Here is a 115,343-nt window from a genome sequence, read left to right on the forward strand (position 1 = left end):
CCTAACCAAACTCCGAATACCCGGGAGTACTACTCGGCAGACACACGGCGGGTGCTAACGTCCGTCGTGAAAAGGGCAACAACCCTAACCTCCAGCTAAGGTCCCCAAGTCATGGCTAAGTGGGAAAGGATGTGAGGATCCCAAAACAACCAGGATGTTGGCTTAGAAGCAGCCATCATTTAAAGAAAGCGTAACAGCTCACTGGTCTAAATAAGGGTCTTTGCGCCGAAAATGTAACGGGGCTGAAGCCATGCACCGAAGCTGAGGATTTGCAGCAATGCAAGTGGTAGCGGAGCGTTCCGTAAGCCTGTGAAGGGACAGTCGTGAGACATCCTGGAGGTATCGGAAGTGCGAATGTTGACATGAGTAACGATAAAGAGGGTGAGAGACCCTCTCGCCGAAAGACCAAGGGTTCCTGCTTAAAGTTAATCTGAGCAGGGTTAGCCGGCCCCTAAGACGAGGCGGACACGCGTAGTCGATGGGAACCACGTTAATATTCGTGGGCCTGGTGGTAGTGACGGATTGCGTAACTTGTTCATTCTTATTGGATTGAGTGGGCAGGGAAGCGGTTCCAGGAAATAGCTCCACCGTATAGACCGTACCCGAAACCGACACAGGTGGTCAGGTAGAGTATACCAAGGCGCTTGAGAGAACTATGTTGAAGGAACTCGGCAAATTGCACGCGTAACTTCGGAAGAAGCGTGACCCCATTTTACGCAAGTGAGATGGGGTGGCACAGACCAGGGGGTAGCGACTGTTTATCAAAAACACAGGGCTCTGCGAAGTCGCAAGACGACGTATAGGGTCTGACGCCTGCCCGGTGCTGGAAGGTTAAGAGGAGAGGTGCAAGCTTTGAATCGAAGCCCCAGTAAACGGCGGCCGTAACTATAACGGTCCTAAGGTAGCGAAATTCCTTGTCGGGTAAGTTCCGACCTGCACGAATGGCGTAACGACTTCCCCGCTGTCTCCAACATAGACTCAGTGAAATTGAATTCCCCGTGAAGATGCGGGGTTCCTGCGGTCAGACGGAAAGACCCCGTGCACCTTTACTATAGCTTTACACTGGCATTCGTGTCGGCATGTGTAGGATAGGTGGTAGGCTTTGAAGCGGGGACGCCAGTTTCCGTGGAGCCATCCTTGAAATACCACCCTTATCGTCATGGATGTCTAACCGCGGTCCGTTATCCGGATCCGGGACAGTGTATGGTGGGTAGTTTGACTGGGGCGGTCGCCTCCGAAAGAGTAACGGAGGCGCGCGATGGTGGGCTCAGACCGGTCGGAAATCGGTCGTCGAGTGCAATGGCATAAGCCCGCCTGACTGCGAGACTGACAAGTCGAGCAGAGACGAAAGTCGGTCATAGTGATCCGGTGGTCCCGCGTGGAAGGGCCATCGCTCAACGGATAAAAGGTACGCCGGGGATAACAGGCTGATGACCCCCAAGAGTCCATATCGACGGGGTTGTTTGGCACCTCGATGTCGGCTCATCGCATCCTGGGGCTGGAGCAGGTCCCAAGGGTTTGGCTGTTCGCCAATTAAAGCGGTACGTGAGCTGGGTTCAGAACGTCGTGAGACAGTTCGGTCCCTATCTGCCGTGGGTGTAGGAATATTGACAGGATCTGTCCCTAGTACGAGAGGACCGGGATGGACATATCTCTGGTGGACCTGTTGTCCTGCCAAGGGCATAGCAGGGTAGCTATATATGGACGGGATAACCGCTGAAGGCATCTAAGCGGGAAACCCACCTGAAAACGAGTGTTCCCTATCAGAGCCGTGGAAGACGACCACGTTGATAGGCCGGGTGTGGAAGTGCGGCAACGCATGAAGCTTACCGGTACTAATAGCTCGATTGGCTTGATCGTTCTCATTGATCAATGCTCATCAGGCGCCAAAGGCGCCTCATGATGCAAGACGTGTTCAAAACCAGCGAATAAAATGGCGAAGCGAAACTATTCGCTACTCACTAATCCCTATTCGCTCAAAATCCAGCTTCTCAATTGTTGCGCTTCGCTGACCTGGTGGTCATGGCGGGGTGGCTGCACCCGTTCCCATTCCGAACACGGCCGTGAAACGCCCCAGCGCCTATGGTACTTCGTCTTAAGACGCGGGAGAGTCGGTCGCTGCCAGGTCTGCTAAACGCAACATAAATCTTCTCATCACATTCTACGGCCCAAAGCCGATCAAAGGGCCGCTCGCAAAGCGGCCTTTTTGCTTTCGAGCCCTATATGTAGACTGAAATAGCGATGCACCGGATCTATAATGGTGCGTCCCTTACAGGAGACAACTCCTTCGGAGTTGCTCCGGCAGTAAGCGTAAATCGCCAAAGGCGTTTTACGCTATCGCGACAAAACCCAAAGGGTTTTGCGCTGGACGCGGGGTGGAGCAGCCCGGTAGCTCGTCAGGCTCATAACCTGAAGGCCGCAGGTTCAAATCCTGCCCCCGCAACCAAACTTCCCGGAATCCTATCGACCTATCGATGGCGCAAAAGCTTCGCTTTCCCCGGCGATCGTAGATCATCGTCCTACGGACCATAACCTCAACGCAGAAGGTTCAAAGCCTGACAGCCCGCCATCCGGCGGGTTTTACGCTTCTGGGGATGGCGGAGACAACTCCGTGCGTGCCGGCATGGGCTTATTCAAACACTATTCAGTCCCAAGCGTCTCCAGCGCCACCTTCACTGCCGCCGCATCCGCCGTCAGCGGTCGGTACTCCATGCCAACTGCGCCCCGGTAGCCGTGATCAAACAGCCAATCCAGCCGATAGCGCAGGTCTATGCTGCCGGTGCCCGGATCGTTGCGGCCGGGATGGTCGGCCACGTGGACGTGGATGATGCGGGAGATGCGGTTGGCGATGACGTCTTCGGTTTTCTCGTCCATCACGGCGGAATGGTAGATGTCGTAGGTGATGCCGATTTCTGGGCGGCTGACTTCGTCGATGATATCGAGGGCTTCGCGGGTTGAATCGAGGTAGTAGCCGATGTGGTCGATGCGGGTGTTGAGCGGCTCGACGCCGAGGCGGACGCCGGTGCCCTGAAGGATGTCGGCGGCGGCGCGCAGCGTGCCGATCAGGGCCTCGCGTTGTTCCGGGCGGGAGAGGCCGGGGAGATCGTCTCCGGCCTGGGCGATCAGGACGGGGGCGCCGAGGCGTTTGGCGACGGCGACGGATTGGGTGAGGCCCTCCAGCCAGGTCTCGCGATTGTTGACGTCGGTCAGCGGGATCATCGGTTCGGCGACAAGGCTAGAGACCTTGAGGCCGGTGCGGTTCAGCGCGGCCTCGATCGCGTCGAGATCCTTGTCGGTCCAGCGCCAGAATTCGATGAAGCCGAGGTCGGCCGCGGCGGCGCGGGCGATGCGGTCTTCGAAGCGGTCGTCCGGCGTGGCAAAGAGCCATTCGATGCAGGCTGAGTAGTTTCGCATATCGTGGTCCTCCCGATTTTCTCAAGGGATGGGCGAAATTTGCTGCCGGGGCAAGGCCGCTATTGCCGCAAGGCCTTGGACATCAGGAATTTTTTGCATCACGCGCCGGAACTTCGGCGAAGCCTCGCACGTTAAGGGACGCATCGAAAAAGCGTGGGGCAGCGGGCAAGGGATGACGGATTTTCAGGCGATCGGCGCAAGCCGCAAGACGGCGAATACCATGGAACTGATCGCCAGCGCCGCCCGGCGCACGGTGAAGGCTGCCATTCCCGCCGTGCCCGGCGGCATCATTCGCACCGGCCGCAACGCCTGGCGGTCCGGCAAAGCCTCGAAAGTTGCGTTTCTTGTCGATGGTGCTGCTTATTTCTCGGCGCTCGATCAGGCGCTGCGGCAGGCGCGCCAGACGATCTGGATCGTCGGCTGGGATTTCAATCCCGATATCCGGCTGCGGCCGAAGCAGAGCTCGGAAACGCTAGGCGAATTGCTGCTGTCGCTCGCCGATGAGAACCCGGCGCTGCAGATCCGCATTCTCGTCTGGGGAATGGGGCCGGTTTACTCGGGCAAGTCGCTGCGGCTCTTCCGCGAGAGCGGCTTTTCTTCTCATCCGCAGATCACCATGCGTTTTGACCTCCGCCATCCGCTGCGCGGCTGCCATCACCAGAAGCTGGTGTCGATCGACGACAGTCTCGGTCTTCTTGGCGGCATCGACCTGACAGCGCGGCGCTGGGACGAACCGGATCACCGGGTCAGCAACCCTGTGCGCCGCTCGCCTGACGGGACGCCTTACGAGCCGGTGCATGACATGCAGTCGATGGTTTCCGGGCAGGCGGCAAGCCTGATCGGCGATGTCGCCCGTCGCCGCTGGAAGAAGGCGACAGGTCAGAAGATCGAGCCGTCGCCGGTGCGGGATGCCGCGTGGCCGCTTGCTGTTGCCGCGGAGATGACCGATGCGACGGCGGCCATTGCGCTCACCGAGCCCGGCCTGATCGGCAAGCGCGGTCACTATGAAGCGTTTCGCCTGACGCGCGATGCGATCCGCGCGGCACGCAAGCACATCTATATCGAGACGCAGTATCTCGCTTCCTTCGGCGTCGCCCGCGAGCTTGCCAAGCGGCTGAAGGAGATCGAGGGGCCGGAGATCGCGGTGCTGGTCACCAAGAGTTCGCATGGTCTCATCGAGAAGCTGACGATGGGCAATAATCGCGACCGGCTGATCCGGCGGCTGAAGCGGATCGATCGCTATGACCGCCTTCGGGTGATGTATGCTGTGGTGCCCGATGAACGGGGTGGCGAGAAGGAAATCGTCATTCATTCCAAGCTGATGATCGTCGACGATGCCTTCATCCGTATCGGTTCCTCCAATCTCAACAATCGCTCCGAGGGGCTGGATACGGAATGCGATCTGGCGATCGAGGCGGAGACGGAGGGGCATCGTCAGGCGATCACCGCGCTGCGCCACCGGCTGATTGCCGAGCATCTCGATGCGGCGCCGGAGGATGTTCGGCAGATGGAAAGCGAAAAGCGGTCGCTGCTCGAGACGATCGAGGTGCTGAACTGCCGCGAGCGCGGTCTGCGCCATTTTGCCGTCGATATCGCCCATGGTGGCACGACGCCGTTGCCCGGTACCGCGATCGTCGATCCCCGCCGTCCTTATTGGCCGCTACATCGGCTGCGCCTGCGCGTTGGCCGTCTGGTCAGCGTGTTCTTCTGACGATGGTTTCCGGTTGCGGAGCACCAGCTCGCTGATCCCGAGGATCGGCAGGCCGATGAAGAGCGGCAGCAGGAAGTAGATCACCCGGAAAGCGACGAGAGCACCGATCGAGGCCGCACCCGGCAGCACGTGGCTGACGGTCGCCTCGAGCACGCCGAGGCCACCGGGAACGTGGGTCATGAGAATGGCGATGTTGGCGAGGACGAAGGCGGTTGCCGTCTGTACAAAGCTCGCCTCGCCCTGCGCCGCCAGCATCTGATGCAGGCAGGCAGATACGAAGATGAAATTCAGCGTTCCGATGACCACCTGCCCGATTGCGAGCTTCAGCGACGGCATCTCGAAGCTCCATTTCCAGAGCCGGAGTGGAGCGCGGACGGTCGCCGATAGCAGGATATAGACGGCGGGTATCGCCAGGCAGGCGACGCCGAGACCGAACAGGCCGGATGGGCTAAGCTTCAGCAGATTGGCGGCATCCTCGGGATTGACGAGCAGCGCGATGCCGGCGAGGGCAGCAAGGCCGATACCGACGGTGACGCCGCAGAACAGGATGACCTTGGCGACCTCCTCCGTGCTGAGGCCCCAGCGCGAGTAATAGCGGTAGCGGACGGCGCCGCTGCTCAGCGCCGCGACACCGAGATTGTGGCCGATGGAGAGGCCGGTGAAGGAAGCGATTGCTGCCTTGGGGTAGCTGAGCGGCTTGCCGGCATAGCGCAGGCCCATCCAGTCGAAACCAGTGAGACAGAGGTAGGAGAGGGCGGCAAAGCCGATCCCTGCGGCTAGCCGCGATATCGGGATGGCGGCGATCGACTGCATCACCTCGTCCAGCGAATAGCGGCTGAACACCTTGTAGAGCAGGTAGGCGGCCAGCAGTAGCCCGAGGACGAGGGTGGCGTTGATAATGAGGCGCTTGCCCGGCATGAGCTTTCCGTCTTGCTATGCAGTTTCCGTTGATGGAACGAAACAACGTGAAAACGGGTTCCCACGGCATGAGCACATTCTCCGACCCCGTGGCCGTTCAAGACGCCAAACTCATCAAGGTTCTCACATACAATGTTCATAGCTGCATCGGCACCGACCGGCGGCTGGATCCGCAGCGGGTTGCCGATGTCATTGCCGCATCGGGTGCGGATATCATTGCCTTGCAGGAGCTCGATGTCGGCCGTAGACGGACGGGCGGGATCGATCAGGCGCATCTGATCGCCACGCTCCTGAAGATGGAGGCGCATTTCCATCCGGCCCTGCATGTGGAGGAGGAGAGATATGGCGATGCGATCCTGACGGCGCTTCCGACCAAGCTAATGAGCGCGGGTCCATTGCCGTCAGTTGGTGAAGCCCGTGGTGCGATATGGCTGCAGGTCATTGCAAATGGGCTGCAGTTCAATGTGCTCAACACGCATCTCGGCCTGCGGGGCATCGACCGGTCGAGGCAGGTGGCGACGCTGCTTGGGCGCGACTGGATCAGTTCGCCGGAGTTTCAGGCGGCACCGGCAATCATCTGCGGCGATCTCAACGCCATCCCCCTGTCGCCTGCCTACCGGATGCTGGCGCGGCAGTTTCGCGATGTTCAGCTGCTTGCGGGCGGTAAGCCGCGGCCGACCTATCCGTCACGGCTGCCTGTGCTGCGGATCGATCATGTCTTCGTCTCCGAAGGCCTTGGCGTCAGGCGAGTGGCGGCGCTTGCCGATCCGCTCGCACGGCGGGCGTCGGACCACCTGCCGCTGCTGGCGGAGATCGAACCGTCGGCGGCGCTTACAAGGGCGGGAATGCGATCTGCGGCGTCTGCATGAGCTGCATGCCGGTGGTCGCCTCGGGATCGTTGATGCGCTGGATCAGCATGCGGCCGAGCTCTTCGCCGGCGGCGACCAGATCCTCGTAGATCGTCTCGACCTTGGGTTGCAGTTGCGTCAGCAGGCGTGAATGTTCCTTGGCGACGATGTCGTAGTCTTCTGCCAGCTGCTTTCCGGCGTCGCTCATGCCGGTGATGGTGGCGAGAGCAGAGACCTCGCCGGGACAGATGAAGCCGTCGGGCGCGTCAGGTCCGGCGGCGCGGCTGCGCACATAGTCTCGGATATCGCTGGCGGAGGAATCGAGCGTGATCGCCTCGGAGATTTCGTAGCTCGCGCCGGCTTCCCGCACGGCAGTCATGAAGCCATGCAGCAGGTGCTGGTAGAAGGTCAGCCGGCGCGGCGGCAGAAGGATGGTCACCTTCGTGCGGCCCTTGGCGATCAGCCGGGCGGTTGCCTCATAGGCGAAGGCGTAGTTGTCGTAATCGACATAGGGATGCTGCGTCGAGAATTCGGTGCGGCCGTGGCTGACGAAGGGAAAGCCCGTTTCGATCAGCATGCGCACGCGCGCATCGAAGGGTTCGGTGCGGGTGAAGATCACGCCATCGGCGAAATTGTTGCGGACGATGTATTCGGCGGCTTCGAGCTCGGTCGTCGACAGGAAGTTCGGCGCGACCACCAGATGGTAAGAGGTTTCTTTCAGAGCCTTGGCAATGCCGTACATGATCGAGGTGCCGAAGCCGACGACCTCCTGGTGGGAGTCGAGCAGGATGCTGATGACATTGGTGCGGCCGGTCTTCAGGCGCTGCGCTGCGCGATCCGGGAGATAACCGATTTCGCGGGCGATCTTGTGCACCCGCTCGCGGGTCTCCAGCGAGATTTGCGGTGCGTCGCTGAGCGCGCGCGACACAGTTGTCACTGCCAGACCGGTCAGGTTGGCGATCGTGCGCAATGTCGGCTTGCCACGTCTCAGCAGGCTGTCTTGGTTTTCGCCGCGGGGCGGCTTTATCGGATCGGTCAACTTGGCCTTCCTGGGGCTGCGGCAATCAACATAACGGGCAGATGCATTGCAAGCAATAAAGTTATGAAAACGTTTTAAATTTTTGGGATTTCTGACGAAATATAGGCATTACATAATAATTTCAGTATCTTGCGTCATTAATAATCTTTTTTCTCGGAAGTCGAGAAAGACTTGACGGCGGGTAATTTATATCGTTTTAAATTGTCAACCGCGGCCGGATCGGCTTCGGCATGTTTTCCCGCCCGGGGTGGCGGGAGGCATTCAGGGTGGCGGAGGGAGGCTTTCGCTGCCGACTTGCAAACGGGAGGAAGACTATGCGCAAGTTTTTGGGCTCGGTGGCTGCTGCTGCCGTGATGATGGCTGCGTTCGGCGCTCATGCTGCCGACGTCAAGGAAGTGCAGATGCTGCACTGGTGGACTTCGGGCGGTGAAGCCGCGGCTCTCAACGTGCTGAAGGGCGACCTTTCCAAGGAAGGTTACGCCTGGAAGGACGTGCCGGTTGCCGGCGGCGGCGGCGACGCTGCAATGACCGCACTCAAGGCAATGGTTGCTGCCGGTACGTATCCGACCGCTTCCCAGATGCTCGGCTACACTGTTCTCGACTACGCTCAGGCCGGCGTCATGGGCGACCTGACCGAGACCGCGAAGAAGGAAGGCTGGGACAAGTCCGTTCCGGCGGCTCTGCAGAAATTCTCCGTCTATGACGGCAAGTGGGTCGCAGCACCCGTCAACGTTCACTCCGTCAACTGGCTCTGGATCAACAAGGCCGTGATGGACAAGATCGGCGGCACCGAGCCGAAGACCTTCGACGACCTGATCGCCCTGCTCGACAAGGCAAAGGCAGCCGGCGTCATCCCGCTCGCTCTCGGCGGTCAGAACTGGCAGGAAGCCACGATGTTCGACTCGATCGTTCTGTCGACCGGCGGTCCTGAGTTCTACAAGAAGGCCTTCAACGATCTCGACGAAGACTCTCTGAAGTCGGACACGATGAAGAAGTCCTTCGATAACCTCGCCAAGATCATCAAGTATGTCGATCCGAACTTCTCGGGCCGCGACTGGAACCTGGCAACGGCGATGGTCATCAAGGGTGATGCGCTGGTTCAGGTCATGGGCGACTGGGCGAAGGGCGAATTCGTCGCCGCCAAGAAGACCCCGGACAAGGACTTCCTGTGCTACCGCTTCCCGGGTACCGATGGCAGCGTGATCTACAACTCCGACATGTTCGGCATGTTCAACGTTCCTGAAGACCGCAAGGCAGCCCAGGTCGCTCTCGCAACGGCAACGCTGTCGAAGAGCTTCCAGTCGGCCTTCAACGTCGTCAAGGGTTCGGTTCCGGCCCGTACGGACGTTCCGGATACGGCCTTCGACGCCTGCGGCAAGAAGGGTATCGCCGACCTGAAGAAGGCAAACGACGGCGGCACGCTGTTCGGTTCGCTCGCTCAGGGTTACGGCGCGCCTCCGGCAATCGCCAATGCCTATAAGGACGTCGTTTCGAAGTTCGTTCACGGCCAGATCAAGACCTCCGACGAAGCTGTGACCCAGCTCGTTCAGGCGATCGACGACGCTCGCTAATACCTGTTCGACATCTGGCCTCCCCGCACAGTGCGGGGAGGCCTTTGCGCCCTGCAGGAATGATGCGGGGAGGAGATTGATTTATGAGCACTGTTGCGACCACCGATCCGGTCCTGACGTCCAATCCTTCGACCCGCGCGTCCATTCGCGGCCGGTTGCAGGATGCCCTGCCGAAGATCGTGCTGGCGCCGAGCTTCCTGATCACCATCATTTTCGTCTACGGCTTCATCGTCTGGACGGCCTATCTGTCCTTCACCAATTCCAAGACCTTTCCGTCTTACGACCTGACAGGGCCGCGCGCCTATCAGCGCCTGTGGCGCTGGACGTTCGAGAGCGATCCGCCGTCGTCCTGGTACACGTCGATCACCAATATGGGTATTTTCGGATTCCTCTATATCGGCATCTGCCTGGGGCTCGGCCTGCTGCTGGCGATCCTGCTCGACCAGAAGATCCGCGGCGAGGGCGTGCTTCGGCCGATCTTTCTTTATCCGATGGCGCTGTCCTTCATCGTCACCGGCGTCGCCTGGAAGTGGTTCCTCGATCCGGGTCTCGGCCTTGAACAGACGCTGCATCAGTTCGGCTGGACGAGCTTCCACTTCGACTGGATCAAGAACAAGGATTTCGTCATCTACACCGTCGTCATCGCCGGTGTGTGGCAGGCGTCCGGCTTCGTCATGGCGATGTTCCTGGCTGGCCTGCGCGGCATCGACGGCGAGATCATGAAGGCGGCGCAGATCGACGGCGCCTCGACGCTGCAGCTCTATCGCCGGATCATCATTCCGCTGCTGCGGCCGGTGTTTCTGTCGGCCTTCATCGTTCTCGCGCATATGGCGATCAAGTCCTACGACCTTGTCGTGGCGCTGACCTCGGGCGGCCCGGGCGGTTCGGCCTGGCTGCCGTCCAACTTCATGTACGAATACACGTTCAAGCGAAACGAAATGGCCGTCGGCTCGGCCAGCGCGATCATCATGCTGATGACGATCTCGGCGATCATCGTTCCCTATCTCTATTCCGAACTGAAGGAGAAGGCGCGATGAGCAGCGTGACCTCCTCGACAATCGCCGTGTCGCAGGGTAACGGCAGCCGGTGGATCAGCCGCACGGCCATCTACGGCCTGCTGATCATCTTTGCGGTTCTCTACCTGATGCCGCTGTTCGTCATGCTGGTCACCTCGTTCAAGACCATGGACGAGATCCAGAACGGCAACATGCTGTCGCTGCCACAATCGCCGACACTCGATCCCTGGTTCAAGGCCTGGGGCGAGACCTGCGTCGGCCTGACCTGCGCTGGCATCAAGGGCTATTTCTGGAACTCGATCAAGATGGTCGTGCCGGCGGTGGCGATCTCCACGGTGCTCGGCGCTCTGAACGGCTACGTGCTGACCAAGTGGCGTTTCCCCGGCCATACGCTGGTCTTCGGGCTGATGCTGTTTGCCTGCTTCATTCCCTTCCAGTCGGTGCTGCTGCCGATGGCAACGATCCTCGGCGCTTTCGGCCGGTTCGGGATGACGCTGCAGAATGCGACGGGCATGAGTTTCGGTTTCGGCAATCCGACCGTGAACCTGGTCTTCGTGCACGTGGTCTACGGTCTCGGCTTCACAACGCTGTTCTTCCGGAACTTCTATGAGGCCTTCCCGACGGAACTGGTGCGCGCAGCGCAGGTCGATGGCGCAAGCTTCTTCCAGATCTTCCGCCGCATCATGCTGCCGAATTCGCTGCCAATCATCGTCGTCACCGTGATCTACCAGTTCACCAATATCTGGAACGACTTCCTGTTCGCCTCGGCTTACGCAGGCACCGGTGAATCCATGCCGATGACCGTGGCGCTGAACAACGTCGTCAACACCTCGACCGGGGTGGTCGAATACAATGTCAACATGGCTGCTGCGATGATCGCCGCCGTGCCGACGCTTATCGTTTACATTCTCGCCGGCCGCTATTTCGTGCGCGGTCTCATGGCGGGCGCCGTCAAAGGGTGATCCATGGCTTTCCTTGAAATTTCCGGCCTCAAGAAGCGCTTCGGCGCCGTCGACATCCTCAAGGGGATCGATCTCGAGCTCGAAGAGGGCGGCTTCCTTGTGCTCGTCGGCCCGTCCGGCTGCGGCAAGTCCACGCTGCTCAACACCATTGCCGGCCTGGAGTCGATCACCGAAGGTGAGATCCGCGTCAACGGCCGGGCGATCAACGACCTGCATCCGTCGAAGCGCGATATCGCCATGGTGTTCCAGAGCTACGCGCTCTATCCGAACATGACCGTTGCCGGAAACATCGCCTTCGGCATGGAAATCCGCGGCGTGCCGAAGGCCGAGCGCGACAAGGCGATCAAGCAGGTTTCGGAAATGCTGCAGATCGGTCATCTGCTCGATCGCAAGCCGAGCCAGCTCTCCGGCGGCCAGCGTCAGCGCGTTGCCATGGGCCGCGCGCTGGTGCGCAATCCGCAGGTCTTCCTGTTCGACGAGCCTCTCTCCAACCTCGACGCCAAGCTGCGCGTCGACATGCGCACGGAGATCAAGCGCCTGCACCAGCGCATGGGCACGACGATCGTCTACGTCACCCATGACCAGATCGAAGCGATGACGCTGGCGACCAAGATTGCCGTGCTGCGCGATGGCGTGCTGCAGCAGTTCGGCACGCCTGCCGAGATCTATAACAGCCCGGCCAATGTGTTCGTGGCCGATTTCATGGGTTCGCCGGCGATGAACCTGCTGAACGCCACCGTCGAGAACGGCTCGGGTGGACTGCAGGTCTCGCTCGACCGTCCGAATGGCGAGCCGCTGAAGCTGCCGGTTCCGGCGGGCAATAACAGCCTGACCAGCTACAATGGCAAGCCGGTGATCTTCGGCATCCGCCCGGAAGCGCTGACCGATCTCGACGGCGTAGATCGCAAGGCGAAATCGGTGTCGCATGGTGATTGCATGATCGAAGTTGTCGAGCCCGCGGGCGCGGATACGTTTGCCGTTACCAAGCTTGGCGGAAAGTCCGTCGTCGCGCGCCTCGGCGCCGATGCCGGGATCGAAGCCGGGCAGAACACCCGCCTTGCCTTTAATCTCGACAAGGCGGTGTTCTTCGATCCGCAGAGCCAGCTGCGGATCGCCTGATCTCTCAGCCGGCGGTAACGCTGAAGCTGATGGCGGGGAAGCGGCTTGAGGTCGCTTCCACCGTGATCGTGCCTGTAAGTCCGGTCGCCTCCAGCCAGAAGCCGGCCGTGCCGCCCTGCAGCGGCACACTCGTCGGGCCAACGATCTTTGCCGGTCCCTCGACGCGCAGGCCAATGCTGTCTTCCATGAAGGGCAGGCGCTGGCCGCGCTGATCGAGCGCGCGGATGATGACGCGCGTGCTGTCGCGTTCGCGGGCCTTCAGGACGGTGCTGTCAGGCGCAAGCTCCAGTCTTGCCGGAAGCGGATCGGCTGCAAGCGTCAGATGCGCGACCGGCTCGCCATCGATAAAGCCGGTGAATTCGCCATCGATCCATTCCAGACCCCAGGTGCCGAGCTCGTCCGCCGTGAAATGCCGGTGATCGAGAACGACGGGCGGATGCGGCAGGTGCGGGTAGTTCTCGCGGTCCGGGCCGATGCGCTTGGTCAGCGTTCCGTACTTCAGCTCGACCTCGTCGCAGTTGGTGAGGATGATCAGCGGCAGCACGCCGCCGATGCTGCGCTCGCCACGTGCCCAGAAGGTCACCGGCTTCATGATGATCTCGTCGGACGGATCGCACTGGCTGGCATAGACATAAGCCGCGAATTTCGGCTCGCGGAACATGTCCATGACGCCGTGGTAGCAGATGCGGTCGCCCGAGCCGAAATCCTTGTGGGTGTTGTAGTCGAACATGCACCAGCCGATGGCGCCTGAAATATCGGGATCGCCATAGGCGGCATTCAATACTTCGAGATGGCGGCGGACATGCTCGGCCTGGCGCTGTTCCGGATCGTGCATCTTCGTCGGATGCATGTGGCCGTTATATTCGGTGATCAGGTAGGGCACCTTGTGGCCGAGGCCGGTATTTTCCTGCTGTGGGCGAAGTGCCGTGCGCGGGCGGTTGGCGCCGGGAAGTTCCTCGTTGCCGAGGATGAAGTCGTTCATCGTATAGACGTCTTCCAGCAGCTCGCTTTCCGTCAGATAGCGGACGCCGCCGGTCTGGCGGGTGGTATCGAGCTCGCGGGCGAGGCGGTTTGTCTCGGCGTAGAAATCGTGGCTATCGAGCGACTCGTTGATGCGCACGCCCCAGATGATGATCGAGGGATGGTTCCAGTCGCGCTCGATCATGCGGCGGACGTTTTCGATCGATTCCTTCTGCCACTCGAGATCGCCGATATGCTGCCAGCCGGGGATCTCCTCGAAGACGAGCAGGCCGAGCCGGTCGCACTGATCGAGGAACCACTTGGATTGCGGATAATGCGAGGTGCGGACGATATTGCACTTCAGCACGGTCTTCATGATCGTCGCGTCGAGCTCCTGCGCGGAGCGGCCGGCGGCATAGCCGACATAGGGATAGGCCTGGTGACGGTTGAGGCCGCGCAGCTTCAGCGGCTGGCCGTTCAGCAGGAAGCCCTCGGGCGTGAACTCGGCGGTGCGGAAGCCGAAATTCGAGGCGAGGCGGTCCGAGCCGTGGCTGGTCTTCAGATCCACGGTGAGCTCGTAGAGCGCCGGATTGGCGATATCCCAGAGGGCGATGCCGGTCAGGCCACCGAAGGCGAGCGTCACGTCTTCGCCCGTGGTCTCGGCCGTCGCGGTGGCGATCACCACGCCCGAGGCGTCGCGGATCGTACCGTTGACCGTACCGAGGAAGGTCGCATGCTGCGGGTTCGACAGCTGGCAGCGCGCGGTTGCCGATTTTACATCGCCGAGCACGTCCTGCGTCTCTATCTTGATATTGCGCAGCGACACGGCGCCGGTGACCTTCAGCCAGACGTCACGGTAGATGCCGGCATAGGTGAGGTAATCGATGCGGCCGCCGAAGGGCGGGATGGCGGGGTTCTCGCTGCCGTCGATCTTGACGGTGATGAGGTTGTCGCCTTTGACGAGCTTGCCTGTCAGGCGCGCCTCGAAAGGCGTGTAGCCATCCTTGTGGGCAATGATCTCTTCGCCGTTCAGATAGACGACGCTGTCGGCCATGGCGCCATCGAAGACGATGGAGACTTCGCGGCCATCGAATTCCGGCATCCAGCGCAGGACCTTCTGATAGGTGAAGGCGCGCTGATAGGTCTTCTCGTCGAAATAGTTGAACGGCAGCTCGACGGCGGTATGCGGCAGGCTGATCGTGCTGTTGCCGTCGAAGGCGTCGAGCAGGCGCTGGCCGAAGCCCTCGTGAAAGCTCCAGGATTCGTTGAAGGAAACGACGGAACGCATATCAGACTTCCTTGCTGCAGCCGTGGGCAATGGTTCGGCGCGAGGCGCGCGCGCATGAAATGATGGTCACGGAAATTCCTCCTCGATGCAATGAAAAGCGCTGCCTTAGGCGGTGGAGCCCCAGCGGGGCGTGCAGGCAAGCGTGATGTTGTGCGGGCCTTCGATATCCTGCTCGTGGCGCTCGATCACCTCGACCACGGCGTCGATGAAGGCGACATGGTCCAGGCCGAGTGTCGTCAGGTCGTTGCAATCCCAGGCGGCCATGGCGATGCCGTCCTGGCCGACGATGGCGATATCGCCGGGCGTGTTCTTGCCGAGCACGCGGCGGGCGGCGTCGCGCGCACCGATCGCCATCACGTCGTTGCCGCAGATGATCGCATCGACCTTCGAGCGATGCAGCAGCATGACGGCTTCCTTGAAGCCTGAATCGTAGGAATAGTCGCCGAAGGCTTCGGCCTCGAAATCGAGACCGTGCTTGGCGAGCGCATCGGCAAACCACTTGCGGCGCAGCTTGTCGATCCAGCTCGACTTGGTGCCGGACAGATAGGCGAAGCGCTTCTTCCCGTCCTTGACGATCTTGTCGATGATCTCGGCAGCGCCGACGGCGCCATCGATGCGGATGCTTGAGACGTTCTCGTTTTCCAGCGGCTCGAAGGAGACGATGATCGGCTTGGTCGTGTGGAAGATGTCGACGGCATCCTGCATCGAGACCATGTCGGAGAAGACGACGACGTGATCGACTTGGTAGGTCGAGGCGAGCCGCATCAGCTGCAGACGGTCGGAGTGATCGGCGCAGCAGAGAATGATCGGCAGGAGCTGGCGGGCCTGCAGGCGGTGGACGAGCAGCTGCTGTTCTTCCGCCTCGCAAGGGTTGCCGATCGCGTTGACGACGAGGGCAACGAGCCGCGAGCGCTGGTTGTTCAGCGAGCGGGCAATGGCGTTAGGCTGGTATCCGTGTTCACGGGCGACCGCCAGGATGCGGTCGCGGGTGGCGCTGCCGATGCGGGAATCCGGCGAGAAGGCGCGCGAGATCGTTGCCGAGGATACGCCGGCGAGCTTTGCCAGCTCCTTGGAGGTGATGCGTTTCCTGCTCATGCCTGCTCCCGTCCAGACCCATTCCGCTCTTCTTCGAGTGGCGGAACGGTGTATCCCTTGTCACGCAATTCCAGAAGCAAAACCGCTGCGCAGTCTTGCTGGAATTTCCTTAGTCGGCGATCCGGACGGGCACTCCCTCCGCCGCTGCCGATTCCTTGATTGCGTCCCAGAGCTTAGCGAATCGCAAACCCATTTCAACGGAGCCGGAGTTTTCCATGCTTCCGGCGCGGATTGCGAGGAAGTTCTTCATGGGATTGCCGAGGATTTCGGCCTCTTCGCGGGCTTCGCTGGTGCGGCCGAAGCTTATTTCACGCCAGCCGCCCCAGGCGTCGATGCGAACGATCGCCTTGGAATAGAAGAAGGTGATGTAGGAGGCGCAGCCGGGAGGGCCTTCGCCGGCGGCCGTCAGCGTCGCCAGCGCGCCGTTCTTCAGCCGGGCGGAGACGGCGGTTGCGATATCCACCTTCCGGCCGTGATTGTGCATGTAGGCCGAGACGCTCTCGAAATCCGAGTTCGCCAACAGGCAGACGGTGTTCATCATGTGCGCACCGGTATCGAACATGAAGCCGCCGCCGGAGACTTCCGGCTGCTGCTTCCAGTGGCCGCCATAGTTCGATGCCCAGCTTTCCCAGATCATGCCGGAGATGGCGATGAGATCGCCGAATTCGCCGGCCACCGCGCGCTTGCGGGTGTCGAGGACCAGTGGCGAAAGGCCGCCCTGGAAGGCGGTAACGATGGTGACGCCGGATGTCTTCTGCGCCGCGATCAGCCGCTCGGCTTCGGCAACCGTCGTCACCATCGGCTTCTCGAGGAAAAGATCAAGGCCGGCTTCGGCCACAGCGACAGCCTGTTCGCCGTGGAATGCGTGCGGCGTGGAAATGTAGATGATATCGAGCGCATCACGGCGCGTCGCCAGCATCTGGCGATAGTCCTCGAACGTCTCCGGCGCCGGTGCGCCGGCTGCCGTGCAGACGTCGATCAGCCGCTGACGCGAGGCCGGGATCGTATCGGCGAGAGCGATGAATTCGATCTCGGGCATGCGTGCCCAGCTGGCGGCATATTCGGCTGCTTTCAGCCCGGCGCCGATGACGCCGAGGCGCAGTTTCTGAACCATGAAAAATCCTCCCGAAACTCATTGTGCAAACGATTACACAAAGCAATCATGACTGGCAAGCTATAAATAATCATTGAAAATCAATGTATTAAAATTTGGATAGAGATCGCTGTGAAAATCGACTTGTCAGAGATAGGAATGCGTGTACATTTTCCGCAGGTGCTGGAGGGCGCCATGTTTTAAAGAGGGAGGACTTCCGTTGAAGAAGACGGTTATCGGTGGCCTTTGCGCCATTTTGCTCAGCGCGGTCTCGACGCTGGCCCATGCTGAAACGATCCGCATCGCCAACCATGGTCAGTCGGGCATCGACGCCATGAAGTCGACGGTCGAGCGCATCGAAAAGAAATATGGCGTGACGGTCGAAGTCGTCGAATATCCGGCGCCGGATAAGGATTATCTCACCAAGCTCCTGACCGAACTCGGCGCCGGCAATGCCCCCGACCTGTTCTCGATCCCGACGGCATCGGCCGTTGCCGATATGGTCGAGGCGGGCTACCTCGCGCCAGTCACCAAGGAATTCAAGGCCTGGGAAGGCTATAACGGTCTTTATGACGTCGCCAAGCAGCTGGCCGTCAGCCCCGATGGCGAGACCTACGTGATGCCCTTCATGCTGGGCATTCAGGAAATCTACTATCGCAAGGACGTTCTTGAGAAGGCCGGTATCTCGACCGACCAGCCGAAGGACTGGAAGGACCTGCTCGACCGCGCTGCCGAGATCAAGAAGAAGACCGGCGCTTACGGTCTGCTCTTCCCGGCCGGTGTCGCCTGGGGCGGCGGTGCGTTCGACGAAGGCTTCCAGCATCTGATTGTTGGCTCCAAGACGCCGCAGATCGTCGATGCAGACGGCAAGCTCGATCTGAACGGCGAGGGCGTCAAGGATGTCTTCGACGTCTACAAGCAGCTGATCGATAACGACCTGATGCCGGTTCAGCCGCTGCTCGGACCGGAGCCGTGGGTCGTGCCGAAATATGAGATGTTCCCGCAGGGCAAGCTTGCTGCCACCACCTGCGGCTCCTGGTGCTACATCTTCGACTGGGGCCGCGAGAGCAAGAACCCGATCCCTGACGTGACCAAGGTCGTCGGCACCTGGACGGTTCCGGGCCAGAGCGGCGGTCAGTACGTTCTCGCCAACCTTGCCGCCCCGTGGGCCGTCAATGCCAAGTCGGCCAATGCCGAACTGGCGATCAAGGCGCTGATGGAAATCGGCTCGGTCGAAACGCAGGTCTCCTACGCTGCCCGCATCGGCAACATTCCGGCCAGCAAGGATGCGGCCAAGAATGCCGACTTCCAGAAGCTGACGGAACTCGTTCCGATCCATGCGGCTGCCGGAAACGGTGTATTCCTGAAGCAGGCTTCCGGCTTCGGTACCGTCTCGGAAGGTGTTGCCCGCGCAACCGAAGCGCTGCTGCGCAAGGAAACCGATGCGGCTGGCGCCCAGAAGATCCTGGTCGACTACGTCAAGGAAACGCTCGGCGACGACGCCGTGAAGTAAGCTTGGGTCATTTTCTCCCGCCCAAGATTGGGGAACGCGGCGCTCTTGCCGCGTTTCCCGGTTCATTCGATAAGGTTGTGAGCTTCGATGATCAGAAACTCTCATGAACGCCGCGCCGAGCGCCAGCTTCTCATCATCCTGCTGCCCTCGCTCGTGCTGCTGCTGGCGTTCGTCATCTATCCCGCGCTCTATTCGCTCTATTTGAGCTTCACCAACGAGGCCCTGACGGGTGCTGCGGCGCTCCGCCCGCGCTTCGTCGGCCTTCGCAATTACGCGCGGCTTTTCAACGACGCGAAGTTTTGGAACTCGCTGCTTGTCACCTTCTTCTTCGTCATGGGTTCGGCGATCATCGGGCAGTTCGTGCTCGGCCTCGTCTCCGCCATGGCGCTTCGCCGCGAAATCCGTTTCCGGCGCATCTTCTCGTCGATCATCCTTCTGCCGAATGCGGCGCCTGAAGTCGTTGCCGGCTTCATGTGGATTTCGATGCTGGCCGGCGGCGAACACGCGACGCTGTCGCGCATCGTCAGCTTCTTCGGCATCACGCCCGCCGACTGGCTGAACACGTTTCCGCTGGCGATGATCATCATCGTCAATACCTGGCGCGGTATCGCGACGGCGATGATCCTGCTCACCGCCGGTTTGAGCACCATTCCCAACGAAATCTACGAGGCTGCCCGCATGGATGGCGCGACCCCGTCGCAGATGTTCCGCCGCATCACGCTGCCACTGATGATGCCGACGATCCTGCTCTACATGCTGATCTCCGCCGTCTCGACGATTGCCGTCTTCGGTCTCGTCTATGCGCTGACCAGAGGTGGCCCGGGCGGAGCGACCGAGCTTGTCAGCATCTATATCTACAACCAGTCCTTCACGGCTTTCCAGCTCGGCTATGGCGCTGCGGTCGCAGTGGTTGCCTTGGTCATCTCGCTGATCCTCGGCATTGCCTATGTGCGGGCCATGAAGGTGGAGATCTGATATGGCCGTCATCTCTCCAAGCGAAAGCGCCAACAAGACGCGTTCCGACCTTCTCGCCTATGCGACGCTGTCGCTGATCTCGATCTTCTGTGCCGTGCCCTTCTTCTGGGTGCTGCTCGCCTCCTTCGATGGCAATGCGCAGCTTTTCCTGCGCTGGCCGGAGCAATGGACGCTTGCCAATTATGCCCGTGTCTTCGTCAAGGAGGACGGCGCGAAGTGGCTGTTCAACTCGCTCTTCGTCGTTGGCGGGGCAACGTTCATCGTCATGGTACTCGCCGGTCTCGGCGGCTATGCGCTGTCGCGCACCCGGGCATGGTGGAAGCTGCCTTTCCTCTACGCCATCCTGCTGATCCGCGTGCTGCCGCCGACGGCGCTTGTCGTGCCGCTCTATAAATTCCTGCTGACGCTCAATAATGCCGAGGGTGCGGTGCTGCGGCCGATCTTCGGCAGCTATGCCCGTGACATCATGCGCTGGACCGGCTTCATCGACGGCTATCTCGGCATCATGCTGGTGCTTGCCACCATGCAGCTGCCGCTGGCGCTGTGGATCATGAAGACTTTCTTCGATGGGCTGCCGCGTGACTACGAGGAGGCGGCCGTCATGGACGGCGCCACCATGATCCAGCGCATCCGCCGGGTGTTGATCCCGCTGGCGCTGCCGGGTCTGGCCGCTGCCGGTCTCTTCACCTTCATGTCGGCCTGGGGCGATTTCCTGCTGCCGCTGATCTTCCTGTCGTCGCCGGAGCTGCAGACGCTGCCGCTCGGTCTCTTCCGCGCCTTCCTGCGCATCAACGAGATCGATTACGGCCTGCTGGCGGCCCTTGCCTTCATCTACCTCCTGCCTGCCGTCATCGCCTTCGGCTTCGCGCGGCGCTTCCTCGTCCAGACATTCTCTGGCGGCGTGAAGGGCTGAGACAAGAAAGAGAAACCGAATGATCAATCTCAAGAACGTCCGCAAATTCTACGGTGCGCTGGAAGTTATCAAGGGCGTCGACATTACAGTCGAGGATGGCGAGTTCGCCGTCTTCGTCGGCCCGTCAGGCTGCGGCAAGTCCACGCTGCTGCGCATGATCGCCGGTCTGGAAGGCATCGACGAGGGCGACCTGATCCTCAATGGCCAGCGCATCAACGATGTGCCACCTGACAAGCGCGGGATCGCCATGGTGTTCCAGTCCTACGCGCTCTATCCGCATATGACGGTCGCTGAGAACATCGGCTTTTCGCTCAGTCTGAAGAAGGTGCCGGAGGCGGAGATCCGCAAGCAGGTCGAGGGCGTCGCCGAGATCCTGCAGCTCACCGATTACCTCGATCGCCGCCCGGCGGCTCTCTCGGGTGGTCAGCGCCAGCGCGTGGCGATCGGCCGGGCGATCATCAAGAAGCCGTCGCTGATCCTGTTCGACGAGCCGCTTTCCAACCTCGATTCCGCGCTCCGCGTGCAGATGCGCGCCGAGCTGCAGCGGCTGCACCGCGAGCTCAAGGCGACCGTCGTCTACGTCACCCACGACCAGGTCGAGGCGATGACGATGGCTGACCGTATCGTTGTCCTGAACAAGGGCACGGTTGCCCAGCAGGGCGCGCCTATGGGCCTCTATCATCAGCCGGAGAACGAATTCGTCGCCACCTTCATCGGCTCGCCGAAGATGAACGTGATCCCGGCGACGGCGACGCGGCAGGCGGGCCGGATCGCGCTCGATAGTCCGATCGGGCTCAGGATGGACATGCCCGATGCCGCATCGGTGCCGCAGGGCGAAGTGCGTCTCGGCGTGCGGCCCGAACATCTGAAGATCGTCGGCGAGGGACAGGGCAATTTCAATGCGGAGGTGGCGATCGTCGAGCGGCTCGGTGTCGAAACCTACATCACCGTCGGCACCACACAGGATCCGATCATCGTTCGAGCCGATGGCGATATTGCCGTCAGGCCCGGGGACCGGGTTTCGCTCGCGGCCGATCCGGCCGCCTGCCACCTCTTCGACGCATCGGGCCGGGTCATCCGCTCGGCCAATCTTTCATAACATCGAGGACTATCATGACGATCAAGGTAACGATCTGGAACGAGGGCCGGCACGAGCAGGTGCACAAGGAAGTGCAGGATATCTATCCCGATCGGATCGATGGCGCGATCGCGGCCGGCATCAAGCATCCCGACTTCGAGATCCGACGCGGCACGCTGGATGATCCGGATGAAGGTTTGCCGGATTCATTGCTCAACGATACCGATGTGCTGCTCTGGTGGGGCCACATGGCGCATGAGGAGGTCAGCGATGGGCTGATCGACCGCATCCAGCAGCGGGTGCTGAAGGGCATGGGCTTGGTCATCCTGCATTCCGGCCATCACTCCAAGCTGTTCCGCCGGCTGATGGGCACCAATGCCAATCTCTCGTGGCGCGAGTCGCCGGCGGGCGATCTGGAGCGCGTCTGGGTCATCAATCCCTCGCATCCGATCGCCGAGGGTCTGCCGCCGTTCTTCGAGGTCAATGCTTCGGAAATGTACGGCGAGCCCTTCGATATCCCGCAGCCGGACGAGCTGGTCTTCATCTCCTGGTACTCAGGCGGCGAAGTGTTCCGCAGCGGCTGCACCTGGCAGCGCGGCCGCGGGCGCATCTTCTTCTTCAGCCCGGGCCACGAGACCTATCCGATCTATCACGACAAGACGATCCACAAGGTCATCTCCAACGGCATCCGCTGGGCGGAGCAGAAGCACAGGGATGGCCGGATCCTGGAGAACTGGCACCGCGCCGAAGCGCTGCATCCGCGCCCTGACGGCAAGGTCTGAGCTTCCTCCCGTGGGGGCTGGGGCGATCTCGCTCCGGCCTCCGCGGGCGGCATTCATCGAGGAGGAATGCGATGCAGCTGATTTCGCTGAAGGCTGAAAGCGACGTCCACGAATTCCTGATCAGCAAGAATTTCTGGGCGGCGGTGCATCGCAACGTGCCGGAGCGGCTGGCAGCACTCGCCCGTCTCGCGGCCGAGCGGCCTGACGTTTTCGCCTTCGAAAGCAGCCAGAAGATCGCCGAGCGCTGCAAGGTCTCGCAGACCAGCGTCGTGCGGTTTGCCCAGCATCTCGGCTTCGATGGTTTCGCCGAGATGAAGCAGGGCTTTCAGCACGGGCTGCGCCAATCTTCCCGTCGCGCCTCCTGAGCCTTATGGATACTGCGCGCCGTTGGTGGTCGTGTAGATCGAATAGACCGACTGCGTTGCCGTGATGAACAGTCGGTTCTTCTTGAAACCGCCGAAGCAGATGTTCGAAACGGTCTGCGGGATGAGGATCTTGCCGAGCAGGGTACCATCGGGGGCAAAGCAGTGAACGCCATCCGCGGCGCTGCTCCAGAGATTGCCTGAGACATCGAAGCGGAAGCCATCGGGAACGCCCTTGTCGATCGTGCAGAAGAAGCGGCTGTTTGCCAGCGTCTTGCCGTCGATGACGTCGAACACGCGGATATGGCGCGGAACCTCGTGGTGGGACGAGCCTGAATCGGCGATATAGAGCTGCTTTTCATCCGGCGAGAAGGCAAGGCCGTTCGGCTGGATGAAATCGGTCGCCACGGCTTCGACTTTGCCGCTCTGCGGATCGATGCGGTAGACGTTGCGCGTCTCCTGCTCCTCGTCCGCCTTGTGCCCTTCATAATCGGACATGATGCCGTAGCTTGGATCGGTGAACCAGACCGAACCGTCCGACTTGACGACGACGTCGTTCGGCGAATTCAGCCGCTTGCCGTTATGGCTGTCTGCGAGAACGGTGATGCGGCCGTCGGCCTCGGTGCGGGTGACCCGCCGCCCGCCATGTTCGCAGGAAACCAGCCGGCCTTGGCGATCCCTGGTGTTGCCGTTCACATAGTTGGACGCCGAGCGGAAGACGGAGACGCCGCCGTCCGGAACCCAGCGCATCATCCGTTCGTTCGGGATGTCGCTCCAGATCAGGCAGTTCATGTCGGAGAACCAGACGGGACCCTCGGCCCAGCGGCAGCCGCTATAGAGTTCCTCGAGCCGGGCGCTGCCGGCGATCAGGCCGCGGAAACGTTCGTCACGGATGTCGTAGAGCGGGGTTTCGGACACTGAATTGCTCCTCCCAAAGCGATTGGCCGAGTCTTTCGTAAACGCAAACGGTGAGCGGTGCCAGAGCCCGGCGCTGAAAATTACCGGGCTCCGGCAGTCACTTAGAGGGCGGCAACTGGATGCGGCGAGCCGTCATAGGCGCCCCAGATCGACTGGTCGAAGCAGATGACGGAGCCGGTCATCAGGCCGGATTCGGCAGAGGAAAGATAGGCGCAGGCGCGGGCCACTTCTTCCGGGTCGACAAGGCGGCCGAAGGGCTGGCTTGCGGCGGCCTTTGCCAGCCAGTCTTCCGCCGCGCCGTGATATTCCCGCTGGATGCGGTCTTCGCCCTCTGACGACATCCAGCCGATGTTGAGACCATTGACGCGGATGCGGTTACGCAGCAGGGCATAGGCGGTGTTCTTCGTCAGCGTTTCCAGCGCGCCCTTGGATGCGCAGTAAGCGGCGATGAAGGGCTGGCCGGCCTTTGCCGACATCGAGCCGATATTGACGATCGTGCCCTCGATCTTCTCGCGCCGCATCACCTTGACGGCCTCCTGTATCAGGAAGAACGGGGCCTTCACGTTGACGGCGAACATCTGGTCGAAGAGTTCGGGGCTGGTGTCGAGGATCGTGCCGCGGTCGGTGATCGCTGCGGCATTCACCAGCGCATCGACGCGGCCGAAGGTCTCGTCGCAGGCGCGCACGACATTCTGCGCATCCTCGACCTTGCCGAGATCGGCCTTGACATAGACGACCCTGGCGCCGGTCTTCGATGAAAGCTCCTCGGCCTTCGCCTTGCCCTTCTGTTCATTGCGGCCGCAGATGACGATGCCCTTGGCGCCGCGCTCGGCAAACAGCCGGGCGATGGTGGCGCCGAGGCCCTGGGTGCCGCCGGTGACGATGGCGATCTTGCCGTCGAGGCGGCTGGTATCTGTGCTCATATGGTTCCTCCGATGTGTTGTGGTGATCTCACGGCAAAAGCCCCTCGTCGAAACGAGAGGCTTCAATGGTGTCGTTCTTATGAGCTGATCAGGTCAGCTTCTTCTCCGCCTGATCGGCGAGTGCCTTGGTGAAGGCATCGTCGCTCCAGCCTTCCTTCAGCGCCTCATGCATCAACTGCGCCTGCGTCTTCGGCGCCAGGCCGCCGACCGGCGGGTCGCGGTCGAGGTTGGTGGGGAAGGAATAGCCTTCGGCGCAGGAAGCGACGGCGTTGGCGACGCCCGTTTCCGGGAGTTTGCCTTTCAGCGTCTTCAGCGCCGGGAAGAGTTTGGCGCTCATCCGCTCGCGGTTGACCGTCTCCATGGCGCGGCCAAAGGCTGAGGATACCTGCAGCAGGTTGGCGACGCGCTTGATGTCCGCCGAACGGTTGGTGCCTGCGGCATGGAAGAGCGCCGGATTGAAGAACACGACGTCGCCCTTCTTCAGCGGCAGCTGGACGTGATGCTTGTCGAAGTAGTCGCGGAACTCCTGGCGCTTGAGCGCGAGGTAACCAGGCACATAGGTCTGGCTATGCGGCAGGAAAAGCGTCGGGCCGCTTTCGATCGGCATGTCGCAATGGGCGACGGCGCCCTGCAGCGTCAGCACCGGCGAGAGCTTGTGAACATGCGCGGGAAACTGCTCGATCACCTTGGAGGACTGGAAGCCCAGGTGATAATCGCGATGCGCCGATTGCGCGGCACCGCCTGGATTGACGCGGTTCACCTGCGCCGTCATCTGATAGCTCGGGCCGAGCCAGGCTTCGCTGGCGATCGCGACGATCGGGTTGGCGTAATAGAGCGCGAAATTCTCGGGATCGGCGAGGCAGTGCTTCTCGAGCGAGTTCCAGATGCGGTCGTTGGCGCCGGGCTTGGCGAAATGGTCGCCGCCGCCGGTCGAGGTGCGGTGCTGCTCGTCAATGATCTCGTCGAAGATCTGGCTGGCGCGGTCGATGATCGAGGTATCCTCGTAGGCGCGCTTGAAGACGACGACGCCGGGACCCTCGCCGAAAGCTTCGCAGATCTCGGCCAGCACGGCGCGGCGGCCTTCGGGATCGGCGATCGCCTCGGTGACCTTGCGGCTGTCGTAGATCAGAACGTTTTTCTCAACACTATCGGCCGTCGGGTAATCGGCCAGCGCCGTGGTCTTTTCGGCCAGGGCGCGGAAGTCGCCGAGATCGCAGGCATCTTCCGTCAGCCAGACGCGGTCGGCGCGCATTTTCTGCGGGTTGTCGGTTTTCATCAGGTGCTCCTCCAAATCTGATGAAGGAACTATACGCCGCAGGATTTGCTGATATAGATCAGAAATCCATCAAAAAACCATCAGAACGGTAGCCATGGCCCATCCCTTTCTCGTCAAGGACATCGCCTTTCAGGCCGGTCTCAGCACAGCAACCGTCGACCGGGTACTGAATGGACGGGTCGGCGTGCGCCGCCAGACGGAGCAGCGGGTGAAGGCGGCGATTGCCGAGCTCGAGAAGCAGCAGGCCGGTGCCGAGGTGGCAGGACGAAAGCTGGCAATCGATATCGTCATGGAAACGCCGGTGCGGTTCAGCGATGCCGTCCGCGCCGCCTTCGAGGCCGAGGTCGCAACGCTGCTGCCGACCGTTTTCCGCTGCCGTTTCCATTTCGCTGAGGTGATGAAGCCCGCTGAGCTTGTGCAGCTGCTCGATCGCATCCGGCTGCGCGGCACGCATGGCATCGTCCTAAAGGCGCCGGATGTGCCGGAAGTGGTTGCCGCCGTCCGCCGTGCCGATGACGCCGGTATCCCCGTGGTAACGCTGGTGACCGATCTGCCGAACTCGCCGCGGGTCGCCTATACGGGTGCGGATAACAGGGCTGCGGGCGAGACCGCGGCCTATCTGATCGGTTCGGTCTTCGGCGGGACGCCGGGCAATGTGCTGGTTACCTTGTCGAGTGGGCGGTTCCGCGGCGAGGAGGAGCGGGAGATCGGTTTTCGCCGCGTGATCCGCGAACGTTACCCGGCTATCGGTATCACCGAGATCAGCGAAGGGCATGGCACGGATGCGGCAACGGGTTCGCTGGCCACCAGGGCGCTGGCATCGGATGCGACCATCGATGCCGTCTATTCGATCGGTGGCGGGAACCGCGCGGTGCTGGCGGCCTTCGAGGTGGCCGGACGGAAGCTGCGCGTCTTCGTGGCGCATGATCTCGATGCCGATAACCGGTCGCTGCTTGCATCCGGCAAGATCAATTTTGTGCTGCACCACGATCTGCGTAGCGATGCTCGCTCGGCGTTTCGCGCCATTCTCGATCGGTCGTCGAAGCCGGTGCGCAGCGGACATGGGCCGCTCTCCGCGGTCGAGATCGTCACGCCGTTCAACATGCCGTCCGCCGGCTGATCCGCGGCAGGCTTGTTTTTCTTCCGCAAAAGACGAAATCCGGATACTGGTTGGCTGAGACGGAGGTGGGCGGCATGGAATACAGCGACATCGGAACCATTGCGACCTGGTTGACGGAGCAGGGGCTCAAGGGCGCGACCGAGTCCGAGCTGCTCGACGGCTTCTGCATCGCCTGCCGCGAGAAGGGCCTGCAGATCGACCGCGGCATGGCGCTGATGGATACGCTGCATCCCGTTCACGAGGGGCGCGCCTTCCGCTTCGACAGCGAGCAGGAGGTCGAGTCCGAATTCGAATATGGCCCGACCGGCGAAGGCGAGGCGCTGGAGAGCTGGAAGCGCTCGGCCTTCTATTATCTCTGGGCCGGTACGGAAAATGAGGTCCGCCGCCGTCTCGGTTTTGGTGATCCCGCCGATTTCCAGATGCTCGAGAAGATGGCCGAGCTGGGCCATACCGACTATGTCGCGATGATCCACCGCTTCGAGAAGCAGGGCACGATCGGCGAGATGGATTGCTTCTTCTCGCATTTTTCGACACGCCATCCCGAAGGCTTTTCGGACCACGATCTCGTCATTCTGCGCAAGTTGGTGCCGGTGCTCGGTCTTGCCATCAAATGCATCGGGCTCGGCCGCATCGCCCGGACGATTGCCGAGGTCTATCTCGGTGAAGACGCAGCGCGGCAGGTGATGGAAGGCAAGATCAGCCGCGGCAAATCAGAACGGATTTCGGCGGCGCTGTGGTTCTCAGACCTCTTGAATTACACGAAGATTTCGGACAACGCCTCGCCCGAGGAAATCCTGCCCTTCCTCAACGAATATAGCGAAGTCGTCATTTCGGCGATCCATGAGGCGGGTGGCAACGTCTTGAAGCTGATCGGCGACGGCGTGCTGGCGATCTTCAAGGCGGATGATCCATCGGACGCCTGCTGTGCGGCGCTGGAGGCGGAGCGGCTATTGCGCGGCAAGCTCGCGACGCTGAACGCGGCGCGCCAGATCGATGGCCGCCCGACGACCGATGTCTATCTCGGCCTGCATATCGGCGATGTCTTCTACGGCAATATAGGCAGCCAGGAGCGGCTGGATTTCACCGTCATCGGTCCGGCGGTCAACGAAGTCAGCCGCATCGCATCAATGTGCCGGTCGGTGGATTTCAACGTGCTGATCTCCTCGGAATTCGCCGAGACCATTCCGCAGGCGGATCGCGACGTGCTTGCCTGCATCGGCCGCTACGCGCTGCGCGGCGTCAAGCGGGCGCAGGCGCTCTATACGCTGGAGACGGCGCGGCTTGGCGCCGATCTCTGAGCGGTCGCCATTCTGCCTATGCCTGCCCGCTTTTCCTTGGCATCGAGAGGGAACAATACGGTGCGGCGAATGGTTCGGTGTTCGTGATCATCGCATAGCAAGGCCATGGAAAATTCATCTGCATTGGCACTGACGCTTCTGTCGCTGTTCGGGACCTCCGTCTTTCTCATTCTCGCGATTACGGGGCTCGGAGGTTTCGGAGCGTTCTTCAGTCACCCGCCGCTGGTGGCGCTGACGGTGGTGACCATCGCGCTGGCGGTTGCGGCCGGTTTCAGCAAGGGCAATCTCAGTGGTGGCGAGCGGGAGGACAGATCGAACCGCTGGGTGCTTGTGGCATTTGCTATCCTCGGTTTTCTACTCGGCTACCTGCCTGCCTACACGGACAGGCTGGATTTCTGGACATTCGGCGGAGACGGCATGCGTTGGGCCGGCGTCATCATTTATGCCGCCGGCGGCTCGTTGCGGCTCTGGCCGGTCTTTGTGCTTGGCCGCAGGTTCAGCGGCCTTGTGGCAATCCAGCCAGGGCATGAACTGGTGACGGCAGGGCCTTACCGGTTTATCCGGCATCCGAGCTATGTCGGGCTGCTGGTCACATCGCTCGGCTGGGCGCTGGCCTTCCGTTCGATGGTTGGGGTGATCCTGGTGCTTGTGACACTATGGCCGGTGATCGCGCGGATCCGTGCGGAAGAAGCCTTTCTGAAATCGCAGTTCGGTGCAGAGTATGAAGCCTATCGCAGCCACACTTGGCGGCTCATCCCCGGCATCTACTGAAAAGGGCCGCTTTCGCGGCCCTTCCTGTCTTACCATTCGGCGAAGCTGCCATCTTCGTGGCGCCAGATCGGGTTGCGCCAGCGGTGGCCTTCCTTGGCGCGCTCGATGACATAGGCTTCGTCCACCTCGACGCCGAGGCCGGGGCCCTGGGGGATCGAGACGAAACCGTCGGCATACTGGAACACCTCCTTGTTGGAGATGTAGTCGAGGATATCGTTGCCCTTGTTGTAGTGAATGCCGAGGCTCTGTTCCTGGATGAAGGCGTTGTAGCTGATCGCGTCGACCTGCAGGCAGGCGGCAAGCGCGATCGGGCCAAGCGGGCAATGCGGAGCCAACGCCACGTCATAGGCTTCCGCCATCGACGCGATCTTGCGGCATTCGGTGATGCCACCGGCATGGCTAAGATCCGGCTGGATGATGTCGACATAGCCGTCAGCCAGGACCGACTTGAAGTCCCAGCGCGAATAGAGCCGCTCGCCAAGCGCGATCGGCGTCGAGCAATGATTGGCGATTTCCTTCAGCGTCTCGCGGTTCTCGGAGAGGACAGGCTCCTCGATGAACATCAGCTTGTAGGGCTCGAGTTCCTTGGCGAGCACCTTGGCCATCGGCTTGTGGACGCGGCCATGGAAATCGACGCCGATGCCGATATGCGGGCCGATTGCCTCGCGGATCGTGGCGATGGTCTCGACCGCCTTGTCGATCTTCTCGTTGGTATCGACGATCTGCATTTCCTCGCAGCCGTTGAGCTTGATCGCCTTGAAGCCGCGGGCGACGACTTCCTTGGCGTTGCGGGCGACATCGGAAGGGCGGTCGCCGCCGATCCAGCTGTAAACCTTGATACGGTCACGCACCTGGCCGCCGAGCAGCGAGTGGATCGGCTGGCCGAGCGCCTTGCCCTTGATGTCCCAGAGCGCCTGGTCGATGCCCGACAGAGCCGACATGTGGATGGCGCCGCCGCGATAGAAGCCGCCGCGATACATCACCGTCCAGTGGTCCTCGATCAGGAAGGGATCCTTGCCGATCAGGTAGTCGGCGAGCTCATGGACGGCGGCCTCGACGGTCAGCGCACGGCCCTCGACGACAGGCTCGCCCCAGCCGACCACGCCCTCATCCGTTTCGATCTTCAGAAACAGCCAGCGCGGCGGAACGATGTAGGTCGTGAGCTTGGTGATCTTCATGGAATGGGGCTTTCGCTATTGTCGTGTTGCGTCTGCGGCGGTGCCGCCTGTCTGTCTATTTGGTCCGGCCGATCGCCTTTTCGGCAGCTGCGAGGTCGCGCACGGCAAGGTCCAGCATGCGGTTGGCGCATTCGCGGGCCTTGGCGCGGTTGCGCAGCCGCAGCGCCTCGACGAGCTCGCCGTGGACGGCGACGGCATCCTCGCGGCTCTCGACGGCGATGTTCGAGGCGTGGAGCGCATATTTGAGCGCAGCATGGATGGCGCTCAGCAGCCGGCGGAAGACCTGATTGTGGCTCGCCTTCAGCAGCACCGCATGGAACATCACGTCGGCATCGGTGAAGGCTTCGGGATCGCCGGCGGAATCGCGCATCTGGCGCCAGGCGCTGTCGAGATCGGCGATCTCCTGGGTGGAGGCGCGCTCGGCGGCATATTCGGCAGCAGCAGGTTCGATCGTGCGGCGCGCCTCGAGGATGCAGCCGAGCAGATCGAAGTCTTTGATATAGGGGCCCATCCATTCGAGCACTTCGGCATCGAGGATGTTCCAGTCGTCGCGGTCGCAGACCGAGGTACCGATCCGCGGCTTGCCGCGCACCAGGCCCTTCGATTCCAGGACCTTCAGGGACTCGCGGATAACGGTGCGGCTGACACCGTAAATCTCGCAGAGATCGTTCTCGCGCGGCAACGGTGAGCCGGCCGGATAGCGCTCCGAGAAGATGTCTTCGGCAATGGCCGCCGTTACGCTTTTGCGCACGCGCGGACGGCTTCCCGTGCGTGGATTTGCATCCCCACTCTGCCGCTCGATGGAATCCAAAATGAACCTCTCCGCTTTCTCTGCCCGCGAAGCAAACCGAACCCTCTTAGCTGAATTCGATTGCCTTTGCGACGCCTCCTCCTGGCAGGCTTGATATTATCTTATTATTCCAATCATCATACAAAGGCAATTGACTGGTATGATGATTTAACTTAATTCTAGCGCACTGCCTGGGAGGCAGATGCTCATTTTTGAGAGTTAGGGAGAGAGACATGCGCTTGTTCAAAGCAGCCATCCTGGCTGGCACGTTTGCCATTCTGGCCGCCGGCTCCGCCTTCGCCGAGGACGTCAAGATCGGCTTCATCGTCAAGCAGCCGGAAGAGCCGTGGTTCCAGGACGAATGGAAGTTCGCCGACCAGGCCGCCAAGGAAAAGGGTTTCACCCTTGTGAAGATCGGTGCTGAGGACGGCGAAAAGGTTCAGTCGGCGATCGACAATCTCGGCGCCCAGGGCGCGCAGGGCTTCATCGTCTGCACGCCGGACGTCAAGCTCGGCCCCGGCATTGTCGCCAAGGCTGCTGCCAACCAGCTGAAGCTGATGACCGTCGACGACCGTCTCGTCGATGCCGAAGGCAAGCCGCTGGAAGAGGTTCCGCATATGGGCATCTCCGCCACCAAGATCGGCGAAACGGTCGGCCAGGCGCTTGTCGACGAAATCAAGAAGCGTGGGTGGGACATGAAGAATGTCGGCGCCATCCGCATTTCCTATGATCAGCTTCCGACCGCCGTCGACCGCGTCGAAGGCGCGATCTCCGTGCTGAAGGCTGCCGGTTTCCCTGCCGAGAACATCTATGACGCGCCGCAGGCGAAGACCGATACGGAAGCGGCCCTCAACGCTGCGACCACAGTTCTCAACAAGCATGCCGACGTAAAATATTGGGTTGCCTTCGGTCTCAACGACGAAGCCGTTCTCGGCGCCGTCCGCGCCTCGGAATCGGTCGGCATCGCCGCCGACAACATGATTGGCGTTGGCATCGGTGGCGCAGACTCGGCGATCAACGAGTTCAAGAAGCCTTCGGCTACCGGCTTCTTCGGCACCGTCATCATCTCGCCGAAGCGTCACGGCTACGAAACCGCGCTCAACATGTACGACTGGATCGCCAACGACAAGGAGCCGGCAAAGCTGACGCTGACCTCCGGCTCGCTGGCGCTGCGCGGCGACTATGAAAAGGTTCGCAAGGACCTCGGCATCCAGTAATCATCCTCCCAAGGTGATTTCACCCCGGCGGCCTTGAAAGCCGCCGGGCTCTTTCTCCATGGAGCTGGCATGGCTTTCCTCGAATTCAACAACATCTCCAAAGGCTATCCCGGGGTCCGGGCGCTTTCCAATGTCTCCTTCGACGTTGAGAAGGGTGCCGTCCACGGGCTGATGGGCGAGAACGGCGCGGGCAAGTCGACGCTGATCCGCGTGCTCTCCGGCGACCAGTCCGCCGACGAGGGTAGCATCGTCATCGATGGCGAGGAGCAGAAATATGGTTCGGTGCGCGATGCCTTCCATGCCGGCGTCATCGTCATCCACCAGGAACTGCAGCTGGTTCCGGAACTGACCGTTGCCGAAAATCTCTGGCTCGGCCGCTTCCCCGCCAAGGGCGGCGTCATCAACAGCAAGACGCTGATCGAAACCGTTCGCGCCAAGCTCGAGGAAATCGGCATCGATGTCGATCCGTCGGCCAAGGTCGCGACGCTGTCGATCGGCGCGCGGCAGATGGTCGAGATCGCCAAGGCCGTCATGCTCGATGCGCGGGTCATCGCGCTCGATGAGCCGACGTCGTCGCTGTCGTCGCGGGAGAGCGAAATCCTCTTCTCGCTGATCGAGAAGCTGAAGGCGAACGGCACCGTCATCCTCTATGTCTCGCATCGCCTGGACGAAATCTTCCGGCTTTGCGACAGCCTCACCGTTCTTCGCGACGGCAAGCTTGCGGCGCATCATCCCAAGGTCGCCGATACCACGCGCGACCAGATCATCGCCGAAATGGTCGGGCGCGAGATCAGCAATATCTGGGGCTGGCGCGAGCGGCCGGTCGGCGGTGTCAGGCTGGAGGTGAAGACCCTCTCCGGCTCGAAGCTGCGCAATCCGATCAGCTTCTCTGTCCGTCAGGGCGAAATTCTGGGTTTCTTCGGCCTGATCGGTGCCGGGCGCAGCGAGATGGCCCGATTGCTCTATGGAGCGGATCATCGCCATCAGGGTACGGTCGAGATCGACGGCGTCGCCGTCTCTCCCGACAATCCGAAGGCGGCGATCAATGCCGGCATGGTGCTCTGCCCCGAAGACCGCAAGTTCGACGGCATCATTCAGGGGCGGTCGATCGAGGAGAATATCGCGATCTCGTCGCGCCGCCATTTCTCGCCCTTCGGCATTCTGAACCCGAAGAAGGAAGCCTCGGTCGCCGACCAGTTCATCGCCAAGCTTCGGGTTCGCACGCCCTCGCGCAAACAGGACATCATCAATCTCTCCGGCGGCAACCAGCAGAAGGTCATTCTCGGCCGCTGGCTTTCGGAGCAGGGCGTCAAGGTGCTCGTCATCGACGAGCCGACGCGTGGCATCGATGTCGGCGCCAAGTCGGAGATCTACGAGATCCTCTATGAGCTCGCGGCAGGGGGGATGGCGATCGTCGTCATTTCCAGCGAACTGCCCGAGGTGATGGGCATTTCCGATCGCATCATGGTCATGTGCCAGGGCCGCGTCGCCGCCAATGTGGCGCGCGCCGATTTCGACGAACGCAGCATTCTGACCGCGGCTCTGCCCGACAAGAATGCCGCCGGCACACTCTAATTCAGGAACGGTAGTGATGAACTCGTTGAAAAAAATCCTTCTCGGCGAACAGGGCCTCGTGGTGATCTTCGCGATCGCCTTCGTCATCGTCTCGCTGACCGTTCCGAGCTTCCTGACGGAACGCAACATGCTGGGCCTGCTGCAGTCGGTGGTGACGATCGGCATCGTCGCCTGCACGATGATGTTCTGCCTGGCATCGCGCGACTTCGACCTCTCGGTCGGCTCGACCGTCGCCTTCTCCGGCATGATCGCCGTCATGGTGTCGAACTCGACGGGTTCGATCCCGCTCGGCCTGCTGGCAGCGCTGATCTGCGGCAGCATCGTCGGCGTCGTCAATGGCGTGGTCATCGCCAAGTTCCGTATCAACGCGCTGATCACGACGCTGGCGACCATGCAGATCGTTCGCGGCCTGGCGCTGATCGCGTCCGACGGCCGCGCCGTCGGCATCAACGATCCGGCTTTCTATCAGCTGGCCCTGTCGCGCATCCTGACGGTGCCGACGCCGATCTGGATCATGATCGCACTGTTCATCGTCTTCGGCTTCGTGCTGAACCGCACGGTCTTCGGCAAGAACACGCTGGCGATCGGCGGCAATCCGGAGGCGTCGCGTCTGGCCGGCGTCAATGTCGTCAACATGCGGATCTGGATCTTTGCGCTGCAGGGGCTTGTCTGCGCCATCGCCGGTATCCTGCTTGCCTCGCGCATCACGTCGGGCCAGCCAAATGCGGCGACCGGCCTCGAACTCTCGGTCATTTCGGCCTGCGTTCTCGGCGGTGTGTCGCTGGCCGGCGGGCGCGCGGCGATGACCGGCGTCATCGTCGGCGTTCTGATCATGGGCATTGCCGAGAACGTCATGAACCTGCTGAACATCCAGGCCTTCTACCAATATGTCGTGCGCGGCCTGATCCTGCTGATCGCGGTGCTGCTCGACAATCTCCGCTCTTCGGCGGCGGGCCGGCGCGGGTGAGCGGGGTCGCGGCCATGGACGAGATCAGGATCGCCGATGGCGGTCTCGAAATCTCCGTGTCCCGGCAGGGCGGCGCGATACGCAGCGCCACATTCCACGGCCGCGCCGTCCTGCAACCGAGGGGCGGACCGGATGGCGGCATGGCGAGCTTTCCGCTGGTGCCTTTCGGCAATCGCGTCGAATACAACGTGATGACCGTTCAGGGACGCGACTATTCGTTCCAGCCGAATACGGATGATCCGCTTCACCTGCATGGCGATGGGTGGCTTGGGCTCTGGAATGTCCAAGCGCAGGACGAGCGATCGCTAACGCTGAGCTACGAGCACGAGGCGGGGCGCGTCTCGCCCTATCGCTACTCGGCATCGCAGGGCTTTTCGGTTTCTGACTGCCGTTTTGAGAATGTCCTGTCCGTCACCAATCGCGGTGACACGTCGATGCCCTTCGGGCTCGGCTTTCATCCGTTCTTTCCGCTGACGCCGAACGTGACGCTGCTTGCTCCGGCATCACGGCTCTGGACGGAGCGGCAGGGCTATCTGCCGGATGCGCCGGTTGCCATTCCCGAAGAGCTCGACTTCTCGACCCCGCGACCGGTTCCCGATCGATGGATCAACAATGCCTTCGAAGGTTGGAGTGGTGCGGCTTCCATCCGGTGGCCGGAGCTTGATCTCGTCGCTAAAATCGAGATGGACGGGATCTTTGGAAACTACATGATCTATACGCCCGGGAATGCGGACTTCTTCTGCTTCGAGCCGATGAGCCACTTGCCGAACGGCCATCATATGCGGGATTTTGGCGGGCTGGTCTTGCTGGCGCCGGGCGAGAGCCTTGCGGGGCGAATGACGATCAGCCTTTCGGCTGCAGGAATTTGAGGAGAGAGCTTTGGTAGGACGTCTGGCAGGCAAGCGCGTGTTCATCACCGGCGCGGCACAGGGCATCGGGCTGGCAATCGCCGAGGCTTTCGTTCGCGAAGCGGCTGCCGTCTTCCTTATCGATATGGATGGCGCCCTTCTTGCGGCTGAGGCTGAAAGGCTTCGGACACAAGGCGCGATTGTCGCCCATATGACAGCCGATATTACCAACGCGAAGGCGATTGGCGAAGCCGTGGCTCAAGCCGAACGCGAGATCGGGCGGATCAATGCGCTGGTCAACAATGCCGGTGTCAACGTCTTTGCCGAGCCGCTGGAAACCAGCGACGAAGAATGGAACCGCTGCTTCGATATCAATCTGAAGGGCGCCTGGAACTGCTCGAAGGCCGTTCTGCCGGGGCTGATCGGGGAGGGGGGCGGCGTCATCCTGAATATCGCTTCGACCCATGCCTTCACGATCATTCCACATACCTTTCCCTATCCGCTCGCCAAGCATGCGCTTCTCGGGATGACCAAGTCGCTCGGCCTCGAATATGCGCCGAAGAATGTTCGCGTGAATGCGCTGGCACCCGGCTATGTCGCGACACAGAAGGTCATCGACTACTGGAACGGTTTTGCCGATCCGGAAGCGGCGAGGGCCGAGACGATGAAGCTGCATCCCGGCGGGCGGATCGCAACACCGCAGGAAATCGCCATGGCGGCTGTGTTCATGATCTCCGACGAGTGCCCGTTCATGAACGCGACCTGCCTGACTGTCGACGGCGGCCTCAGCGTCCAGCAGCATCCCGCCTGAATGATTTTCGTATAGCTGTGTTCAACACGCGATAGAGCCTTATATTGCCGGGCAGGAAGGTTTCGCCTTCCCAGGGTGGCGGCGTTGACCGCCTTAAGCTTCAATCGCAACGGAGGACGGCATGCAGATCAATCGTACAGCTTCAGCCCAATGGTCCGGCGGGCTCAAGGACGGCAAGGGCAAGATTTCGACGCAGAGCGGCGCGCTCAAGGAGCAGCCCTATGGCTTCGCGACCCGCTTCGAAGGCGTTCCCGGCACCAACCCGGAAGAGCTGATCGGCGCGGCCCATGCGGGATGCTTCACCATGGCGCTGTCGCTGATCCTCGGCGAAGCCGGGCTGACGGCGGAAAGCATGGAAACCACGGCAAAGGTGACACTCGAAAGCGTCGAGGGTGGCTTTGCGATCACCGCGATCCATCTGGCTCTCACCGGCAAGGTGCCCGGTGCCGACCAGGCGAAATTCACCGAGCTTGCCAACAAGGCAAAGGCCGGTTGCCCGGTCTCCAAGGCGCTGTCGGCGGTTCCGATCACGCTCGACGTCACGCTCTCCTGACCGCTTCAAAACCGCCTGTTGAATGCCGCGCGCCTTTGGCCGCGGCATTTTTGTATTCGCCAATTCGGTTGACATCTGACGGATGATATCTTACGACTGACGAAATTCGAAAATCGTCAGTCGTAAGTGAGGCCGCCGAAAGCATGGTTGAAACCGCCGAAAACGTATTGGACAGCACCCGCCAGGAGAATGTCACCCGCATTCTCGACTCGGCCGAAAAGCTGTTCCGGCACTACGGATATGCCAAGACGACGGTTGCCGATGTGGCGCGCGATCTCGGTATGTCGCCGGCCAATATCTATCGCTTCTTTGCCTCCAAGGTGGAGATCCACCAGGCGATCTGCGGCCGCATGCTGGCTGCCAGTTACAAGCAGGCCTACGACGTCTGCCACATGCCGGTCAGCGCTTCCGAGCGGCTGCGGCTCTTCGTACATGGCCAGTATCAGATGACCGTGGACACCATGCTCGACCGTGAAAAGGTTCACGAGATGGTCATCGTTGCGATCGAGCGCGATTGGCATGTCATCGACAAGCATATCGACAGCATTCAAGCGTTGACCGCCGACGTGATCCGCGAGGGGATTGCCGCCGGTGAGTTTGCCGAACAGGACGCGGATGCGGCTTCGCGTTGTTTCGGTGCGGCGACGGTGACCCTGTGTCACCCGCAGATCGTGGCCCAGTGTCTTGCAAAGACCAATCGGGCGACGATCGACGAACTCGTCGAATTCTCTCTGAAAGCACTGAAATAACAGGCGGCTCGGCCGTCTGAGAACATCAAAAAAGATTGGGAGTGCGAACATGATTTCGCAAGAAAGCCGCCGCGTGCCGTCCATCCTCAGCATTGCGCTCGTTGGCGCGGTCGGCTTCGGGCTTGCCGCCTGCAGTGACGAGAAGAAAGCCGAGGCTCCGGAGATCATCCGTCCGGTCAAGGTCGTCGAGATCGCTAAGGCCGGTGACACGCGGGTCCTCGATTATTCCGGCGCCGTCAAGGCGCGCACCGAGATGAACCTCGGCTTCCGCGTTGCCGGCAAGATCACCGAGCGCCGCGTCAATATCGGCGACAGGGTGAAGCCCGGCGATATCCTCGCCACCATCGATTCCACCGATTACGAACTTGCCGTGAAGAGCGCCGAGGCCAATCTGGCCGCCGCCGAAAAGGGTGTGCAGACGGCCGATCTCGCCAACAAGCGTGCCGAGCAGCTGTTCGACAAGAGCGTCGCCTCCAAATCCCAGCTGGAACAGGCTTCGCTGAGCTACGATCAGTCGGTTTCGACGCGCGATGCCGCGCTCTCCTCTCTCGATCAGGCCAAGAACCAGGTCAGCTATTCGCAGCTGAAGGCCGACCAGAACGGTATCGTGACCACGATCAACGCCGATACCGGCCAGGTGGTCTCGGCCGGTACGCCTGTTGTCACCGTCGCGGTCGATGGCGAGAAGGAAGTGCAGATCGCGGTGCCGGAGAACGACATCGCCGAATTCAAGCCGGGCAAGAAGGTCAAGGCGAGCTTCTGGTCCGATGACAAGCTGGTTCTCCAGGGCAAGGTTCGCGAAGTCTCGGGCGCTGCCGATCCGCAGTCACGCACCTTCTCGGTCCGCGTCAGCCTGCCGAACGATCCCCGTGTGCTCCTGGGCATGACAGCGACTGTCGAAGCCAACGTCACCAATGCCAATCCATACGTCGCCGTGCCGCTCAGCGCGCTGGCCGAGAAGGAAGGCAAGAAAATCGTCTGGATTGTCGACCGCCAGGCGGCGACGGTTCATGCCCGCGAGATCAAGGTTGCCGATTTCACCGGTGACGGCGTCAACGTCACGGAAGGCCTTTCGACCGGCGACATCGTCGTTGCGGCCGGCACGCAGTTCATGAGCGAAAACCTCAAGGTCAAGCTGCCGGAATTGCAGGCCGCCTCGGCCGATGTGACGAGCTCCGTCGAGTAAAGCGCCGGGAGAGGGATCAAGGTCATGGACAACAACACCACCGAGAAGCGCCCGTTCAACCTGTCGCGCTGGGCAATAGGCCATCCGAGCATCGCCCGCTTCCTCTTCGGCCTCATCCTGATCACCGGCGTGCTCGGGCTGATGCGCATGGGCCAGAAGGAAGACCCGGATTTCACATTCCGCGTCATGGTCGTCCAAGCCGTCTGGCCGGGCGCCTCCATTCAGGAAATGGAAGACCAGGTCACCAACAAGATCGAGCGCAAGCTGCAGGAAACGCCACACCTCGACTGGGTGAAGTCCTATACCCGCGCCGGCAGCTCGATCATCACCGTGCAGGTGAAGGGCGATACCAACGCGGCTGACGTTGCCGACGCCTTCTACCAGGTGCGCAAGAAAGTCGGCGATATCTCCAGCGAGCTGCCGGAGGGTCTGCTCGGGCCTTATTTCAACGACGAATTCGGCGATACCTTTATCACGCTGCATTCGATCAGCGGCGACGGCTATTCCTATCCGGAGCTGAAGAAATTCGCGATCCAGGCGCGTGACATGCTGCTGACGACGCCGGGCGTCGAGAAGGCGGTTATTATCGGCGACCAGCCGGAGAAGATCTATATCGACGTGTCCTCCAAGGCGCTGGCCGAGCGCGGCCTGACGGTCGTCGACCTGCAGAACGCCATCAAGGGCCAGAACAGCGTCGATCCCGCCGGTTCCGTCGATACCGGTCTGCGGTCTGTGCGGATTTCCGTCGAGGGCGATGTGCGCAAGCTGGACGATATCCGCGAGCTGCGACTGCGCTCCGGCAATCAGGTGACCCGCCTTGGCGATATCGCCACCGTCTATTCCGGCCTCGAAGATCCCTACCAGCGCAAGTACCGTTTCAACGGTCACGAAAGCGTCCAGGTCGGCGTCGTCATGGCCAAGGGCTTCAAGGTCACCGATGTCGGCAAGGATGTCGAAGCGACCTATGAGCGCTTCGAGAAGTCGCTGCCTTACGGCGTGGCTGTCGACCAGATTTCCAACCAGCCAGATGTCGTGACCGATGCGATCAGCGAGTTCATGCATGCGCTCGGCGAGGCCCTGGTCATCGTTCTCATTGTCTCGTTCTTGTCGATCGGCTGGCGGTCGGGTCTGGTGATTGCGATCGCCATTCCCCTGGTGCTCGCCGCGACATTCGCGATCATGTACGAACTCGGCATCGATCTGCAGCGTATCTCGCTCGGCGCGCTGATCATTGCGCTCGGCCTTCTGGTCGATGACGCCATGATCGTGGTCGAGATGATGGAGCGAAAGCTCGAAGAGGGGCTCGTCAAGATCGAGGCGGCAAGCTTTGCCTATTCGTCGACCGCCTTCCCGATGCTGACCGGCACGCTGATCACCACGGCGGGGTTCATCCCCGTCGGCTTCGCGGCCTCGACGGCCGGTGAGTATGTGCGCTCGCTGTTCTATGTCGTCGGCATCGCTCTCATCGTTTCGTGGTTCGTCGCGGTCTATTTCACGCCGTGGCTCGGCTACATGATCCTGAAGCAGCGCCACCATGCGGGTGAGCATCACGATGTTTTCGATACCCGCTTCTATCGCGGCCTGCGCAACAGCGTCGGCTGGGCGGTGCGCCATCGCGCGATCGTGCTCTTGATCACTGTCGGTGCCTTCGTCACCAGCCTCTGGAGCTTCCAGTTCATTCCGCAGAACTTCTTCCCGCAGTCCTCGCGGCCGGAAATCCTGGTCGATCTCTGGCTGCCAGAGGGTACCAGCATCAAGGATGTCGAGACCAAGGCGAAAGCCCTCGAAGCCAAGATGATGGCGGACCCGGACAAGAAGTTCATCGCCACCTATATCGGCGAGGGCGCGCCGCGCTTCTTCCTGCCGCTCGACCAGCAGCTTGCCAATCCGAACTTTGCCCAGCTGCTGATCATGGCGAATGACGAGCCGGCCCGTGAGCGGCTGATCACCAAGCTGCGCACCATCCTGGCCGAAGACTTCCCGGATATCCGTGGCAAGGTCGATCGCCTGTTCCTGGGGCCGCCGACCGGCTGGCCCGTGCAGATGCGCGTCATGGGTCCGGATCGCCAGGAAGTGCGGCGGATTGCCGATCAGGTGAAGGCGAAGTTTGCCGAGAACCCTGAGCTTGGCGCCATCCACGACGACTGGCTCGAGCCGGTGCCGGCCATGAAGCTGGTCATCGACCAGGATCGTGCCCGCTCGCTCGGCGTCACCTCGCAGCGCGTGCGCCAGATGCTGCAGACGGCAATGTCCGGTGCGCCACTCGACGATTTCCGCGATGGCGAGGAGACGGTTTCGATCGTTGCCCGTGAGCCGGAAACAAGCCGCTCGCTGCTGTCGGCCGTGAACTCGGTCTATGTGCCGACGGATTTCGGTGGCTTCGTGCCGGTCTCGCAGATCGCCAAGGTCGTTCCGGTCATGGAGCAGGGGATCGAATGGCGCCGCAACCGTCTGCCGACGATCACCGTCCGCGCCACGTTGCCCGACGGCGTACAGCCGAACGACGTGGCGATGAAGATGTATGCCGACATGAAGGGCCTGCGCGACAGCCTTCCCGCCGGCTATCAGGTTCAGATCCAGGGCGGCGCGGAAGATGCGGCCGAGAGCCAGGATTCGATTGCCGCCAAGGCGCCGATCATGCTCGTCGTGATCATGATCCTGCTGATGGCGCAGCTGCAGCACTTCGGCAAGGCGATGCTGGTCTTTGCGACCGGTCCGCTCGGCATCATCGGCGCGGCAAGCGCGCTGCTGATCAGCGGTGCCCCCTTCGGCTTCGTGGCGATCCTCGGCGTCATCGCGCTGCTTGGCATCATCATCCGCAACTCGATCATCCTCGTCGACCAGATCGATCAGGATATCAAGGCGGGGATGCATCGTCAGGAGGCGATCGTCGGCGCAGCCGTGCGCCGTTTCCGGCCGATCATGCTGACGGCGCTGACGGCCGTGCTGGCGCTGATCCCGATTTCGCGCGGCGTGTTCTGGGGTCCGCTTGCCTATGCGATGATGGGAGGCATTCTGGTTGCTACCCTGCTGACGATCTTCGTTCTGCCCGCAGGCTACGCACTGTTCTTCGGCCGTGAGCCGCAGGACGCGACGAGCGGGCAAGCCAGCGCCGACCAGGAAGACGCGGATGAGCATCATCCGCCGGCGATGGCTGCTGAGTGAAGGTGGCGCGGCTTCGGCCGCGCCATTTTCGCTTTTTACTTTAGACGGCTTCGGCCTTCAGGCCGAGAATGGCTGCACCGATCAGGCCGGGTTCGACGCGGCATTCGCTGCGAACCACCAACGGGCGGTCGAACTTGCGCAGGATCCGTTGCCGGACTGCCTTGTCGAGCTCGGCAAGCAGCTGCTCGACATTCGACAGGCCACCGCCAACCGGCACTATGGTCGCGCCGGTGATGTTGACGGTCAGGGCGAGCGGCGAGGCCACGAGATCGATATAGACGTCGATCGTGCGCGTCGCTTTCTCATCGCCCTGCTGCCATTGCGCGATAATCTCCTCGCTGGAGAAATCGAGGTCATGCAGCGTCTTGTGCAGGCGCTCTAGGCCGCGGGCGCCGCCGACGGTGTCGACGCAGCCCTTCTGGCCGCAGCCGCAGGGATAGGCCGGGATTTTGGCAGGCGGGTTTCCGGCTTCCGAGGCGATGATCGGGCCGTGGCCCCATTCACCGGCAAAGCCGCCTGAGGCGTTGATCAACCGGCCATCGGAGACAAGGCCGCCACCGACGCCGGTGCCGAGGATGGCGCCGAGAACGATGCGGTGGCCGCGGCCAGCGCCGAGTTCGGCTTCGGCCATGGCAAAGCAATCCGCATCATTGGCGATCAGCACCGGCAGGCCGAGTTCGGCCTGAAGATCGGCAGCAAGATCGCGGCCGTGGATGCAGGGAATGTTGGCGCAGGTCAGGCGCTGGGTATCGGGATCGACAACGCCGGCGATCGACAGTGCGACGCGCGTGGGCTTTTCGCCGCTTTCGGTGATGAAACTGCGAATGGTTTCGACGAAGGCCGCAAAGTCATCCTTCGGGGTCGGCTTGCGGCCCATGGGAGTGATGTCCGCTTCCGAGCGGGCGATGCCGCCCTTGATGGCCGAGCCGCCGATATCGAAGGAAATGATCATGTCTTGCCGCCTCGCGATTACTGGCGTCTGCTCGCACCGTTTGCGGTGATTTGCAAGTCCTATGCGGGCAGCGTGATCCGCGCTTCGAAGCCGGATCGGCTGCCGCTCGCGGGCGAGATCAGCTCCAGCGTACCGCCCATCTGCGTAGTGATGCGGTCGGCGATCGCCAGACCAAGGCCGGAGCCCGGCGCGTTGGTCGCGCCGCGGCGGAAGCGGCGCTTCAGATTTGCAAGATCGGCTGCGGCGATGACGGAGCTGTCGTTGACGACCCGGATCGTCCCATTGCCATCGATCGAGACCTCCACCGGCTGTTCGGGATCGCCATGAGAGAGCGCGTTCTCGACGAGATTGCGGATGACGATGCCGAAGGCGTCGATATCGGCATTGCGCACCATGGCAGCACCGGGCTCTGCCTGATAGGCGACGCGGCCTTCGGTGCGGCTGTCGCGGGCGTAGTCGACCATCAGCATGTCGAGGATCGCCTTGAGATCGGATGGTGTGTCGCTTCGGCCGATGCCGGCCTCGGCACGGGAGAGCTGCAGCAGCTTCTCGGCAAGGCGGCCGAGATTGGCAAGCGATGCTTCTACCTGCTGCGCCCGCTGGCGGACGGGGCCTGCAGGCAGCTCCTGCGCAAGGCGCTGTGTCTGCGCCAGCGCACCGGCGATCGGGGTGCGCAGCTCGTGGGCGCTGTTGGCGGTGAATTCGCGCTCAGCTTCGAGGGCTGCGCGCAGCCGGGCAAGCAGCAGGTTGACGGAACGGGCGATCGGCTTGATCTCGCGCGGTAGGCGGCCGCTTTCGATCGGCGCCATGTTGCCGCCGTCCTTGGTGGCAATGTCCTGCCGCAGCGTCTCGATCGGTTTCAGCGCGCGGCCGACCACGAACCAGACGGCGAAGATGCTGGCGGGGATCAGGACGATCAGCGGCCAGAGAAGCGTCGCGGCACTTTCGCGCACGGCTTCGCGGCGATTGCCGAAGCGGTCGGCGACCTGCATGAACAGCGTGCCATCCGCCGTCGCCTCGGTGTAGATGCGGTGCGATTGCGTGTCGTGGAAGCCTTGGGTAAGCGGCGCGCTGAAGGGCTCGGACGGCGCGTCGTTGGAGCGCAGCACGACCTTTCCGGTCTTGTTGCGCAGCTGATAGGTCAGGTATTCGCGGCTGGCGGCCGTGTTCAGCATGGCGATGCTGCGCGGGTCGCTGACGGTCCGTTCGCCGAGATCGTCGACGATCAGCGCCAGCAGGCGCTGCGTCGTTTCTTCCTGCGCGCTATCGAAAATCTCCGAGAACTCGTGCTGCATGACGCGGATGCTGAGGCCGATGGCGATTAGCCAGAAGAGCACGAGGATGCTCGTCAGCGCCAGGATCAGCGGCCGGGTGATGCTCGGTTCACGTCTCATGCTTCGCCCAGTGTGTAACCGATGCCGCGGGCGGTACGGATGCGGTCCTTGCCGATCTTCTTGCGCAGGCGGCTGACATAGACCTCGACCGTATTGCTCTCGATCTCCGACCCGAAGGCATAGAGCGCCTCCTCGATCCGGTCCTTGGGAACGATGGCGCCCGGCCTTGCGATCAGAAGATCGAGAACTGCCCATTCACGGCTCGTCAGCACGATCGGCTCGCCGGCGACCGCAAGCTTGTGCTGCGGGCGGTCGATCTCGATGTCGGCGATCTTGATGATCGGGTGCGGGTTGGCGCCATAGCGGCGCGCAACCGCCATGATGCGGGCCTCCAGTTCGCCGAGATTGAAGGGTTTGACGAGATAGTCGTCGGCGCCGGCGTTCAGTCCTTCGATGCGGTCGGAAATCTGGTCCCGGGCGGTCAGGATGATGACGGGAACCGATGAGCCGCGGCCGCGGATCTCCTTGAGGAAGGCGATGCCGGTGCCGTCAGGCAGCTGCAGGTCGAGCAGAATCAGGCCGTAGTCGACGGATTTCGCCGCCACATGCGCGTCGGTGATGGTGCGCATCCAGTCGATCGCGTGACCGGCGGCGGCCACATGGTCGCGCACCGCTTCGCCGATCATTCCGTCGTCTTCAACCAGCAAAATCCGCACGCAAATTTCTCCTTGGCGAATGAGTAACGCCCGGTCGCGGCACGGGTCAAGCGGGGCGTGACGGCGAAAAATGGCCTTGCAATGGCCGTGATCGCGAACCCCTGCCGTCATGATGGCGGCACATTCAACAGAGAAGCTTCATATTTGGATGGTATCAGTAAGCCGAAATCGAGAAGCTGGGGTTTTATGACGATCGATAGCATGGACATGGCGCGGGGGCGCCTGCCGCGTAATCCACGTCCGCGGGCGCGCCGCCTGTCGGCAATTCTGAGGCAGATGGCGAACGACCGTTCGCGCGAACGCATCTCCATCCGGGATATTTTCGAGACCATGGGTGACCGGGCAATCGGCGCTCTGATGCTGGTCTTCGCATTGCCCAATCTCGTGCCGACACCGCCGGGAACCTCGGCAATCCTTGGCGCACCGCTGCTCTTTCTTGCCGGACAGCTGACATTTGGCCTAAAGCCCTGGCTGCCGAAGGTGATTGCCGACCGTTCGATGCGGCGGGAGGATTTCGAGGCGATCATTTCGCGAATCCATCGCTGGCTGGCCTTTGCCGAGCGGATGCTGAAACCGCGGCTTTCCGTGCTGGTCGAGCCTCCGGCGGAATATGTCGCGGGCTTCCTCTGTCTTGTCATGGCGATCATTCTGACGCTGCCGATCCCACTCGGGAACATGCTGCCGGCGCTGGCGATCTGCCTGTTCTCCTTCGGCATTCTCGGGCGTGACGGGCTGTTTGTGATCCTCGGCGTGATTGCCACGGCGCTGTCGGCGACGATTGTCGGCGGCATGGTCTACGGGATCGTCAAGGCGGCGGCTTTCGTTATCGCGAACTGGTTTGCATGACGGCCCAGACAACGAAATCTGTCACGCATTTCTTCAACGCACTCGACATTTGCCCATTTTTGTTTTGATCTGGCGCATTAGAGATTCATGGTCATTTCACCCGGTAAAGCACCGGCTTATTTTGCGCGGTAGAAGCTAGATGGCAAAGAGAACCGATACTCCTGGACGGCTGGACGACGCGGCGCGGGCGGGTTGGCTCTATTACGTTGCCGGCCGTACGCAGGACGAGATCGCCTCCACCATGGGGATTTCGCGCCAGTCGGCGCAGCGGCTGGTTTCGCTTGCCGTTGCCGAAAAGCTGATCAAGGTGCGGCTCGACCATCCGATTGCCGCCTGCCTCGAACTCGGCAACCAGCTGCGCAAGAAATTCGACCTGCGCTATGTCGAGGTCGTGCCCAGCGATCCGGGCTCTTCATCGACGACGATCGGCATTGCCGAGGCGGCGGCGGCGGAGATCGAGCGTTGGCTGAAGCGGCCGGAGCCGATCGTGCTTGCCGTCGGCACCGGACGTACGCTGAAGGCCGCGGTCGATCAGCTGCCGCTGCTCGAATGTCCCGATCACCGCATCGTCTCGCTGACCGGCAACATCACGCCCGACGGGTCGGCCGCCTATTACAACGTCATCTTCAGCATGGCCGATGCCGTCAAGGCGCGGCATTTCCCGATGCCGCTGCCGGTTCTCGTCACCTCTTCGGAAGAGCGAGAGATGCTGCACAGCCAGCAGCTGGTGCGCTCGACGCTAGAGATCAGCTCGCAGTCGGATGTCACCTTCGTCGGTATCGGCGAGCTCGGCATCGACGGCCCGCTCTGCGTTGACGGTTTCCTCGAGAAGGACGAGATGATGGAGCTGATGCGCAACGGCGCCGTCGGCGAGATCTGCGGCTGGATTTTCGACGGTGACGGCAAGCTTCTTGATAACCCGATCAACGAGCGGGTGGCGTCTGCGCCGATCCCGCCGCGCGAGTCTTCGACGGTGATTGGAATCGCCAAGGGCAAGCGTAAATTCAAGGCGATACGGGCGGCGATCGTTGGTCGGCAGATCAATGCTTTGATCACCGATGAGGCAACTGCCGAGTTTTTGCTCACAGGTTGAGCAAAAATTATTTTGTTTTAAATCATATAGTTAAGCGTGCCGTTCGCTGATGCAGCAACGAATGCGGATTGACATTTTGTAATGTTTTGTGAGTAATTGCCCATGAGCAAAGCGAATGCTCACACTCATCTTCTGGGAGGAAGATATGACATTGAGAACTCTCCTGCTGGGCGCCTGCTCGGCACTTGCGTTTGCGGGCATGGCTTCGGCTGAAACGCTCACGATCGCGACCGTGAACAACGGCGACATGATCCGGATGCAGAAGCTGACGGACGACTTCAAAAAATCCAACCCCGACATCGATCTGGAATGGGTCACGCTCGAAGAGAACGTGCTGCGCCAGAAGGTCACCACCGACATCGCGACCAAGGGCGGTCAGTATGACGTTCTGACCATCGGCACTTACGAAGTTCCGATCTGGGCAAAGCAGGGCTGGCTGATGCCGCTCGACAATCTCGGCGCCGACTACGATGCCGACGACCTGCTGCCGGCTATCCGCAGCGGCCTGACCGCAGACGGCAAGCTCTATGCAGCTCCGTTCTACGGCGAAAGCTCCATGGTCATGTACCGCAAGGATCTGTTCGACGCTGCCGGCCTGAAGATGCCCGACGCTCCGACCTGGGACTTCATCGCAGACGCTGCGAAGAAGATCACCAACAAGGACAAGGAAATCTACGGCATCTGCCTTCGCGGCAAGGCTGGCTGGGGCGAAAACATGGCCTTCCTGACGGCTATGTCGAACTCCTTCGGCGCTCGCTGGTTTGACGAAAAGTGGGCACCGCAGTTCGATCAGCCCGAGTGGAAGGACACGCTGAACTTCTACGTCAACCTGATGAAGGAAGCCGGCCCTCCCGGTGCTTCTTCGAACGGCTTCAACGAAAACCTGGCGCTCTTCCAGACCGGCAAGTGCGGCATGTGGATCGACGCGACCGTTGCTGCATCTTTCGTCAGCAACCCGAAGGAATCGCAGGTTGCTGACAAGGTCGGCTTCGCTCTGGCTCCGGATAAGGGCCTCGGCAAGCGCGGCAACTGGCTCTGGGCCTGGAACCTCGCCATCCCGGCAGGCTCGCAGAAGGTCGAAGCGGCTGAGAAGTTCGTCGCCTGGGCTACCAGCAAGCACTACACCGAGCTGGTCGCCGAGAAGGAAGGCTGGCTGAATGCACCTCCCGGTACGCGCTCTTCGCTCTATGCGAATGCCGATTACCAGAAGGCAGCTCCTTTCGCGAAGATGACGCTGGACTCGATCAACTCGGCTGACCCGACCAAGCCGACCGTAAAGCCGGTCCCCTATGTCGGCGTTCAGTTCGTGGCGATCCCGGAATTCCAAGGCATCGGTACGGCCGTTGGCCAGCAGTTCTCCGCAGCGCTTGCCGGCCAGATCTCGGTCGACCAGGCTCTCCAGAGCGCACAGCAGCTGACCACCCGCGAAATGACCAAGGCTGGTTACATCAAGTAATAACCTCCTGAGAACGGGTTGGAATGCTTGACATTCCACTCAACTGGGCCGCCGAATTGCCCGAACTGCATCGGCGGCCCCTTTTTTTCTTTGCTGCCCTGCAGCCGTTCGCCACTCCAAGACAAGATCGGTAATTGCCATGGCAACGTTACACACCCGCTCTGCGGCGCGCATGATGATGGCGCCTTCGGTCATCCTCCTGCTGCTCTGGTCGCTCATCCCGCTGGCGATGACGATCTACTTCTCGCTGCTGAACTACAATCTGCTCAGCCCGGGCATGGAAACCTTCGTCGGCTTCCTCAATTATAAATACTTCCTCACGGACCCGGCCTTCTTCTCGGCGCTTGGCAATACGTTGCTGCTCGTGCTTGGGGTGCTGTTGATCACCGTCATCGGCGGCATTGCCTTCGCCATCCTGCTGAACCAGGACATCTACGGGCAGGGCATCGTGCGCATCCTGGTGATCGCGCCGTTCTTCGTCATGCCGACGGTCGCAGCGCTCGTCTGGAAGAACATGTTCATGAACCCGGTCAACGGGCTCTTCGCGCATCTCGCCAAGGCGCTCGGATTGCAGCCCTATGACTGGCTGGCGAATGCGCCGCTGTTCTCGATCATCCTGATCGTTGCCTGGCAGTGGTTGCCCTTCGCGACGCTCATCATGCTGACGGCCCTGCAGTCGCTCGACGAAGAGCAGCAGGAAGCCGCCGAAATGGACGGCGCAGGGGTTGTCTCGAAATTCATCTATATCGTGCTGCCGCACATGGCCCGCGCCATCACCGTGGTCATCCTGATCCAGACGATCTTCCTGTTGTCCGTCTTCGCCGAAATCCTGGTCACGACCAATGGCGGTCCCGGCACGCAGAGCACGAACCTGACCTACCTGGTCTATGTGCAGGCGCTTCTGCAGTTCGATATCGGCGGTGCTTCGGCAGGCGGTATCGTCGCTGTCATCCTCGCCAATATCGTCGCGATCTTCCTTGTCCGCCTCGTCGGCAAGAACCTGGAGGCGTAAGATGGCTCGCAAAGTCACAACACAGCGCAAGGTCATCATGACCGCGATTGCCTGGACGCTCGGGATCCTGATCTTCTTCCCGATCCTCTGGACCTTCCTGACGAGCTTCAAGTCGGAAGCCGATGCAATCGCCTCGCCGCCGCAGTTCCTGTTCTTCCACTGGACGACCGAGAACTATTCGGAAGTGCAGAGCCGGTCGAACTATCTCGGCCACTTCATGAACTCGGTGATCATCTCCTTCGGCTCGACGCTGCTTGGCCTGATCATCGCCATCCCGGCCGCCTGGGCCATGGCGTTCTCGCCGACCAAGCGGACCAAGGATGTCCTGATGTGGATGCTGTCGACGAAGATGATGCCGCCGGTCGGCGCGCTCATCCCGATCTACCTGATGTTCCGCAACAGCGGCCTGCTCGACAGCCGCTTCGGACTGGTGATCGTGCTGACGCTGATCAACCTGCCGATCATCGTCTGGATGCTCTACACATACTTCAAGGAAATCCCCGGCGAGATCCTCGAAGCCGCCCGCATGGACGGCGCCTCGCTCGCCAAGGAAATCATCTACGTGCTGACGCCGATGGCCGTTCCCGGAATTGCCTCGACGCTGCTGCTCAACATCATCCTTGCCTGGAACGAAGCCTTCTGGACCCTCAACCTCTCTGCCTCAAAGGCGGCGCCGCTGACGGCCTTCATCGCTTCCTATTCCAGCCCCGAAGGCTTGTTCTACGCAAAGCTTTCGGCAGCATCGACAATGGCGATCGCCCCGATCCTTATCCTCGGCTGGTTCTCGCAGAAACAACTCGTCCGCGGCCTGACCTTCGGCGCGGTGAAATAAGACTACAGGGAGAGAAACATGGGCAGCATTACCCTTCAGAAAGTCTCGAAGGTCTTCGGCGAAGCCAAGGTCATCCCTTCGATCGATCTCGATATCAAGGACGGCGAGTTCGTCGTCTTCGTCGGCCCCTCCGGCTGCGGCAAGTCCACGCTGCTCCGGCTGATCGCCGGGCTTGAGGACGTCTCCAGCGGCAAGATCGTCATCGACGGCAAGGACGCGACCGAAAGGGCCCCGTCCGAACGCGGTCTGGCGATGGTCTTCCAGTCCTACGCGCTCTATCCGCATATGAGCGTGCGCAACAACATCGCCTTCCCGCTGAAGATGGCGGGGATGGACAAGGCCGAAATCGACAAGAAGGTCGCCGATGCGGCCCGGGTTCTGAACCTCACCGACTATCTGGAGCGCAAGCCGCGCCAGCTTTCGGGTGGTCAGCGCCAGCGCGTCGCCATCGGCCGCGCGATCGTCCGCCAGCCGTCGGCCTTCCTGTTCGACGAACCGCTGTCGAACCTCGATGCCGCGCTGCGCGTCAACATGCGCATCGAGATCAGCGAGCTGCACCAGCAGCTGAAGACCACGATGATCTACGTCACCCACGACCAGGTGGAAGCCATGACCATGGCCGACAAGATCGTGGTGCTGAACAAGGGCAATATCGAGCAGGTCGGCTCGCCGCTTGAGCTCTACAAGAACCCGCGCAATCTCTTCGTCGCCGGCTTCATCGGCTCGCCGAAGATGAATTTCGTCAAGGGTCAGACGGCAGCACAGCTCGGCGCACACACGATCGGCATTCGTCCGGAGCATGTGATGCTGTCGAACGAGAGCGGTGAGTGGAAGGGCAGGGTCACGGTCGCCGAGCATCTCGGCTCCGATACGTTCCTGCATATCGACGTCGATGGCATTGGCCCGGTGACGGCGCGTGGCGGTGGCGAATTCGCGGCCAAGGCGGGCGACACCGTCTACCTGACGCCGGACAAGACCCGCATCCACAAATTCAACGAGGGCGGCCTCGCCATCTGAGGCGACGACCGGGCCGGGGTGGCCATGTGAAGCGGGCAGGGTGTCCGCTTCACCGATACCCGGAGCGGCTGCCGTTCCGGAAGACCTCAAGAGGACTGAGATCATGACGTGCAAACTATCGCTGGCAACGCTTACCGAAGCGGCAAAGACCGCTGCAATTCCGGCCTATGACCGGGCGTCGCTCACGGCCGGCATCGTGCACTTCGGCGTCGGCAATTTTCATCGCGCCCATCAGGCGATCTATCTCGACGACCTGTTCAACCAGGGGCAGGATCACGACTGGGCGATCGTCGGCGCGGGCATGCTGCCGTCGGACGCGGCCATGCGCGAGAAGCTCGCGGCCCAAGATTTCCTGACGACCGTCGTCGAGCAGGACAACAACAAGACCGCGGCCCGGGTCACCGGACCGATGGCCGACATTCTGCCGATCGGCGACGCCAAGGCGATCATCGCCAAGCTCTCCGATCCCGCAATCCGCATCGTCTCGATGACAATCACCGAAGGCGGCTATTTCATCGACGCTTCCGGCAAGTTCAATCCGGAGCATCCGGCGATTGCCGCCGACGGCAAGAACCCGACGGAGCCGAAGACCGTCTTCGGCCTGATCGTCGCCGGTCTGAAGGCGCGCAAGGACAAGGGCATCGTGCCGTTCACGGTCATGTCCTGCGATAACATTCCGCATAACGGCGTCGTCACCACCAATGCTGTCGTCGGCACCGCGAAGCTTTCCGATCCGGCGCTTGCCGACTGGATCAAGGCCAATGTCGCCTTTCCGAATGCCATGGTCGACCGCATTACGCCGGCAACCGGTCAGCGCGAAATCGATCTTCTGAAGGATCAGTTCGGCATCGAGGACAACTGGCCGGTCTACTGCGAAGAGTTCAAGCAGTGGGTGCTGGAAGACAAGTTCACGGCGGGCCGCCCGGCGCTCGAAAAGGTCGGCGTCACCTTCGTTCCCGATGTCACGCCTTACGAACATATGAAGATCCGCATCCTGAACGGCGGCCATGCGGCGATCGCCTATCCGGCGGCTCTGATGGACATTCACTTCGTGCACGACTCGATGGAAGATCCGCTGATCCGCGCCTTCCTGGCGAAGCTCGAAAAGGATGAGATCATCCCGATCGTTCCGCCGGTGCCGAACACTTCGCTGCAGGATTATTTCCAGCTGATCGAGCGGCGCCTGCTCAACCCGAAGATCGCCGATACCATTCCGCGCCTAGCGCAGGATGGTTCGAACCGTCAGCCGAAGTTCATCCTGCCCTCGACGCTCGACAATCTCAGCCAGGGCCGTGATGTCGTCGGCCTGTCGTTGGTCTCGGCGCTCTGGTGCCGCTACTTCGCCGGCAAGACCGACAGCGGCAAGGACATCGTCTTCAACGATGCCAGCGCCGACCGTCTGCATGCCGCGGCGCTGAAGGCCAAGGACGATCCGATGGCATTCCTCGCCTTCGACGACATCTTCGGCGAAGTGGCGAAATCGGAAATCTTCCGCAAGCGCTTCGCACATGCCCTGAAAACGCTGTGGGAAAAGGGCACCCGCGAGACGCTGCAGCTCTATCTCGACGGCAAGCTTGCAGTGTAAGCAATTGCGATGGCGGCGGATGACGCCGCCATCGACCCGCCTTGCGGCAAGCGGGCCGGCAACGCGTCCGAGAACATGGTTGGTCTTTCATGACTGAGACACGGCTTGTCATTTTCGATTGCGACGGCGTGCTCGTCGACAGCGAGCCGATATCCGTCAACGTTCTCGTCAAGGCGATGAACGATCTCGGTGTTCCGATCACGGAAGAGGAGGTCTATGGCCGGTTTCTCGGCAAGAGCCTTGCGACCGTCATCGAAACCATGAGAAACGACTATCACGTCCATGCCGGGGAAGAATTTCTCGAGCGGATGCGGGTCGATCTCTACAGCCGCTTCCGCAACGAGCTGAAGCCGATCGAGGGTATCGGCGAGACGATCGACGCGCTGCATCTGCCCTGCTGCGTGGCCTCGTCCAGCCAGGTCGAGCGCATCAAGCTTTCGCTTTCCGTCACCGGGCTGATCGACAAGCTGCCGAACATCTTCAGCGCCAGCATGGTCAAGAACGGCAAGCCGGCACCTGATCTTTTTCTGCATGCAGCGCGGGAAATGCATGTCGCGCCGGAGAACTGCGTCGTCATCGAAGATAGTCCTGCAGGCATCGAGGCGGCAAAGGCGGCCGGCATGCGTGTCTTTGCCTTCACCGGCGGCTCGCACGCCAATTTCGAAGGCTATCGTGCTGAACTTGACCGGCTTTCGCCCGAAGCGGTGTTTGACGTGATGCCGGATTTGATACACCTTATCCAGAAACAAAAGCTGGATGGGATGCACCCCTGATGCATGATCACGTGGTTGCGGTGGATGTCGGCACCGGCAGTGCGCGCGCCGGTGTCTTCGATGCCACCGGCCGGTTGCTTGGCAAGGCCGAGCATCCCATCATCATGAACAGACCGCGTGAAAACCACGCCGAGCACGATTCCGAAAATATCTGGTCCGCCGTCTGCATCTCGGTCCGCAAGGCCGTGGAACAATCCGGCGTGGCGCCCGCCTCGATCGGCGCGATCGGCTTCGACGGGACCTGCTCGCTTGTCGTGCGCGATGTCGAGGGGCGGCAGATTTCCGTTTCGACCGGTGGCGAAAAGCGGTTCGACACGATCGTCTGGCTCGATCATCGGGCGCTGCAGGAGGCTGATTTCTGCACGGCGACGGAACATGCGGTGCTGGAGCATTCCGGGCATTTCATGTCGCCCGAAATGGAAATGCCGAAGCTGATGTGGCTGAAGAAGAAGCTGCCAGGCACCTGGATGAATGCCGGCTACTTCTTCGACCTGGCCGACTTCATGACCTGGAAAGCGACGGGATCGCTGAACCGCTCGCGCTGCACGCTGACGGCCAAGTGGAACTATCTCTCCCATGAGAAAGACGGCTGGCGGAAAGACTTCCTGGCGAAGATCGGCCTTGAGGACCTGCAAGAGCGCGGGCATCTGCCTGACGATACAATTCCGGTCGGCTCCAGCGTCGGCACGCTGACGCAGGAAGCGGCCTCGGCCCTCGGTCTGACGACGGCATGCCACGTCTCGGCGGGTATGATCGACGCCTATGCCGGGGCTCTCGGCACGCTCGGCGGCTTTGCCGATGATCCGCGCGCGCTCGAGCGGCAGCTGGCGCTGATCGCCGGTACATCGAGCTGCATCGTTTCCTTTTCGCGCGAACGGCGGCCGAGCCATGGCATGTGGGGCCCGTATTACGAAGCCGTATTTCCGCAGTCCTGGCTTGTCGAAGCCGGACAGTCGGCGACCGGCGCGCTTCTCGATCATATCGTGCGCATGCATGCTGCAGGCGGCGAGCCGACGGCGGCACTGCACCAGAAGATCGCCGCCCGCGTTGCGCAGCTTCGCGCCGAGGAGGGCGACGACGCCTTCGGCGCTCGCATTTTCGTGCTCCCCGATTTCCACGGCAACCGCTCGCCGCTTGCCGATCCGCATGCTGTCGGCGTCGTCAGCGGATTGACGCTCGACACGTCCTTCGACGGTCTCTGCGCGCTCTATTGGCGCACGGCCGTCGGGATCGCGCTCGGCATCCGCCACATCCTCGAGAAGATGAAGGAATATGGCTACGTGCCCGACACGCTGCATGTGGCAGGCGGCCATGTGAAGAACCCGGTGCTGATGGAGCTCTATTCCGATGCGACGGGATGCAAGGTGGTGGTGCCGAAGATGAACGAGGCCGTGCTGCTCGGCACGGCAATCGCCGCATCCGTCGCCTGCGGCCTGCACCGCGATCTCGCCGCCGCCGGAACCGCCATGTATCCTGGCGGCGACGAGCGCAGCCCGAATGCCGGGAAGCGGGCGATGTACGATCGGGAATACCGCCGGCTGCTGGCGATGTATCGCCATCGTGCCGAGCTGGAGGCGATGGATTAACCTCCGCCGCGGCCCTCGCCCAGGATGGCGCCGAATTCGGCCATGCGGCGTTCGCGCTGCTGTGCTTCATCGCCGGTGGCGGCGATCACCGTTTCCGAGAGACAATCGAGCAAGGCCATCAGCGGCGGCAGGTTGTCGTCATCAGGGACGCGCGACGGCGGCAGCGTCAGCATGATGTTGGATTGATCCGGCATCCAGTCATTGTTCTCGGCAGCGATCAGGACGACCTTGTAGCCGTAGCGCCGTGCCGTTCTGGCAAGCAGCCGGGCGCGGGCGAAGCGGCGGCTGTCGACGATGACGAGGAGGGCGCCTTCGCCGGTCTGGCGGGCAAACAATTCGGCGAAACGGCTGCCGGAGCCATCGAGGGCCCGCACACCATCGCGGGCGCGGGTCAGCCGCTGGGCGAAATGCGAGGCGAAGCCGGCCATGCGGGCATGCGTGGCGATGAAGACTTCGCGCGCGCCTGAGATCATCGCTACGGCTTCGGCCCATTGGGGCTGGGCGGTGAGATGATAGATGTGGTGCAGGGCCTGGATCTGTTCGGTGACGAGCAACGCCAGCGGCTTGCCGCTCGATGCGTCGGTCTGCAGTTCGGTGAGCGAGGTCTGCAATTGCACCGGCGAGGTGACGGCGGTTTCGCGGATGTGGATCTTGACGCTGTCGAGCCCCTGATAGCCGAGCGCCCGCAGAAAGCGGCCGACGGTCATCGGGCTGAGGTCCAGCCGGTCGGCGACGGAGGCCGCGGTTTCGAAGGGCAAATCGTTCAGATGCTCGGTGAAATATTTCGCGATCCGGCGCTCCGCTGGGGTGCCGGATTTCACGTAATGCCTGAGCTTCTGGACGAAGTCTTCCACGCGGGCATCCCCTCACTGGCAGAGGCGCGGAGGCTTCCGATGCGCTTAGGCGAGACTTGCCGTTTGCAACTATTTCCGGAAGCTGCGTCTCAGGCTCAAGTTTAGATCGAATAGTTTGCAGTATATATTAGTGTCTAGTTGCAGACAAGTTTTCCATTGTTGCATGTAATTTTATTTCCGCTTGCCGTTCTGCGCGGGGATTCCTACATCCGGGACAACACATGGAGACGCCAAAGCATGATCCTTGACGCCGCTCGTCTGTCCTTCCGCAATCTTCTCGCCGCCGAGACGCGCTCGGTCTTCTGGAAGGTTCTCGGCCTTACCCTGCTGGTGCTGGTGGGGCTGTGGTTCGTGCTGCGCAGCCTGTTTGCCACGCTGCTCTTTCCCTGGGTCGCGGGCTTCTTTCCGCAGATGCCGGAATGGGCCGGATGGCTGAGCTTCGTCTTCGCCATCCTTGCCGGTCTCGGGCTGGCGCTCGGTCTCGCGCTGCTGCTGTCGCCGGTGACGGCGCTGATCGCCGGACTGTTTCTCGACGATGTGGCCGAGGTTGTGGAAAAGCGGGACTACCCAAATGACCGGCCGGGCAACGCTATGCCGTTCGGCCCGGCTCTCGCGAGCTCGATCAAGTTTCTGGGTGTGGTGATCCTTGGCAATATGATCGCGCTGTTCCTGCTTTTCATTCCCGGCGTCAACCTGATCGCCTTCTTCATGGTCAACGGCTATCTGCTGGGGCGGGAATTCTTCGAATTTGCGGCGATGCGCTTCCGGCCGCCCGAGGAGGCCCGGGCGTTCCGGGCCAAGCACGGATCGACGGTCTTCCTGGGCGGCCTTGTCATCGCGGCCTTTCTTGCGGTGCCGTTCCTCAATCTCCTCACGCCGCTCTTTGCCGCCGGCATGATGGTGCACCTGCACAAGCTGGTGTCGCAGAAGGATCCGGCCTTCAGAGGCTAGGTCAGGCGGGCAGCGCCGAGGCGTCGTACATGGCGGCAAACTCGGCGCTCGGCGGGATCGGCTTGATGATGTCGATCAGCACGCCGTTCGGATCGGCGGTGATGAAATGCCGCTGGCCGAAATCCTCGTCGCGCAGATCGCGCATGATCGGCAGGCCGGCCGTCTTGCAGGCGGTGTAGATCGTATCGACATCCTCGACCTCGAAATTCAGAAGCAGGCCGGAGACCTTGCCGCGCGCCTGCTCGGGAATGGTCTCGTGGCTGCCGTCGAGGACTGCAAGGGTGACGTTCTCATTTTCCATGGACTGGAGATGGACGTACCAGTCGGCTTCAAATAGCGCCTGAAAGCGGAAATGCGTGATGTAGAAGGCCGCCGTGGCCGCCACGTCATCGGTCATGATCACCGGATAATAGCTCGTCGATTTCACTTCGTTGCTCCTCTTTTATTTGCGTACAGTTTGTATGTTTTTTCGTTTAACATACGTGCAGTGTGTATGTAAATAGAAGATATGAGCAGGACCAATCGCGAACGAACCGAACAGACACAGCAGGCGCTGATTGCGGCAGCGCGCCGACTCTTCGTAGACAAGGGCTATGCCGAGACCGCGACGCCGGACATCGTTTCGGCGGCGGGTGTGACGCGCGGGGCGCTCTATCACCATTTCGAAGACAAGCGGGCGCTGTTCCGTGCGGTCATCGAACAGGAGGCGGAGAGGGTCGCCGAAGAGATCGAGAGCCGTTCGGCGGATGCGCAGTCGCCGCGCGATGCGCTGCTCTCGGGCGCTTCGGCCTATTTCGATGCCATGGCGGCGGAGGGGCGCACGCGGCTTCTGTTGCTGGAGGCACCGGCGGTTCTCGGCGCAGAAGCATCGGCGATCGACCGCGAGAATGCCGAGGAAAGTCTGCGGCGGGGATTGGCAACGATGCTGCCGGCCGCCGGGGTGCAGCTTGGACCGCTGACATCATTGTTGTCAGCCGCCTTTGACCGTGCGGCGATCGAGATCGAGCAGGGCGGGGTGCGTAAGGACTACGAGAGGGCGATTGCCAGCCTACTCGACGGCCTCGCCGATCACCTGCGGCGGTAGTTCGACCAGCGGCGCCGGCATTTCCCAGGTCTTCTCCGCCGATTTACAGATGTCGGCGATGATACAGTGCTCGCATTCCGGACGTCTGGCCTTGCAGGTATAGCGCCCATGAAGGATCAGCCAGTGATGGGCGTGGTAGAGATACTGTTTCGGCACCACCTTCATCATCCGTTCTTCGACTTCATCCGGCGTCTTGCCGGGGGCGAGCCTGATGCGGTTGGCGATGCGGAAGATGTGGGTATCGACGGCCATGGTCGCTTGGCCGAAGGCCATGGAGAGCACGACATTGGCGGTCTTGCGGCCGACGCCCGGCAGACGGATGAGCTCTTCGAGCGTCTGCGGCACGACGCCGCCGAATTCATCCACCAGCATCTGCGAGAGAGCCATGACGTTCTTCGCCTTGTTGCGATAGAGGCCGATGGTCTTGATGTAGTCACGCACCTGCTCTTCGCCGAGATCGAGCATCTTCTCAGGTGTATCTGCCGCCCTGAAAAGGGCGCGGGTCGCCTTGTTGACGCCGGCGTCCGTCGCCTGCGCCGAAAGCGCCACGGCGACCACCAGCGTGAAGGGGTTGCTGTGCTCCAGCTCGCCCTTCGGCTCCGGCCGCTGGACCGAAAAACGGCGGAAGATCTCTTCGCGCTCGGCCTCGGAATAGGCGGTGCGCACCGCGGTCTTCTTGCGGCGGACGATCACTTTTGAGTTTGCGGAAGTCCGGGAAGCGGATTTGAGTTTCGGTTCGGCCATGGACAATCTATACTCGCCAGCCATGACGGAAAGCAACGCCGACAGCGCGCGCGAACAGCCTGTTTTCGCAGCCGAACTTTTCCCTTACCGCTCTCTCGGCCGCAAGGGCTTCCGCATCCTGCTGGCGATATCCGGCGGTATCTGCTTCCTCTACGGAATGTTCTTCATCGTCACCGGCGCCTGGCCGATCGGCTTCTTTTTCGGGCTCGATTTCGCGCTGCTCTACGGCGCCTTCTGGCTGAACTACCGGTCAGGGCGGGCACGCGAGGAAGTGACGGTGTCGCGTACCGATGTGGCGATCCGAAAATTCGCGCCGTCGGGCAAGATGGTCGAGCATCATTTCAATCCCTTCTGGACCCGCTTTCTCGTGCGCCGACACGACGAGATCGGCATTCTTTCTATGCATGTTTCCGGGCAGGGCCGGCGGACGGATATCGGCTCCTTCCTCAATCCCGATGACCGCGAAAGCTTCGCCAAAGCCTTTAAGGGGGCGCTGGCGACCGTCAAGCAGCGGTTATGAAAGTGGCGCAAGAAACGGGTGGCTTGCGAGATCGCCCTTGATTATCTCCTTGTTACAAGGAGAAATACGATGAACATGATCGCAAATCTGAACAGAGACATCACGCCTGACGGTCCCGACTACGAGACCGTGCGGCAGGTCATCGAATTGATCACCGAGGATTACCGCGACCAGCCTTCGCTGGACGATATCGCCGCGCGCCTCAACCAGTCGCCGACGCAGCTGCAGAAGACTTTTACGCGCTGGGCCGGGCTTTCGCCGAAAGCCTTCCTGCAGGCGGTGACGCTCGATCATGCCAAGCGGCTGCTGCGGCAGGAAGAGCTGCCGCTGCTGGAGACGTCGTTCGAAGTCGGCCTGTCCGGGCCGAGCCGATTGCACGATCTCTTCGTTACCCACGAGGCGATGTCGCCAGGGGAATGGAAGGGAAGGGGTGGCGGGCTGACTATCCGCTATGGTTTCCACCATTCGCCGTTTGGCGTTGCGTTGGTCATGGCCACCGATCGAGGGCTCGCCGGCCTAGCCTTCAGCGATCTCGGAGACGAGGCGGCCTGTTTCGACGATATGGCCTGCCGCTGGCCGAATGCCGAATATGTCGAGGACAATCAGGCGACGGCGCCCTATGCAGAGCGCATCTTCCAGCCGGGCAAGTGGTCGTCCGAGCAGCCGCTGCGGGTGGTGCTGATCGGCACGGATTTCCAGGTGCGCGTCTGGGAAAGCCTGCTCAAGATTCCCTTCGGCAAGGCGGTCACCTATAGCGATATCGCCAATGACATCGGCAATCCGAAGGCGATGCGGGCTGTCGGGGCTGCTGTTGGCGCCAACCCGATTTCCTTCGTCGTGCCCTGCCATCGTGCGCTCGGCAAGAGTGGCGCGCTGACGGGATATCATTGGGGTCTGACGCGCAAGCGTGCAATGCTTGGGTGGGAGTCGGCGCACGCCTGAAAAGTTTGCGCGAGCAGCCCTCTGTAACTTCGAGCGAGCAGCCCCCTCATCCGGCTGCCGCCACCTTCTCCCCGAGGGGAGAAGGGACTTGTGGCGGGCCTGCCTTTTTCCCTTCTCCCCTCGGGGAGAAGGTGCCCGAAGGGCGGATGAGGGGGCCAGATCAGCAGAGCTAGCCTTCAGCCAGTTCCAGCAGCGCCTTGGCGGCACTCTCATCGGTGATCAGCGTGTTGCAGCCGATACGCTTGATCGTTGCGCGGATGGCGGTGGCGCGGTGGGCGCCGCCTGAGGAGAGCACGATGTGCTTGGCCTTCTTCAGCGTATCGAGATCGACCGACATGACGCGGCTGTTGATCGAGTGATCGATGGTGTTGCCGTCCTTGTCGAGGAAGTTGAACATCGTATCGCAGACGCAGCCGGCGTCGATGAGCTCCTGCAGTTCGGCCTTGGATATCCAGCCCTCCGACAACGAAGTCGAGTGCGGGCCGATATCGCCGCAGGAGACGATGGCGAGATCGAGATTTTCGGCGAGGCGGTAGATGGTTTCCAGCCCGCATTTGTCGATCAGGTTCCGCTTCGTCTCGGTGGAATCGACGAGCAGCGGCGCCAGGAACATGTAGCATTCGGCGCCGAGCTGGTTTGCCAGGCGCCACGTGTAATCGATTGGGTTCGTCTGATGTACCGCGACGATGCCGCCGAGCAGGGACACCACCTTGCAATTGTCGCGCCTGGGCGGGCGGAAGCTTGAAAGCGATGCCGTCATCGTGCGGCCCCAGCCGACACCGATCGTATAGTCGTCGGGGATTGCCTCGGACAGAAACTGGCCGAGCGCCAGGCCGACGCTTTTTGCCAGAGCATTGACGTCGTTGTTGACGGGCGAGGGAACGACGATTGCCTCGTCGAGGCCATAGGCGCGTTCCAGCTTGACCGAAAGCTCGACGCAGTCGCCGATGGAATCGTTGATCCAGATCTGCACTTCGCTGCGCTTCATCGCCTCGTCGAGGAGGCGGATCACAGTCGTGCGGCTGATGCCGAGCTGCTCGGCAACATCCTTCTGGGTCAGGCCCTGATTGTAATAGAGCCATGCCGCCCGCAGACGCAGCGACGAGGCTTCGGAATAGGCGGTATGCGTGCCGCGCTTCAGCTTGACCACATCTTCTCTCGCGAAAATTTCACCCTAGTTTGCTTCAGCAAGCGAAAGGGGTGCAGGCATTCCTTTGTTCCCCGGCGATAATGACCGGTGTGACACTTATGTCAATTGAAATGCACAAATGTCCTTGACTTTCGATGAACTGAATTGCCATATTATCGATGACAAAAGTCGTTCTTGTCCGTCCGAGGAGGACAGTGTGCGGGCATGCGGGAAGTCAGGACCGGCCATGGTGCCGCGGGCATTGCCTGCGCGGAATTATCGCGCCATTCTTTCCCTCCGCACCGGGAACACTGCGGGTGTTCCTCACGTTAGCCCAATAGCCGTGATGGAGCCGCGCCTTTTCGCCTGCAACACGAACGTCAGCATTCCGTAGATCACCTCTTTCCGGGCGAAGATCGCGCCGGTCCGCAGCTCAGTCACAAAGGATTTTGACCATGACATCCAAGCTTGACCAACTCCGCGAGATAACCACGGTGGTTGCCGATACCGGCGACATCGAGGCCGTTGCCCGTCTGAAGCCGGTCGATTGCACCACGAACCCGAGCATCGTTCTGAAGGCATTGGGCACGCCGATGTTTGCCGATGCGATCAAGGAAGGCGTTGCCTGGGGCAAGAAGCAGGGCGGCAATGCCGAAGCCGTTTCGGCTGCCGTTGCCGATCGTCTGGCGATCTCCGTTGGTGCGGCTCTCGTGAAGCTCGTTCCGGGCCGCGTTTCGACGGAAGTCGATGCCGACCTTTCCTTCGACACCGAGGCATCGCTTGCCAAGGCCCGTTCGATCATCGCCGCCTACAAGGAGCGCGGCATCGAGCGTGACCGCATCCTGATCAAGCTCGCTTCGACCTGGGAAGGCATCCGCGCCGCCGAAGTGCTGCAGAAGGAAGGCATCGACTGCAACCTGACGCTTCTGTTCTCGAAGGCTCAGGCCGTTGCCTGCGCTGACGCCAAGGTATTCCTGATCTCGCCCTTCGTCGGCCGTATCCTCGACTGGTACAAGAAGTCGACCGGCAAGGAGTTCACCCCTGAGGAAGATCCGGGCGTCATCTCGGTGCGCGACATCTACAACTACTACAAGGCCAACGACATCAAGACGATCGTCATGGGCGCCTCGTTCCGCAGCGCCGGCGAAATCGAAGCGCTGGCCGGTTGCGACCGCCTGACGATCGCTCCGAACCTGCTGGACGAACTGTCCAACGACCAGGGCAAGCTGGAGCGCAAGCTCTCGCCGGAGACCGTCAAGCCGGCTGCGAAGATCAGCGTCGACGAAAAGACCTTCCGCTGGATGATGAACGAAGACGCGATGGCGACCGAAAAGCTCGCCGAAGGCATCCGCGCCTTCGCCAAGGACCTCGGCACGCTGCGCGGCATGGTTCAGAAGGAACTGCAGCTCGCCGCTGCCTGATCCTGCCGGATAAGTGTTTGAAAAGGCCCGGACGCCGATGGTGTCTGGGCCTTTTTCATGATGATATCGTCAGCCGAGGCAGGAGAAGCGGAATGGCAGGCAGCAAGCGCTCCGGTTTTATGACCTACGCAATCAGACACGGCAGTTTCATCATCGCCTTCGCCGCCGGGTTCGCCGTTTTCCTGCTGCTGACATCGCGTGACGTGAATGCCAAGAACGTCCTGGTCGGCTGGAATGTCACGGCCATCGTCTTCATCGGCATCAGCTGGCGCAAGATGCTGCGGGCAACCGTCTCGGATATCCGGCGGCGCTCGGAAGATCTGGATTTTTCCGATACGTTCGTGCTGTTCCTGTCGATCGCTGCAGCTATCGCCAGCATTGCCGGCATCGGTCTCGAGCTGCATTCCGTCAAGGATGCGCCCCCTGACGTCGCCTTCGCACGGGCGATCGCGGCTGTCGTCACGATTCTGATTTCCTGGGTGTTCCTGCACACGCTCTTCACTATCCACTATGCCCACCGCTTCTATGGCGGGCCGGACAAGGGCGAGGGCTGATGTTTCCCGACAAGATAGAGGAGCCCACCTATTGGGACTTCCTCTATTTCTCTTTCACCATCGGAGTGGCGGCGCAGACGGCCGATGTGGCGGTATCATCGCGGACCATGCGCAAGATCGCCCTGCTGCATGCGATCCTGTCGTTTCTCTTCAACACGACGATCCTGGCATTGGCGATCAATGTCGGGGCGAGCCTGCTTTAGGCCCGCCCGTAAGAGGCGGTGGGCGCTAGAGAATGGCTTGTCCCGCCATCAGCGCGAGGATGAGGAAGATCAGGAAGATCACCAGCGCGATGCCGAAGAGGACGCGCGCGATCGTCGCGGTGGCGGCCGAGATGCCGGAGAAGCCGAAGAAGCCGGCGATCAGCGAAATGACGAAAAATATGAGAGCCCACTTAAGCATGGAAGTTTCCTCTGTGTTGGACGCAGAAGATGACGCGGCAGACGGCGATTTGTTCCCGTGCCAGAATAAAATCGATTGAAATAACAGGCGATTTTCTAATGTTCCGGCATCGCCGGGTTGCGGGGCTTTTCAACCGGGCTTCGATCTGTTTCAAACTTTGCCCAGGAAGAGCCCCCAATTCCTAAGGATGACGATCTGCCGCATATTTGTGCGCGGCAGGCGGGCTGAAGGCGTGGGGATTTTTCATCGATTTGCCCCATCGACGAAAGTGCCTTGATGTCCTCCCTCTTTGATCCCGCCGTCATTTCCATCTATCTCGAAGTCATCATGATCAATATCATCCTCTCCGGGGATAATGTGATCGTCATCGGCATGGCCGCCGCCGGTCTTGCGCCTGAACTGCGCGGGAAGGCGATCGTTTCAGGGATTGCGGCTGCCGCCGTCATCCGCATCGTCTTCGCCGTCATTGCCGCGGAACTGCTCGTCATCAAGGGCATCAACCTGATCGGCGGGCTGCTGCTCCTCTGGATCTGCTGGACGATGTTCAAGGAGCTGCGGGAAGCCGGCGACGAGGAAGAGGGTGGTGACGAGGCCGGGCATCATGCCCACAAGCCGAAGCTGCTGCGCCAGGCGATCGGCCAGATCATCTTCGCCGATCTTTCCATGTCGCTGGACAACGTGCTGGCCGTCGCAGGGGCGGCGAAGTCGAACATGACGGCGCTGATCTTCGGCCTCATTCTCTCCGTCGTGCTGATGGGCGTTGCCTCGAATTTCGTGGCGAAGCTGCTCAGCCGCTTCCGCTGGATCGGCTGGATCGGGCTGGCGATCATCGTCTATGTCGCGCTCGACATGATCTGGGAAGGCGGCTGGGAAGTCTGGGCGCTCTATGGGACGCAGGTCGCCGGCTAAGGCTTCAGGCCGGAGAGCAGCGCGATCAGCTGTGCCTGGCGCTGCGTTCCGGTTTTCGAGAGCACGCGTTTCACATAGCCGCGCGCCGTCTCATATTGCAGGCCGCAGATGGTGGCGATCTCGCGCGGCGAGGATCCGTCGAGCAGCAGCCGTGCCACCGTCGCCTCCTGGGGCGTCAGCGAAAAGGTGCTGCGCAAGAGCTCGATGCTCGGGCCGTCGCGCTCGCCGAGATCAGTGATCAGCACCACGACGCTGGAATGGGCGAAGAGATCGGCGGCAAAGCCCTGCAGCTTCTGAACGCGGGCCACGAGCGGCGGCTTTCCTGTCCGGGTGATGCGAATGGCAGGCAGTTCAATGAACAGCGCGCCGTCGGCGGCCGAGAGCACTTGGCGCTGCAGCTGTGCCGCCTCGCTCTGCTTCAGGGTGAAAAGCTCTCCCCCGGCGATACGGATTTCCTCGTCGAGCAGGCCTTCGGCCCGGGCGTTAAGATGGGTGATGCGGCCCTTGCGGTCGAAGAAGATTGCGGCCGCAGCCGTCATGTCGAAGGCTTCGCCCATGCCGCCGACCTTCGCCGCATCCAGCGTGCGTACCAGTTCGGCGGCGGATGACAGGCTCGATTGCATGCCGAGAAGCGCCGCCTCGTCATTGCGGTCGAAGGGGGCGTCATGGATGCCGCGCTGCAGGTTGATGCTGAGTGTCGTGCCGCGGGCCTGAAACAGCACCATCGCGGAATAGCGCATGCCGAAGCGCGCCAGGAAGTCGGCATAGAAGGCGTGCTGCGAGAAGTCGCTGCTGGTGGCAATGTCATGCTCGATGACGACGCCCTTGGTCAGGCCGATCTGCAGGCCACGCTCGCGAAAGTCCCGCTTGTACCAGCCTTCCGAGAAATAGATGTCGAAGGCCTCTAGAAAATTAGGGGTGGTGAGGACGCCGGCCTCGAATTTTCCACGCACCGGCATGATGTGGGTGCCGACCGAGCCGGTGGCCCGGCTGATCGCCTCCAGCGTGCCGTCCCATTGTTCCGGCATCAGCGCCGAATCCATCAAGCCGCCAAGGGCACGCTGGAGTTCCGGAATATCAATCTGCGATGCCATTGAAAGTAATCAGCCTTTTTAGCCCCCGCGGCTATTGCCAAGGCTTTGCTCAAATATGGAGCATATATTCGTTCAACGCAATATTGAAATATATCCACAAAAAGACCGCCGTAGTTGCTTACGGCGGTCGGGAGTCACAAATATGTTATCTCAATAACCCGTTTGGGTTATTCAGCCGTGGTTGATCATTACATGGCGCACGGCGGTATAATCTTCGAGCGCGTAGACCGACATGTCCTTGCCATAGCCGGATTGCTTCAGGCCGCCATGCGGCATTTCGTTGGTGAGCATGAAGTGCGTGTTGATCCAGGTGCAGCCGTATTGCAGGCGGGCGGCCGTCTTCATGCCGCGGCCGATATCCTTGGTCCAGACCGAGGAGGCAAGGCCGTAGTCGCTGTCGTTCGCCCAGGTGACGGCGTCCTCGATATCGCTGAAGCGGGTGACGGAAACGACCGGGCCGAAGACTTCGCGGCGGACGATCTCGTCGTCCTGCGTGGCGCCGGCAATCACAGTCGGCGTGTAGAAGAAGCCCTTGTCGCCCGAGGTCTTGCCACCCGTGGTGATCTCCATGTGCTTGTGCTCGGAGGCACGGGCGACGAAGCTCTCGACGCGGTCGCGCTGGCGCTTGGAGATCAGCGGACCGATCTCGTTTTCGGTGTCGTCGGACTGGTTGAACCTGATCGACGAAACAGCTGAAGACAGGTCGGCGACGAAGCGGTCATAGACCTTGGCATCGGCATAGATCCGGCAGGCGGCGGTGCAGTCCTGGCCGGCATTATAGTAGCCGAAGGTGCGGATGCCGGCGACGACGGCGTCGATATCGGCGTCGTCGAAGACGATGACGGGAGCCTTGCCGCCGAGTTCCAGATGGGTGCGCTTCACCGTCTTGGCGGCGGCCTGCAGCACCTTCTTGCCGGTCGCGACATCGCCGGTGATCGAGACCATGCCGATCTTCGGATGGTTGATCAGTGCGTTGCCGACACTCTCGCCGCGGCCGAGGATGACGTTGACGACGCCCTCGGGCAGGATCTCGGAGAGCAGCTTTGCCATCTTCAGCGCCGTCAGCGGCGTCTGTTCCGAGGGCTTGAAGACGACGGTATTGCCGCCGGCGATTGCCGGTGCCAGCTTCCAGGCCATCATCATCAGCGGGTAGTTCCAGGGCGCGATCGAGCCGACGATGCCGATCGGGTCGCGGCGGATCATCGAGGTGTGTCCCGGCAGGTATTCACCGGCGGCTGGGGCGTGCAGGTTGCGGACGGCGCCTGCGAAGAAGCGGTAGCAATCGACGATCGCCGGGATTTCGTCATTGAGGACGGCGTTGATCGGCTTGCCGCAGTTCAGCGCCTCGAGCGCGGCGAAACCCGCGGCATCCTTCTCGATCGCGTCGGCAATCTTCAGGAGATAAGAGGAGCGTTCGCCGGGCGTCGTCTGCGACCAGCTCTTGAAAGCCTTCTCCGCGGCATCGACGGCGTTGTCGATCTGGCCGAGCGAGGCTTCCGGCAAGTCGACGACTTTCTCGCCGGTCTTGGGGTTGAGGACGTGTTCTTCCGTTTCCGTACCCGCTTCGAAGCGCGAGCCGATCAGCATTTGGGTGTCCATGATGTTCTCCCTTTCGTTCGTCGAGCGGATGGGGGCATCCCACTCTGGTTTATTTTCCGGCCCCGGCGATCTGGTCGCCATCGCGGGTGAGGTAATAGGCTGCCAGGATCGGCAGGAAGGTGACGAGCACGACGACCATGGCGACCACGTTGGTCACCGGGCGCTGGCGCGGACGGATCAGCTCTTCCAGCATCCAGATCGGCAGCGTCGATTGCTGGCCGCCGGTGAAGGTGGTGACGATGACTTCGTCGAAAGACAGCGCGAAGGCAAGCATGCCGCCTGCCAAGAGCGCCGTGCCGATATTCGGCAGCACGACATGGCGGAAGGTCTGGAAGCCGTCGGCACCGAGATCCATCGAGGCCTCGATCAGCGATCCCTGCGTGCGGCGGAAGCGGGCGACGGCGTTGTTGTAGACGACGACGACGCAGAAGGTCGCGTGGCCGAGGACGATCGTCCAGACCGAGAAGGGAATGTCGAACAGGCTGAAGGCGGAGCGCAGCGCGATGCCGGTGATGATGCCGGGAAGGGCAATCGGCAGGATGACGAGCAGCGAGATCGCCTCCCGGCCGAAGAACTTCGTCTGGCTGACGGCGGCCGCACAGAGCGTGCCGAGCACGAGCGCAATCGCGGTGGCAATGCAGGCGACCTGCACGGAGAGGCCGAGGGCGTTCCAGACATCCGGGCGGTTCCAGGCGATGCCGAACCACTGGAGCGTCAGGCCCGGTGGCGGCCATTGATAGCTCTTTTCCTCCGTCGTGAAGGCATAGACGAAGATCAAGAGGATCGGCAGGTGCAGGAAGAGCAGTCCGGCACCGGCGGCAATCTTCAGGAGAAGCGGGGATTTCTGTCCGCGATCAGAGCGCATCGAAAGCCCCCATGCGTTTGGCAAGCCAGAGATAGATGGCCATGATGACGATCGGCACGACCGAGAAGGCGGCGGCGAGCGGCACGTTGCCGGCCGTGCCCTGCTGGGTGTAGACGGCCTGGCCGATGAAGAGGCGCGACGAGCCGATGATCTGCGGGATGATGTAGTCCCCGAGCGTCAGCGAGAAGGTGAAGATCGAGCCTGCGACGATGCCGGGCAGCGCCAGCGGGAAGAGCACCGTGCGAAAGGTCTGGTGCGGGGTGGCGCCGAGGTCGGACGATGCCTCGATCAGGTTGCCGGGGACGCGCTCGAGCGCTGCCTGCGTCGGCAGGATCATATAGGGCAGCCAGATATAGACGAAGACGATGAAGGTGCCGAGGTAGCTGACGGAGAGCGAATTGCCGCCGACCACGGGCAGGTTCAGGATGCTGTCGAGCAGCCAGGAAAGGTAGAGCTTGTCGAAGAACCAGGTGAGGATGCCTTCCTTGGCGAGGATCAGCTTCCAGGCATAGATCTTGACGAGATAGCTCGACCAGAGCGGCAGCATGATGCCGAGATAGAAGAGTACCTTCCACTTTCCCTTGGCATAGCGCGCCGCATAATAGGCGATCGGGAAGGCGATGACGGCGGAGGCCAGCGTGACGAGCGCCGCCATCAGGATGGTGCGGACGATGATGTCGAAATTGGTCGGGTTCAGCAGCTGCGCATAGGTGGACAGCGTGAACTCGTAGCTGATCATCCCCGAGAAATCGTCGATCGAGAAGAAGCTCTGCAGCAGCAGCGCAATCAACGAGCCGATATAGATGATGCCGAGCCAGAGCAGCGGCGGGGTCAGCATCAGGAAGAGCAACAGTTTCGGATGGCGCCAGAAGGCGTCCGAGAGGCGGCCGAAGAAACCACCGCGCCCCGGCAGGATCGATGTGTCCTTGCCTGTCATCGCAATGGCGCTCATGCTGCGTCATCCATGTAGTGGACGTCGCCCGGCTGCCAGCCGAGACGAACGCTGGAGCCGACATCAGGCACGTCCGCACCGGCGGGCAGCATGACATGCAGGCGCGTGCCGCGGATATCGACGGTCAGGCGTGTCGCCGCACCGAGGAAGCTCGCATTCTCGACGCGGGCTTCGGTGCCGTCGCCGAGACGAATCGCCTCGGGACGCAGGCTCGCCCAGCGCTTCTCGCCGCCGAGCGAGGCCATGAAATCCGGGGCGATGACGTTCGATGAGCCGACGAAATCGGCGACGAAGCGGGTCTTCGGGCGGCGGTAGATATCGTGCGGTGTGCCTTCCTGGACGATGCCGCCATTGTTGAAGACGGCGACGCGGTCGGCCATCGACAGGGCCTCGCCCTGATCGTGGGTGACGAAGATGAAGGTGATGCCGAGGGCGCGCTGCAGGCTCTTCAGCTCTTCCTGCATCTGCTCGCGTAGTTTCAGATCGAGCGCGCCGAGCGGCTCATCTAGGAGCAGCACCTTCGGCTTGTTGACGAGAGCGCGGGCGAGCGCCACGCGCTGCCGCTGGCCGCCCGAAAGCTGGCCCGGACGGCGGCTGCCATAGCCCGGCAGCTTGACGAGTTCGAGCGCCTTTTCCGCTTCGCGCAGGCGTTCGGCCTTGCCAACGCCCTTGACCATCAGGCCGTAGGCGACGTTGTCGAGAATGTTGAGATGCGGGAAGAGCGCGTAGTCCTGGAAGACGGTATTGACGTTGCGCCGGTACGGCGGCACGCCTTCGGCCTTCTCGCCGAAAATCTGGATATGGCCGCCGGTCGGCTGCTCGAAGCCGGCGATCAGGCGAAGGCATGTCGTCTTGCCGGAGCCGGACGGGCCGAGCATGGCAAAGAATTCGCCGGGCGCGATCTCGAGATCGACGCCGTCAACGGCGCGAACCTGGCCGAAATGACGCGAGACCTGCTGGAAACGGACGGCGGGTGTCATGGGTGGGCTCCAGTCTTGGCATTCAGTCTTGGATTTCAATTGGGGTGTTCAGACCCCGCCCCAAACCCCTCCCCACAAGGGGGAGGGGCTTAACCCCGCCTTGTCCCTCTCGGAGAACACAGACGCTGAGATTGGAGCGAGGCGGTGCCGCTTGCTAGCCCCTCCCCCTTGTGGGGAGGGGTTTGGGAGGGGCGCTTTACCGCCCGCCGATCACACCGACATAGTCGGAAACCCAGCGGTGATAAGGCACGCATTCGCTCTGCGTCGTGCACTTGGCGACCGGGGTCTTCCAGAACTTGATCTTATCGAAGTGGTCGAAGCCGTTGGTGGCGCAACCGGTGTCGGTCATCAGCTCGTTGCCCTTGCAGGCAGCCGGGACCGAGGGAACGGCGCCGAACCAGGCGGCGGCATCGCCCTGGACCTTGGCGGACAGCGAGTGTTCCATCCACATATAGGCGCAGTTCGGATGCTCGGCTTCGGCATGCAGCATGGTGGTGTCAGCCCAGCCGGTGACGCCTTCTTCCGGGAAGGTGGAGGCGATCTTCTGCTTGTCGGCCTGCATCAGGTTGACCTGGAAGGGCCAGGAGCCGGAGGCGACGACGCCTTCGTTCTTGAAGTCGTCGATCTGGATCATCGCGTCGTGCCAGTAGCGGGAGACGAGCTTGCGCTGGCCGCGCAGCAGGTCGAGGGCCGCCTTGTACTGGTCTTCGTTCAGCTCGTAGGGATCCTTGATGCCAAGCTCGGGCTTGTGCGCCATCAGATACATGGCGGCATCGGCGATATAGATCGCGCCGTCATAGGCCTGGACGCGGCCCTTGTTGGACTTGCCGTCAGGCAGGGTTTCTTCCTCGAAGACAACCTTCCAGCTGGTCGGCGCCTTATCCTTGAAGGCGTCGGTATTGTACATCAGGACGTTCGGTCCCCAGAGATAGGGAACGCCGTAGTGGACGCCGCCGACCGTGTACCACGGGCCGTTCTGCAGGCGCGGATCGACATTCTTGAAGCCGGGGATCAGATCGGTATTGATCGGCTGGACGCGCTTGCCGGCGATGAGACGAAGCGAGGCATCCCCCGATGCCGTCACGAGGTCGAAGCCGCCTTCGTTCATCAACGAGACCATTTCGTCGGATGTGGCGGCCGTCTTGACGGTCACCTTGCAGCCGGTGTCCTTTTCGAAGCCGGTTACCCAGTCGTAATTCTTGTCGGTTTCGCCGCGCTCGATATAGCCGGCCCATGCGACGATGCTGACTGCACCTTCGCCCTTGCCCAGTTCCTTCAGCGGTTCGGCGGCAATCACCTGCGTTGCGAAGCTCAGGCACGCGAGCGCGGCCGTGCAGGATTTCAAGAGATTCGTCATCGTCTGTCTCCCGGTTTGAGCCGCTTGCTGCGGCATTTTGTTCCCGGTTGAAAAGTTGCGATGAAAAATCCGCTTTCGCAAATTCATTTATCAGAAAGACGTTATCGGAAATTCCGATATCAGGAGCGAACGCGGCCGGAGCGCATGCTTTCGGCAATGCCGACGAAGTCGCGCGCCGCCTGCGGCAGGCTCGATCCCTTGCGCCAGACCATGCCGACCTGAACGACGGGGAGCGATCCCGAGACATCGCGGCTCTCGATGCGGTCGCCTTCCAGCGACCAGGGACGGTAGACGAGATCGGGCAGCAGGGCGACACCGGCGCCGGTGGCGACAAGGCTGCGGACCGCCTCGACCGAGCGGGTGCGGAACGCCACATGCGGGCGGGCGCCGAGGGCCGAGAGCAGCTTGCCGGTATTCTCCTCGATTTCATCGACCGTCAGCATGATCAGCGGTTCGCGGGCGATATCGGCAACGGAGATAATGTCGGCCGAAACCAGCGGATGGCCCATCGGCAGCCAGAGGCGATAGGGCGATGTTTCCAGGATTTCCGCCTGCAGCGCCATGCGGTCGCGCAGGTTGGAGATGACCATGACGGCGACATCGAGCTCGCCGCCGACAAGCAGATGTTCGAGATAGCCGCCATTGTCCTCGATGGCGCTGACATCGACTCCGGGGCAGGCGCGGCGGTATCGCGCCAGGAGATCGGAGAGCACATAGCCGGCGACGAGCGAGGTGACGCCGATGTTCAGCGTTCCCGAGAGAGCGCTTTGCTGACCGGAAAAGCTGGTGCGCGCGTCCGAGACGGTCGCCAGGATCTTCGTGGCGTGGCGCAGGAACTGGTGGCCATTATGGGTGATGGTCAGGCCGCGCGGATGGCGATCGAAGAGCGAGACGCCAAGATCGGTTTCCAGCTCTTTCAGCGCCTCTGTGACCGAGGATTGGGAGATGGAGAGGTTCTGCGCCGCACGCGTCACCGAACCCTGCTCGGCGACTGCGACGAAATACTGAAGCTGACGAAGCGTGAAGGCCATGCGGCTTTAGAGCATGCCGAAATACACGCTGACAAGTCTGTGAACTCCCGGACCTTTTTTGGCCTTTTATTCTCACCCCTGCGTTTTTACTGGCCGCACTTAAGCATTCCGAAACGTCGCTTGAATAGTTTTCCGAGCATGTATCGAGTTGGAGTTTTGCCGATGACGGAGCAGTTGGCGTGAAGGCCTTACTGCGCATATTCCGGCCGTCCCGGAAACTGGCGTTCGTTATCGGCGGTGTCGCGCTCTTCGCAGGCGCCTCCGGCGGTGCGGCGCTTTATGTCGGCAAAGATGCGATCCTTGGTCCTCCGGCAGAAGAAGTGAACGGTGCCTCCTGTACCGACGTCAATCTCGTGACGATCAAGAAGCAGGAGCATGTCTGGATCCGCAAATACATCAAGACCGAACCCACCGACGGGATGACGCGCGTCCGGACCGCTCTGCGGGTGGCGCAGGCGATCTATGCGGACAGCAAGCCGGATCTGGTGCAGGTCGTGGTCCTCGACCAGAACGGCCCGACGCTGCGCTCCGACATTCGCGGCCGGGCGATCGGCGCCGACGTCGTCTATATCCCGCATCCGGAAAAGATGATCGAAGGCATCGACGACAAGCCCTATACCGCCCGCTACTATGACGGCCAGGCCAGCCAGAACGGCCTGTTCTTCGGCGAGCGCGTCGACCTGCCGGAAGACGAGATCAAGACGCTGAACGCGTCCTTCAAGGAATATTCCGACTGCATCGATCCCACGGCCGTTGCCTCGACAGAGGGCGGCGAAGGCGGTGAGGGCGGCAAGAAGGGTGCCAAGGCCGAGAAGGCCAAGGGCGGCGAGGGCGAAGGCGAGGCCAAGCCCGAGGGCGAAGCCAAGGCTGAAGGCGGAGAAGGCGAGGCAGCGCCCGCCGAGGCTCCGGCCGAAGGTGGCGGCGAGGAAGCCGCGCCCGCCAAGAGCGGCCACTAACAGAAATCACCGGACACAAAAAGCGGAGCGTCCTTTCGGGCGCTCCGCTTTTGCATTCGAAGTTCGTCAGTCTCAGTCCGTCTTGCTGCGGCGGGCCGGGAAGAGGATGACGTCGCGGATCGACGGTGCGTTGGTGAGCAGCATGATCAAGCGGTCGACGCCGATGCCGAGACCGCCGGCGGGCGGCATGCCCTGGTCGATCGCATCGAGGAATTCGTCGTCCAGCTGCTTTTCCTTCTCGCCGCGGGCATGTGCCTGCTCGAGCTGCTCGACCATGCGGCGACGCTGCTCTTCCGGATCATTGAGTTCGGAGAAGGCGTTGCCGAGTTCCCAGGCGTTGCAATAGGTCTCGAAGCGCTCGACGAGGCGCGGCTCGCCCGGCACTTCCTTGGCGAAGGGCGAGATATCCTTCGGGAAATGGGTGACGTGGCTCGGCTGGATCAGCGTGCCCTCGACCTTCTCTTCGAAGATGAAGGCCAGGCATTCGCCCCAGGTCCAGTCCTTCTCGACTTCGAAACCGGCGGCCTTGGCTGCGGTGCGGGCTTCTTCATCGGTCTTCATCGCAAGGAAGTCGATGCCGGTCACTTCCTTGACGGCGTCGGGCATCGGCACGCGCTTGAACGGACCCTTGAAGGAGATTTCCTTGTCGCCGAAGGCAAATTCGGTCTTGCCGTGGATCGACAATGCGAGCGTCTCGAACAGCCGCTCGACGAGGTCCATGATGTCCTCGTAGTCGGCATAGGCCCAGTAACACTCCATCATCGTGAATTCAGGATTGTGCCGGGTGGAAACGCCTTCGTTGCGAAAGTTGCGGTTGATCTCGAACACCTTGTCGGTGAGGCCGGAGACCAGCGTGCGCTTCAGGAACAGTTCCGGCGCGATACGCAGGTACATGTCGAGCTTCAGCGTGTTGTGATGCGTCTTGAACGGCTCGGCGGTGGCACCGCCATAAACCGAGTGCAGCATCGGCGTCTCGATTTCCATGAAGCCGTCACTTTCCATGAAGCGGCGGATACCGGAGACAATCTTCGAACGCTGCTGGAAGCGGAGCTTCGATTCCTCGTTGCTCATGATGTCGAGGTGGCGCTTGCGATACCGGATCTCGACATCCGCAATACCATTCCACTTCTCCGGCATGGGAAGAAGCGACTTGGTCAGCATGGTGATTTCGCGGGCGTTGATCGAGAGCTCGCCGCGCTTGGTGCGGCGGACGGTGCCGGTGACGCCGATGATGTCGCCGATGTCGATCATGGCGAGCATGTTGCGGGCTTCTTCCGGCGTCACGTCCTTGTGGCTGAAGATCTGGATCTTGCCGCCGGCGTCATGGATATCCATGAACATGCCGGAATTGCGCGAGGAATAGACGCGGCCGGCAACGGTCACGACATCGGTCGTCTCGACGTCGGATTCGAGATCTATGTACTTCTCGGCGAGCTCGGCATTGGTGATGGTCCGGTGGAAATGCGCCGGATAGACATCGCCGATCTGTTCGCGCAGCAGCTTCAGCTTCTGGGCGCGCACTTCGGTTGCGTCGGAAGAAAGGGTCGCTGTTTCGGTCTTTTCGGTCATGGTACAGATGTCCGGTTCAGTTCTTCGGGCCGACGAGAGAGGCGACTGCCTGCGAGGCGAGTTTCAGACGCTGGCGCACGACCGAGCGGCCGAGGATCGCCATGGAATCGAAGAGCGGCAGCGAGCGCGACGAGCCGGATACGGCGACGAAGAGCGGGGCCACAACGACCTTCAGCTTCTTGCCCATGCGGTCGGCGATGGCGCGCAGTTCGGCTTCGATCGTCTCGACGTTCCATTCGAGGATCTTTTCGAGGTCCGGCTGCACAGTGTTGAGGATCTCGAGGATCTCTTCCGGCGGCGACTTGATCTTGGCGAAGGCCGACGGGTCGAGGCCGAGGTCGGACTTCAGCAGGAAGCCTGCGAGTTCCGGCAGTTCGCCGAGCTTTGAAATGCGCGACTGTGACAGGCGCAGGCCTGCCTTCAGGCGATCGTTTTCCATCGCCCAGGTCAGCACGCGGGCCTGGAACTCGTCTCCCGACAGCTTCTCGCGGATCCAGCGGCCATTCAGCCAGTCGAGCTTCTGGATATCGAAGATGGCGCCGGCCTTGGAGAGGTTTTCCGGGTCGAACTTGTCGGAGAGCTCGTCCATCGTCAGCAGCTCTTCGCCTTCGGCGATCTGCACGAAGAACAGGCCGAGGAAGTTCATCAGCGCTTCCGGGATATAGCCGAGAGCGGAGTAGTAAGAGATCGAGGTCGGGTTCTTGCGCTTCGACAGCTTCGACTTGTCGGCGTTGCGCATCAGCGAGAGATGCATGAACACCGGCTGTTCCCAGCCGAAATAGCGATAGAGCAGGATGTGCTTCGGAACCGATGCCAGCCACTCTTCGCCGCGGGCGACGTGGGTGATCTTCATCAGATGGTCGTCGATGACGTTTGCCATGTGATAGGTCGGCATGCCGTCGCCCTTGATCAGGACCTGCATGTCGACGCTGTCCCACGGGATCGACACGTCGCCATAGACGCCGTCGTTGAAATCGCAGGAGCCTTCGGTCGGGATCTTCATGCGGATGACGGAGCTTTCGCCCGCTGCCATCTTGGCGCTGACTTCCTCGGCCGAATATTTCAGGCAGAGGCCGTCATATTTCGGCGCCTTGCCGGCGGCACGCTGGGCTTCGCGCATCTGTTCCAGGCGCTCGGGGGTGCAGAAACAGCGGAAGGCATGGCCCTTGTCCAGCAGTTCCTGGCCGTAGGGCGTGTAGATGTCCTTGCGGTCGGACTGACGATAGGGGCCGTAGGGGCCGCCGATATCCGGGCCTTCCTTCCATTCGAGCCCGCACCACTTCAGGGCGTCCAGCACCTTCTGCTCGAATTCCGGGGTAGAGCGCGTTGCATCGGTATCTTCGATACGCAGGATGAACTCGCCGCCGTTCTTCTTGGCGAAAAGATAGTTGAAGAGTGCGATATAAGCGGTGCCGACATGCGGCTCGCCGGTCGGCGAGGGAGCAATGCGGACGCGGACGCCGGAAGCTGTCATTTTATGTGCCCGTCAAATGAATGCCGACGGCTTTTGATGGCAAAAGCGGCGTGCGGCGGGAAGAATGCAGATAACTGGATCAGGAAACCGGCCGGATAAGGGCAAATTGCGCACTTCCCCGGCGATTGTCCATTTGGCTGGCCTTAAGGCCATATTCGGCCGCTTGCGTCAAGGAAAATGGGCATCAGCGCTCATCGCACCGGCCAGACGTAGAGCAGCATCGGCACGCTGACGAGAATGATGATGAAGGACAGCGGCAGGCCAAGGCGCGGGTAATCGCTGAAGCGATAGCCGCCGGGGCCGAAGACCAGCGTGTTGCACTGGTGCCCGATCGGGGTGAGGAAATCGCAGCCGGCGCCAATTGCTACCGCCATCAGGAAGGCTTCCGGCTTGTAGCCGAGCGTCTGTGCAAAGCTTGCGGCGATCGGCGCCATGACGAGGACTGTCGCGGCATTGTTGAGGAACGGCGTCACCGCCATTGCGGTGATCAGGATCAGCGCCAGGGCGCCAAAGGGTGGCATCTGCGCTGCGAAATGGCCGAGCCAGCCGGCGATAAGCTCGCTGCCGCCCGTTGTCCTGAGCGAATCCGATACGGGAATGAGGGCGGCGAGCATGATCAGGATCGGGCCATCCAGCGCCTTGTAGACATCGGCAAGCGGGATGACGCGGAAGACGACCATGGCGAGCGCGGCACAGAAGAAGGCGACGGCCACAGGCGCCAGACCCGCGGCGGTCGCGCCCATGGCGGCGGCGAGGATGATCAGCGGCACATAGGCGCGGCGCTGGGTGCCGAGCAGGATGTCGCGCTGCGCCAGCGGCAGGCAGGAGAATTCCTGCAGGAAGGCCGGCAGGTTTTTGCGGCTGCCCTGGAGCACGAGCACATCGCCGCCCTTCAGCGTGACTTCACTCAGACGTTCCGTCAGGCGATGGCCCTGGCGGCTCACGGCGAGCAGATTGACGCGGCGGCGGTTGAAGAGCGACAGCTGCCGCGCCGACCAGCCGATCAGCGTCGATTCCGGCGAGACCACGGCCTCGATCGAGGTGATGTCGCCATCCTGCGTATCCGCGGGAATCTGCTTGCCGGCGAGCTTCAGCTTGGCATTGGTCACGACGCGATCGAGCGGTTCCGGACCGCCTTCGAGAAGCAGGGTGTCGCCCGCTTTCAGGATAAGGTCCGGGATCGGCGACAGGCGCGAGTGGCCGCGCAGGATTGCGGTCGCGACCACTTCGCCATCGCCGAGTTTCAGGATCTCGTTCAACATCTTGCCGTCGAAGCCGGAGCCCTCGACGACCGTCGCCTCCGAGAAATAGCTCTTGAGATCGAGCGCTTCTTCAAGCGACGGATTTTCGTTCTGCCGCTCTGGCACCAGCCAGTGAAAGAAAATCAGGAAGATAATGCCGACCAGCGCCAGCGTGGCGCCAACCGGCGTGAAGTCGAACATCGTGAAGGATTTGCCGGTGATCTCTTCGCGCAGCCGCGACACGACGATGTTCGGCGAGGTGCCGATCTGCGTCATGAGCCCGCCGAGCAGGGCGGCGAAGCTCATCGGCATCAGATAGAGCGAGGGCGACTTTCCTGTCTTGCGCGAAAACTGGAAGGCGACGGGGATCATGATCGCCAGCGCGCCGATATTCTTGATGAATGCGGAGAGCACGGCGACGACGATCAGCAGCAGGGCGAGCTGCGTATGCAGCGAGTTCAGGTTCGGAAAGAAGCGCTTTATGGCGCTGTCGACGATGCCGGAGCGGGCGACGCCCGCGCTGACGACAAGCGCGCTGCCGACGATGATGACGATATCGTCGCTGAATCCGGAGAAGGCCTTTTCGAAGGGCACGATGCCGACGCAGACGGCGAGCACCAGCGCGCAGCAGGCGACGAGATCATAACGGAAGCGGTCCCATATGAAGACGGCCATCATCAGGCCAATGACGCCGAAGGCGAGAATTTGCGGGTGGTCATGCTGCTCCAGGGGCTGGAATTCCGAACGCAGACGATGCTCTGCGACAGGAATAACTGTAACGCCGCCTGCGCTTATCAATCCCGCACGCGCATCATTGCTGCAGTTCGGCGAGCGCCCGGCGAAGCGGGGCGTCGGAAATCTGGATCATGCCTGCGAAGGGGATATCCATGTCGAGCACAAGATAGATCGATGCGGATATGAGAAAGGCGGCCACCAGGAACATCGACATGACGATGATGTTTTTGGGCGCGCGGAATCCGAAACTCGCGAAGATCAGCGTCAGCCAAGCCATCAGCATGAAGACCAGCGGCATTGGAATGACGCCTTCCGATTGCTCGACGATCACCCAGCGTCGCTCGACGATGGTCTTGTATTGCTGCCGGGCGTCGGTCCATAGCGCGACATGGTTGGGATCGGTCGGCATCATGACGGCGATGTTGTTGCCAACGGCGTTGAGTGCCATTTCGGATTTCGGATCGCTCTGCAGCACGGGGTCGACGACGTGCATCGGGCCCGACAGGGCCTGTTGGACGTAACGGAGCAGGCTGGCGCGCGTGTCGTCGGCTTCCAGCCCGTAGGTTCGCAGCGTACGGTCGAGCAGGATGATTTCGGTGGCGAAGGAATGAACGCTGTCGTCGATGCCGGCGAAGGTGTTCTTCGAGGAGTTGATCATCAGGCCGAAGACGAGCGAGGTCATGACCACGAAGATGTTGGCGACGAGGCGAACGACCGTGTTCGTTTCCTCCTCGCGATGGCGGGCCGGCAGCCGCGGATAGATCATCATCGTGCCGATCGAGGCAACGGCCAGACACACAAATACCGATCCCGCGACAACGATCTCACGCACCCGAGATTTCCCCTCTCATCTCTCCGTGAGGCACGTTAGCGCATGCTGAGGATTTTGGCATCAGGCCGGTTTTGAAGGCTGGACAAAGCGCGGCACGGGTATAGCTTCACGGCCCGACGTGAATGGAGACTGACATGACCGAGATCCTCGACATCCCCGTGAAGCTCGCCGATGGCCGCGAGACAAGCCTCAACGAACATCGCGGCAAGGTGATGCTCGTCGTCAACGTTGCCTCCAAATGCGGGCTGACGGCGCAGTATGAAGGTCTCGAAAAACTGTACGAGGACAAGCGCGAGCGCGGCTTCGTCATTGCCGCCTTCCCGGCCAACAACTTCAAGGGTCAGGAGCCGGGGACGGATGCCGAGATCGTCGAGTTCTGCCAGCTGACCTATGACGTGAAATTCCCGATCTATTCGAAAATCTCGGTCAAGGGCGACGACAAGCATCCGCTCTATCGCCAGCTGACGGCTGCAGCGGTGCCGACGACCGGCGAGGGGCCGATGCGTGACCGGCTGCGCGATCGTGGTCTGGCCGATGACGACGGCAAGGAAATCCTCTGGAACTTCGAGAAATTCCTTATCGGCCGCGACGGTAAGATCATCGCGCGTTTTGCGCCTGACGTGACCGCCGAGGATCAGCGGCTGGTGACGGCGATCGACAAGGAATTGTCGAAGGCCTGATCACTGCCTGCGGTAACGGCTGCGGAAGGCGCTCGGCGCCAGGCCCTCGCGGTTCTGGAAGAGCCGCGAGAAATAGAAGGCATCATCGATGCCGATCTCCCGTGCGATCGTTTCGATCGGGAGATCGGAGGTGGTCAGCAATTGCTTGGCATGATCGATCCGCAGCCGTAGCTGGAATGCTTTCGGCGAGAGACCGGTTGCGGCCATGAAGCGGCGGCGGAAGGTCGCCGGCGACATGTCGAATTCGGCGGCGAGCTGCTGCATGTCGATTTCCCTGAAGGCGCGCTCGGCAAGGGCGGAGACAGCTGCGTCGATTTTCGCGCCAGCCACCGTATCAGTGGCAGCATCCGCCTGCCTCGCTGACTGGACGACGATGCGGTGAAGCGTGGCGGCGGCCGAGCTCAATGCCAACGCACTGCCATCGGTAAAATCGGCGCGGAGCGCGGCAAAGAGCTGCTGCATCTCGCGCAGATTGCTCAGCGCCACATGCGGTGCGGTCTCCGAGATCAGGCGCTGCCGGACGAGGCTCGAGGCGAAAGGGCCCTCGAACAGCGCCCATTGCTCCTCCCAGCTTTCACCCTCGGCGGGCCCGTAGGAATGCAGGCTGCCCGGCGTCAGCCAGAAGAGCGCCGGTCCATCGATCGTAAGCTTGCCTGCCGCTTCAGTTTCCAGCGTACCGCGTCCCGTTTCGACCAGCACCACCGCATGGCATGGCAGCCGGCGCTGCCGGACATGCACCGCGATCCGCTGCCGTCCGAAGCCGGTCACCGACAGGGCGGGCCGGTTGACCGATGGCGGCGACCGGTAGAGCGCGAGCGGCGGCGAAGTCATGAGCGAAAAGTCCAGCTGTGTTTTCTGTCCATGGTCATTTTCCCTTCATTACCGCAGCATCGCCACATGAATTCGAAGGGAATGGCGATCGAAATGTCAAGTTTGGTTGTGAAGATGGCGACTGAAATGCCGGTGCTGAGGGCAGGTGGCAAGGTGCTCTCGACAGCGGAGAACCGGCTTGGCCATCTCGTTCCCACCGATCCGACGATCGGCATCGCGGCGATCCGGGAGCGCTATGAGGAGCATGGCTATGTCTGGCTGAAGCGGTTTCTCGATCCCGATGCCGTGAATGCTTTTCGCGGCTGGGTGTTCGGGCATCTGGCGGGCGCAGGGCTGATCGAGCCGGGATCGGATCCGCGTCTTGGTCTGGCCGCCGCTGGAGGAGGGGACCCGCAGCAGGCCAACCGCATCCTCATGTCGCTGGTTCGATCCGTTGCCTATGAAGGCTTCTGTGCCCAGCCGCGGCTCGCGGCCTTTATGGACGAGTTCCTGTGCGGCATCTCCTATCTGCACAAGCGTAAGATCATGCGCCATACGATGCCGGGTAGCGCCACGGCGACGCCGGCGCATTACGATCTCGTCTATCTGCACGGTGGGACCAACCGGATCGTCACGGCATGGATCCCGCTAGGCGATGTGCCGGTCGAGATGGGCGGGCTCGTCTATCTCGAGGGATCGCATGCGATTGGCAGAAAGATGGAGAGTGAGTTCGCGGCGCAAGGCGCCGGGCTTTCCGCTGAAGAGCGGATCAGCGCCTATAACCGCAACATGACCGAGGGCGGCTGGGTTTCGAAAGATCTGCCCGATATGGCCGAGCGCTTCGATACCCGCTGGCTGATCGCCGGCTACGAGGCCGGCGATGTGATGCTGCACAGTCCCTACATGATCCACGCCTCGACGGCAAACGAGAGCACCGGGTGGCTGATCCGTCTGTCGACCGATATCCGCTACCAGAATGTCGATGACGAGATCGATGCGCGCTGGGCCAATCACTGGAGCCTGGGAGACATGCTGTAGGCGCGGCCGGAGCCGCGCCTGCTGCAGAAGCTAGTGGCTCTCGCCTCTTTTTCGTTTTCGGGCGTTTCTCGCGAACATGTTCAACACCTCGACGAGCGCCGAGAAGGCCATGGCGGCGTAGACGTAGCCCTTGGGAACATGGAAGCCCATGCCCTCGGCGATCAGCGTCGTGCCGATCATCATCAGGAAGGCGAGCGCCAGCATGACGATGGTCGGGTTCTTCTCGATGAAGTTCGCGAGCGGCGTCGCGGCGACCAGCATGACGGTCACGGCGGCCAGAACGGCGATGACCATGATCGGCAGATGCGGGGTCATGCCGACGGCGGTGATGATGCTGTCGACCGAGAAGACCAGGTCGAGGATCAGGATCTGCACGATCGCCGAGCCGAAGGTCGTCGTCGCCGAATTGGCGATGAAGTCCTCGTTGTGATCGGCCGGATCGACATTGTGATGGATTTCCTTCGTCGCCTTCCAGAGCAGGAAGAGACCGCCGGCAATCAGGATCATGTCCTTCCACGAGAAGCCGTGGCCGAAGAGTTCGAAGACCGGAGCCGTGAGCTTGACGATCCAGGCGACGGTGCCGAGCAGGGCGAGGCGCATGATCAGCGCCAGGCCGATACCGACCTTGCGGGCCTTTTCACGGTGCTCGGGCGGCAGCTTGTTGGTGAGGATGGAGATGAAGATAAGGTTGTCGATACCAAGAACGACTTCCATGACGACCAGGGTCACCAGCGCCACCCAGGCAGCCGGGTCCTGAACCAGCATCATGATATCTTGCATGAATTGTTTTTCCCTTGCGCCACAGACAGCCGACGCCGAAATCTAGAGTGAAGGCGCTGAGATGCAAGCGCCGCAAGGGGTATACGAAAGCCGGACGGCATTTATTCCGCCGGTGATGGGGAGAATGAAGCGGGGACGCCGCCGATCCCTCAGGCGGGCTCGTTGTGCTTGGCGCCATAGGCAGCCATGAAGACGCGGATGGCGCCGTCGATGACGCGCTTTCTCTCCGCCTCGGACGGCGGCTCCGGCATGCTGCCGAAGAGGCGGAACTTGAAGAAGCTGCCGCTGGCGAGATCGAGGAACTGCCCGGCTGCCAGATCGACGTCAGCGATCTCGAGCTTGCCTGAATTCACGTAGCGCGTCAGATACGAGTGCAGCACCGTGCGCAGGTTCTCCGGTCCGTTGAAGAAGCGCTGACAGAGCTCCGGCATGCGGTCGCGCACGCCAAGAACGGTGCGCATGGCGCTGATCACCTTTTCGCTTGTGATATGCGAGATGAAGCTCAGGCCAAAATCGTGCAGGCCTTCCTCGACATTGTCATGATGTTCGAGAGCGACGCGCAGTGCGGCCACGAAGGCGGCGCGCTCGGTCTCGATCATCGCGGTGAAGAGCTCTTCCTTATTGGCGAAGTAGACATAGAGGGTGCCCTTCGAGACGCCGGCTTCGCGGGTCACGTCGTTCATGCTCGCTGCGTCGAAACCCATCTTCATGAAGACGCTCTTGGCGCCCTCGAGGATTTGGGTGCGCTTGGCCGGGTCTTCTCCGGCTGCCCAGCGGCCGGTGGCCACGGGCGTTTCGGCGGCTGAAACCTTGGACACTTCGGTCATCTTCTCCTTAACCATTTTTCGCACTTGCGAAGATTCTTTACTAAAATCGAACCGCTCGGTTCGATATGACTTGATATGGATGCAAAAAGGGCCTATGTCAACTGAACCGAACCGTTCAGTTCGATTAAATCTACTTCACAAAGCGGTGTTCGTCTATGTCCAGTCAGAAAACCAATGTTGCGCGCATCGTAAGCGATTCCGCTGAAGCCGAAGCGGCTCAGCCGGAAACTGCAGCCTCCGCGGATACCCCCACCGCGGAGGCTCGCAGTGCTCCCCAGCAGGCGCCGGCACCCGAGGTAAAGGTTGCCGAGCAGCCGCCGGTGAAAAAGAAGCGCAGCCGCGTTCTGCCAATCGTCGCCCTCGCCATCCTCGCCGGTGGCGGCTGGTACGGCTATGAATGGTGGACGAATGGCCGCTTCATGGTCTCGACCGATGATGCCTATATCGAAGGCGATATCGCGACGATCTCGCCGAAGGTCACCGGTTACGTTGCCAAGGTTAACGTCGTTGCCAACCAGCTGGTCAAAGCCGGCGACGTTCTCGCAACGCTCGATAACGGCGACTATCAGAACGCTCTCGATCAGGCCGAAGCGCAGATCGCCACCGAAAAGCTGTCGCTGAGCCGCATCGATGCTCAGGTCGATGGCGCCAAGGCGGCTCTCGCCCAGGCACAGGCCCAGAAGGTGTCGCTCGATGCCGCCGTCCGCGGCGCCGAGATCACCCAGAAGCGCCAGAGCGACCTGCAGGCAAAGTCGGTCGGCACCGCTGCCGATCTTGACACCGCCAACATCGCGCTCGATCAGGCCAAGGCAAACCTCGTTGGCGGCGACGCCAACATCAAGTCGGCCGAAGCCAACATCACGATCCTGGAAGCACAGCGCAAGGAAGCCGAAGGTTCGGTCCGTACGCTTGAGCTGCAGCGCGACAAGGCAGCCCGCGACCTGTCCTTCACGATCCTGAAGGCACCGTATGATGGTGTCGTCGGCAATCGCTCGGTTCAGGAAGGCGACCTCGTATCGCCCGGCCAGCGTCTGATGGCGCTCGTCCCGACCCGCCAGCTCTATATCGACGCGAACTTCAAGGAAACGCAGATCCAGCATCTGGTTCCGGGTTCGAAGGTCAATGTCCATGTCGATGCTTATGACGATCACGCGATCGTCGGCACCGTCGAGTCGATCTCGCCGGCCTCCGGCTCGGTCTTCTCGCTGCTGCCGCCTGAGAATGCGACGGGCAACTTTACCAAGATCATCCAGCGCGTGCCGGTTCGCATCGCGCTCCCGCAGGATGCGCTTGATACCGGCCGTTTGCGTGCAGGCCTGAGCGTCGTCGTCGATGTCGACACGCGCACGGCGCCGGACGCACAGCAGGCAAAGTAATCAGCCAGCCGGAGTAAGGCCAATGGCCGCGACCACCACTGCAGGAACCGTTCCCGGCGTAGGAGCCGAGGAACGGATGGACCCGCGCAAGCTCATCGCATTCTTTGCGATGGTGCTCGGGATGTTCATGTCGATCCTCGACATTCAGATCGTCTCGGCCTCGCTCGCTGAAATCCAGGCCGGCCTCTCCGCCGGCTCGGATGAAATCGGCTGGGTCCAGACCTCCTACCTGATCGCGGAAGTCATCATGATTCCGCTGTCGGGTACGCTTGCCCGCATCGTCTCGACGCGCTACCTCTTCGCCTTCTCGGCGGCGGGTTTCACGCTGTCGAGCGTGCTTTGCGCCACCGCGACGAATATCGACCAGATGATCGTCTACCGCGCCATCCAGGGCTTCATCGGCGGCGGCATGATCCCGTCGGTCTTTGCGGCCGCCTTCACGATCTTCCCGCCCTCCAAGCGCAGCGTCGTTTCGCCGATCATCGGCCTGATCGCTACGCTGGCGCCGACGATCGGCCCGACCGTCGGCGGCTATCTCAGCCACGCCTTCTCCTGGCACTGGCTGTTCCTGGTCAACGTCATCCCCGGCATCATCGTCGCGACCGTTACCTGGAACTTCATCGACTTCGACAAGCCGGAACTGTCGCTTCTCAAGAAGTTCGACTGGTGGGGCCTGATCTCGATGGGCGTGTTTCTGGGCGCGCTGGAATATGTGCTCGAGGAAGGCAATTCGAACGACTGGTTCAACGACAACTATATCGTCATCGGTGCGATCGCATCGGCGATCGGCTGCGTGGTCTTCTTCTACCGTGCCTTTACCGTCGAATTCCCGGTGGTGGATCTGCGCGCCTTCTCGAACAGGAACTTCGCCTTCGGATCGGTGTTCTCCTTCGTCATGGGCATCGGCCTCTACGGCCTGACCTATATCTACCCGGTCTATCTCGGACGCATCCGCGGCTATGACTCGCTGATGATAGGCGAGACGATGTTCGTCTCCGGTCTTGCGATGTTCTTCACCGCGCCGCTCGCCGGACGTCTGTCGACGAAGATGGACCTCAGATTGATGATGGTCATCGGCTTCGTCAGCTTCGCGGCCGGTACCTATATCATGACCGGACTGACGGATGACTGGGACTTCTACGAACTGCTGATCCCGCAGCTGTTCCGCGGTTTCGGCCTGATGATGTGCATGGTGCCGATCAACAATATCGCGCTCGGCACGATGCCGCCGGCCCGTATGCGCGGCGCCTCCGGTCTCTTCAACCTGACCAGAAACCTCGGCGGCGCCGTCGGTCTCGCGATCATCAACACGGTTCTGACCAACCGCCAGGACGTGCATTACGAGCGTCTGCGCGAAAATATGGACTGGGGCCATCCAGCCGCGATCGACCAATTGAACAACCTGACCGCCAACTTCAATTCCTACGGGATGGACGGCGCGTCGGTGGCGATCAAGCAGATGGTCGGCATGGCAACCAAGCAGGCAGTCATCCTGTCCTTCAGCGATATCTTCCTGATGCTGACCGTGCTGTTCATGGTCATGGTTCTCGGTGTTGCGATGATTGCCAAGCCTGCGCCGCAAGGCGGCGGAGGCGGTGGCGGCGGCCACTGATCGTCTGGTGTTCGAAATAACGGCCGGCTTGGGAAACCAAAGCCGGCCATTTTCCGTATATCGTGCATCTCTTTCGACCGGATGCCGCTTCATGCTTCAGTCTTCCGCCAGGGCAATCGCCTGGCTCTGCATCGTCCTGCCCCTCTTTGCATCCGCATCCGCGCGGGCGGTCGCCGAGGAGGAGAGGATAGACATCGGCGGCTACAAGCTGAACAGCGTCTTCATCCCGGCCTCCGGCAAGGCAAGGCTGCCGCCGATCGTCTTCATCCACGGCGCCAGCGCCAATCTCTATGACCCGATGCTGTCGTTCCGGGAGAGGCTGGAAGGCAAGGCCGATCTGCTGTTCGTCGATCGTCCGGGCCACGGCCGCTCCGACCGCGGCGGTCCCGAGAACGCTTTCCCGGACGGGCAGGCCGACGCGATTGCAGCGCTGATGAAGAAGCGCGGCATCCGCCGGGCGATCATCGTCAGCCATTCCTTCGGCGGTGCGGTTGCGGCCGCCTTTGCGCTTGATCATCCCGATATGGTCGCCGGTCTGGTGTTCCTGTCGCCGGCCGTCTATCCGTGGCCGGGCGGCATTGCCTGGTACTATGACGCCGCGACGGCGCCGCTGACCGGCCCGCTCTTCAGCGCGCTGGTCGTGCCGCCCGTCGGCCTTGCGATGGTGGATGGTGCGACACGCAGTGTGTTTGCGCCGAACCGGCGGCCGCCTGGTTATATCTCGAAGGCGCGGACGCTTCTCGCCCTGCGCCCGGCCGAGTTTCACAACAACGCTACCGATGTCGCCAATTTGCTCGAATGGACGAAGAAAGCCTCGCCGCGCTACCGGCAGATCAAGGCGCCGACGATCATCATCACCGGCGATACCGATAGCGTCGTTTCGCCGAAGATTCACTCGGTGCATCTCGCAAAGGATATCCGAGGGGCGCGGCTGATCGTCGTCCGAAACCTCGGTCACAAGTCGGATTACGTCGCAAGCGACCTTGCCGTCGGCGCCATCGAAACGCTGGCTGGAGAGCACCCCAATCTGCGAGGGATCGCGCAGGCGATCGAAGCGCGTATTGCCGGTGACGGCAAGAAATAATCCATGTTTTTCAAACGCGACCAGATGAGTTTCGGTCGATCCGGCATTTTCTGATTTACGTACATCAGAATTGGCGGTAAAGGCTTCGTCAGGAGGAGCGATGAAGCCTACGGTTCACGATATCGCCGCGCATGCGGGGGTCAGCCTTGCGACTGTCGATCGTGTGCTGAACCAGCGCCCGGGCGTGCGCCATGTGACGCGCGAGAAGGTGGAAAACGCCATTCGCGAGATCGGCTATGTGAGAGATGTGGCGGCCGCCAACCTCGCGAAGGGCCGCACCTATCCGCTGGTCTTCATCCTTCCGGCATCCGACAATTCCTTCATGCATGGGCTCACGGCGGAAATCCGCGAGGCTGTCGCTCGTTCACCTGTCGAGCGCACGCAGATCCAGACCATCGAGGTTCCGGCTTTCGATCCGGCCGCGCTGGTCGAGGCGCTGCGCAAGCTCGCGGCCGAACGGCCGGCCGGCATCGCCCTCGTCGCGACCGATGCGCCCGAAGTCGCCGAGGCGGTCGATGCCCTTGTGCGCGATGGCATTCCTGTCGTCACCCTGGTTTCCGATCTCACGGGGTCGCTGCGCCACCACTATGCCGGTGTCGACAACATCGCGGCCGGGCGGACGGCGGCTCGCCTGCTCGGCCGTTTCCTCGGCGCGGCCAAGGGCGAGATTGCTGTGCTTGCCGGTTCCATGCTGGTACGCGACCATCGCGAGCGTCTGGAAGGTTTTGCTGCGCTGATGGCGCAGGAGTTTCCTGATCTTTCCATTCTGCCCGTCATTGAGGGGCGCGACGACCCCGAAATGGCGCATATGCTGGTTTCGGATGCGCTTTCGAAGAATGATCGCATTGTCGGCATATACAGCCTGGGCGCCGGTAACCGCGGTCTGATCAGGGCGCTGAAGGCCAAGGGTGCCGGGCGGCAGGTCACTGTCGTTGCGCACGAACTCACGCCGCATACGCGGGCGGCATTGATCGACGGAACGATTGACGCAGTTCTCAATCAGGATGCCGGTCACGAGGTGCGCAGCGCCATTCGCGTGTTGAAGGCGAAGGCCGACGGGCTTGCCGTCATCGACGCGCAGGAGCGCATCCGCCTCGATATATTTTTGAAAGACAACCTGCCGTAACGGCAAAGGGAGAACGACATGTATCTGGGTCTCGATCTCGGAACTTCGGGCGTCAAGGCGATGCTCATCGACGGCGATCAGAAGATCATCGGTTCGGCCAACGGATCGCTGGACGTTTCGCGTCCGCATTCCGGATGGTCCGAACAGGATCCGGCGCACTGGATTCGCGCGACCGAAGAAGCGGTTGCCGGTCTGAAGGCCAAGCACCCGAAGGAACTTGCGGCGGTCAGGGGTATCGGCCTTTCCGGCCAGATGCATGGCGCGACGCTGCTCGATGCCGACGACAAGGTGCTGCGGCCCTGCATTCTCTGGAACGATACGCGCAGCTATCATGAAGCCGCCGCGCTCGACGCCGATCCGCGTTTCCGCAAGCTGACCGGCAATATCGTTTTCCCGGGCTTCACCGCGCCGAAGCTCGTCTGGGTCGCCAAGAACGAGCCGGAGATTTTCGACAAGGTTGCCAAGGTTCTGCTGCCGAAGGATTATCTGCGCCTCTGGCTGACCGGTGAGCATATTTCGGAAATGTCGGATTCGGCCGGTACCTCCTGGCTCGATACCGGCAAGCGCGCCTGGTCCTCGGAACTCCTGGCCGCAACCGGCCTCGATGAAAAGCAGATGCCGTCGCTCGTCGAAGGCACCGAGCAGGCGGGCAAGCTGCGCGGCGAACTGTCGTCCAAGTGGGGCATCGCTGGTGATGTCGTCGTTGCCGGTGGGGCAGGGGACAATGCGGCCTCGGCCTGCGGCATGGGTACGGTCAGCCATGGCGCCGCCTTCGTTTCGCTCGGCACTTCGGGCGTGCTCTTTGCGGCGAACGGCTCCTACCTGCCGAAGCCGGAAAGCGCCGTTCACGCTTTCTGCCACGCGCTGCCGAACACCTGGCACCAGATGGGCGTCATCCTCTCGGCGACCGACGCGCTGAACTGGCATTCTCATGTGACGGGAAAGTCGGCCGCCGATCTGACCGGCGAACTCGGCGAGACCCTGAAGGCGCCGTCGGGCGTCACCTTTCTTCCCTATCTCTCCGGCGAGCGTACGCCGCACAATGACGCGGTCATCCGCGGCGCCTTCATCGGACTTGAGCATGAAAGCAGTCGCGCGGTTCTGACCCAGGCGGTTCTCGAAGGCGTGTCCTTTGCGATCCGCGACAATCTCGAAGCGTTGCGTTCGGCCGGTACCGATATCGCCCGCGTGACGGCGATCGGCGGCGGTTCACGCTCGCGCTACTGGCTGGCCTCGATCGCAACGGCGCTCGGCGTTCCCGTCGATCTGCCGGCAGACGGCGATTTCGGCGCGGCGTTTGGCGCGGCACGTCTCGGCCTGATTGCGGCGACCGGTGCGGATCCGGTCGCAGTCTGCACGCCGCCGGAGACGGATGGGACGATCGAGCCTGTCGCTGCACTTAGCGGCGCCTATGAGGATGCCTACAAGCGCTACCGCGCGCTCTATCCGGCGATCAAGTCGCTGGCGCATTGAGAACCTGAGCCGGCGGCCCCCTCATTCGCCTGCCGGCACCTTCTCCCCGCTGGGGAGAAGGGGATTTGCAACAGCCGCCTCATTTCCCTTCTCCCCGCGGGGAGAAGGTGGCCCGAAGGGTCGGATGAGGGGGCTGCACGGTACAACGAACAAGACTGACCAACCCAAGGAGGACCAACATGAGCACCGGATTTTTCGGCGATATTCAGAAGATCAAGTATGAAGGCCCGGAGAGCACCAATCCGCTCGCCTTCCGTCATTACAACAAGGACGAAGTCGTTCTCGGCAAGCGCATGGAAGACCATCTGCGCTTTGCAATCGCTTATTGGCACACCTTCACCTGGCCGGGTGGCGACCCTTTCGGTGGTCAGACCTTCCTGCGCCCGTGGTTCGAAGACACGATGAAGGCTGCGAAGCTGAAGGCTGATGTTGCCTTCGAATTCTTCTCGCTGCTTGACGCACCCTATTACTGCTTCCACGACGCCGACGTGCGCCCCGAAGGCCAGAACTTCGCCGAGAACACCAGGAACCTGAACGAGATCGTCGATTACTTCGCCGAGAAGCAGGCCGCGACCGGTACCAAGCTGCTTTGGGGTACGGCAAACCTGTTCTCCAACCGCCGCTACATGTCCGGTGCCGCGACCAATCCGGATCCGGATGTCTTCGCTTTCGCTGCGGCAACCGTGAAGACCTGCATTGATGCGACGCAGAAGCTCGGTGGCGAGAACTACGTTCTCTGGGGCGGCCGTGAAGGCTACGAGACGCTGCTGAACACCGACCTGAAGCGCGAACTCGACCAGCTCGGCCGCTTCCTCAACCTCGTCGTCGAGTATAAGCACAAGATCGGCTTCAAGGGCACGATCCTGATCGAGCCGAAGCCGCAGGAGCCGACCAAGCACCAGTACGACTACGATGTCGCGACCGTTTACGGCTTCCTGAAGAAGCACGGCCTCGAAAACGAAGTGAAGCTCAACATCGAGCAGGGCCATGCGATCCTCGCCGGCCATTCCTTCGAGCACGAGCTGGCGCTTGCCAATGCGCTCGGCATCTTCGGTTCGATCGACATGAACCGCAACGACTACCAGTCCGGCTGGGATACCGACCAGTTCCCGAACAACGTTCCGGAAATGGCGCTTGCCTATTATCAGGTTCTGCAGGCAGGCGGCTTCACCACCGGCGGCACGAACTTCGACGCGAAGCTGCGCCGTCAGTCGCTCGATCCGGCAGACCTGCTGATCGGCCATATCGGCGGTATGGATTGCTGCGCCCGCGGTCTGAAGGCCGCTGCCAAGATGGTCGAGGACAAGGCTCTCTCGCAGCCGCTCGCAGACCGCTACGCCGGTTGGGATTCGGCCGAAGGGCAGAAGCTCTTCCGCGGCGAGTATTCGCTCGGTGAAATCACCAGCTGGGTCGAAGGCAAGGACGTCAATCCGCAGCCGCGCTCGGGCAAGCAGGAACATCTCGAAAACGTCGTCAACCGTTACGTCTGATCGACGGCTTATCGAAATACAGGCCGGGGAGCGCAAGCTTCCCGGCTTTTTCACGCGTGGATTTTGTCACTGAGGCAGCCCGAAGGCGACGAGCTGCTGGCTGAGGCGGCGGGTGTCGTAAGGTTTGGGGAAGAACACGCCGCGGATCGGCATCTCCACTTCCTGCTCGCGGATATGGCCGGAGGTGATGATGATCTCGATCGGCGGCCAGCGGTCGCGGATCGCTGCGGCCAGCATCATGCCATCCATGCTGCCCGGCATATCGATATCGGTGAAGACGATGCGGATATCGGCCCGTGCCTCCAGGATGCGTACCGCCTCATCCGCATCCGCAGCCTCGATTGCCTCGAAACCGGCTTCCTCGACGAGATCGACTGCCATCATCCGCTGTAGCGGTTCATCTTCGACCACGAGGACAGCAGGCCTTTGGGCTGCATAACCTTCCCTCATGTCATTCGGTCCTTTGCATCTGCGAGAGCGACGCGGACATGCTGACCGAGAAGCCATCGGGGCCGTAGCGGCTTTCCGTTCCGCCGGAGCCGATCAGTCCCATCTTGATCAGTTTGGAGCCGAAGCCCTTTTTGGTCGGTTCGCCGACAGCAGGGCCGCCCTCTTCACGCCAGGTGAGGTGGAAGGTAGCCGCCTCGCCGCGGCCTTCAATGGTCCAACGCACATAAACTTTACCGCCTTCGGTGGAGAGCGATCCGTATTTGATGGCGTTGGTCGCCAGTTCGTGCAGCAACAGCGAGAGCGAAAGCGAGCCCTTGGCGCCGAGCGCCAGGCTTGGTCCTTTCATCGAAACCTGCTCGCCGACGCCGAGCGGTTCGACTGCCCGGGCGGCGAGATCGTGGACACTGGCGCTCAGCCAGTTGTCCTGCAGGAGAATGTCGTGGGCGCTGCTGAGGGCATGCAGCCGCCGTTCGAAATTCTCGACATGCTCGCGTTCGGCCACTGGGCGTAGTGTTTGCGTGGCGATCGCCTGGATCATTGCGAAGGTGTTCTTGAGCCGGTGGTTGATCTCGCGGTTCAGGAGGTCCTGTTCGGCCTCGGCACGCACCCGGGCAATGGCGATCTGGATACGGTCGCCGAAGCTGCGCACGAAGGACACTTCCTCGCCCGTCCACTCGTAGGGATGATCGTGATGCACGAAGACGACGAGGCTGAAGCGGCCATGATCGAAGATCGGCACGTTGACGAGCACGCGGATATCGATCGCAAGCAGCTGCTCGGCATTGCCATCGGTGCGCGGATCGTTGCTGACATCCTCGATGATGACGGTTTCGCCGAGTTTCAGATCGTCGATGAAGCTGCCGTAGTCGCGGAAGTGATGGAGACCGGCAAGCGATGTGACGCCCGGCGCACACCATTCCGGCTGCATCAGTACGGTCTCGCTGCCGGCATCGACGACGCCGAAGCCGGCGCGGCTGGCATCGAGCGCCTTGGCCATCAGATCGGCGGCGGCGATCGCCATCGATTCCACGTCGTCGAGATCGCGCAGCCGGTCACCGAGATCGAGAAGCGCCTGAACGCGGGCGGCGGCGCGCCGCTCGATGGTCACGTCCTGTACCGTGCCGCGCAGAAGCGCCGGCCGGCCATCCGTCGTTGCCATGAAAGCGGCATGACGCGAGATCCAGCGGGTGCCGCGATGCTCGGTGTTGATGCGGTATTCGACATCGAGGGCGGCGCTACCGTCCGCCCGCGTCGATGCGGAGGAGCGGATGCCCTGATCGTCCGGAACGACCATGTCTTCGAAGGTCGAGGCCGGATAGCTGTCGGCCACCGGCACATCGAAGATGCGGCAGAATTCCGGGGAGACGCGCATCTGGCCGCTGGCAATATCGAGCTCGAACGTGCCGACACGACCAGCCTCCTGGGCTGCCATGCTCTGTTGTGCCGTGGAGCGCATCGTCGAGCTAATATGCTTCTGGCGGCGGAAGAGCTCGTCCTTGCGGCTCGATATGCGGCGGGCTTCCAGAAGGGCGGCCACCTGCCGCGACAGGGCCTGGAGGATCTTCAGCTGGTCAGGCGTCAAGCCTTCGGCGCGCGGGACGGTGTCGATGACGCAGAGCGTGCCGATGATCGTGCCGTCGTAGGTGACGAGCGGTGCGCCGGCGTAGAAGCGGATATTGGGTGGCGCGGTGACCAGCGCGTTCGTCCGGGTCCGTTCGTCTTTCGTGAGATCGGGGATGACGAGCGGCTGCGGGCTGGAGAGTGCGTGGGCGCAGACGGATTGATCGATGGGGGTCTCGCAGGCTTCGAAGCCGACCTTTGCCTTGAACCATTGCCTGTCGGCGCCGACAAGGCTGATCAGGGCAACCGGCGTGCGGCAGGCCGAGGAGGCGACGAAGACGATGTCGTCGAATTCGGGCTCGGGAGCGGTGTCGAGAATGTCGAATGCCTCTAGCGCCTCAAGGCGTTTCTGCTCCTCGATGACGGCTGGATCGGACGTCGGCGACACTGAATCTATGGGTCCCATGTTCATCTTAGCGATCAATGATGTAGGCGGTCGGTTGATTTTTCCAGCGACGGAAACGCCGATGACCAAAATAAGTCCGGGATAGAATAAAGCTGCCGCAAACGCGGACTTTTCAGCTGAGCTGGACGCCAGCTGCCGGTGCAAACCACAAATCTCAGATTGTGCAGCCGGCGTCCGGCAAGGCAACGGACGGGGGCGGGAATTGTTCCGCCCGGGTTAGCGTCTTTGCCAGTTTTTCGGCGGCGCGGAGACGGAATTGCGAACGACGAGATCGGGGCGCAGCAGGATTTCCGTTTCGGCCGGCCGGCCATCGCCGAGAAGCTCCAGCAACAGCGCCATCGCCTGCTTGCCGATAGCCGTGCGCGGCTGGCGGATGGTGGTCAGCGACGGGCTCATGAACACGGCCTGCGGCACGTCGTCGAAGCCTGTCACCGAGAAGTCGCGCGGGATATCGTAGCCGCGGGCATTGAGGCCGATCATCACGCCGATCGCCGTCTGGTCGTTGACGCACATGAAGGCGGTCGGCAGCGTGTCGCGCATGAAGAGTTGCTCGACGGCGTGGCGGCCGCTTTCGATGGTGCCGTCGCCTTCGAGAACGATCCGCGTTTCCTTCGGCACACCGGCTGCATCGAGCCCGGCCTCATAACCTTCCCGGCGGCGGGTATAGGCAAGGCGGGTGCGAGAATCGCCGATGAAGGCGATCTTGCGGTGGCCTTCGGCAAGCAGCAGGTCAACCGCCTTGCGGGCACCCTCGGTATCGTCGACGCCGACATAGGGAATGCCGCCGTTGAAAACCGGTTCGAAGACGCCGACGCTCGGCGGCAACCGCGCCGTCATCGTCTGGTGGCCGAAGGGCAGGATGCCGGTGAAAAGGATCAGGCCGGCCGCCTGGTTCGAGTTGAAGAATTTCAGATATTCGAGGCCGCGCTGGGCGTCGTTCTGGGTGTGGCCGATCAGGATGCCGTAGCCATGGGCGCGGGCTTCGTTCTCCAGGCCGACGAGAATGTTGGAGAAATTCGGGTCGCCGATATCGGGTGCCACGACCAGGATCATATTGGAACGGCCAAGCCGCAGGCTGCGTGCCATGGCGTTGGTCGTATAGCCGGTAATGGCGATCGCCTGGTTGACCTTCAGGCGCGTCGAGTTCGCAACTTTCTCCGGCGTATGGATCGCACGGGACACGGTCGCGATGGAAACCTCGGCGATCCGGGCGACGTCTTCGATCGTTGCAGGCGTGGAATTCGACACTGGGGGCTCTGCCATGGGGCTGTCTTCGCCGCGACACTACACAGACTTGCTAATCCGTCAAAGCGGGCTTTCGCCAGATTTGTGCATATCCATGATGTAAACCTTTACATGGCCGATGTAAAGGTTTACACAAATGCTCAAGCGGTCGGGAGCCGCAGGGAGGAAATGATGAATCTGGAGACGGCCGAGACGGCACCCGTGGTGCTGTCCGCAAAGCGAATCTGTAAATCATTCAATGGGGTACAGGTCCTCTTCAGCGTCAATTTCGATCTCCGCGCCGGCGAAGTTCATGCCCTGATGGGCGAGAATGGTGCCGGAAAATCCACTCTCGTCAAAGTTCTCTCCGGTTTCGAGCAGCCGACCTCCGGCGAAATCCTTCTCGACGGCAAGCCGATCCTGCTGCCGCCGAACGGCGGCGCCGAGGCGCTCGGCATCGTCATCATCCACCAGGAATTCAATCTCGCCGAACATCTGACCGTCACCGAGAGCCTGTTTCTCGGCCGCGAAGTGACGCATTTCGGCGTGCTCGACCGGCGCTACATGCGCAAGGAAACGCGGCGCGTGCTCGATATGCTCGGTTCGCATGTCGATGAAGACGCACTGATCAGCACGCTGTCGATCGCCGACAAGCAGATGGTCGAAATCGCCAAGGCGATCAGCCGCGATGCGCGCGTCGTCTTCATGGACGAGCCGACCGCCGTTCTGTCGCGCGAGGAAACCAACATCCTCTTTGAGCAAGTCCGCAAGCTGCGTGACAAGGGCACCAGCTTCGTCTTCGTCTCGCACAAGCTGGATGAGGTCATGGAGCTCACCGACCGGGTCACCGTACTGCGCGACGGCCAGTGGGTGAAGACGGCACCGACCTCGATCCTTGACGGCGAGTCGATCGCCCAGCTGATGGTCGGGCGCGAGCTTTCCAGCCTCTATCCGGCGAAGGTCGAGCCGAATGTGGATGAAGAAGTCGTCCTGCGGGTCACCGGCGTTTCGACCGGTTATGTCCAGGACGCAAGCTTCGAAGTGCGCAAGGGCGAAGTGATCGGCTTCTCAGGCCTGATCGGTTCAGGTCGTACGGAGCTGATGGAAGCGATTGCCGGGTTGCGGTCACGCACGGCCGGTGAGGTGGTGATCAAGGGCGATACCATTGCCTCCGGCGATGTTCACGCCGCCAATCGCGCCGGTCTTGCCTATATGACCAAGGACCGCAAGTCGAAGGGACTGCTGCTGCGCTCCAACATGGTCACGAACCTGACGCTGCAATCGCTCGGACAGCATGTCGCGCACGGCTATCTCAGCCCGAACAGCGAGGCTGCCGCGCTTGCCAAAGCGAAGCGCCGTTTCGACATCCGCGTGCGCGATGCCAATATCGTCGCCGGCCGCATGTCCGGCGGGAACCAGCAGAAGCTGCTGCTCGCCAAGGTGATGGAGACCGAGCCCGATATCATCATCATCGACGAGCCGACGCGCGGCATCGATGTCGGCACCAAGCAGCAGATCTATCATTTCATTTCGGCGCTGGCCCGCGATGGCCGGTCGATCATCGTCGTCTCGTCGGAAATGCCTGAGGTCATCGGCCTCTGCACGCGGGTCTGTGTCATGCGCGAGGGGCGCATCGTCGGCGTGCTCGAGGGCGACGAGATCTCGGAACAGGAAATCATGCGCTATGCCGCGGGGCTGAAGAGGAAGGCCGCCTGACAGTTTCAGGCGCCGCATCGCTTCGCGGTTTCAACGATAAGATACCCACAGGGTTTGGGTCGGGAGGTTGGTTTTGACTACTGATATCAACGAGGAGACCAGGCAGATCCGGCGCCGCTCCTGGCGGGATGTCGATCTGCGCGCAGTGGCGCCGTTCGCAGCCTTGATCCTGCTTTTGATTGTCGGCGCGCTCGTCAATCCGAATTTCATCGGCATCACCAATCTCGCCAATGTCGCGACCCGCTGTGCGTTCATCGCCATCATTGCTGTCGGCGCAACCTTCGTCATTTCGGCCGGCGATCTCGATCTTTCCGTCGGCTCGATGGTGGCCTTCGTCGCCAGCCTGATGATCCTGCTGCTGAATTCGGGCGTGATCGCCGACCCGACCATGATGCTCGTCGTCGCCGTCGTCTTCGCGATCGTTGCCGGTGCGCTCTGTGGTCTTGCAAACGGCCTCATCACCACGGTCGGCAAGATCGAGCCGTTCATCGCGACGCTCGGCACCATGGGCATCTATCGCGGCCTGACGACCTGGCTCTCGCAGGGCGGCGCCATCACGCTGCGCTCGCCGGAAATCCAGACGCTGTACCGCCCGGCCTATTTCGGCAGCATTCTCGGCGTGCCGGTTCCGATCGTCGTGATCCTCGCGGTCACCGCCGTCGCCGCCTTCATTCTGTATCGTACCCGCTATGGCCGCCATGTCGTCGCCGTCGGTTCGAACAGCGATGTGGCGCGCTATTCCGGCATCGCCGTCAATCGCGTCCGCACCATCGCCTTCGTCATCCAGGGTCTCTGCGTGGCGATTGCCGTGCTGCTCTACGTGCCGCGTCTCGGCTCCACATCCGCGACAACGGGCATCCTCTGGGAGCTGCAGGCGATCACGGCCGTCGTCGTCGGCGGCACGGCGCTGAAGGGCGGGGCAGGGCGCGTCTGGGGCACGATCTGCGGCGCCTTCATTCTCGAACTCGTCGGCAACATCATGCTGCTGTCGAACTTCATCAGCGAATATCTCATCGGTGCGATCCAGGGCGCGATCATCATCATCGCCATGCTGGTACAGCGCTCTCTGGTCCGGAAGGGATAACGGGCCGCAACAGAAATTGGCCGGGCTCACAGGGCGTCCGGTTCACGGGTAGGAAAGTCCCTGAAGTTATGTTGGGAGGAGAATAGCATGCGCAAACTCATGTTGGGTCTTGCCGTTGCGGCCGTCGCTGTGGCGGGTTCCGCATACGCACAGGACAAGAAGTTCACCATCGGCGTGTCCATTCCGGCCGCTGACCATGGCTGGACCTCTGGTGTGGTCTTCCATGCCGAACGTGTCGCCAAGAAGCTGATGGAAGAACATCCGGGCCTGAACGTCATCGTCAAGACCTCGCCGGATGCCGCAAGCCAGGCAAACGCCGTGCAGGACCTCGATACGCAGGGTATCGACGCCCTCGTCATCCTACCGTCGGATCCGGATCCGCTGGTCAACGCCATCAAGGAAGTCAAGGGCAAGGGCAAGTATGTCGCTCTCGTCGACCGTGCACCGTCCACCAACGACGACTCGGTTCGTGACCTCTACGTTGCCGGTAACAACCCGGCGCTCGGCGAAGTCGCCGGCAAGTACATTGCCGCTCAGACGCCGGATGCACAGGTCGTCGTTATCCGCGGTCTGCCGATCCCGATCGATCAGCAGCGCCAGGACGGCTTCGATAAGGGCATTGCGGGCTCCAACGTCAAGGTTCTCGACCGCCAGTACGGCAACTGGAACCGCGACGACGCCTTCAAGGTCATGCAGGACTACCTGACGAAGTACCAGAAGATCGACGTCGTATGGTGCCAGGACGACGACATGGCTGTCGGCGTTCTCCAGGCCATCGAGCAGGCCAAGCGCACCGACATCAAGTATGTCGTCGCCGGTGCAGGCTCCAAGGACATGATCAAGAAGGTCATGGACGGCGACAAGATGATCCCGGTCGACGTTCTCTATCCGCCGGCAATGGTCGGTACGGCTATGGAACTGACGGCTGCCGGTCTCTACGACCAGGTACCGGTTCGCGGCACCTTCGTTCTTGATGCGACGCTCGTCACCAAGGACAATGCCAAGGACTTCTACTTCCCGGATTCTCCGTTCTAATCATTCGTATCGGATGCGCCCATTCGAAAGGATGGGCGCATTTTTCATGTCTTCAGGTTGTGTGCGGACGAATTTGCGGCACGTACCTCTTGCAGCTGCCGGTGAGGCGTGTTTAGTTCGCCTACCGTTTGACTTCCGGCTTTCCAGCCACATCTGCCGCAAGTGCGTGGAGGCGCCTTGCTTCCGCCAGAAGCGTGTTGAAGACTACCATAAACGTTTACGGTCGCTAATCAGGGAGGATTTCTGACATGAAGACGATCAAGGGGCCAGGCCTGTTCCTCGGCCAGTTCGCAGGCGATACCGCGCCTTTCAACTCATGGGATGCAATCACCAAATGGGCGGCCGACATCGGCTACAAGGGCGTGCAGGTTCCGACCTGGGCGAGCCAGCTCATCGACCTGAAGAAGGCCGCAAGCTCCAAGGATTATTGCGACGAATTCGCCGGCAAGGCGCGTGAAAACGGCGTCGAGATCACCGAGCTTTCGACACACCTGCAGGGCCAGCTGGTTGCCGTTCATCCGGCCTATGACGAAGCCTTCGACGGTTTTGCGGCACCCGAAGTGCGCGGCAATCCGAAGGCACGTCAGGAATGGGCTGTCGAGCAGGTCAAGATGGCGCTGACGGCGTCGAAGCATCTCGGCATCAAGGCGCATGCGACCTTCTCGGGCGCGCTCGCCTGGCCGTTCATCTATCCCTGGCCGCAGCGCCCGGCCGGTCTCGTCGAGACCGCCTTCGACGAGCTTGCCAAGCGCTGGACGCCGATCCTCAACCATGCCGAAGATTGCGGCGTCGACGTCTGCTACGAGATCCATCCGGGCGAAGACCTGCATGACGGCATCACCTTCGAGATGTTTCTGGAGCGCGTGAAGAACCACAGCAGAGCCAACATGCTCTACGATCCCTCGCATTACGTTCTGCAGTGCCTGGATTACCTCGACAACATCGACATCTACAAAGACCGGATCAAGATGTTCCACGTCAAGGATGCCGAGTTCAACCCGACAGGCCGCCAGGGCGTTTACGGCGGCTATCAGGGCTGGGTCGAGCGTGCCGGCCGCTTCCGCTCGCTGGGCGACGGCCAGGTCGATTTCGGCGCCGTCTTCTCGAAGATGACCGCCAACAATTTCGACGGCTGGGCCGTGGTCGAATGGGAATGCGCGCTGAAGCATCCGGAAGACGGTGCCCGTGAAGGCGCCGAATTCGTCAAGAAGCATATCATCCGCGTTACCGAGAAGGCGTTCGACGACTTCGCCGGCAGCGGCACCGACCAGGCAGCCAACCGGCGCATGCTGGGGATTTAAATCTTCAACGTCCCTTCTCCCCAGCGGGGAGAAGATGCCCGCCAGCGCAGATGAGGGGGATGAGGAGCGACAGCGACGAATGCCTTGAGCGACAAGCGAAAGGCGTTTGCGTGTGGCCCCCTCATCCGGCCTCCGGCCACCTTCTCCCCGCTGGGGGAGAAGGGAAACACTTTCGAGGAGGACACAATGGCAATCGAAGCATCAAACGAACAGACCCGCGAGCCGCGCATCCGGCTCGGCATGGTCGGCGGCGGGGCTGGCGCATTCATCGGCGCGGTACACCGCATGGCCGCCCGTCTCGACGATCAATATGAACTGATCGCCGGCGCCTTGTCGTCGACGCCGGAAAAGGCGCAAGCCTCGGGTCGCGATCTCGGTCTCGATCCGTCGCGTACCTATTCCAGCTATCGCGAGATGGCGATCCGCGAAGCGAAGCTGAAGAACGGCATCGAGGCCGTCTCGATCGTCACGCCGAACCATGTGCATTACGACGCTGCCAAGGAATTCCTGCGCCGGGGCATCCACGTCATCTGCGACAAGCCGCTGACCTCGAACCTGGCCGATGCCAAGAAGCTGAAGAAGATCGCCGACGAAAGCGGTGCGCTCTTCATCCTGACGCATAATTACACCGGCTATCCGATGGTCCGCCAGGCGCGCGAAATGGTCGCCAATGGCGAGCTCGGCGATATCAGGCTGGTTCAGGCTGAGTATCCGCAGGACTGGCTGACCGAGGCCGTCGAACAGCAGGGCGCCAAGCAGGCCGTCTGGCGCACCGATCCGGCGCAGTCGGGTGCAGGTGGCTCGACGGGCGATATCGGCACGCATGCCTATAATCTCGGCTGCTTCGTTTCCGGTCTGGAGCTCGACAGCCTTGCCGCCGATCTCGACAGCTTCGTCGAGGGACGCCGTCTTGACGACAACGCGCATGTGATGCTGCGCTACAAGGCGAAGGGCAAGGAAAAGCCGGCCAAGGGCATGCTCTGGTGCAGCCAGGTGGCACCGGGCCACGAGAATGGTCTGAAGGTCCGCGTCTACGGCACCAAGGGCGGCATCGAGTGGGTTCAGGCCGATCCGAACTATCTGTGGTTCACGCCGTTCGGCGAGCCGAAGCGGCTGATCACCCGCAATGGCGCCGGGTCGGGCGCGGCAGCGGCGCGCGTTTCGCGCGTTCCCTCCGGTCATCCGGAAGGCTATCTCGAAGCCTTTGCGACGATCTATACCGAGGCGGCGCTCGCTATCAACGCCGCCAAGAAGGGCAAGCCGGTCGACAAGGCCGTGGTTTACCCGACCGTTGATGACGGCGTGAAGGGCGTGGCTTTCGTCGAAGCCTGCGTCGCGTCTTCGAAGAAGAACGGCGGCTGGGTCAAGGTCTGATCGCAGGCCCATAGCTGATCATTTGAGCGCATTCCCTAAGATTGGAGGGAATGCGCTCATTCGCGTTTAAGAGGATTGTGAAAGAAGAAGGGCGCAACCATTTGGGGAGGCCCGATGACATTCTCTTTCCGCATCATGACGTGCATCCTGGCGCTTGGCGCCGTTCCTGCATCCGCTCAGCAGTTCGTTCCCGGAGGGCAACGCGTGCCGGGCACGGTCAACGTGCAATCGACGATGTCGATGTCGGTTCCCGCCGATGCGACGCAGAATCCCTCCGAGCAGATCGAATTCGCGCAGAAGGCTTTCTATGCGATGGCCGGGCGGCAATGCTCGCTGGTTCTGGAGACGGTCGGCGAAAGCTGCCAGATTACCAATCTCAGCAACAATGCGGATCTCAATCGCGGCAACGGCAGCTTCATCACGGTGCGCGGCACCGTCACGATGGCGGTCAAGCTGAAGAACCAGGCGGACAAGCCATAACGCGGATCCAGCTGAAGCGGAGAACCGCTTCAGCCTCGCCGTTCATATCAGGCGGCTGCCGCCTGCTTGCGCTTCAACAGCGCATCGACGCTGTAGGGACCGGCGCCGGCGGCGACGAAATACAGCATGACGAAGCAGAAGAGGATGGCGGCGACGCCGCCGTTCTGGGCCGGATAGAAGCTCTTCGGCGCATGGGCGATGAAATAGGCGAAGGCCATCAGGCCCGAGAGAACAAAGGCTGCGGCGCGCGTCTTGAAGCCGATCAGCACCAGGAAACCGAGCACGAGTTCCAGCATGCCGGCGATCCAGGACATCGAGCCGACGGGCGGCACGTTCGCGGCGGCCGGGAAATGCAGGATCTTCTGCGTTCCGTAGCTAAAGAGCACGAGCGACGAGACGATGCGTAGCAGGCTGAGAAGGTGGGGCTGCAGCAGGTGGATGGAGGCGAGCATCGGGTTCCTTTCGTTATAATCTCCCATTCCCGCTCTCACCCGGCACACCGCCGATCTCAAGTCACGTCTTCTGACATCAGCGTTATCGCATTGCGAGCAGTGCAGGCTGTCGACCGGCACACGCCTTGATTTGACCCATTTGCCCGCCTAGATTGTCGCTATCCGCAATACCAACAGGATGTGTGCCACCATGGATTTCACCCAGATCGCAATGCCGTCTCGCCTTGCCATCCGGGAGTTCTCTATCCATGCCTGCCTCCATCACCATTTCCAATCTCTCGTGGTCGACGCCTGACGGCCGGCCGCTTCTTTCCAATCTCGATCTGAGTTTCGGTGCCGAGCGCACTGGGCTTGTCGGCCGCAACGGCACCGGCAAGACGACGCTGCTGAAGCTGGTGGCCGGCGAGTTGCAGCCACTGTCGGGCAGCATCGCCTTTGCCGGACGTTTCGGCATTCTCCGCCAGGCGGTTCAAGTCGAGGCTGGGGCGGCGGTCGCCGATCTCTTCGGTGTGCGGGAGACGCTCGCCATCCTCGCCCGCGCCGAGCGTGGGGAGGCGACCGGTGACGAGCTTGCCAACGCTGACTGGACGCTGGAAGCCCGCATGGCCTCGGCGCTCGAGCGCGTCGGGCTCGATGCTTTGCCGGAGACCGGTCTCTCGTCGCTCTCCGGCGGGCAGCGCACGCGCGCGGGGCTCGCGGCACTGGTCTTTTCCGAGCCGGACTTTCTGATCCTCGACGAGCCCACCAACAATCTCGACCGCGAAGGCCGGGAGGCGGTAATCGACCTCTTGCGCGACTGGCGCGGCGGCGCGCTGGTCGTCAGCCATGACCGCGAACTGCTCGACACGATGGATGCGATCGTCGAGCTGACAACGCTCGGCGCCAAACGCTATGGCGGCAACTGGAGCGCCTTTCAGGAGCGCAAGGCGATCGAGCTTGCGGCCGCCGAACATGATCTGGCGGATGCGGAGAAGCGGGTCGACGAAGTCGATCGCAGCGCGCAGCTGGCCGCCGAGCGACAGGCCAAAAGCGACCGCGCCGGGCGGGTGAAGGCGGCGCGGGGCGACATGCCCCGGATCCTGGCCGGCGGATTGAAGCGCAAGGCCGAGAATACGCGTGGAGACCGGGTTCGCCTCGGCGAGAAGCGGCGCGATCAGGCGTTCGGCGATGTATCGGCGGCGCGCGGCAAGATCGAAATACTACAGCCCTTTGCCGTCAAGCTGGAGCCGACGGGGCTTCCGTCGTCTCGCGTGGTGTTGCGTCTCGATGGCGTGACGGCTGGCTATGAGCCGGGGCACCCTGTCATCCGCGATCTCTCGCTTGCGCTGACCGGGCCGGAGCGCGTCGCGATCTCCGGGCCGAACGGCTCCGGCAAGACGACGCTTCTGGCGCTGATCACTGGCACGCTGAAGCCTTGGGCCGGGACGGTCTCCGTTCCTGCCGGGCACGCCTTCTTTGATCAGAGCGTCAGCCTGCTCGATCCCAAGTTCAGTGTCCGCGAGAACTTTCGCAATCTCAATCCCGGTGCGGATGAGAATGCCTGCCGGGCGGCGCTGGCGCGGTTCATGTTCCGGGCAGACGCGGCATTGCAGCAAGTCTCGACATTGAGCGGCGGGCAGCTGCTGCGCGCAGGTCTTGCCTGCGTGCTCGGCGGACCGAAGCCGCCGCCGCTGCTGATCTTGGACGAGCCGACCAACCATCTGGACATCGATTCCATCACCGCCGTCGAAGCCGGGCTGGTGGCATATGACGGCGCGCTGCTCGTCGTCAGCCATGACGAAGTGTTTCTCGACAATATCGGCATTTCCCGCCGTCTGCTCCTGCCTGATGGAAAAGAGCAGCTGTGACCGACGAAGCGGCTCTTCGTGTCGAAGCTGGCGAAGAATCTATCTGCAACGTTGCAGTTTTGACATTCAAGGCCTGTACAAGGCATTCCGGCTTGGCTAAACCGCCGCCAACGATGGCCGCGACGGCCGACCTGAACAGCAGTAGAGACGGAAAACAACATGATCGATCCGAAGCTTCTCGCGGCCCGCTTTCCGGGCGATTTCACCTTCGGTGTGGCGACCGCCGCCTTCCAGATCGAGGGTGCCTCCAAGGCTGACGGCCGCAAGCCGTCCATCTGGGACGCCTTCTGCAACATGCCCGGCCGCGTCTATAACCGGGATAATGGCGATATCGCCTGCGATCACTACAACCGCCTCGATGAAGATCTCGACCTGATCAAGGATATGGGCGTTTCGGCCTATCGTTTCTCGATCGCCTGGCCGCGCATCATCCCCGACGGCACCGGCCCGGTGAACGAGGCCGGTCTCGATTTTTACGACCGCCTCGTCGATGGCTGCAGGGCGCGTGGCATCAAGACCTTCGCGACGCTCTATCACTGGGACCTGCCGCTGCTGCTCGCCGGTGATGGTGGCTGGACGGCGCGCTCGACGGCCTATGCCTTCCAGCGCTATGCCAAGACGGTCATGGCCCGCCTCGGCGATCGTCTGGATTCAGTTGCGACCTTCAACGAGCCCTGGTGCATCGTCTGGCTCAGCCACCTCTACGGCATCCACGCGCCGGGCGAGCGCAACATGCAGGCGGCGCTGCACGCCATGCACTACATGAATCTTGCCCACGGTCTCGGCGTCGAGGCGATCCGGTCGGAAGCGCCGAATGTTCCCGTTGGCCTGGTGCTCAATGCCTCGTCGATCATTCCGGGCTCCGACAGCGTGGCTGATCTTGCCGCTGCAGAGCGCGCCCATCAGTTTCACAACGGCGCCTTCTTCGATCCGGTCTTCAAGGGCGAATATCCGAAGGAGTTCGTCGAGGCGCTCGGCGACCGCATGCCCGTCGTCGAGGACGGCGATCTCAAGATCATCAACCAGAAGCTCGATTGGTGGGGTCTCAACTATTACAAGCCGGACCGCGTTCATGACGACGCGTCGAAGAAGGGCGATTTCCCCTGGACCACGGAAGCTGCACCCGCAAGCGATGTGAAGACCGATATCGGTTGGGAAGTCTATGCGCCGGGCCTCAAGCATCTGGTCGAGGATCTCTACCGCCGCTACGAGCTGCCGGAATGCTACATCACCGAGAACGGCGCCTGCGACAACACCGATGTCGTCAATGGCGAGGTGAATGACACGATGCGCCTCGACTATGTCGGCGACCACCTCGATGTCGTCGCCAACCTGATCAAGGACGGCTATCCGATGCGCGGCTATTTTGCCTGGAGCCTGATGGACAATTTCGAATGGGCGGAAGGCTACAAGATGCGCTTCGGCCTCGTCCATGTCGATTACAACACCCAGGTCCGTACTGTGAAGAAGAGCGGCAAGTGGTATCGCGAGCTCGCCGGCCAGTTCCCGAAGGGCAATCACAAGACGGCCTGAGCGGAGCTTCCGTTCCACTCTGGGGTTTATCGAAAATCGCTGAAATCACCCCTGGGTTTCAGGGGTGGTTTTGGCCTCCCGAACGAGGGCCGGAAATCGGTTTCTGATGCCGGTTTTTCCGCTTCGAAGCGCCGATCAAGCGGCATGCCATGACTACAAAATGTGCAGTAAAGTCAGCCGCTTCCGGTGTTCTGGGGCGGCTTTTGCATAGATAGCGAAATTTATTTGTAAAACACGTACTGATTAATCGTTTTGCCGTGATTTTTAACAGTTTCTTGAAGGCTTGACTGTCACAGTCCCTGCCATCGGGGAGCAATGAATGCCTAAGTCAATCGGGCAAAAAAATCAGGCCTTGGGGATAGGCCGGCACACGACCGTCACGGGCGTGCTGCTGACCTTCGCCGTCATCGTCGCGATCGTCACTGTGATGATCCTGACTGCCATTTCGCGCGTTGCAGACAATGCCAATGTGCTCGACGACGAGCGATCGCGGGAAACGACTGCCGGTGCGCTGAAGACCTTCGAGGAACAGCTCGGCGCGACACTCAACGATTATGCCGCATGGGATGATGCCGCCACCAATGTCTATGCCAAGGATGGCATGGCCTGGACGGTGAGCAACTACGGCGAGATGTCCGTCAACAGCTCGCTGTTCGACATGGCGATCGTCATCGATGGCGACCGCAAGCCGCTGATGATCTATCGCAACGGCCAGCCGATGGACGGCAAGCTCGACGATTTCTTCGCGCCGTCGCTGTGGGCGCTGTTCGACCAGGCGCGTGCCGCCGGAGCGGACAAGCCGGAAGCCGTCGGTTTCGTCGGTACGAAGAGCGGCATTGCCGCAGCCGGTATCGCGCTCGTGCGTGAAAAATCCGGCGCGCTGGACAAGTCTGCCGATCAGCGCCGCTACCTTATCTTTGCCCGCCATCTCGACGATGAGAAGGTGAAGGGTCTCGGCGAGACCTATGTGATCCATGGCATGAAGCTGGTGCCTGCGGATACACCGGCTAAGTATTCCGTCAATATCGACGATGCCTCGGGCGTGACGCTCGGCAAGCTCGTCTGGACGTCGCGTTCGCCCGGCGATATCGGCTACGATCAGGTGCGCCCGACGGTGGTCAAGGCGCTCGGTCTGGTCGGCCTGTTCTTCGCCGTGCTGCTCGTCATCGGCTGGATGGCCGGGCGGCGTATCAAGGCCGAGGAGATCGGCGCGCGCGAGGAAGCGCTGCGCGACCGGCTGAGCGGTCTGTGGAACCGTGATGGTCTCGGCGTTGCCATCGACGCGATGGTCGAGGAAGCGCAGCAGGCCAAGAAGAACATCCTTATTCTCTATCTCGATCTCGATGGCTTCAAGGAAGTCAACGACAGCTATGGCCATGGCACCGGCGACCAGCTGATCCGCGCGGTTGCGGCGGGTCTCAAGGTGTTGATCCCGCCTCATGCCGTTCTCGCCCGCATCGGCGGCGACGAGTTCGCCATCGCCTTCCACACCGATGGCGGCAATGCTGAAGCGTTGCAGCTTTCCGAGCAGATCCTCGATTTCCTGGCGGAGCCGCTGGAAATCGGCCGCCGCGTCGTCGTCATCGGCGCCAGCATAGGCATCGCCATGTCGCCTGAGGGTGCCGTAGGCCGCGAGGAGTTCGTCCGCCGTGCCGATCTCGCGATGTACAAGGCCAAGGAAGCCGGCCGCGCTCGAATGATGCTCTACGATCCGGCGATGGATGCCGACCGCGAGGAGCGCAATGCGCTTGAAATCGATCTTCGCGCCGCCATCGAAAGCGGCGACCTGACGCTGGCCTATCAGCCGCTGATCGATGCCGAGACCTATGAGATGAACGGTGTGGAGGCGCTGGTGCGCTGGAACCGTCCGGGCTTTGGGCCGATCTCGCCTGACGTTTTCATTCCGGTTGCCGAAACCAGCGGCCTCATTGAGGCACTCGGCCTCTTCGTGCTGCGCAAGGCCTGCGAGACGGCCAAGCAATGGCCGGAGCTGCGCATATCGGTCAACGTCTCGCCTGGCCAGTTCCGCAACCCGGCCTTCACCGATTATGTCCGCTATGTCCTGAAGCAGACGGAGATCGAGGCGTCGCGCGTGACGCTGGAGATCACCGAAGGCTACATGATCCAGAACCCGCAGCGCACCCGCCAGTCGATCGAGCGCTTGAAGACGCTCGGCGTGAAGGTGGCGCTTGACGATTTCGGGTCCGGCTTCTCGTCGATCGGCTATCTCCGCCAGTTCGGCTTCGACCGCATCAAGATCGACCGCTCGCTGGTCGATGGCGTGACGGAGAGTGAAAGCCAGCGCGAAATGCTGCAGGCGACCGTGGCGCTCGCCCGCTCGCTCAACATTCCTGTTACGGCAGAAGGCATCGAGACCGAGGCCCAGGCGGTTGCCGTTCGCCTCTTCGGTTGCGACAGCCTGCAGGGCTACTATTTCAGCAAGCCGGTTCCTGCCGACAAGATCAGCGACATGCTGGAGACGCGGCGGGAAGAAAACAGCAAGCCGCGCCGGACCAGCGCGGCCTAAAAGCTCTTCGCAGCTAAAGTTTACGTGCCGATATGCTTCTGGCCGCGCTTCTTGGCGAGCGCGATCTGGTGCTGTCGCTGGCGGTAGCGGAGACGGTCTTCCTCGGTGCGCGTGCCGTAGCAGTTGCTGCAGGAAACGCCTTCCTCATAGTGCGGCGAGGTGATCTCCTCGGCGGTGATCGGGTTGCGGCAGGCGTGGCAGAGCTTGTGCTCGCCTTCCTTCAATCCGTGCTCGACCGAGACGCGCTCGTCGAAGACGAAGCAGGCGCCCTCCCAGAGGCTCTCTTCCTGCGGCACTTCCTCGAGATACTTCAGGATGCCGCCCTTGAGGTGGTAGACCTCGTCGAAGCCCTGCTCCTTCATGAAGGCGGTGGCCTTTTCGCAGCGGATGCCGCCGGTGCAGTACATGGCGATCTTCGGCTTGTTGTGCAGGCCGGTATTGTTGCGCACCCATTCCGGAAATTCGCGGAAAGTCTTGGTCTTCGGGTCGACCGCGCCTCGGAAGACGCCGATTGCCGTCTCGTAGTCGTTGCGGGTGTCGATGACGATCGTATCAGGATCGGAGATCAGCGCATTCCAGTCCTGCGGCGCCACATAGGTGCCGACGACCTTGTTGGGGTCGATATTCTCGACGCCCATGGTGACGATCTCTTTCTTCAGCTTCACCTTCATGCGCAGGAAAGGCATCTTCGATGCACGGCTTTCCTTGTGCTCCAGGCCGGCGAATTCCGGCTGGGCGCGCAGATAGGCAAGCACCGTCCTGACACCGTCGTCCGGACCGCCGATCGTGCCGTTGATGCCTTCATGGGCAAGCAAGAGCGTTCCCTTCACGCCGTTTTCCTCGCAGAGCGCCTGCAAGGGGTCGCGCAGGCTTTCGAAGCGCGGCACGGAAACGAAATGATAGAGCGCCGCCACCAGGAACGGGCTGGATGTAGTGATGCTGTCGGTCATGGGCGGTGGAAATACAGAATATGGCGCTCCTGCGCAATGACATTACGCGGGAGCGCGGTGCCCTCATGACCCTGGTCACGGGGTTGCATGCTTCGAAAGACGCTTCCATTCTTCATAGGAACGCATACCGAAGGCAGGATCCGGCTCATTGTCGAGCACGCTCAGCAATTCGATGGAATGCTTGTCCGGATCGTCAAAATACAGCGAGAGCGCGGGCACCCAACCGATGACGATTGGCTCGGAGACCGGCTCGCCATGGAAGCCGCGAACGTCAATACCTTTGCTCTTCAGCAGAGCGGGTGCTCGAAACATCTCCTCCTGTGATAACCGAAAGGCGATGTGCAGACGCATCCTTATTGGCGCTGTGCCGGTTTCCCAAAGGCCAAGCATGGCGTTCTCTTTGCCGTTGACCCAGAAGAAGGCGATCCGCCGTTCCGGGAATTCGGCCGCGAGCTCAAGGCCCAGGATATCGCGATAGAAAGGAATGGAGATTCTCAGGTCGGCAACACTGAGATGCGTTTCGTAGATGCCTTGGATTTGCGGGACTGTCGCATTGTTGGCCGGCATGATGTCCTCGGTCAGGATTTCGTTGACCGACCCAAGTTAGGACCTCAAGTAATATTGAGGTCAACAGCGCAGCTTCATTTTCTCAGTGAGTTCCAGAGCAGCCCGACGCGCCTGGCTTCCTCGTCAGGACTGTCGGCGAAGATCTCTTCGGCCTGTGCAAGCGCTAGGCGCCGGTCTTCCTGCTGCCTGCGGATGATTGCGTCGAGGAGATGGGCGAGGTCGTCGCTGCGGGTGAACAGCTGCGGTTCGGCCTCGACGAGATCGCTGAGGACGGAGAGGTCGTGGACATGGCCGAGGCGGTCGACCAGTTCCTTGGCGGCGGCGCGCTTCGCCTTCATCGCGGATGGCCAGAGCGGGGAGAGCAGCCCGTGATGGGCGCGGTAATCCTGCGTGCGCTTGCGGAGTTCGTGGAAGGCGCTGTCCGAGGCTTCGCCATGGCAGGCTTCGAGCGCCTGATGCGCCTTTGCTGCGGTGCGCTTCCAGCCGTTGGCGACGAGTTTGGCGGCTTTGTTTGGGCTTGACGGAAAGGATATGTCGTCGAGGGCCCAGAGGGCGTGCTTGAGGGCTTCCGATGTCTCCCGGAGCTTCGCCTCAATGCCGGCTTCGGCCTCGGTCATCCAGTTCCGCCGCGTTTCCAGGATGGCTGCGATGCGATCCAGCGAGCTTGCCTCTTCCGGGTCCGGTGCGTACGACTTGAGATAGCGAACGGTCTCGATCAGCGCTTCGGCATCGCGGATGGCGGACAGCGATCGCGCCATCTCGCGCAGCCTCTCATTCTCCTGCTTCTGGAATTTTCGCGCGTCTGCCGCAACCAGGCGGTAGAGCGAGCGCACCTTTTTCAGGTTCTTGCGGAAGGCGTGGATTGCCTGGTGCGTGCCCTCGGGCCGCTGCTCGATGACATCGCGCGCAGCCTGCAACTCGCCGGCGGCGGCTTCTCTGAAACTCTTGGTGAAATCCGCGTCAGGCCGAATGCGGAAGGGCATGCCGGTCGTACTGGTATTCGGTCGCCAGCGCCTGGTTCGAATAGCGGAAATCGCCCGTCACCTCGCGACCGAGCCAGGTCGGAAGGGGCGGGGCGTCGCTTTCGGATTTCATCTCGACTTCAGCGATGATGAGGCCGCGATGCGGCCCGCCGAAGACATCCACTTCCCAGACGAAGCCTTCGTGGGGCACGCGGTAGCGGGTCTTCTCGATGACGATGCCGATGGCGCTTTCCATCAGTTCTTCGGCATCTGCAACGGGGATGTCGTATTCGAATTCGTCGCGGGTCATGGAGCTGCGGCCGATCTTCATCGTCAGCCGCGCACTCTCTCCGTCGAGGACGCGTACCCGCACCGAGCGGTCGTCCATCGAGGCGACATAGGCCTGTTTGAGGATTGCTTTCGATACGGCTTTGGCGCGCCATCCATCGGTGCGTACCAGAAACTTCCGCTCGATTTCCTTCGCCATTACAGTGAACCTTTTGTGACGACGGGGCTAAGCTAGCGCAAAAAAATAATCGTTCAAACCCATTTATGCCAAAGATCGCTTTAGTCTCGACAAAGTGTACCCTTGGGCGTATGCCGAACCCGAATTTCAATCGTTTCAAAGGACCGTGGCCATGGGCGAAAAAACACAAAAGCTCCTTTCCATCCTCAAACTGCAGCCTGTCGTTCCGGTGCTGATCATCGACGACGTGAAGGCCGGTGTTTCGCTGGCCCGCGCGCTGGTCGCGGGCGGCCTGAAGGCGATCGAGATCACCATGCGCACGCCGGTTGCTCTCGATGCCGTCCGTGCCGTTGCCGAAGAAGTCGAAGGTGCCGAAGTCGGCGCGGGCACGATCCTCAACGCTGCGCATTGGGAAGCTGCCGTCGCTGCCGGTTCCAAGTTCATCGTGAGCCCGGGCGCAACGCAGGAGCTGCTCGATGCGGCTGCGGACTCCCACGTTCCGTTGCTTCCGGGTGCTGCCACCGTCAGCGAAGTCATGGCGCTTCGCGAAGAAGGCTACCAGGTCCTGAAGTTCTTCCCGGCCGAACAGGCTGGTGGCGCCGCTTACCTGAAGGCGCTTTCCTCGCCGCTCGCCGGCATGATCTTCTGCCCGACCGGCGGTATCTCGCTGAAGAACGCCAACGACTACCTTTCGCTGCCGAACGTCGTTTGTGTCGGCGGCTCGTGGGTCGCGCCGAAGGAACTGGTTGCCGCTGGCGACTGGGCAGGCATTACCAAGCTCGCCGCCGAAGCCGCAGCGCTCAAGGCCTGACATTTTATTGATCGCTATTGATGCAGGCGGTTTGCGCCTGCATTTGTATTTACAGTTGCAGTTCCTATCTTCATCCCAGCCTCAAAACAGGGAGAAGACGGGGAATGTTCGACGCAAAGAAGCTTCTTGACCAGTTCCTGGGATCGCAGATTCCAGGTGTCGGCGGTTCGGTTCGCGACCGCGCAGGCGGCGCCGTGCAGATGGCCAAGGACAATCCTTGGAAGGCCGGAGCGCTGGCAACCGTGCTGCTCGGCACCAAGACCGGGCGCAGCATTGCCGGCAATGCGCTGACGATCGGCGGACTGGCCGCGATCGCCGGCCTCGGCTACCAGGCCTACAAGAATTATCAGGCGGGACAGGCGCCCGCCGCTCCTGCCGAGCCCGCCCGGCAGCCATCCACGCCGCTCGTTCTGCCGCCTCCTGTCGATTCTGGTTTTGGTCCGCAGTCGCCGGCGGGCAGCAACGAATTCGTGCTGGTGCTGATCCGGGCAATGATCGCCGCCGCCAAGGCCGACGGCCATATCGATGATGGCGAGCGGGCGCTGATCATGGACAAGATGAAGGCCGCTGATGTCAGCGGCGAGGCGGTCGCCTTCATCGAGAAGGAGCTGGCGTCTCCGACCGATCTCGACTCGCTGATTTCGGCTGCGAAGACCGAAGAGCAGAAGGTGGAGCTCTACACCGCCTCGCGCCTGACGATCGAGCCGGATTCGCGTGCCGAGCGCGGCTATCTCGATCTGCTTGCCGGACGTCTCGGTCTTCCCGATGCGCTCGTCGATCATATCGAGGCGACGGTGTCGTCGGCCAAGGTCACGCTCTCGCAGTGATGGCTTTGCCTCAGTGACAATAGGGCCGGTTGCCTTTCCGGGGCGGCTGGCCTATCCACTCTTCGATGAGAGGAGTGACGATGCGCGATCTTTCCACCTACAAGGTTTCCGCCCCCGGCTATGTGACGCTCAAGGGCCGTTATGTGACGGTCGAGCCTTTCGTGCGCGATGAGCATCTGCAGGCGCTCTGGGATGGGCTTGGCGGCATGGGCATCAATCCTCTGCTTCTCTATTTCTCGCAGGACGATTTCGGTGGCATCGAGGATTTCGGCGCCTGGCTCGACAACGCCAAGAAGGGCGGCTGGCTGACGCATATCTTCCGCGACAACGCCACCGGCAAGGTCGTCGGCATGGCGAATTACATGCGCGCGGATGCTGCAAACGGCGTCGTCGAAGTCGGCGGTGTGGCGCATGGCGCCGATATGAAGCGCTCGCCGCTGTCGACTGAAGCGCACTACCTGATGGCCAAGCACGTCTTCGAAGATCTCGGCTATCGCCGCTACGAATGGAAGTGCGACAACAACAATGAGCCGAGCAAGGTCACGGCCGCCCGCTACGGCTTCACCTTCGAGGGCGTTTTCCGCCAGCACATGATCTCCAAGCGCAAGAACCGCGACACCGCCTGGTTCTCGATGATCGATAGCGAATGGCCTGGTATCAACGACGCGTTCGAGGCATGGCTCGCCCCTGAGAATTTCGGATCCGACGGCAAGCAGAAGCGCCGCCTCGAGGACATCCGTGCCGATCTTGAAAAGGAAAGGCTTGTATGAGCCCGGAGAGCCGTTCTCAGGCGATTGCCGCCGCCGTCATCCTACTCGGTGCGGGGCTCGTCATCTATTTCCTGCCGAGCCTGGTGCTCTGGATCGGCAGGTATTCTCCGCCACTGGCTTTTGCCGTGGGCGCCGTGCTGCTCCTCGGATTCTTCGTGATCTTCTGGCTGCGCGCCCGCTATCAGCGCAACAAAGGCCGCTGAGCCTCAGCCCTGCAGCGAGGCGCCGAGAAGCAGGGCGCCGAAGCAGATGACCAGGACTGCGCCGAGGATCTCGATCGTGTTGCCGATCCAGATCGAGGACTTCGAGCCATATCCGGCGATGCGCACAGCGGTGCCCTTCGCAGTGACCGCAAGGGTCGCAAGGATGGCGACGGTGATTGCCGTTCCCAGCGACATGGCGAGAACCGAAAGCACGCCGCCGAGATAGAGACCGTTCAGTAGCGAGAAGGTCATCACCAGCAGCGCGCCGGAGCAGGGGCGAAGGCCGACGGCGATGATCGCCGACCAGGCCTCGCGGATGCTGAATGTATCCGATCCGAGCAGCGAGGGATCGGGCATATGCGACTGGCCGCAGGTCTCACAGGCCATGCCGGAAATGAAGTTGTGGCCGGCCTTGCGGGCCTTGGTCTCGCCGAAGGCGTAGACACCAGATTGCTGCGCGCTGTCATTGTCCTTCCAGTCCAGCATCATGCTGACCGGGCCTTCGGCCGTTGCCACCACTTCGCGCTTCGGCAGGCCTGAGATCATCGAGCGCAGCTTGCGGAACAGCAGCCAGCTGCCGAAGGCGATGACCATGACGAAGCTTGCGATCTCCATCGCATGCGTTGCCTGCGTCAGCGTGATGCCGCTGCCGCGCAGGACGAGCCAAGCGGCGCCGACGAGCGCCACGGCAACGATGCCCTGGATGAAGGCAGAGATAAAGGAGATGACGACGCCGCGGCGGAGCTCGACCTCGTTGGCGATCATATAGGAGGAGATGACGGCCTTGCCGTGCCCGGGACCTGCCGCATGGAAGATGCCGTAGGCAAAGGAGAGGCCGATCAGCGAGGTGAGCTGCCAGGGATCATCCCGCATCGCCTTCAGCGCGCCGGTCAGCGCGCGATAGAAGGCCTGCTGCTCGTAGTTGACATAGGCAAAGAGCGGCGCCAGCGGCCCGCCGATCGGCTGAAAGCTCGGCTCCGCCGTTCCGATACCGAGCGGCGACTGAGCATGGGCGCTGCCAGCGGCGGCAACCAGCATCAGAA

103 protein-coding genes, 1 tRNA gene, 2 rRNA genes and 1 pseudogene (2 of these 107 cut by a window edge) are annotated in these 115,343 nt (G+C 61.7%); 65 read left to right on the forward strand and 42 right to left on the reverse strand.

The annotated features are described in order from the left end of the window. The 3 genes from F2982_RS11725 to F2982_RS11735 form a co-directional block, all read left to right on the forward strand. Positions 1–1,860 (forward strand): 23S ribosomal RNA (locus F2982_RS11725); it begins 941 nt to the left of the window's first position. Between the two features lie 152 nt (positions 1,861–2,012). Continuing rightward, a 5S ribosomal RNA gene (gene rrf / locus F2982_RS11730) occupies positions 2,013–2,127 on the forward strand. Between the two features lie 242 nt (positions 2,128–2,369). Beyond that, positions 2,370–2,446 (forward strand) — tRNA-Met (locus F2982_RS11735). 194 nt (positions 2,447–2,640) lie between these two features. On the opposite strand, the gene F2982_RS11740 is transcribed toward F2982_RS11735, so the two are convergent. Next, positions 2,641–3,414, reverse strand: coding sequence for a TIM barrel protein (locus tag F2982_RS11740; protein ID WP_203427925.1), 774 nt, complete (start codon positions 3,412–3,414; stop codon positions 2,641–2,643). A gap of 172 nt (positions 3,415–3,586) precedes the next feature. Between F2982_RS11740 and F2982_RS11745 the strand changes: the two genes are divergently transcribed. Then, on the forward strand, positions 3,587–5,125 hold the full coding sequence (locus F2982_RS11745; RefSeq protein WP_203427926.1) for a phospholipase D-like domain-containing protein: 1,539 nt from the start codon (positions 3,587–3,589) through the stop codon (positions 5,123–5,125). Here F2982_RS11745 and F2982_RS11750 read toward each other — a convergent pair. Then, positions 5,075–6,043 carry a lysylphosphatidylglycerol synthase domain-containing protein gene (locus tag F2982_RS11750; protein ID WP_203427927.1) on the reverse strand — a complete coding sequence of 323 codons (969 nt, stop codon included), beginning with the start codon at positions 6,041–6,043 and terminating at the stop codon, positions 5,075–5,077. The genes F2982_RS11745 and F2982_RS11750 overlap by 51 nt on opposite strands. A 68-nt stretch (positions 6,044–6,111) precedes the next feature. Between F2982_RS11750 and F2982_RS11755 the strand changes: the two genes are divergently transcribed. Beyond that, positions 6,112–6,912, forward strand: coding sequence for an endonuclease/exonuclease/phosphatase family protein (locus tag F2982_RS11755; protein WP_203430055.1), 801 nt, complete (start codon positions 6,112–6,114; stop codon positions 6,910–6,912). On the opposite strand, the gene F2982_RS11760 is transcribed toward F2982_RS11755, so the two are convergent. After that, the gene (locus tag F2982_RS11760) at positions 6,875–7,930 is read right to left on the reverse strand and encodes a LacI family transcriptional regulator (protein ID WP_199628888.1); all 1,056 of its coding nucleotides are present in this window, start codon (positions 7,928–7,930) and stop codon (positions 6,875–6,877) included. The genes F2982_RS11755 and F2982_RS11760 overlap by 38 nt on opposite strands. A 314-nt stretch (positions 7,931–8,244) precedes the next feature. Between F2982_RS11760 and F2982_RS11765 the strand changes: the two genes are divergently transcribed. From F2982_RS11765 to F2982_RS11780, 4 genes are all read left to right on the forward strand, one after another. After that, a complete protein-coding gene (locus F2982_RS11765; protein ID WP_112537114.1) occupies positions 8,245–9,501 on the forward strand; it encodes an ABC transporter substrate-binding protein in 1,257 nt (418 codons plus the stop codon). Positions 9,502–9,584: 83 nt separating this feature from the next. Then, the gene (locus tag F2982_RS11770) at positions 9,585–10,538 is read left to right on the forward strand and encodes a sugar ABC transporter permease (RefSeq protein ID WP_203427928.1); all 954 of its coding nucleotides are present in this window, start codon (positions 9,585–9,587) and stop codon (positions 10,536–10,538) included. Further along, complete coding sequence (locus tag F2982_RS11775; RefSeq protein WP_199628891.1) at positions 10,535–11,479, forward strand: carbohydrate ABC transporter permease; 945 nt, start codon at positions 10,535–10,537, stop codon at positions 11,477–11,479. Before F2982_RS11770 ends, F2982_RS11775 begins: the two co-directional genes overlap by 4 nt. Before the next feature lie 3 nt (positions 11,480–11,482). Further along, entirely contained in the window at positions 11,483–12,598 is a 1,116-nt protein-coding gene (locus F2982_RS11780) for an ABC transporter ATP-binding protein (protein ID WP_203427929.1), read from the forward strand. A 4-nt stretch (positions 12,599–12,602) separates the two neighbouring features. On the opposite strand, the gene F2982_RS11785 is transcribed toward F2982_RS11780, so the two are convergent. The 3 genes from F2982_RS11785 to F2982_RS11795 form a co-directional block, all read right to left on the reverse strand. Further along, complete coding sequence (locus F2982_RS11785; protein WP_203427930.1) at positions 12,603–14,846, reverse strand: glycoside hydrolase family 2 TIM barrel-domain containing protein; 2,244 nt, start codon at positions 14,844–14,846, stop codon at positions 12,603–12,605. 105 nt (positions 14,847–14,951) lie between these two features. After that, entirely contained in the window at positions 14,952–15,941 is a 990-nt protein-coding gene (locus F2982_RS11790; RefSeq protein ID WP_112719830.1) for a LacI family DNA-binding transcriptional regulator, read from the reverse strand. A gap of 109 nt (positions 15,942–16,050) precedes the next feature. After that, positions 16,051–17,055, reverse strand: a complete 1,005-nt coding sequence (locus tag F2982_RS11795; RefSeq protein ID WP_203427931.1) for a Gfo/Idh/MocA family oxidoreductase — start codon at positions 17,053–17,055, stop codon at positions 16,051–16,053. A 199-nt stretch (positions 17,056–17,254) separates the two neighbouring features. Between F2982_RS11795 and F2982_RS11800 the strand changes: the two genes are divergently transcribed. The 6 genes from F2982_RS11800 to F2982_RS11825 all read left to right on the forward strand — a co-directional run bounded on the left by F2982_RS11800 (position 17,255) and on the right by F2982_RS11825 (position 22,660). Beyond that, positions 17,255–18,547, forward strand: coding sequence for an extracellular solute-binding protein (locus F2982_RS11800; RefSeq protein ID WP_112719828.1), 1,293 nt, complete (start codon positions 17,255–17,257; stop codon positions 18,545–18,547). A gap of 87 nt (positions 18,548–18,634) precedes the next feature. After that, positions 18,635–19,522 (forward strand): sugar ABC transporter permease, encoded by an 888-nt coding sequence (locus F2982_RS11805; protein WP_112719827.1) that lies wholly within the window; start codon positions 18,635–18,637, stop codon positions 19,520–19,522. A gap of 1 nt (position 19,523) precedes the next feature. Next, positions 19,524–20,435: a carbohydrate ABC transporter permease gene (locus tag F2982_RS11810; protein ID WP_203427932.1), complete on the forward strand. Its 912-nt coding sequence runs from the start codon at positions 19,524–19,526 to the stop codon at positions 20,433–20,435. A gap of 19 nt (positions 20,436–20,454) precedes the next feature. After that, on the forward strand, positions 20,455–21,534 hold the full coding sequence (locus F2982_RS11815) for an ABC transporter ATP-binding protein (RefSeq protein ID WP_130282333.1): 1,080 nt from the start codon (positions 20,455–20,457) through the stop codon (positions 21,532–21,534). Positions 21,535–21,548: 14 nt separating this feature from the next. Continuing rightward, a complete protein-coding gene (locus tag F2982_RS11820; protein WP_130282331.1) occupies positions 21,549–22,295 on the forward strand; it encodes a ThuA domain-containing protein in 747 nt (248 codons plus the stop codon). Between the two features lie 71 nt (positions 22,296–22,366). Further along, positions 22,367–22,660: a MurR/RpiR family transcriptional regulator gene (locus F2982_RS11825; protein ID WP_203427933.1), complete on the forward strand. Its 294-nt coding sequence runs from the start codon at positions 22,367–22,369 to the stop codon at positions 22,658–22,660. 3 nt (positions 22,661–22,663) lie between these two features. Here the strand turns inward: F2982_RS11825 and F2982_RS11830 are convergent, their stop codons facing one another. The 3 genes from F2982_RS11830 to F2982_RS11840 all read right to left on the reverse strand — a co-directional run bounded on the left by F2982_RS11830 (position 22,664) and on the right by F2982_RS11840 (position 25,774). Continuing rightward, on the reverse strand, positions 22,664–23,575 hold the full coding sequence (locus F2982_RS11830) for an SMP-30/gluconolactonase/LRE family protein (protein WP_203427934.1): 912 nt from the start codon (positions 23,573–23,575) through the stop codon (positions 22,664–22,666). A gap of 101 nt (positions 23,576–23,676) precedes the next feature. Continuing rightward, positions 23,677–24,498, reverse strand: coding sequence for an SDR family oxidoreductase (locus F2982_RS11835; protein ID WP_203427935.1), 822 nt, complete (start codon positions 24,496–24,498; stop codon positions 23,677–23,679). A gap of 88 nt (positions 24,499–24,586) precedes the next feature. Beyond that, on the reverse strand, positions 24,587–25,774 hold the full coding sequence (locus F2982_RS11840) for a phytanoyl-CoA dioxygenase family protein (RefSeq protein WP_203427936.1): 1,188 nt from the start codon (positions 25,772–25,774) through the stop codon (positions 24,587–24,589). A gap of 94 nt (positions 25,775–25,868) precedes the next feature. Here F2982_RS11840 and F2982_RS11845 point away from each other — a divergent pair, with 94 nt between their 5' ends. The 3 genes from F2982_RS11845 to F2982_RS11855 all read left to right on the forward strand — a co-directional run bounded on the left by F2982_RS11845 (position 25,869) and on the right by F2982_RS11855 (position 28,963). After that, entirely contained in the window at positions 25,869–26,894 is a 1,026-nt protein-coding gene (locus tag F2982_RS11845; RefSeq protein ID WP_203427937.1) for a LacI family DNA-binding transcriptional regulator, read from the forward strand. Between the two features lie 74 nt (positions 26,895–26,968). Further along, entirely contained in the window at positions 26,969–28,192 is a 1,224-nt protein-coding gene (locus tag F2982_RS11850) for an adenylate/guanylate cyclase domain-containing protein (RefSeq protein WP_130282321.1), read from the forward strand. 123 nt (positions 28,193–28,315) lie between these two features. Continuing rightward, the gene (locus F2982_RS11855; RefSeq protein ID WP_348652505.1) at positions 28,316–28,963 is read left to right on the forward strand and encodes an isoprenylcysteine carboxylmethyltransferase family protein; all 648 of its coding nucleotides are present in this window, start codon (positions 28,316–28,318) and stop codon (positions 28,961–28,963) included. Between the two features lie 29 nt (positions 28,964–28,992). On the opposite strand, the gene dgoD is transcribed toward F2982_RS11855, so the two are convergent. Both dgoD and F2982_RS11865 read right to left on the reverse strand, forming a co-directional pair. Next, a complete protein-coding gene (dgoD, locus tag F2982_RS11860) occupies positions 28,993–30,141 on the reverse strand; it encodes a galactonate dehydratase (RefSeq protein WP_112719817.1) in 1,149 nt (382 codons plus the stop codon). A gap of 55 nt (positions 30,142–30,196) precedes the next feature. Further along, entirely contained in the window at positions 30,197–30,952 is a 756-nt protein-coding gene (locus tag F2982_RS11865; RefSeq protein WP_112719816.1) for a FadR/GntR family transcriptional regulator, read from the reverse strand. A 212-nt stretch (positions 30,953–31,164) separates the two neighbouring features. On the opposite strand from F2982_RS11865, the gene F2982_RS11870 reads away from it, so the two are divergent. The 9 genes from F2982_RS11870 to F2982_RS11910 all read left to right on the forward strand — a co-directional run bounded on the left by F2982_RS11870 (position 31,165) and on the right by F2982_RS11910 (position 42,002). Beyond that, positions 31,165–32,148: an arabinose ABC transporter substrate-binding protein gene (locus F2982_RS11870; RefSeq protein ID WP_203427939.1), complete on the forward strand. Its 984-nt coding sequence runs from the start codon at positions 31,165–31,167 to the stop codon at positions 32,146–32,148. Between the two features lie 69 nt (positions 32,149–32,217). After that, the gene (gene araG / locus F2982_RS11875) at positions 32,218–33,723 is read left to right on the forward strand and encodes an L-arabinose ABC transporter ATP-binding protein AraG (protein WP_203427940.1); all 1,506 of its coding nucleotides are present in this window, start codon (positions 32,218–32,220) and stop codon (positions 33,721–33,723) included. Positions 33,724–33,739: 16 nt separating this feature from the next. Then, complete coding sequence (araH, locus tag F2982_RS11880) at positions 33,740–34,690, forward strand: L-arabinose ABC transporter permease AraH (RefSeq protein ID WP_203427941.1); 951 nt, start codon at positions 33,740–33,742, stop codon at positions 34,688–34,690. 14 nt (positions 34,691–34,704) lie between these two features. After that, positions 34,705–35,559 carry an aldose 1-epimerase gene (locus F2982_RS11885; RefSeq protein WP_203427942.1) on the forward strand — a complete coding sequence of 285 codons (855 nt, stop codon included), beginning with the start codon at positions 34,705–34,707 and terminating at the stop codon, positions 35,557–35,559. A gap of 10 nt (positions 35,560–35,569) precedes the next feature. Then, positions 35,570–36,349, forward strand: a complete 780-nt coding sequence (locus tag F2982_RS11890) for an SDR family oxidoreductase (protein WP_203427943.1) — start codon at positions 35,570–35,572, stop codon at positions 36,347–36,349. Positions 36,350–36,470: 121 nt separating this feature from the next. Further along, positions 36,471–36,902 (forward strand): OsmC family protein, encoded by a 432-nt coding sequence (locus F2982_RS11895; protein ID WP_112719810.1) that lies wholly within the window; start codon positions 36,471–36,473, stop codon positions 36,900–36,902. Positions 36,903–37,045: 143 nt separating this feature from the next. Beyond that, entirely contained in the window at positions 37,046–37,651 is a 606-nt protein-coding gene (locus tag F2982_RS11900) for a TetR family transcriptional regulator (RefSeq protein ID WP_130282311.1), read from the forward strand. A 49-nt stretch (positions 37,652–37,700) separates the two neighbouring features. Beyond that, complete coding sequence (locus F2982_RS11905; protein ID WP_203427944.1) at positions 37,701–38,837, forward strand: efflux RND transporter periplasmic adaptor subunit; 1,137 nt, start codon at positions 37,701–37,703, stop codon at positions 38,835–38,837. Positions 38,838–38,861: 24 nt separating this feature from the next. Further along, complete coding sequence (locus F2982_RS11910; RefSeq protein ID WP_203427945.1) at positions 38,862–42,002, forward strand: efflux RND transporter permease subunit; 3,141 nt, start codon at positions 38,862–38,864, stop codon at positions 42,000–42,002. A 40-nt stretch (positions 42,003–42,042) separates the two neighbouring features. Here the strand turns inward: F2982_RS11910 and F2982_RS11915 are convergent, their stop codons facing one another. From F2982_RS11915 to F2982_RS11925, 3 genes are read right to left on the reverse strand one after another with little or no spacing between them, the layout of a single operon-like run. After that, positions 42,043–42,954, reverse strand: a complete 912-nt coding sequence (locus tag F2982_RS11915; protein WP_203427946.1) for an ROK family protein — start codon at positions 42,952–42,954, stop codon at positions 42,043–42,045. A gap of 59 nt (positions 42,955–43,013) precedes the next feature. Continuing rightward, positions 43,014–44,348 (reverse strand): ATP-binding protein, encoded by a 1,335-nt coding sequence (locus F2982_RS11920; protein ID WP_203427947.1) that lies wholly within the window; start codon positions 44,346–44,348, stop codon positions 43,014–43,016. Continuing rightward, entirely contained in the window at positions 44,345–45,004 is a 660-nt protein-coding gene (locus F2982_RS11925) for a response regulator (RefSeq protein WP_130282305.1), read from the reverse strand. The genes F2982_RS11920 and F2982_RS11925 overlap by 4 nt, the downstream gene beginning before the upstream one ends. 267 nt (positions 45,005–45,271) lie before the next feature. Here F2982_RS11925 and F2982_RS11930 point away from each other — a divergent pair, with 267 nt between their 5' ends. From F2982_RS11930 to F2982_RS11970, 9 genes are all read left to right on the forward strand, one after another. Then, entirely contained in the window at positions 45,272–45,850 is a 579-nt protein-coding gene (locus tag F2982_RS11930) for an exopolysaccharide biosynthesis protein (protein WP_246777553.1), read from the forward strand. Between the two features lie 139 nt (positions 45,851–45,989). Next, positions 45,990–46,943, forward strand: coding sequence for a sugar-binding transcriptional regulator (locus F2982_RS11935; protein WP_130282301.1), 954 nt, complete (start codon positions 45,990–45,992; stop codon positions 46,941–46,943). Between the two features lie 145 nt (positions 46,944–47,088). Beyond that, complete coding sequence (locus F2982_RS11940) at positions 47,089–48,399, forward strand: sugar ABC transporter substrate-binding protein (protein WP_199628914.1); 1,311 nt, start codon at positions 47,089–47,091, stop codon at positions 48,397–48,399. A gap of 139 nt (positions 48,400–48,538) precedes the next feature. Continuing rightward, positions 48,539–49,411, forward strand: a complete 873-nt coding sequence (locus tag F2982_RS11945; RefSeq protein WP_112719801.1) for a sugar ABC transporter permease — start codon at positions 48,539–48,541, stop codon at positions 49,409–49,411. 1 nt (position 49,412) lies between these two features. Continuing rightward, on the forward strand, positions 49,413–50,243 hold the full coding sequence (locus F2982_RS11950; protein ID WP_112719800.1) for a carbohydrate ABC transporter permease: 831 nt from the start codon (positions 49,413–49,415) through the stop codon (positions 50,241–50,243). Positions 50,244–50,261: 18 nt separating this feature from the next. Further along, the gene (locus F2982_RS11955) at positions 50,262–51,260 is read left to right on the forward strand and encodes an ABC transporter ATP-binding protein (protein WP_203427949.1); all 999 of its coding nucleotides are present in this window, start codon (positions 50,262–50,264) and stop codon (positions 51,258–51,260) included. A gap of 103 nt (positions 51,261–51,363) precedes the next feature. Beyond that, positions 51,364–52,845, forward strand: a complete 1,482-nt coding sequence (locus F2982_RS11960) for a mannitol dehydrogenase family protein (RefSeq protein ID WP_203427950.1) — start codon at positions 51,364–51,366, stop codon at positions 52,843–52,845. An 89-nt stretch (positions 52,846–52,934) separates the two neighbouring features. Next, complete coding sequence (locus F2982_RS11965) at positions 52,935–53,618, forward strand: HAD family hydrolase (RefSeq protein WP_112719797.1); 684 nt, start codon at positions 52,935–52,937, stop codon at positions 53,616–53,618. Continuing rightward, on the forward strand, positions 53,618–55,204 hold the full coding sequence (locus F2982_RS11970; protein WP_203427951.1) for an FGGY-family carbohydrate kinase: 1,587 nt from the start codon (positions 53,618–53,620) through the stop codon (positions 55,202–55,204). The genes F2982_RS11965 and F2982_RS11970 overlap by 1 nt, the downstream gene beginning before the upstream one ends. Here F2982_RS11970 and F2982_RS11975 read toward each other — a convergent pair. Further along, on the reverse strand, positions 55,201–56,058 hold the full coding sequence (locus tag F2982_RS11975; protein ID WP_130282295.1) for a MurR/RpiR family transcriptional regulator: 858 nt from the start codon (positions 56,056–56,058) through the stop codon (positions 55,201–55,203). The two genes, F2982_RS11970 and F2982_RS11975, sit on opposite strands and share 4 nt — an antisense overlap. Before the next feature lie 237 nt (positions 56,059–56,295). On the opposite strand from F2982_RS11975, the gene F2982_RS11980 reads away from it, so the two are divergent. Then, positions 56,296–57,009 carry a sulfate transporter family protein gene (locus tag F2982_RS11980; RefSeq protein WP_203427952.1) on the forward strand — a complete coding sequence of 238 codons (714 nt, stop codon included), beginning with the start codon at positions 56,296–56,298 and terminating at the stop codon, positions 57,007–57,009. 1 nt (position 57,010) lies between these two features. On the opposite strand, the gene F2982_RS11985 is transcribed toward F2982_RS11980, so the two are convergent. Further along, positions 57,011–57,436: a VOC family protein gene (locus F2982_RS11985; RefSeq protein WP_203427953.1), complete on the reverse strand. Its 426-nt coding sequence runs from the start codon at positions 57,434–57,436 to the stop codon at positions 57,011–57,013. An 81-nt stretch (positions 57,437–57,517) separates the two neighbouring features. Here F2982_RS11985 and F2982_RS11990 point away from each other — a divergent pair, with 81 nt between their 5' ends. Further along, on the forward strand, positions 57,518–58,093 hold the full coding sequence (locus F2982_RS11990; protein WP_203427954.1) for a TetR family transcriptional regulator: 576 nt from the start codon (positions 57,518–57,520) through the stop codon (positions 58,091–58,093). On the opposite strand, the gene nth is transcribed toward F2982_RS11990, so the two are convergent. Then, a complete protein-coding gene (gene nth / locus F2982_RS11995) occupies positions 58,058–58,861 on the reverse strand; it encodes an endonuclease III (protein ID WP_203427955.1) in 804 nt (267 codons plus the stop codon). The genes F2982_RS11990 and nth overlap by 36 nt on opposite strands. Here nth and F2982_RS12000 point away from each other — a divergent pair. Both F2982_RS12000 and F2982_RS12005 read left to right on the forward strand, forming a co-directional pair. After that, complete coding sequence (locus F2982_RS12000; protein WP_203427956.1) at positions 58,860–59,357, forward strand: DUF2244 domain-containing protein; 498 nt, start codon at positions 58,860–58,862, stop codon at positions 59,355–59,357. The two genes, nth and F2982_RS12000, sit on opposite strands and share 2 nt — an antisense overlap. A 69-nt stretch (positions 59,358–59,426) precedes the next feature. Continuing rightward, complete coding sequence (locus F2982_RS12005; protein WP_203427957.1) at positions 59,427–60,299, forward strand: bifunctional helix-turn-helix domain-containing protein/methylated-DNA--[protein]-cysteine S-methyltransferase; 873 nt, start codon at positions 59,427–59,429, stop codon at positions 60,297–60,299. Positions 60,300–60,468: 169 nt separating this feature from the next. On the opposite strand, the gene F2982_RS12010 is transcribed toward F2982_RS12005, so the two are convergent. Then, positions 60,469–61,449, reverse strand: a complete 981-nt coding sequence (locus tag F2982_RS12010; protein WP_112719789.1) for a sugar-binding transcriptional regulator — start codon at positions 61,447–61,449, stop codon at positions 60,469–60,471. Positions 61,450–61,883: 434 nt separating this feature from the next. Here F2982_RS12010 and tal point away from each other — a divergent pair, with 434 nt between their 5' ends. Then, positions 61,884–62,849: a transaldolase gene (gene tal / locus F2982_RS12015; RefSeq protein WP_112719788.1), complete on the forward strand. Its 966-nt coding sequence runs from the start codon at positions 61,884–61,886 to the stop codon at positions 62,847–62,849. Positions 62,850–62,941: 92 nt separating this feature from the next. Continuing rightward, positions 62,942–63,606, forward strand: a pseudogene (locus tag F2982_RS12020) (DUF1345 domain-containing protein). Between the two features lie 25 nt (positions 63,607–63,631). Here the strand turns inward: F2982_RS12020 and F2982_RS12025 are convergent. Next, positions 63,632–63,805 carry a DUF1328 domain-containing protein gene (locus F2982_RS12025; RefSeq protein ID WP_112719786.1) on the reverse strand — a complete coding sequence of 58 codons (174 nt, stop codon included), beginning with the start codon at positions 63,803–63,805 and terminating at the stop codon, positions 63,632–63,634. Positions 63,806–64,081: 276 nt separating this feature from the next. Between F2982_RS12025 and F2982_RS12030 the strand changes: the two genes are divergently transcribed. Next, entirely contained in the window at positions 64,082–64,714 is a 633-nt protein-coding gene (locus F2982_RS12030) for a YjbE family putative metal transport protein (RefSeq protein WP_203427958.1), read from the forward strand. Here F2982_RS12030 and F2982_RS12035 read toward each other — a convergent pair. From F2982_RS12035 to F2982_RS12065, 7 genes are all read right to left on the reverse strand, one after another. Further along, positions 64,711–65,808, reverse strand: a complete 1,098-nt coding sequence (locus tag F2982_RS12035; RefSeq protein WP_203427959.1) for a helix-turn-helix transcriptional regulator — start codon at positions 65,806–65,808, stop codon at positions 64,711–64,713. The genes F2982_RS12030 and F2982_RS12035 overlap by 4 nt on opposite strands. 171 nt (positions 65,809–65,979) lie before the next feature. Continuing rightward, on the reverse strand, positions 65,980–67,407 hold the full coding sequence (locus tag F2982_RS12040; protein ID WP_203427960.1) for a gamma-aminobutyraldehyde dehydrogenase: 1,428 nt from the start codon (positions 67,405–67,407) through the stop codon (positions 65,980–65,982). A gap of 49 nt (positions 67,408–67,456) precedes the next feature. Then, positions 67,457–68,272, reverse strand: coding sequence for an ABC transporter permease (locus F2982_RS12045; protein ID WP_203427961.1), 816 nt, complete (start codon positions 68,270–68,272; stop codon positions 67,457–67,459). Beyond that, complete coding sequence (locus F2982_RS12050; protein ID WP_203427962.1) at positions 68,262–69,224, reverse strand: ABC transporter permease; 963 nt, start codon at positions 69,222–69,224, stop codon at positions 68,262–68,264. Before F2982_RS12050 ends, F2982_RS12045 begins: the two co-directional genes overlap by 11 nt. After that, on the reverse strand, positions 69,221–70,204 hold the full coding sequence (locus F2982_RS12055) for an ABC transporter ATP-binding protein (RefSeq protein WP_130282277.1): 984 nt from the start codon (positions 70,202–70,204) through the stop codon (positions 69,221–69,223). Before F2982_RS12055 ends, F2982_RS12050 begins: the two co-directional genes overlap by 4 nt. Before the next feature lie 196 nt (positions 70,205–70,400). Continuing rightward, the gene (locus F2982_RS12060) at positions 70,401–71,561 is read right to left on the reverse strand and encodes an ABC transporter substrate-binding protein (RefSeq protein ID WP_203427963.1); all 1,161 of its coding nucleotides are present in this window, start codon (positions 71,559–71,561) and stop codon (positions 70,401–70,403) included. A gap of 119 nt (positions 71,562–71,680) precedes the next feature. After that, positions 71,681–72,592, reverse strand: coding sequence for a LysR family transcriptional regulator (locus F2982_RS12065; protein ID WP_112719779.1), 912 nt, complete (start codon positions 72,590–72,592; stop codon positions 71,681–71,683). Between the two features lie 179 nt (positions 72,593–72,771). Between F2982_RS12065 and F2982_RS12070 the strand changes: the two genes are divergently transcribed. Continuing rightward, positions 72,772–73,548: a hypothetical protein gene (locus F2982_RS12070; RefSeq protein WP_203427964.1), complete on the forward strand. Its 777-nt coding sequence runs from the start codon at positions 72,772–72,774 to the stop codon at positions 73,546–73,548. Between the two features lie 72 nt (positions 73,549–73,620). On the opposite strand, the gene lysS is transcribed toward F2982_RS12070, so the two are convergent. The 4 genes from lysS to F2982_RS12090 form a co-directional block, all read right to left on the reverse strand. Further along, entirely contained in the window at positions 73,621–75,117 is a 1,497-nt protein-coding gene (lysS, locus tag F2982_RS12075) for a lysine--tRNA ligase (RefSeq protein ID WP_203427965.1), read from the reverse strand. A gap of 16 nt (positions 75,118–75,133) precedes the next feature. Beyond that, a complete protein-coding gene (gene gltX, locus F2982_RS12080; protein ID WP_203427966.1) occupies positions 75,134–76,591 on the reverse strand; it encodes a glutamate--tRNA ligase in 1,458 nt (485 codons plus the stop codon). Positions 76,592–76,782: 191 nt separating this feature from the next. Beyond that, complete coding sequence (locus F2982_RS12085; RefSeq protein WP_203430056.1) at positions 76,783–78,510, reverse strand: SLC13 family permease; 1,728 nt, start codon at positions 78,508–78,510, stop codon at positions 76,783–76,785. Positions 78,511–78,643: 133 nt separating this feature from the next. Next, positions 78,644–79,399: a hypothetical protein gene (locus F2982_RS12090; RefSeq protein WP_162708769.1), complete on the reverse strand. Its 756-nt coding sequence runs from the start codon at positions 79,397–79,399 to the stop codon at positions 78,644–78,646. A gap of 134 nt (positions 79,400–79,533) precedes the next feature. On the opposite strand from F2982_RS12090, the gene F2982_RS12095 reads away from it, so the two are divergent. Then, complete coding sequence (locus tag F2982_RS12095) at positions 79,534–80,079, forward strand: glutathione peroxidase (protein WP_199628930.1); 546 nt, start codon at positions 79,534–79,536, stop codon at positions 80,077–80,079. On the opposite strand, the gene F2982_RS12100 is transcribed toward F2982_RS12095, so the two are convergent. Next, the gene (locus F2982_RS12100; RefSeq protein WP_203427967.1) at positions 80,080–80,910 is read right to left on the reverse strand and encodes an AraC family transcriptional regulator; all 831 of its coding nucleotides are present in this window, start codon (positions 80,908–80,910) and stop codon (positions 80,080–80,082) included. It abuts the gene before it with no gap. Positions 80,911–81,003: 93 nt separating this feature from the next. On the opposite strand from F2982_RS12100, the gene F2982_RS12105 reads away from it, so the two are divergent. Beyond that, a complete protein-coding gene (locus F2982_RS12105) occupies positions 81,004–81,927 on the forward strand; it encodes a phytanoyl-CoA dioxygenase family protein (protein ID WP_203427968.1) in 924 nt (307 codons plus the stop codon). 30 nt (positions 81,928–81,957) lie between these two features. On the opposite strand, the gene F2982_RS12110 is transcribed toward F2982_RS12105, so the two are convergent. Together F2982_RS12110 and F2982_RS12115 are read right to left on the reverse strand one after the other, a co-directional pair. Next, entirely contained in the window at positions 81,958–82,707 is a 750-nt protein-coding gene (locus F2982_RS12110; RefSeq protein ID WP_112719772.1) for a TerC family protein, read from the reverse strand. A 149-nt stretch (positions 82,708–82,856) separates the two neighbouring features. Then, positions 82,857–83,534, reverse strand: a complete 678-nt coding sequence (locus tag F2982_RS12115; protein ID WP_112719771.1) for a TetR/AcrR family transcriptional regulator — start codon at positions 83,532–83,534, stop codon at positions 82,857–82,859. A gap of 155 nt (positions 83,535–83,689) precedes the next feature. Between F2982_RS12115 and F2982_RS12120 the strand changes: the two genes are divergently transcribed. The 6 genes from F2982_RS12120 (at position 83,690) to xylA (ending at position 91,695) form a co-directional block, all read left to right on the forward strand. Then, positions 83,690–84,910 carry an HlyD family secretion protein gene (locus tag F2982_RS12120; RefSeq protein WP_112719770.1) on the forward strand — a complete coding sequence of 407 codons (1,221 nt, stop codon included), beginning with the start codon at positions 83,690–83,692 and terminating at the stop codon, positions 84,908–84,910. A gap of 22 nt (positions 84,911–84,932) precedes the next feature. Beyond that, positions 84,933–86,522 carry a DHA2 family efflux MFS transporter permease subunit gene (locus tag F2982_RS12125; protein WP_203427969.1) on the forward strand — a complete coding sequence of 530 codons (1,590 nt, stop codon included), beginning with the start codon at positions 84,933–84,935 and terminating at the stop codon, positions 86,520–86,522. A gap of 91 nt (positions 86,523–86,613) precedes the next feature. Further along, positions 86,614–87,606 carry an alpha/beta hydrolase gene (locus tag F2982_RS12130; RefSeq protein ID WP_203427970.1) on the forward strand — a complete coding sequence of 331 codons (993 nt, stop codon included), beginning with the start codon at positions 86,614–86,616 and terminating at the stop codon, positions 87,604–87,606. Positions 87,607–87,706: 100 nt separating this feature from the next. Next, a complete protein-coding gene (locus F2982_RS12135; RefSeq protein ID WP_203427971.1) occupies positions 87,707–88,732 on the forward strand; it encodes a LacI family DNA-binding transcriptional regulator in 1,026 nt (341 codons plus the stop codon). Positions 88,733–88,750: 18 nt separating this feature from the next. After that, positions 88,751–90,205, forward strand: coding sequence for a xylulokinase (gene xylB, locus F2982_RS12140; RefSeq protein ID WP_203427972.1), 1,455 nt, complete (start codon positions 88,751–88,753; stop codon positions 90,203–90,205). Between the two features lie 179 nt (positions 90,206–90,384). After that, entirely contained in the window at positions 90,385–91,695 is a 1,311-nt protein-coding gene (xylA, locus tag F2982_RS12145; protein WP_203427973.1) for a xylose isomerase, read from the forward strand. A gap of 66 nt (positions 91,696–91,761) precedes the next feature. Here the strand turns inward: xylA and F2982_RS12150 are convergent, their stop codons facing one another. The 3 genes from F2982_RS12150 to F2982_RS12160 all read right to left on the reverse strand — a co-directional run bounded on the left by F2982_RS12150 (position 91,762) and on the right by F2982_RS12160 (position 95,419). After that, positions 91,762–92,145 (reverse strand): response regulator, encoded by a 384-nt coding sequence (locus tag F2982_RS12150; protein WP_130282249.1) that lies wholly within the window; start codon positions 92,143–92,145, stop codon positions 91,762–91,764. Position 92,146: 1 nt separating this feature from the next. Next, positions 92,147–94,171: a GAF domain-containing protein gene (locus tag F2982_RS12155; protein WP_203427974.1), complete on the reverse strand. Its 2,025-nt coding sequence runs from the start codon at positions 94,169–94,171 to the stop codon at positions 92,147–92,149. Positions 94,172–94,387: 216 nt separating this feature from the next. Then, a complete protein-coding gene (locus tag F2982_RS12160) occupies positions 94,388–95,419 on the reverse strand; it encodes a LacI family DNA-binding transcriptional regulator (protein ID WP_112719763.1) in 1,032 nt (343 codons plus the stop codon). 168 nt (positions 95,420–95,587) lie between these two features. Between F2982_RS12160 and F2982_RS12165 the strand changes: the two genes are divergently transcribed. The 6 genes from F2982_RS12165 (at position 95,588) to F2982_RS12190 (ending at position 102,385) form a co-directional block, all read left to right on the forward strand. Then, entirely contained in the window at positions 95,588–97,111 is a 1,524-nt protein-coding gene (locus F2982_RS12165) for a sugar ABC transporter ATP-binding protein (RefSeq protein WP_203430057.1), read from the forward strand. Positions 97,112–97,184: 73 nt separating this feature from the next. Next, the gene (locus F2982_RS12170; protein WP_203427975.1) at positions 97,185–98,195 is read left to right on the forward strand and encodes an ABC transporter permease; all 1,011 of its coding nucleotides are present in this window, start codon (positions 97,185–97,187) and stop codon (positions 98,193–98,195) included. 87 nt (positions 98,196–98,282) lie between these two features. Beyond that, on the forward strand, positions 98,283–99,230 hold the full coding sequence (locus F2982_RS12175) for a substrate-binding domain-containing protein (RefSeq protein WP_112385616.1): 948 nt from the start codon (positions 98,283–98,285) through the stop codon (positions 99,228–99,230). Between the two features lie 248 nt (positions 99,231–99,478). After that, positions 99,479–100,531 (forward strand): sugar phosphate isomerase/epimerase, encoded by a 1,053-nt coding sequence (locus F2982_RS12180; protein ID WP_203427976.1) that lies wholly within the window; start codon positions 99,479–99,481, stop codon positions 100,529–100,531. Positions 100,532–100,717: 186 nt separating this feature from the next. After that, entirely contained in the window at positions 100,718–101,905 is a 1,188-nt protein-coding gene (locus F2982_RS12185) for a Gfo/Idh/MocA family oxidoreductase (RefSeq protein WP_130282242.1), read from the forward strand. Between the two features lie 114 nt (positions 101,906–102,019). Beyond that, complete coding sequence (locus tag F2982_RS12190) at positions 102,020–102,385, forward strand: hypothetical protein (RefSeq protein ID WP_203427977.1); 366 nt, start codon at positions 102,020–102,022, stop codon at positions 102,383–102,385. A 47-nt stretch (positions 102,386–102,432) separates the two neighbouring features. Here F2982_RS12190 and F2982_RS12195 read toward each other — a convergent pair whose 3' ends face one another. After that, a complete protein-coding gene (locus F2982_RS12195; RefSeq protein ID WP_203430058.1) occupies positions 102,433–102,837 on the reverse strand; it encodes a DoxX family protein in 405 nt (134 codons plus the stop codon). A 248-nt stretch (positions 102,838–103,085) separates the two neighbouring features. Here F2982_RS12195 and F2982_RS12200 point away from each other — a divergent pair, with 248 nt between their 5' ends. The 3 genes from F2982_RS12200 to F2982_RS12210 all read left to right on the forward strand — a co-directional run bounded on the left by F2982_RS12200 (position 103,086) and on the right by F2982_RS12210 (position 108,744). Next, complete coding sequence (locus F2982_RS12200; RefSeq protein ID WP_203427978.1) at positions 103,086–104,684, forward strand: ABC-F family ATP-binding cassette domain-containing protein; 1,599 nt, start codon at positions 103,086–103,088, stop codon at positions 104,682–104,684. Between the two features lie 159 nt (positions 104,685–104,843). Beyond that, positions 104,844–106,217, forward strand: coding sequence for a GH1 family beta-glucosidase (locus tag F2982_RS12205; RefSeq protein WP_203427979.1), 1,374 nt, complete (start codon positions 104,844–104,846; stop codon positions 106,215–106,217). A 319-nt stretch (positions 106,218–106,536) separates the two neighbouring features. Further along, positions 106,537–108,744 carry an EAL domain-containing protein gene (locus F2982_RS12210; protein WP_199628946.1) on the forward strand — a complete coding sequence of 736 codons (2,208 nt, stop codon included), beginning with the start codon at positions 106,537–106,539 and terminating at the stop codon, positions 108,742–108,744. Between the two features lie 20 nt (positions 108,745–108,764). On the opposite strand, the gene F2982_RS12215 is transcribed toward F2982_RS12210, so the two are convergent. From F2982_RS12215 to F2982_RS12230, 4 genes are all read right to left on the reverse strand, one after another. Beyond that, positions 108,765–109,694 (reverse strand): rhodanese-related sulfurtransferase, encoded by a 930-nt coding sequence (locus F2982_RS12215; protein WP_112719754.1) that lies wholly within the window; start codon positions 109,692–109,694, stop codon positions 108,765–108,767. Between the two features lie 75 nt (positions 109,695–109,769). Beyond that, entirely contained in the window at positions 109,770–110,261 is a 492-nt protein-coding gene (locus F2982_RS12220; RefSeq protein ID WP_203427980.1) for a VOC family protein, read from the reverse strand. 74 nt (positions 110,262–110,335) lie between these two features. Beyond that, the gene (locus tag F2982_RS12225) at positions 110,336–111,244 is read right to left on the reverse strand and encodes a CHAD domain-containing protein (protein ID WP_203427981.1); all 909 of its coding nucleotides are present in this window, start codon (positions 111,242–111,244) and stop codon (positions 110,336–110,338) included. Then, positions 111,222–111,710 (reverse strand): CYTH domain-containing protein, encoded by a 489-nt coding sequence (locus F2982_RS12230; RefSeq protein ID WP_203427982.1) that lies wholly within the window; start codon positions 111,708–111,710, stop codon positions 111,222–111,224. The genes F2982_RS12225 and F2982_RS12230 overlap by 23 nt, the downstream gene beginning before the upstream one ends. Positions 111,711–111,861: 151 nt before the next feature. On the opposite strand from F2982_RS12230, the gene F2982_RS12235 reads away from it, so the two are divergent. The 4 genes from F2982_RS12235 to F2982_RS12250 all read left to right on the forward strand — a co-directional run bounded on the left by F2982_RS12235 (position 111,862) and on the right by F2982_RS12250 (position 114,300). Continuing rightward, entirely contained in the window at positions 111,862–112,500 is a 639-nt protein-coding gene (locus F2982_RS12235; protein ID WP_112719751.1) for a 2-dehydro-3-deoxy-phosphogluconate aldolase, read from the forward strand. Positions 112,501–112,604: 104 nt separating this feature from the next. Beyond that, positions 112,605–113,327 (forward strand): tellurite resistance TerB family protein, encoded by a 723-nt coding sequence (locus F2982_RS12240; RefSeq protein WP_203427983.1) that lies wholly within the window; start codon positions 112,605–112,607, stop codon positions 113,325–113,327. 80 nt (positions 113,328–113,407) lie between these two features. Further along, complete coding sequence (locus tag F2982_RS12245) at positions 113,408–114,097, forward strand: GNAT family protein (protein WP_203427984.1); 690 nt, start codon at positions 113,408–113,410, stop codon at positions 114,095–114,097. Then, positions 114,094–114,300, forward strand: a complete 207-nt coding sequence (locus tag F2982_RS12250; protein WP_203427985.1) for a hypothetical protein — start codon at positions 114,094–114,096, stop codon at positions 114,298–114,300. Before F2982_RS12245 ends, F2982_RS12250 begins: the two co-directional genes overlap by 4 nt. A 3-nt stretch (positions 114,301–114,303) precedes the next feature. Here the strand turns inward: F2982_RS12250 and F2982_RS12255 are convergent, their stop codons facing one another. Further along, positions 114,304–115,343: the 3' portion of a nickel/cobalt transporter gene (locus F2982_RS12255; RefSeq protein ID WP_203427986.1), read on the reverse strand. 40 nt of this gene lie beyond the right edge of the window; only the last 1,040 of its 1,080 coding nucleotides appear in the window; its start codon lies beyond the right edge, outside the window; its stop codon occupies positions 114,304–114,306.

The organism is Rhizobium sp. BG4 (genome assembly GCF_016864575.1).
Lineage (GTDB): Bacteria > Pseudomonadota > Alphaproteobacteria > Rhizobiales > Rhizobiaceae > Rhizobium.

Bases quoted from the DNA above. Each gene is read 5' to 3' on its own strand.
- F2982_RS11775 (WP_199628891.1), top strand. From the start codon at position 10,535: ATGAGCAGCGTGACCTCCTCGACAATCGCCGTGTCGCAGGGTAACGGC.
- F2982_RS11915 (WP_203427946.1), bottom strand. From the start codon at position 42,954: ATGATCATTTCCTTCGATATCGGCGGCTCGGCCATCAAGGGCGGCATC.
- F2982_RS11745 (WP_203427926.1), top strand. From the start codon at position 3,587: ATGACGGATTTTCAGGCGATCGGCGCAAGCCGCAAGACGGCGAATACC.
- F2982_RS12195 (WP_203430058.1), bottom strand. From the start codon at position 102,837: ATGCTCGCCTCCATCCACCTGCTGCAGCCCCACCTTCTCAGCCTGCTA.
- F2982_RS12050 (WP_203427962.1), bottom strand. From the start codon at position 69,224: ATGAGCGCCATTGCGATGACAGGCAAGGACACATCGATCCTGCCGGGG.
- F2982_RS12235 (WP_112719751.1), top strand. From the start codon at position 111,862: ATGGGCGAAAAAACACAAAAGCTCCTTTCCATCCTCAAACTGCAGCCT.
- F2982_RS11950 (WP_112719800.1), top strand. From the start codon at position 49,413: ATGGCTCGCAAAGTCACAACACAGCGCAAGGTCATCATGACCGCGATT.
- F2982_RS12030 (WP_203427958.1), top strand. From the start codon at position 64,082: ATGTCCTCCCTCTTTGATCCCGCCGTCATTTCCATCTATCTCGAAGTC.
- F2982_RS11835 (WP_203427935.1), bottom strand. From the start codon at position 24,498: ATGAGCACAGATACCAGCCGCCTCGACGGCAAGATCGCCATCGTCACC.
- F2982_RS11910 (WP_203427945.1), top strand. From the start codon at position 38,862: ATGGACAACAACACCACCGAGAAGCGCCCGTTCAACCTGTCGCGCTGG.
- gltX (WP_203427966.1), bottom strand. From the start codon at position 76,591: ATGACAGCTTCCGGCGTCCGCGTCCGCATTGCTCCCTCGCCGACCGGC.
- F2982_RS12055 (WP_130282277.1), bottom strand. From the start codon at position 70,204: ATGACACCCGCCGTCCGTTTCCAGCAGGTCTCGCGTCATTTCGGCCAG.
- F2982_RS11815 (WP_130282333.1), top strand. From the start codon at position 20,455: ATGATCAATCTCAAGAACGTCCGCAAATTCTACGGTGCGCTGGAAGTT.
- F2982_RS12135 (WP_203427971.1), top strand. From the start codon at position 87,707: ATGAAGCCTACGGTTCACGATATCGCCGCGCATGCGGGGGTCAGCCTT.
- F2982_RS12220 (WP_203427980.1), bottom strand. From the start codon at position 110,261: ATGCCGGCCAACAATGCGACAGTCCCGCAAATCCAAGGCATCTACGAA.
- araG (WP_203427940.1), top strand. From the start codon at position 32,218: ATGGCTTTCCTCGAATTCAACAACATCTCCAAAGGCTATCCCGGGGTC.
- F2982_RS11900 (WP_130282311.1), top strand. From the start codon at position 37,046: ATGGTTGAAACCGCCGAAAACGTATTGGACAGCACCCGCCAGGAGAAT.
- F2982_RS12025 (WP_112719786.1), bottom strand. From the start codon at position 63,805: ATGCTTAAGTGGGCTCTCATATTTTTCGTCATTTCGCTGATCGCCGGC.
- F2982_RS12130 (WP_203427970.1), top strand. From the start codon at position 86,614: ATGCTTCAGTCTTCCGCCAGGGCAATCGCCTGGCTCTGCATCGTCCTG.
- F2982_RS11750 (WP_203427927.1), bottom strand. From the start codon at position 6,043: ATGCCGGGCAAGCGCCTCATTATCAACGCCACCCTCGTCCTCGGGCTA.
- F2982_RS11840 (WP_203427936.1), bottom strand. From the start codon at position 25,774: ATGAAAACCGACAACCCGCAGAAAATGCGCGCCGACCGCGTCTGGCTG.
- F2982_RS11885 (WP_203427942.1), top strand. From the start codon at position 34,705: ATGGACGAGATCAGGATCGCCGATGGCGGTCTCGAAATCTCCGTGTCC.
- F2982_RS11850 (WP_130282321.1), top strand. From the start codon at position 26,969: ATGGAATACAGCGACATCGGAACCATTGCGACCTGGTTGACGGAGCAG.
- F2982_RS11955 (WP_203427949.1), top strand. From the start codon at position 50,262: ATGGGCAGCATTACCCTTCAGAAAGTCTCGAAGGTCTTCGGCGAAGCC.
- F2982_RS11805 (WP_112719827.1), top strand. From the start codon at position 18,635: ATGATCAGAAACTCTCATGAACGCCGCGCCGAGCGCCAGCTTCTCATC.
- F2982_RS12060 (WP_203427963.1), bottom strand. From the start codon at position 71,561: ATGACGAATCTCTTGAAATCCTGCACGGCCGCGCTCGCGTGCCTGAGC.
- F2982_RS12065 (WP_112719779.1), bottom strand. From the start codon at position 72,592: ATGGCCTTCACGCTTCGTCAGCTTCAGTATTTCGTCGCAGTCGCCGAG.
- F2982_RS11795 (WP_203427931.1), bottom strand. From the start codon at position 17,055: ATGGTTCAGAAACTGCGCCTCGGCGTCATCGGCGCCGGGCTGAAAGCA.
- F2982_RS11825 (WP_203427933.1), top strand. From the start codon at position 22,367: ATGCAGCTGATTTCGCTGAAGGCTGAAAGCGACGTCCACGAATTCCTG.
- F2982_RS11755 (WP_203430055.1), top strand. From the start codon at position 6,112: ATGAGCACATTCTCCGACCCCGTGGCCGTTCAAGACGCCAAACTCATC.
- F2982_RS11810 (WP_203427932.1), top strand. From the start codon at position 19,524: ATGGCCGTCATCTCTCCAAGCGAAAGCGCCAACAAGACGCGTTCCGAC.
- F2982_RS12110 (WP_112719772.1), bottom strand. From the start codon at position 82,707: ATGCAAGATATCATGATGCTGGTTCAGGACCCGGCTGCCTGGGTGGCG.
- tal (WP_112719788.1), top strand. From the start codon at position 61,884: ATGACATCCAAGCTTGACCAACTCCGCGAGATAACCACGGTGGTTGCC.
- F2982_RS11960 (WP_203427950.1), top strand. From the start codon at position 51,364: ATGACGTGCAAACTATCGCTGGCAACGCTTACCGAAGCGGCAAAGACC.
- F2982_RS12120 (WP_112719770.1), top strand. From the start codon at position 83,690: ATGTCCAGTCAGAAAACCAATGTTGCGCGCATCGTAAGCGATTCCGCT.
- F2982_RS12095 (WP_199628930.1), top strand. From the start codon at position 79,534: ATGACCGAGATCCTCGACATCCCCGTGAAGCTCGCCGATGGCCGCGAG.
- F2982_RS12005 (WP_203427957.1), top strand. From the start codon at position 59,427: ATGAACATGATCGCAAATCTGAACAGAGACATCACGCCTGACGGTCCC.
- dgoD (WP_112719817.1), bottom strand. From the start codon at position 30,141: ATGAAGATCACCAAGCTCACGACCTACATCGTTCCGCCGCGCTGGCTG.
- F2982_RS11945 (WP_112719801.1), top strand. From the start codon at position 48,539: ATGGCAACGTTACACACCCGCTCTGCGGCGCGCATGATGATGGCGCCT.
- F2982_RS12115 (WP_112719771.1), bottom strand. From the start codon at position 83,534: ATGACCGAAGTGTCCAAGGTTTCAGCCGCCGAAACGCCCGTGGCCACC.
- F2982_RS11785 (WP_203427930.1), bottom strand. From the start codon at position 14,846: ATGCGTTCCGTCGTTTCCTTCAACGAATCCTGGAGCTTTCACGAGGGC.
- F2982_RS11845 (WP_203427937.1), top strand. From the start codon at position 25,869: ATGGCCCATCCCTTTCTCGTCAAGGACATCGCCTTTCAGGCCGGTCTC.
- F2982_RS12240 (WP_203427983.1), top strand. From the start codon at position 112,605: ATGTTCGACGCAAAGAAGCTTCTTGACCAGTTCCTGGGATCGCAGATT.
- F2982_RS12035 (WP_203427959.1), bottom strand. From the start codon at position 65,808: ATGGCATCGCAGATTGATATTCCGGAACTCCAGCGTGCCCTTGGCGGC.
- F2982_RS12045 (WP_203427961.1), bottom strand. From the start codon at position 68,272: ATGCGCTCTGATCGCGGACAGAAATCCCCGCTTCTCCTGAAGATTGCC.
- F2982_RS12165 (WP_203430057.1), top strand. From the start codon at position 95,588: ATGAATCTGGAGACGGCCGAGACGGCACCCGTGGTGCTGTCCGCAAAG.
- F2982_RS11770 (WP_203427928.1), top strand. From the start codon at position 9,585: ATGAGCACTGTTGCGACCACCGATCCGGTCCTGACGTCCAATCCTTCG.
- F2982_RS12175 (WP_112385616.1), top strand. From the start codon at position 98,283: ATGCGCAAACTCATGTTGGGTCTTGCCGTTGCGGCCGTCGCTGTGGCG.
- F2982_RS12245 (WP_203427984.1), top strand. From the start codon at position 113,408: ATGCGCGATCTTTCCACCTACAAGGTTTCCGCCCCCGGCTATGTGACG.
- F2982_RS11895 (WP_112719810.1), top strand. From the start codon at position 36,471: ATGCAGATCAATCGTACAGCTTCAGCCCAATGGTCCGGCGGGCTCAAG.
- F2982_RS11765 (WP_112537114.1), top strand. From the start codon at position 8,245: ATGCGCAAGTTTTTGGGCTCGGTGGCTGCTGCTGCCGTGATGATGGCT.
- F2982_RS11905 (WP_203427944.1), top strand. From the start codon at position 37,701: ATGATTTCGCAAGAAAGCCGCCGCGTGCCGTCCATCCTCAGCATTGCG.
- xylA (WP_203427973.1), top strand. From the start codon at position 90,385: ATGAGCACCGGATTTTTCGGCGATATTCAGAAGATCAAGTATGAAGGC.
- F2982_RS12155 (WP_203427974.1), bottom strand. From the start codon at position 94,171: ATGGGACCCATAGATTCAGTGTCGCCGACGTCCGATCCAGCCGTCATC.
- F2982_RS11965 (WP_112719797.1), top strand. From the start codon at position 52,935: ATGACTGAGACACGGCTTGTCATTTTCGATTGCGACGGCGTGCTCGTC.
- F2982_RS12105 (WP_203427968.1), top strand. From the start codon at position 81,004: ATGTCAAGTTTGGTTGTGAAGATGGCGACTGAAATGCCGGTGCTGAGG.
- F2982_RS11920 (WP_203427947.1), bottom strand. From the start codon at position 44,348: ATGAGACGTGAACCGAGCATCACCCGGCCGCTGATCCTGGCGCTGACG.
- F2982_RS12205 (WP_203427979.1), top strand. From the start codon at position 104,844: ATGATCGATCCGAAGCTTCTCGCGGCCCGCTTTCCGGGCGATTTCACC.
- F2982_RS11820 (WP_130282331.1), top strand. From the start codon at position 21,549: ATGACGATCAAGGTAACGATCTGGAACGAGGGCCGGCACGAGCAGGTG.
- F2982_RS11935 (WP_130282301.1), top strand. From the start codon at position 45,990: ATGGCAAAGAGAACCGATACTCCTGGACGGCTGGACGACGCGGCGCGG.
- F2982_RS11980 (WP_203427952.1), top strand. From the start codon at position 56,296: ATGATCCTTGACGCCGCTCGTCTGTCCTTCCGCAATCTTCTCGCCGCC.
- F2982_RS11970 (WP_203427951.1), top strand. From the start codon at position 53,618: ATGCATGATCACGTGGTTGCGGTGGATGTCGGCACCGGCAGTGCGCGC.
- xylB (WP_203427972.1), top strand. From the start codon at position 88,751: ATGTATCTGGGTCTCGATCTCGGAACTTCGGGCGTCAAGGCGATGCTC.
- F2982_RS12125 (WP_203427969.1), top strand. From the start codon at position 84,933: ATGGCCGCGACCACCACTGCAGGAACCGTTCCCGGCGTAGGAGCCGAG.
- F2982_RS11740 (WP_203427925.1), bottom strand. From the start codon at position 3,414: ATGCGAAACTACTCAGCCTGCATCGAATGGCTCTTTGCCACGCCGGAC.
- F2982_RS12200 (WP_203427978.1), top strand. From the start codon at position 103,086: ATGCCTGCCTCCATCACCATTTCCAATCTCTCGTGGTCGACGCCTGAC.
- lysS (WP_203427965.1), bottom strand. From the start codon at position 75,117: ATGACCGAAAAGACCGAAACAGCGACCCTTTCTTCCGACGCAACCGAA.
- F2982_RS11990 (WP_203427954.1), top strand. From the start codon at position 57,518: ATGAGCAGGACCAATCGCGAACGAACCGAACAGACACAGCAGGCGCTG.
- F2982_RS12250 (WP_203427985.1), top strand. From the start codon at position 114,094: ATGAGCCCGGAGAGCCGTTCTCAGGCGATTGCCGCCGCCGTCATCCTA.
- F2982_RS12000 (WP_203427956.1), top strand. From the start codon at position 58,860: ATGACGGAAAGCAACGCCGACAGCGCGCGCGAACAGCCTGTTTTCGCA.
- F2982_RS11870 (WP_203427939.1), top strand. From the start codon at position 31,165: ATGCGCTTGTTCAAAGCAGCCATCCTGGCTGGCACGTTTGCCATTCTG.
- F2982_RS11940 (WP_199628914.1), top strand. From the start codon at position 47,089: ATGACATTGAGAACTCTCCTGCTGGGCGCCTGCTCGGCACTTGCGTTT.
- F2982_RS12040 (WP_203427960.1), bottom strand. From the start codon at position 67,407: ATGGACACCCAAATGCTGATCGGCTCGCGCTTCGAAGCGGGTACGGAA.
- F2982_RS12225 (WP_203427981.1), bottom strand. From the start codon at position 111,244: ATGCCCTTCCGCATTCGGCCTGACGCGGATTTCACCAAGAGTTTCAGA.
- F2982_RS12185 (WP_130282242.1), top strand. From the start codon at position 100,718: ATGGCAATCGAAGCATCAAACGAACAGACCCGCGAGCCGCGCATCCGG.
- F2982_RS12215 (WP_112719754.1), bottom strand. From the start codon at position 109,694: ATGACCGACAGCATCACTACATCCAGCCCGTTCCTGGTGGCGGCGCTC.
- F2982_RS12100 (WP_203427967.1), bottom strand. From the start codon at position 80,910: ATGACTTCGCCGCCGCTCGCGCTCTACCGGTCGCCGCCATCGGTCAAC.
- araH (WP_203427941.1), top strand. From the start codon at position 33,740: ATGAACTCGTTGAAAAAAATCCTTCTCGGCGAACAGGGCCTCGTGGTG.
- F2982_RS11790 (WP_112719830.1), bottom strand. From the start codon at position 15,941: ATGAGCAGGAAACGCATCACCTCCAAGGAGCTGGCAAAGCTCGCCGGC.
- F2982_RS12150 (WP_130282249.1), bottom strand. From the start codon at position 92,145: ATGAGGGAAGGTTATGCAGCCCAAAGGCCTGCTGTCCTCGTGGTCGAA.
- F2982_RS12180 (WP_203427976.1), top strand. From the start codon at position 99,479: ATGAAGACGATCAAGGGGCCAGGCCTGTTCCTCGGCCAGTTCGCAGGC.
- F2982_RS12190 (WP_203427977.1), top strand. From the start codon at position 102,020: ATGACATTCTCTTTCCGCATCATGACGTGCATCCTGGCGCTTGGCGCC.
- nth (WP_203427955.1), bottom strand. From the start codon at position 58,861: ATGGCTGGCGAGTATAGATTGTCCATGGCCGAACCGAAACTCAAATCC.
- F2982_RS11780 (WP_203427929.1), top strand. From the start codon at position 11,483: ATGGCTTTCCTTGAAATTTCCGGCCTCAAGAAGCGCTTCGGCGCCGTC.
- F2982_RS12085 (WP_203430056.1), bottom strand. From the start codon at position 78,510: ATGATGGCCGTCTTCATATGGGACCGCTTCCGTTATGATCTCGTCGCC.
- F2982_RS12210 (WP_199628946.1), top strand. From the start codon at position 106,537: ATGCCTAAGTCAATCGGGCAAAAAAATCAGGCCTTGGGGATAGGCCGG.
- F2982_RS12230 (WP_203427982.1), bottom strand. From the start codon at position 111,710: ATGGCGAAGGAAATCGAGCGGAAGTTTCTGGTACGCACCGATGGATGG.